The 115,343-nt window shown below is 70.6% G+C and carries 99 protein-coding genes, 2 tRNA genes and 1 pseudogene (2 of these 102 only partly in view); 53 read left to right on the top strand and 49 right to left on the bottom strand.

Annotation, left to right across the window (positions count from 1 at the left end; translation table 11 throughout):
- On the bottom strand, positions 1-174 hold the start of the coding sequence (locus ACXNSR_RS19375) for an ABC transporter ATP-binding protein (protein WP_458636818.1). 816 nt of this gene lie to the left of the window's left edge; the window shows 174 of its 990 coding nt (coding positions 1-174); it begins with the start codon at positions 172-174; its stop codon lies off the left edge, out of view.
- A gap of 217 nt (positions 175-391) precedes the next feature.
- On the opposite strand from ACXNSR_RS19375, the gene ACXNSR_RS19380 reads away from it, so the two are divergent.
- From ACXNSR_RS19380 to ACXNSR_RS19395, 4 genes and pseudogenes are all read left to right on the top strand, one after another.
- Complete coding sequence (locus tag ACXNSR_RS19380) at positions 392-1,261, top strand: M24 family metallopeptidase (protein ID WP_458636819.1); 870 nt, start codon at positions 392-394, stop codon at positions 1,259-1,261.
- The gene (locus ACXNSR_RS19385; protein WP_458636820.1) at positions 1,258-3,048 is read left to right on the top strand and encodes an SDR family oxidoreductase; all 1,791 of its coding nucleotides are present in this window, start codon (positions 1,258-1,260) and stop codon (positions 3,046-3,048) included. The genes ACXNSR_RS19380 and ACXNSR_RS19385 overlap by 4 nt, the downstream gene beginning before the upstream one ends.
- A 38-nt stretch (positions 3,049-3,086) precedes the next feature.
- Positions 3,087-3,278, top strand: a pseudogene (locus tag ACXNSR_RS19390) (metal-dependent hydrolase); the annotation flags it as partial.
- A gap of 10 nt (positions 3,279-3,288) precedes the next feature.
- Positions 3,289-4,203, top strand: a complete 915-nt coding sequence (locus ACXNSR_RS19395; RefSeq protein WP_458636821.1) for a MerR family transcriptional regulator — start codon at positions 3,289-3,291, stop codon at positions 4,201-4,203.
- Positions 4,204-4,376: 173 nt separating this feature from the next.
- Here the strand turns inward: ACXNSR_RS19395 and ACXNSR_RS19400 are convergent, their stop codons facing one another.
- Positions 4,377-5,174: an aquaporin gene (locus tag ACXNSR_RS19400; protein ID WP_458636822.1), complete on the bottom strand. Its 798-nt coding sequence runs from the start codon at positions 5,172-5,174 to the stop codon at positions 4,377-4,379.
- 144 nt (positions 5,175-5,318) lie between these two features.
- Between ACXNSR_RS19400 and ACXNSR_RS19405 the strand changes: the two genes are divergently transcribed.
- The 3 genes from ACXNSR_RS19405 (at position 5,319) to ACXNSR_RS19415 (ending at position 10,923) form a co-directional block, all read left to right on the top strand.
- Entirely contained in the window at positions 5,319-5,858 is a 540-nt protein-coding gene (locus tag ACXNSR_RS19405) for an RNA 2'-phosphotransferase (RefSeq protein ID WP_458636823.1), read from the top strand.
- 173 nt (positions 5,859-6,031) lie between these two features.
- Positions 6,032-7,921 (top strand): HSP90 family protein, encoded by a 1,890-nt coding sequence (locus ACXNSR_RS19410; RefSeq protein ID WP_458636824.1) that lies wholly within the window; start codon positions 6,032-6,034, stop codon positions 7,919-7,921.
- Positions 7,918-10,923 (top strand): tetratricopeptide repeat protein, encoded by a 3,006-nt coding sequence (locus ACXNSR_RS19415; RefSeq protein ID WP_458636825.1) that lies wholly within the window; start codon positions 7,918-7,920, stop codon positions 10,921-10,923. Before ACXNSR_RS19410 ends, ACXNSR_RS19415 begins: the two co-directional genes overlap by 4 nt.
- 57 nt (positions 10,924-10,980) lie before the next feature.
- On the opposite strand, the gene ACXNSR_RS19420 is transcribed toward ACXNSR_RS19415, so the two are convergent.
- Entirely contained in the window at positions 10,981-11,886 is a 906-nt protein-coding gene (locus ACXNSR_RS19420; RefSeq protein WP_458636826.1) for an LLM class flavin-dependent oxidoreductase, read from the bottom strand.
- A 106-nt stretch (positions 11,887-11,992) separates the two neighbouring features.
- Between ACXNSR_RS19420 and ACXNSR_RS19425 the strand changes: the two genes are divergently transcribed.
- Positions 11,993-12,880 (top strand): Cof-type HAD-IIB family hydrolase, encoded by an 888-nt coding sequence (locus ACXNSR_RS19425; protein ID WP_458636827.1) that lies wholly within the window; start codon positions 11,993-11,995, stop codon positions 12,878-12,880.
- Positions 12,881-12,907: 27 nt separating this feature from the next.
- Here ACXNSR_RS19425 and ACXNSR_RS19430 read toward each other — a convergent pair whose 3' ends face one another.
- From ACXNSR_RS19430 to ACXNSR_RS19445, 4 genes are all read right to left on the bottom strand, one after another.
- Positions 12,908-14,656: a sensor histidine kinase gene (locus tag ACXNSR_RS19430; RefSeq protein ID WP_458636828.1), complete on the bottom strand. Its 1,749-nt coding sequence runs from the start codon at positions 14,654-14,656 to the stop codon at positions 12,908-12,910.
- 21 nt (positions 14,657-14,677) lie between these two features.
- Entirely contained in the window at positions 14,678-18,349 is a 3,672-nt protein-coding gene (gene cydD, locus ACXNSR_RS19435; RefSeq protein WP_458636829.1) for a thiol reductant ABC exporter subunit CydD, read from the bottom strand.
- A 71-nt stretch (positions 18,350-18,420) separates the two neighbouring features.
- Positions 18,421-19,422: a cytochrome d ubiquinol oxidase subunit II gene (gene cydB, locus ACXNSR_RS19440; protein WP_458636830.1), complete on the bottom strand. Its 1,002-nt coding sequence runs from the start codon at positions 19,420-19,422 to the stop codon at positions 18,421-18,423.
- 18 nt (positions 19,423-19,440) lie between these two features.
- A complete protein-coding gene (locus tag ACXNSR_RS19445) occupies positions 19,441-20,946 on the bottom strand; it encodes a cytochrome ubiquinol oxidase subunit I (RefSeq protein WP_458636831.1) in 1,506 nt (501 codons plus the stop codon).
- Between the two features lie 191 nt (positions 20,947-21,137).
- On the opposite strand from ACXNSR_RS19445, the gene ACXNSR_RS19450 reads away from it, so the two are divergent.
- A complete protein-coding gene (locus ACXNSR_RS19450; RefSeq protein ID WP_458636832.1) occupies positions 21,138-21,506 on the top strand; it encodes a cyclophilin-like fold protein in 369 nt (122 codons plus the stop codon).
- 15 nt (positions 21,507-21,521) lie between these two features.
- On the opposite strand, the gene hisC is transcribed toward ACXNSR_RS19450, so the two are convergent.
- Positions 21,522-22,601 (bottom strand): histidinol-phosphate transaminase, encoded by a 1,080-nt coding sequence (gene hisC, locus ACXNSR_RS19455; protein WP_458636833.1) that lies wholly within the window; start codon positions 22,599-22,601, stop codon positions 21,522-21,524.
- Positions 22,602-22,962: 361 nt separating this feature from the next.
- On the opposite strand from hisC, the gene ACXNSR_RS19460 reads away from it, so the two are divergent.
- The 3 genes from ACXNSR_RS19460 to ACXNSR_RS19470 all read left to right on the top strand — a co-directional run bounded on the left by ACXNSR_RS19460 (position 22,963) and on the right by ACXNSR_RS19470 (position 26,599).
- Entirely contained in the window at positions 22,963-24,078 is a 1,116-nt protein-coding gene (locus ACXNSR_RS19460; RefSeq protein ID WP_030010171.1) for a LacI family DNA-binding transcriptional regulator, read from the top strand.
- Positions 24,079-24,363: 285 nt separating this feature from the next.
- Positions 24,364-25,632 carry a metallophosphoesterase gene (locus ACXNSR_RS19465; protein ID WP_458636834.1) on the top strand — a complete coding sequence of 423 codons (1,269 nt, stop codon included), beginning with the start codon at positions 24,364-24,366 and terminating at the stop codon, positions 25,630-25,632.
- Between the two features lie 148 nt (positions 25,633-25,780).
- The gene (locus ACXNSR_RS19470) at positions 25,781-26,599 is read left to right on the top strand and encodes a hypothetical protein (protein ID WP_458636835.1); all 819 of its coding nucleotides are present in this window, start codon (positions 25,781-25,783) and stop codon (positions 26,597-26,599) included.
- Between the two features lie 445 nt (positions 26,600-27,044).
- On the opposite strand, the gene thiC is transcribed toward ACXNSR_RS19470, so the two are convergent.
- Positions 27,045-28,832, bottom strand: a complete 1,788-nt coding sequence (gene thiC / locus ACXNSR_RS19475) for a phosphomethylpyrimidine synthase ThiC (protein ID WP_458636836.1) — start codon at positions 28,830-28,832, stop codon at positions 27,045-27,047.
- 212 nt (positions 28,833-29,044) lie between these two features.
- Between thiC and ACXNSR_RS19480 the strand changes: the two genes are divergently transcribed.
- Complete coding sequence (locus ACXNSR_RS19480; RefSeq protein WP_458636837.1) at positions 29,045-30,511, top strand: YibE/F family protein; 1,467 nt, start codon at positions 29,045-29,047, stop codon at positions 30,509-30,511.
- A 71-nt stretch (positions 30,512-30,582) separates the two neighbouring features.
- Here the strand turns inward: ACXNSR_RS19480 and ACXNSR_RS19485 are convergent, their stop codons facing one another.
- The 4 genes from ACXNSR_RS19485 to ACXNSR_RS19500 form a co-directional block, all read right to left on the bottom strand.
- Positions 30,583-31,032 carry an SsgA family sporulation/cell division regulator gene (locus tag ACXNSR_RS19485; protein WP_030008369.1) on the bottom strand — a complete coding sequence of 150 codons (450 nt, stop codon included), beginning with the start codon at positions 31,030-31,032 and terminating at the stop codon, positions 30,583-30,585.
- A gap of 97 nt (positions 31,033-31,129) precedes the next feature.
- On the bottom strand, positions 31,130-31,876 hold the full coding sequence (locus ACXNSR_RS19490) for an IclR family transcriptional regulator (RefSeq protein WP_458636838.1): 747 nt from the start codon (positions 31,874-31,876) through the stop codon (positions 31,130-31,132).
- A gap of 296 nt (positions 31,877-32,172) precedes the next feature.
- The gene (locus ACXNSR_RS19495) at positions 32,173-32,400 is read right to left on the bottom strand and encodes a DUF5326 family protein (protein ID WP_458636839.1); all 228 of its coding nucleotides are present in this window, start codon (positions 32,398-32,400) and stop codon (positions 32,173-32,175) included.
- A gap of 162 nt (positions 32,401-32,562) precedes the next feature.
- Positions 32,563-32,880, bottom strand: coding sequence for a cupin domain-containing protein (locus tag ACXNSR_RS19500; protein ID WP_150258223.1), 318 nt, complete (start codon positions 32,878-32,880; stop codon positions 32,563-32,565).
- A gap of 89 nt (positions 32,881-32,969) precedes the next feature.
- Here ACXNSR_RS19500 and ACXNSR_RS19505 point away from each other — a divergent pair, with 89 nt between their 5' ends.
- The 5 genes from ACXNSR_RS19505 (at position 32,970) to ACXNSR_RS19525 (ending at position 36,644) form a co-directional block, all read left to right on the top strand.
- Positions 32,970-33,350 carry a phage holin family protein gene (locus tag ACXNSR_RS19505; protein ID WP_030713863.1) on the top strand — a complete coding sequence of 127 codons (381 nt, stop codon included), beginning with the start codon at positions 32,970-32,972 and terminating at the stop codon, positions 33,348-33,350.
- An 11-nt stretch (positions 33,351-33,361) separates the two neighbouring features.
- Positions 33,362-33,853 (top strand): low molecular weight protein-tyrosine-phosphatase, encoded by a 492-nt coding sequence (locus ACXNSR_RS19510; RefSeq protein ID WP_458636840.1) that lies wholly within the window; start codon positions 33,362-33,364, stop codon positions 33,851-33,853.
- The gene (locus ACXNSR_RS19515) at positions 33,850-35,010 is read left to right on the top strand and encodes a cystathionine gamma-lyase (RefSeq protein ID WP_458636841.1); all 1,161 of its coding nucleotides are present in this window, start codon (positions 33,850-33,852) and stop codon (positions 35,008-35,010) included. Before ACXNSR_RS19510 ends, ACXNSR_RS19515 begins: the two co-directional genes overlap by 4 nt.
- Before the next feature lie 187 nt (positions 35,011-35,197).
- Positions 35,198-36,103 carry a LysR family transcriptional regulator gene (locus ACXNSR_RS19520; protein WP_458636842.1) on the top strand — a complete coding sequence of 302 codons (906 nt, stop codon included), beginning with the start codon at positions 35,198-35,200 and terminating at the stop codon, positions 36,101-36,103.
- Between the two features lie 61 nt (positions 36,104-36,164).
- Positions 36,165-36,644, top strand: a complete 480-nt coding sequence (locus ACXNSR_RS19525; RefSeq protein WP_189737920.1) for an NUDIX domain-containing protein — start codon at positions 36,165-36,167, stop codon at positions 36,642-36,644.
- A 33-nt stretch (positions 36,645-36,677) separates the two neighbouring features.
- Here the strand turns inward: ACXNSR_RS19525 and ACXNSR_RS19530 are convergent, their stop codons facing one another.
- Both ACXNSR_RS19530 and ACXNSR_RS19535 read right to left on the bottom strand, forming a co-directional pair.
- Positions 36,678-37,886, bottom strand: coding sequence for a globin domain-containing protein (locus ACXNSR_RS19530; protein ID WP_458636843.1), 1,209 nt, complete (start codon positions 37,884-37,886; stop codon positions 36,678-36,680).
- 121 nt (positions 37,887-38,007) lie between these two features.
- Positions 38,008-38,658 carry an HAD family hydrolase gene (locus tag ACXNSR_RS19535; protein ID WP_458636844.1) on the bottom strand — a complete coding sequence of 217 codons (651 nt, stop codon included), beginning with the start codon at positions 38,656-38,658 and terminating at the stop codon, positions 38,008-38,010.
- A 155-nt stretch (positions 38,659-38,813) separates the two neighbouring features.
- Between ACXNSR_RS19535 and ACXNSR_RS19540 the strand changes: the two genes are divergently transcribed.
- From ACXNSR_RS19540 to ACXNSR_RS19550, 3 genes are read left to right on the top strand one after another with little or no spacing between them, the layout of a single operon-like run.
- The gene (locus ACXNSR_RS19540; RefSeq protein ID WP_458636845.1) at positions 38,814-39,707 is read left to right on the top strand and encodes a GNAT family N-acetyltransferase; all 894 of its coding nucleotides are present in this window, start codon (positions 38,814-38,816) and stop codon (positions 39,705-39,707) included.
- Between the two features lie 14 nt (positions 39,708-39,721).
- A complete protein-coding gene (locus ACXNSR_RS19545) occupies positions 39,722-40,183 on the top strand; it encodes an N-acetyltransferase family protein (RefSeq protein WP_458636846.1) in 462 nt (153 codons plus the stop codon).
- A gap of 56 nt (positions 40,184-40,239) precedes the next feature.
- A complete protein-coding gene (locus ACXNSR_RS19550; RefSeq protein WP_458636847.1) occupies positions 40,240-41,409 on the top strand; it encodes a winged helix DNA-binding domain-containing protein in 1,170 nt (389 codons plus the stop codon).
- 26 nt (positions 41,410-41,435) lie between these two features.
- On the opposite strand, the gene ACXNSR_RS19555 is transcribed toward ACXNSR_RS19550, so the two are convergent.
- Together ACXNSR_RS19555 and dnaB are read right to left on the bottom strand one after the other, a co-directional pair.
- Entirely contained in the window at positions 41,436-42,821 is a 1,386-nt protein-coding gene (locus ACXNSR_RS19555; protein ID WP_458636848.1) for a serine hydrolase domain-containing protein, read from the bottom strand.
- Between the two features lie 9 nt (positions 42,822-42,830).
- Positions 42,831-44,297, bottom strand: coding sequence for a replicative DNA helicase (gene dnaB, locus ACXNSR_RS19560; protein ID WP_109779476.1), 1,467 nt, complete (start codon positions 44,295-44,297; stop codon positions 42,831-42,833).
- Positions 44,298-44,749: 452 nt separating this feature from the next.
- Here dnaB and ACXNSR_RS19565 point away from each other — a divergent pair, with 452 nt between their 5' ends.
- Positions 44,750-46,087 (top strand): MATE family efflux transporter, encoded by a 1,338-nt coding sequence (locus ACXNSR_RS19565; RefSeq protein WP_458636849.1) that lies wholly within the window; start codon positions 44,750-44,752, stop codon positions 46,085-46,087.
- Positions 46,088-46,218: 131 nt separating this feature from the next.
- On the opposite strand, the gene rplI is transcribed toward ACXNSR_RS19565, so the two are convergent.
- The 4 genes from rplI to rpsF form a co-directional block, all read right to left on the bottom strand.
- Positions 46,219-46,665, bottom strand: a complete 447-nt coding sequence (rplI, locus tag ACXNSR_RS19570; RefSeq protein WP_030008386.1) for a 50S ribosomal protein L9 — start codon at positions 46,663-46,665, stop codon at positions 46,219-46,221.
- Between the two features lie 18 nt (positions 46,666-46,683).
- Positions 46,684-46,920 (bottom strand): 30S ribosomal protein S18, encoded by a 237-nt coding sequence (gene rpsR, locus ACXNSR_RS19575; protein ID WP_005315025.1) that lies wholly within the window; start codon positions 46,918-46,920, stop codon positions 46,684-46,686.
- Between the two features lie 42 nt (positions 46,921-46,962).
- Complete coding sequence (locus tag ACXNSR_RS19580; protein WP_031156060.1) at positions 46,963-47,556, bottom strand: single-stranded DNA-binding protein; 594 nt, start codon at positions 47,554-47,556, stop codon at positions 46,963-46,965.
- A gap of 72 nt (positions 47,557-47,628) precedes the next feature.
- Entirely contained in the window at positions 47,629-47,919 is a 291-nt protein-coding gene (rpsF, locus tag ACXNSR_RS19585) for a 30S ribosomal protein S6 (RefSeq protein WP_004950685.1), read from the bottom strand.
- 251 nt (positions 47,920-48,170) lie between these two features.
- Here rpsF and ACXNSR_RS19590 point away from each other — a divergent pair, with 251 nt between their 5' ends.
- From ACXNSR_RS19590 to ACXNSR_RS19600, 3 genes are all read left to right on the top strand, one after another.
- Positions 48,171-48,473: a hypothetical protein gene (locus ACXNSR_RS19590; protein WP_030008388.1), complete on the top strand. Its 303-nt coding sequence runs from the start codon at positions 48,171-48,173 to the stop codon at positions 48,471-48,473.
- 141 nt (positions 48,474-48,614) lie between these two features.
- A complete protein-coding gene (locus ACXNSR_RS19595; RefSeq protein ID WP_458636850.1) occupies positions 48,615-49,733 on the top strand; it encodes a lipid II:glycine glycyltransferase FemX in 1,119 nt (372 codons plus the stop codon).
- Positions 49,734-49,810: 77 nt separating this feature from the next.
- A complete protein-coding gene (locus tag ACXNSR_RS19600) occupies positions 49,811-50,842 on the top strand; it encodes an alanine racemase (protein ID WP_329100213.1) in 1,032 nt (343 codons plus the stop codon).
- A gap of 10 nt (positions 50,843-50,852) precedes the next feature.
- Here the strand turns inward: ACXNSR_RS19600 and ACXNSR_RS19605 are convergent, their stop codons facing one another.
- Together ACXNSR_RS19605 and ACXNSR_RS19610 are read right to left on the bottom strand one after the other, a co-directional pair.
- Positions 50,853-52,313: a glycosyltransferase family 87 protein gene (locus tag ACXNSR_RS19605; RefSeq protein ID WP_458636851.1), complete on the bottom strand. Its 1,461-nt coding sequence runs from the start codon at positions 52,311-52,313 to the stop codon at positions 50,853-50,855.
- 93 nt (positions 52,314-52,406) lie between these two features.
- Positions 52,407-55,016 (bottom strand): transglycosylase domain-containing protein, encoded by a 2,610-nt coding sequence (locus tag ACXNSR_RS19610; RefSeq protein WP_458636852.1) that lies wholly within the window; start codon positions 55,014-55,016, stop codon positions 52,407-52,409.
- Between the two features lie 275 nt (positions 55,017-55,291).
- Here ACXNSR_RS19610 and ACXNSR_RS19615 point away from each other — a divergent pair, with 275 nt between their 5' ends.
- The 3 genes from ACXNSR_RS19615 to ACXNSR_RS19625 all read left to right on the top strand — a co-directional run bounded on the left by ACXNSR_RS19615 (position 55,292) and on the right by ACXNSR_RS19625 (position 58,399).
- Complete coding sequence (locus ACXNSR_RS19615) at positions 55,292-55,894, top strand: PadR family transcriptional regulator (protein WP_030008393.1); 603 nt, start codon at positions 55,292-55,294, stop codon at positions 55,892-55,894.
- A 49-nt stretch (positions 55,895-55,943) separates the two neighbouring features.
- Positions 55,944-57,026 (top strand): inositol-3-phosphate synthase, encoded by a 1,083-nt coding sequence (locus tag ACXNSR_RS19620; protein ID WP_189737960.1) that lies wholly within the window; start codon positions 55,944-55,946, stop codon positions 57,024-57,026.
- A gap of 104 nt (positions 57,027-57,130) precedes the next feature.
- On the top strand, positions 57,131-58,399 hold the full coding sequence (locus ACXNSR_RS19625) for an MFS transporter (RefSeq protein ID WP_458636853.1): 1,269 nt from the start codon (positions 57,131-57,133) through the stop codon (positions 58,397-58,399).
- A gap of 68 nt (positions 58,400-58,467) precedes the next feature.
- Here ACXNSR_RS19625 and ACXNSR_RS19630 read toward each other — a convergent pair whose 3' ends face one another.
- Positions 58,468-59,934 (bottom strand): CCA tRNA nucleotidyltransferase, encoded by a 1,467-nt coding sequence (locus tag ACXNSR_RS19630; RefSeq protein ID WP_458636854.1) that lies wholly within the window; start codon positions 59,932-59,934, stop codon positions 58,468-58,470.
- Positions 59,935-60,120: 186 nt separating this feature from the next.
- On the opposite strand from ACXNSR_RS19630, the gene ACXNSR_RS19635 reads away from it, so the two are divergent.
- The 7 genes from ACXNSR_RS19635 (at position 60,121) to trxA (ending at position 69,671) form a co-directional block, all read left to right on the top strand.
- Entirely contained in the window at positions 60,121-62,376 is a 2,256-nt protein-coding gene (locus ACXNSR_RS19635; RefSeq protein ID WP_458636855.1) for a DUF6049 family protein, read from the top strand.
- Positions 62,377-62,422: 46 nt separating this feature from the next.
- Complete coding sequence (gene murJ, locus ACXNSR_RS19640) at positions 62,423-64,597, top strand: murein biosynthesis integral membrane protein MurJ (RefSeq protein ID WP_458636856.1); 2,175 nt, start codon at positions 62,423-62,425, stop codon at positions 64,595-64,597.
- A 117-nt stretch (positions 64,598-64,714) separates the two neighbouring features.
- Positions 64,715-66,457, top strand: a complete 1,743-nt coding sequence (locus ACXNSR_RS19645; RefSeq protein ID WP_458636857.1) for a protein kinase family protein — start codon at positions 64,715-64,717, stop codon at positions 66,455-66,457.
- Positions 66,458-66,550: 93 nt separating this feature from the next.
- Positions 66,551-67,246, top strand: a complete 696-nt coding sequence (gene sigM, locus ACXNSR_RS19650) for an RNA polymerase sigma factor SigM (RefSeq protein WP_458636858.1) — start codon at positions 66,551-66,553, stop codon at positions 67,244-67,246.
- Positions 67,247-67,260: 14 nt separating this feature from the next.
- Positions 67,261-68,181, top strand: a complete 921-nt coding sequence (locus tag ACXNSR_RS19655; RefSeq protein ID WP_458643345.1) for an anti-sigma factor family protein — start codon at positions 67,261-67,263, stop codon at positions 68,179-68,181.
- Between the two features lie 128 nt (positions 68,182-68,309).
- Positions 68,310-69,269 (top strand): thioredoxin-disulfide reductase, encoded by a 960-nt coding sequence (gene trxB, locus ACXNSR_RS19660; protein WP_458636859.1) that lies wholly within the window; start codon positions 68,310-68,312, stop codon positions 69,267-69,269.
- A 60-nt stretch (positions 69,270-69,329) separates the two neighbouring features.
- The gene (gene trxA / locus ACXNSR_RS19665) at positions 69,330-69,671 is read left to right on the top strand and encodes a thioredoxin (protein WP_382513615.1); all 342 of its coding nucleotides are present in this window, start codon (positions 69,330-69,332) and stop codon (positions 69,669-69,671) included.
- Between the two features lie 66 nt (positions 69,672-69,737).
- Here trxA and ACXNSR_RS19670 read toward each other — a convergent pair whose 3' ends face one another.
- The 9 genes from ACXNSR_RS19670 to rpmH form a co-directional block, all read right to left on the bottom strand.
- Positions 69,738-70,355, bottom strand: a complete 618-nt coding sequence (locus ACXNSR_RS19670; protein WP_458636860.1) for a GNAT family N-acetyltransferase — start codon at positions 70,353-70,355, stop codon at positions 69,738-69,740.
- A gap of 99 nt (positions 70,356-70,454) precedes the next feature.
- Entirely contained in the window at positions 70,455-71,573 is a 1,119-nt protein-coding gene (locus ACXNSR_RS19675) for a ParB/RepB/Spo0J family partition protein (RefSeq protein WP_458636861.1), read from the bottom strand.
- Positions 71,570-72,658 (bottom strand): ParA family protein, encoded by a 1,089-nt coding sequence (locus tag ACXNSR_RS19680; protein ID WP_458636862.1) that lies wholly within the window; start codon positions 72,656-72,658, stop codon positions 71,570-71,572. Before ACXNSR_RS19680 ends, ACXNSR_RS19675 begins: the two co-directional genes overlap by 4 nt.
- Before the next feature lie 276 nt (positions 72,659-72,934).
- Positions 72,935-73,651 carry a 16S rRNA (guanine(527)-N(7))-methyltransferase RsmG gene (rsmG, locus tag ACXNSR_RS19685; RefSeq protein ID WP_030008407.1) on the bottom strand — a complete coding sequence of 239 codons (717 nt, stop codon included), beginning with the start codon at positions 73,649-73,651 and terminating at the stop codon, positions 72,935-72,937.
- A gap of 137 nt (positions 73,652-73,788) precedes the next feature.
- Positions 73,789-74,301 carry a Jag family protein gene (locus ACXNSR_RS19690; protein ID WP_030008408.1) on the bottom strand — a complete coding sequence of 171 codons (513 nt, stop codon included), beginning with the start codon at positions 74,299-74,301 and terminating at the stop codon, positions 73,789-73,791.
- Positions 74,302-74,316: 15 nt separating this feature from the next.
- Positions 74,317-75,420, bottom strand: a complete 1,104-nt coding sequence (yidC, locus tag ACXNSR_RS19695; protein WP_458636863.1) for a membrane protein insertase YidC — start codon at positions 75,418-75,420, stop codon at positions 74,317-74,319.
- A gap of 3 nt (positions 75,421-75,423) precedes the next feature.
- A complete protein-coding gene (yidD, locus tag ACXNSR_RS19700) occupies positions 75,424-75,705 on the bottom strand; it encodes a membrane protein insertion efficiency factor YidD (protein ID WP_076043740.1) in 282 nt (93 codons plus the stop codon).
- Positions 75,702-76,076, bottom strand: coding sequence for a ribonuclease P protein component (rnpA, locus tag ACXNSR_RS19705; RefSeq protein WP_458636864.1), 375 nt, complete (start codon positions 76,074-76,076; stop codon positions 75,702-75,704). Before rnpA ends, yidD begins: the two co-directional genes overlap by 4 nt.
- A 21-nt stretch (positions 76,077-76,097) precedes the next feature.
- Positions 76,098-76,235, bottom strand: a complete 138-nt coding sequence (gene rpmH / locus ACXNSR_RS19710) for a 50S ribosomal protein L34 (protein ID WP_018547628.1) — start codon at positions 76,233-76,235, stop codon at positions 76,098-76,100.
- A 355-nt stretch (positions 76,236-76,590) separates the two neighbouring features.
- Between rpmH and dnaA the strand changes: the two genes are divergently transcribed.
- From dnaA to ACXNSR_RS19765, 11 genes are all read left to right on the top strand, one after another.
- Positions 76,591-78,357 (top strand): chromosomal replication initiator protein DnaA, encoded by a 1,767-nt coding sequence (dnaA, locus tag ACXNSR_RS19715; RefSeq protein WP_458636865.1) that lies wholly within the window; start codon positions 76,591-76,593, stop codon positions 78,355-78,357.
- An 876-nt stretch (positions 78,358-79,233) separates the two neighbouring features.
- Positions 79,234-80,364 (top strand): DNA polymerase III subunit beta, encoded by a 1,131-nt coding sequence (dnaN, locus tag ACXNSR_RS19720; protein WP_031156016.1) that lies wholly within the window; start codon positions 79,234-79,236, stop codon positions 80,362-80,364.
- 245 nt (positions 80,365-80,609) lie between these two features.
- On the top strand, positions 80,610-81,485 hold the full coding sequence (gene gnd, locus ACXNSR_RS19725; protein ID WP_030755353.1) for a phosphogluconate dehydrogenase (NAD(+)-dependent, decarboxylating): 876 nt from the start codon (positions 80,610-80,612) through the stop codon (positions 81,483-81,485).
- Positions 81,486-81,591: 106 nt separating this feature from the next.
- The gene (gene recF, locus ACXNSR_RS19730) at positions 81,592-82,728 is read left to right on the top strand and encodes a DNA replication/repair protein RecF (RefSeq protein ID WP_458636866.1); all 1,137 of its coding nucleotides are present in this window, start codon (positions 81,592-81,594) and stop codon (positions 82,726-82,728) included.
- On the top strand, positions 82,725-83,258 hold the full coding sequence (locus ACXNSR_RS19735; protein ID WP_458636867.1) for a DUF721 domain-containing protein: 534 nt from the start codon (positions 82,725-82,727) through the stop codon (positions 83,256-83,258). Before recF ends, ACXNSR_RS19735 begins: the two co-directional genes overlap by 4 nt.
- 280 nt (positions 83,259-83,538) lie before the next feature.
- Positions 83,539-85,563 carry a DNA topoisomerase (ATP-hydrolyzing) subunit B gene (gene gyrB / locus ACXNSR_RS19740; protein ID WP_458636868.1) on the top strand — a complete coding sequence of 675 codons (2,025 nt, stop codon included), beginning with the start codon at positions 83,539-83,541 and terminating at the stop codon, positions 85,561-85,563.
- A 43-nt stretch (positions 85,564-85,606) separates the two neighbouring features.
- Positions 85,607-88,225 (top strand): DNA gyrase subunit A, encoded by a 2,619-nt coding sequence (gene gyrA, locus ACXNSR_RS19745; RefSeq protein ID WP_458636869.1) that lies wholly within the window; start codon positions 85,607-85,609, stop codon positions 88,223-88,225.
- 87 nt (positions 88,226-88,312) lie between these two features.
- On the top strand, positions 88,313-88,861 hold the full coding sequence (locus ACXNSR_RS19750; protein WP_458636870.1) for a DUF3566 domain-containing protein: 549 nt from the start codon (positions 88,313-88,315) through the stop codon (positions 88,859-88,861).
- 118 nt (positions 88,862-88,979) lie between these two features.
- Positions 88,980-89,053, top strand: a tRNA-Ile gene (locus tag ACXNSR_RS19755).
- 144 nt (positions 89,054-89,197) lie between these two features.
- Positions 89,198-89,332: a DLW-39 family protein gene (locus ACXNSR_RS19760; protein WP_208809277.1), complete on the top strand. Its 135-nt coding sequence runs from the start codon at positions 89,198-89,200 to the stop codon at positions 89,330-89,332.
- A 122-nt stretch (positions 89,333-89,454) separates the two neighbouring features.
- Positions 89,455-90,762, top strand: a complete 1,308-nt coding sequence (locus tag ACXNSR_RS19765) for a hypothetical protein (RefSeq protein ID WP_458636871.1) — start codon at positions 89,455-89,457, stop codon at positions 90,760-90,762.
- On the opposite strand, the gene ACXNSR_RS19770 is transcribed toward ACXNSR_RS19765, so the two are convergent.
- Entirely contained in the window at positions 90,749-92,044 is a 1,296-nt protein-coding gene (locus ACXNSR_RS19770; protein WP_458636872.1) for a serine/threonine-protein kinase, read from the bottom strand. The genes ACXNSR_RS19765 and ACXNSR_RS19770 overlap by 14 nt on opposite strands.
- 43 nt (positions 92,045-92,087) lie before the next feature.
- The gene (locus ACXNSR_RS19775; RefSeq protein ID WP_030012999.1) at positions 92,088-92,636 is read right to left on the bottom strand and encodes a helix-turn-helix domain-containing protein; all 549 of its coding nucleotides are present in this window, start codon (positions 92,634-92,636) and stop codon (positions 92,088-92,090) included.
- 162 nt (positions 92,637-92,798) lie between these two features.
- On the opposite strand from ACXNSR_RS19775, the gene ACXNSR_RS19780 reads away from it, so the two are divergent.
- A tRNA-Ala gene (locus ACXNSR_RS19780) sits at positions 92,799-92,871 on the top strand.
- A gap of 49 nt (positions 92,872-92,920) precedes the next feature.
- Here the strand turns inward: ACXNSR_RS19780 and ACXNSR_RS19785 are convergent.
- Complete coding sequence (locus tag ACXNSR_RS19785) at positions 92,921-94,408, bottom strand: FAD-dependent monooxygenase (protein ID WP_458636873.1); 1,488 nt, start codon at positions 94,406-94,408, stop codon at positions 92,921-92,923.
- Positions 94,409-94,622: 214 nt separating this feature from the next.
- Between ACXNSR_RS19785 and ACXNSR_RS19790 the strand changes: the two genes are divergently transcribed.
- Positions 94,623-94,934, top strand: coding sequence for an ArsR/SmtB family transcription factor (locus ACXNSR_RS19790; RefSeq protein WP_458636874.1), 312 nt, complete (start codon positions 94,623-94,625; stop codon positions 94,932-94,934).
- A gap of 54 nt (positions 94,935-94,988) precedes the next feature.
- Here the strand turns inward: ACXNSR_RS19790 and ACXNSR_RS19795 are convergent, their stop codons facing one another.
- Both ACXNSR_RS19795 and ACXNSR_RS19800 read right to left on the bottom strand, forming a co-directional pair.
- The gene (locus ACXNSR_RS19795; RefSeq protein WP_458636875.1) at positions 94,989-95,765 is read right to left on the bottom strand and encodes an MGMT family protein; all 777 of its coding nucleotides are present in this window, start codon (positions 95,763-95,765) and stop codon (positions 94,989-94,991) included.
- The gene (locus tag ACXNSR_RS19800) at positions 95,762-96,430 is read right to left on the bottom strand and encodes an RNA polymerase sigma factor (protein WP_458636876.1); all 669 of its coding nucleotides are present in this window, start codon (positions 96,428-96,430) and stop codon (positions 95,762-95,764) included. The genes ACXNSR_RS19795 and ACXNSR_RS19800 overlap by 4 nt, the downstream gene beginning before the upstream one ends.
- A 479-nt stretch (positions 96,431-96,909) precedes the next feature.
- On the opposite strand from ACXNSR_RS19800, the gene ACXNSR_RS19805 reads away from it, so the two are divergent.
- Entirely contained in the window at positions 96,910-99,096 is a 2,187-nt protein-coding gene (locus ACXNSR_RS19805; protein ID WP_458636877.1) for a BTAD domain-containing putative transcriptional regulator, read from the top strand.
- Positions 99,097-99,125: 29 nt separating this feature from the next.
- On the opposite strand, the gene ACXNSR_RS19810 is transcribed toward ACXNSR_RS19805, so the two are convergent.
- The 11 genes from ACXNSR_RS19810 to ddaH all read right to left on the bottom strand — a co-directional run bounded on the left by ACXNSR_RS19810 (position 99,126) and on the right by ddaH (position 110,375).
- Positions 99,126-99,806 carry a LysE family translocator gene (locus ACXNSR_RS19810; RefSeq protein WP_458636878.1) on the bottom strand — a complete coding sequence of 227 codons (681 nt, stop codon included), beginning with the start codon at positions 99,804-99,806 and terminating at the stop codon, positions 99,126-99,128.
- A 20-nt stretch (positions 99,807-99,826) separates the two neighbouring features.
- Positions 99,827-101,122, bottom strand: coding sequence for an ATP-grasp domain-containing protein (locus ACXNSR_RS19815; RefSeq protein ID WP_458636879.1), 1,296 nt, complete (start codon positions 101,120-101,122; stop codon positions 99,827-99,829).
- On the bottom strand, positions 101,109-102,068 hold the full coding sequence (locus ACXNSR_RS19820) for an alpha/beta hydrolase (protein ID WP_389804334.1): 960 nt from the start codon (positions 102,066-102,068) through the stop codon (positions 101,109-101,111). Before ACXNSR_RS19820 ends, ACXNSR_RS19815 begins: the two co-directional genes overlap by 14 nt.
- Positions 102,069-102,130: 62 nt before the next feature.
- Positions 102,131-103,417, bottom strand: a complete 1,287-nt coding sequence (locus tag ACXNSR_RS19825; RefSeq protein WP_458636880.1) for an MDR family MFS transporter — start codon at positions 103,415-103,417, stop codon at positions 102,131-102,133.
- Positions 103,414-104,664 carry an ATP-grasp domain-containing protein gene (locus ACXNSR_RS19830; RefSeq protein WP_458636881.1) on the bottom strand — a complete coding sequence of 417 codons (1,251 nt, stop codon included), beginning with the start codon at positions 104,662-104,664 and terminating at the stop codon, positions 103,414-103,416. The genes ACXNSR_RS19825 and ACXNSR_RS19830 overlap by 4 nt, the downstream gene beginning before the upstream one ends.
- Before the next feature lie 109 nt (positions 104,665-104,773).
- The gene (locus tag ACXNSR_RS19835; RefSeq protein ID WP_458636882.1) at positions 104,774-105,148 is read right to left on the bottom strand and encodes a Rieske 2Fe-2S domain-containing protein; all 375 of its coding nucleotides are present in this window, start codon (positions 105,146-105,148) and stop codon (positions 104,774-104,776) included.
- Positions 105,139-106,554: an iron-containing redox enzyme family protein gene (locus ACXNSR_RS19840; protein WP_458636883.1), complete on the bottom strand. Its 1,416-nt coding sequence runs from the start codon at positions 106,552-106,554 to the stop codon at positions 105,139-105,141. The genes ACXNSR_RS19835 and ACXNSR_RS19840 overlap by 10 nt, the downstream gene beginning before the upstream one ends.
- Before the next feature lie 71 nt (positions 106,555-106,625).
- The gene (locus tag ACXNSR_RS19845; RefSeq protein ID WP_458643346.1) at positions 106,626-107,711 is read right to left on the bottom strand and encodes a 50S ribosomal protein L11 methyltransferase; all 1,086 of its coding nucleotides are present in this window, start codon (positions 107,709-107,711) and stop codon (positions 106,626-106,628) included.
- A 347-nt stretch (positions 107,712-108,058) separates the two neighbouring features.
- Positions 108,059-108,814 carry a 2OG-Fe(II) oxygenase gene (locus tag ACXNSR_RS19850; RefSeq protein WP_458636884.1) on the bottom strand — a complete coding sequence of 252 codons (756 nt, stop codon included), beginning with the start codon at positions 108,812-108,814 and terminating at the stop codon, positions 108,059-108,061.
- A gap of 32 nt (positions 108,815-108,846) precedes the next feature.
- Complete coding sequence (locus tag ACXNSR_RS19855) at positions 108,847-109,401, bottom strand: methylated-DNA--[protein]-cysteine S-methyltransferase (protein WP_458636885.1); 555 nt, start codon at positions 109,399-109,401, stop codon at positions 108,847-108,849.
- 107 nt (positions 109,402-109,508) lie between these two features.
- A complete protein-coding gene (gene ddaH, locus ACXNSR_RS19860) occupies positions 109,509-110,375 on the bottom strand; it encodes a dimethylargininase (protein ID WP_402694728.1) in 867 nt (288 codons plus the stop codon).
- 318 nt (positions 110,376-110,693) lie between these two features.
- Here ddaH and ACXNSR_RS19865 point away from each other — a divergent pair, with 318 nt between their 5' ends.
- The 4 genes in view from ACXNSR_RS19865 to ACXNSR_RS19880 are tightly spaced (at most 54 nt apart) and all read left to right on the top strand, a layout consistent with a single transcriptional unit that may run on beyond the window.
- Positions 110,694-112,004 carry a SidA/IucD/PvdA family monooxygenase gene (locus ACXNSR_RS19865; RefSeq protein WP_458636886.1) on the top strand — a complete coding sequence of 437 codons (1,311 nt, stop codon included), beginning with the start codon at positions 110,694-110,696 and terminating at the stop codon, positions 112,002-112,004.
- A 54-nt stretch (positions 112,005-112,058) separates the two neighbouring features.
- Entirely contained in the window at positions 112,059-112,427 is a 369-nt protein-coding gene (locus tag ACXNSR_RS19870) for a cupin domain-containing protein (RefSeq protein WP_266594733.1), read from the top strand.
- Positions 112,424-114,043, top strand: coding sequence for a class I tRNA ligase family protein (locus tag ACXNSR_RS19875; RefSeq protein WP_458636887.1), 1,620 nt, complete (start codon positions 112,424-112,426; stop codon positions 114,041-114,043). Before ACXNSR_RS19870 ends, ACXNSR_RS19875 begins: the two co-directional genes overlap by 4 nt.
- A 15-nt stretch (positions 114,044-114,058) precedes the next feature.
- On the top strand, positions 114,059-115,343 hold the 5' portion of the coding sequence (locus tag ACXNSR_RS19880; RefSeq protein ID WP_458636888.1) for an MFS transporter. The gene runs 14 nt beyond the window's last position; only the first 1,285 of its 1,299 coding nucleotides appear in the window; the start codon lies at positions 114,059-114,061; its stop codon lies off the right edge, out of view.

The raw sequence follows: 115,343 nt of genomic DNA on the forward strand, positions 1-115,343 counted from the left end.
GCTGCCCTCGGTGGCGGGGGACAGTCCCAGCAGGATCTTGATCAGCGTGGACTTGCCGGCTCCGTTGGCACCAACGAGGCCGGTCACACCAGGCCCGATGTCCAGGGAGAGCCGGTCGAGGGCGGTCACTCGGGGGTACCGCTTGCTCAGGCTTTCGGTCGCGATGACAGTCACGGCTTCGACGTTAGTGGCGCGGCTCTCGTGAAACGTCAGACCTGGAGCTGGATCCCGTCTCAGCCTTCAGGCGTACATGCCCGTACTGGAGGCTGATGTGGACCCGACAACTTTGTCCACAGGTGCGTGCACGACCCTTGACGTGATCTCCGGTCATTGTCACATTCATCAGTGTCAACTTACGGGCGCGTACGGCTACACGGATGGACGGGCTGACATGGCTGGGGGCACCAAGCAACGCACCTCGCGACTCTCCGGACGACGCTCCGCCGACCTGAGCGGCTTCAGAGAGGTGCAGCGCCTCGCGTACGAGTGCGCCGAGGCCGTCGCGGCCCGGCTGAGGCCCGGGACGACCGAGCGCGAGGCCGCGCGGATGCAGCGCGAGTGGCTGCGGGAGCGCGGGGTACGGGACTGGTTCCACTTGCCCTTCGCCTGGTTCGGGGACCGTACCGCCTTCGCGAACTTCAGGATCCCGCTGCAGTTCTTCCCCACCAACCGGAAGCTGGAGCCGGGGATGCCGTTCATCCTCGACATGGCACCGGTCTACAGGGGGTACGCGGCGGACATCGGCTACTCGGGCAGCCTCGGGCTCAATCCGGTGCAGGACCGGCTCATGGCCGATCTCCAGGCACACCGCGTACTGATCCTGGAGCAGGTGCGCGAGGGCCGTTCCCTGCGCGAGATCTACGAGAACGTCGAACGGCTGATGACCCGGCAGGGGTACGCCAACCGGCACCGGGCCTATCCCTTCGGCGTGATCGCGCACAAGATCGACCGGGTGGAGGAGCGGCGCTGGTCGCCGACCGCCTTCGGCTTCGGCACGCAGTCCCTCAAGGGGCTGGCGAGCGACGCCCTGCGCGGCCACCGTGAGGGCTGGTCCCCGCTGTGGAGCCCGTACCACTTCTCCGACCATCCGCCGCAGCCCGGCCTGTGGGCGGTGGAACCACACCTCGGATTCCGGGGAACCGGCGCGAAGTTCGAGGAGATCCTGGTCGTCACCGACTCCCGGGACCCCGAGGAGAGCGCGTTCTGGCTGGACGACGATCTGCCGCACGTGCGGCGCTGGGACGAGGAGAAGGCAGCATGAGCGACATGGACGGAGTGGGCGCGGTGGGCCTGGCGGGTGCGCGCGAGCGCCGGGTGAGCACCGGTGGGATCGAGCTGTGCGTCGTCGAGCTCGGTGAGACGGGCCGGCCGACGGTACTGCTGGTGCACGGCTACCCGGACAGCAAGGAGGTCTGGTCGGAGGTCGCCGAGCGGCTCGCGACGCGCTTCCACGTGGTGCTCTACGACGTACGCGGCCACGGGCGCTCCACCGCGCCGCGGCCGCTGCGCGGCGGCTTCACCCTGGAGAAGCTGACCGACGACTTCCTGGCGGTCGCGGACGCGGTCAGCCCGGACCGGCCCGTGCACCTGGTCGGCCACGACTGGGGCTCCGTACAGGGCTGGGAGTTCGCCACGGTCGCCCGCACCGAGGGCAGGATCGCCTCCTTCACCTCGATGTCGGGGCCCTCCCTCGACCACTTCGGACACTGGATCAAGAAGCGGATGACGCGGCCCACCCCGCGGGCGGCGGCACAGCTCCTCGGCCAGGGCGCCAAGTCCTGGTACGTCTACATGCTGCACACCCCCGTGCTGCCCGAGCTCGCCTGGCGCGGGCCGCTCGGCAAGCGGTGGCCCGCGATGCTCCAGCGCATCGAGAAGGTGCCGGCCGGCTCCTATCCGACGGCCTCACTGCCTTCGGACGCGGCACACGGAGCCTGGCTCTACCGCGACAACGTGCGGCCGCGCATGCGCCGGCCGCGCCCCGACGCATACGCCCACGTACCGGTGCAGCTGATCACACCGACCGGGGACGCCTTCCTGTCCGAGCGGCTCTACGACGGTCTGGAGCGGTGGGCCCCGGACCTGCTGCGGCGTACCCTGCCCGCCAAGCACTGGGTGCCCCGGACCCGCCCCGACCAGCTGGCCGCCTGGATCACCGAGTTCGTCACCGCCCGGGAGGAGCCCGCGACACGGGCGCCGGAGCAGAAGGCCCCGGGCCGGTACGCCGACCGCTTCGCGGGCCAGCTGGTCCTGGTGACCGGCGCGGCCAGCGGCATCGGCCGGGCCACCGCCTTCGCCTTCGCCGAGGCCGGGGCCCGGGTGGTCGCCGTCGACCGCGACGCGGAAGGCGCGGCGCGCACGGCGGACATGGCACGGCTCGTCGGCGCCGCCGAGGCCTGGGCCGAGTGCGTCGACGTCAGCGACGAGCAGGCGATGGAGAAGCTCGCGGCGAAGGTCGCAGCCGAGTACGGAATCGTCGACGTCCTGGTCAACAACGCCGGGATCGGCCTGTCCGGTGCCTTCCTCGACACCACGGCCGAGGACTGGAAGAAGGTCCTGGACGTCAATCTGTGGGGCGTCATACACGGCTGCCGGATCTTCGGGAAGCAGATGGCCGAGCGCGGCCAGGGCGGGCACATCGTCAACACCGCCTCCGCCGCCGCCTACCTGCCGTCCAGGACCCTGCCCGCCTACAGCACCTCGAAGGCCGCGGTGCTGATGCTGTCGGAGTGCCTGCGCGCGGAACTGGCCTCGAAGTCGATCGGCGTCTCCGCGATCTGCCCCGGCATCGTCAACACCAACATCACCGCCACCTCGCGCTTCGCCGGGGTGGACGAGGCCGAGGAGAAGCGCCGCCAGGAACGCTCCTCGCGGCTGTACGGGCTGCGCAACTTCCCGCCGGAGAAGGTCGCCGACGCGATCCTGCGGGCGGTGGTGCGCAACGAGGCCGTCGTGCCGGTGACTCCGGAGTCCAAGGGCGCGCTGTGGATGTCCCGCTTCGCCCCGCGCGCCCTGCGGCGCATCGCGAGACTGGAGCCGAGGCTGTGAGCGGGTCCGCGGACCCGGTCGCCCGGCACCCGATCGGCGCGCACAACCGCGCGGTGGCCAAGGGGCTGCTGCCTCCGTGGAGAGAGCTCGGCATGGCCATACCCCGCTACTTCCGGCGGTCGTACCATCCCTCGCAGGAGGGCTCGCTGCGCAGGGCGGTCGAGCACCTCGCGGCTTCACCTGCCGCCCGCGCCGCGGCGGGCGCGGTCGGCCGAGCCGCGATGTCGTAGGGAGCAGGGATTGTCCGATCAGGCGGTAGCCGAGTACCGGATCGAGGATCTGGCGCACCACAGCGGGGCGACGGTGCGCACGATCCGGGCGTACCAGGACCGTGGTCTGCTGCCGAAACCGGAGCGGCGGGGCCGTTCCAACGTCTACCGGGACACGCATCTGGCGCGGCTGCGCCAGATCGCGGATCTGCTGGACCGCGGCTACACCCTGGCCTCGATCAAGGAACTTCTGGAGGCCTGGGACGCGGGGCGCGGCCTGGGCGGCGTACTCGGTCTGGTCGCCGAGGTGCACGGGCCATGGACCGACGAGGAGGCGGCCCGGATCAGCCGGGAGGAGCTGAACGACCGGTTCGGCGGCCGCCCGGACGACGATGCCGTGGACGAGGCGTGCGAACTCGGAGTGCTGGAACGGATCCCGGGGCGCCCGGACCTGTTCCTGGTGCCCTCCCCGCAGGAGCTGGCGGTGGCCGCCGAGCTGTACGCGGCCGGGGTGCCCCTGCCGGCGATCACCGGGCACCTGCGGGAACTGCGGGGACAGGTGGAACACATCGCCTCGCGGTTCCTGGAGTTCACCACCGAACACGTCTTCGCGCGCTACCTCGGGCAGGTACCGCCCACGGACGCGGACGCGGCGGAGGCGGCGACGATGGTGCGGCGGCTGCGGCCGCTGGCCCAGCAGACCGTGGACGCGGAGCTGGCGCGGGCGATGCGGCTCTTCGCCACCCGGCACCTCCAGCGGCACCTGGGGTCGGCCGGCGCAGCGGGACCGACGGGTCCCTCGCCGGTGGCGCTGCCGGCCGCGACGGTACGGGCGGTGCAGGATCTGGTGGGTGCCGGCCATGTGGCGGAGTTCGTCCGGGCCGCGACGGAGCGGGAGCTCCAGGCCCGGACGATGAACGACCTCGCGCGCCGCGCCGAGCGGTGACGATGCCCGGGCGGGTGGCCGGCGGCGAAGCGGCCGGTCGGGTCCGGTCCCCGCGTCCCACCGGTTCCACAGACTCCACGGATTCCACAGGGCGGATCACGCGTTTGTCGTCAAAACCTGCCCAAACGGCTGTGGACAAGTCCCATTTTCCTGTGGGCAACTGAGCCGGCGTCTCACCCGACGGTCTCGTACGCCGCCTTGGTGGGGCTCGTTCCGTCCGCCGGCGCCGCCTTCGCGCTCCGGCCGAACCCGGGCCTGTACCCGGCCCCCGCCTCCGACCCGGTCCCTCGCCCGGTCCCGTACAGGAGGGCGGCCAGGGCCAGGCCGAGGATCCCGCCGATCAGCTGGGCGCCGACGAATCCGGGCAGCGAACTGGGGGCTATGCCGGCGAAGGAGTCGCTGAAGCTGCGCCCGATGGTGCCCGCCGGATTGGCGAAGGAACCGGAGGAGGTGAACCAGATCGCGGCCGCGATGTACGCCGCGACCGCCGCCGGGACGAGCCCGGAGCGACCGATCCGGCCGAGGCCCTGGATCAGCAGGACGAGGCCGGCGGTGGCGACCACCTCACCGATGAGCAGGTGACCGCCGTCGCGCACCTGGGTGGCGAAGGTGCCCGGGGTCCGGCCGAACATGAGGTCCGCGAGGAGTGCGCCGCCGATGGCCCCGGCGCTCTGCGCGGCCGTGTAGACGAGCGCCTCGCGGCCGCCCAGGCCCTCGCCGCCGGTCCGCCGGGACCACCAGGAGGTGAGGGTGATCACCGGGTTGAGGTGGGCGCCGGACAGCGGCCCGAAGATCGTGATGATCAGCCCGAGGCCGATGGCCGAGGCGAACGAGTTGGCGATGAGGGCGACACCGGTGTCGCGGCTGAGCTCGGCGGCCTTGAGCCCGGAGCCGATCACGACCACGAGCAGGCCCGTGGTGCCGACCAGCTCAGCAGCGGCGCGGCGTGACAGTGAGGGTTGGGCTGTCATGGTTTCTCCCTCTGAGCAGAAGTGGCAACGGAAAATATATTCCGCATCTTGGAAGAGCGATAGAGGGTGTCCACCACCCGTCACCACCGGCCGCCCCCGGAAAAATCCCTGCCGCGGGGCCGCACGACCGGGCACGCTGGGGCCATGGATGAAAGACGCACCGTGAAGGTGTCGAAGTACGTCTCGAAACACCTGCGACACCAGCCGGAACGGATCGGACTGGTGCTCGACCCCCATGGCTGGGTGGAGATCGACGACCTGCTGCGCGCGGCCGCCGCGCACGGCTTCCGCATCAGCCGGGCCGATCTCGACCACGTCGTCGCCACCAACGACAAGCAGCGGTTCGCCGTCGACGGCACCCGGATCCGGGCCAACCAGGGCCACACCGTCGCCGTCGACCTGGACCTGCCGGAGGCCGAGCCGCCCGCGTACCTCTACCACGGCACCGTCGCCGCGGCCCTGGGCCCGATCCGCACCGAGGGACTGCGCCCCATGGCCCGCCACCATGTTCACCTGTCCCCCGACCGGGAGACCGCCACCCGGGTCGGCGCCCGGCGCGGCCGGCCCGTCGTGCTCGGCGTGAACGCCGGAGCGATGCGGGCGGCCGGGCACGTGTTCCGGGTCAGCGCCAACGGGGTGTGGCTGGTGGACGCCGTGCCGCCGCAGTACATCCGCTTCCAGTAGGTCCGGCCGAGGCCTGCGGAGCCGAGCCGCCGGGGCACCGAGCCGCCGGGGCACCGGAATTTCCGCAGAGATTGTCCGACCATCCCCCTAATCTGTGAACCACTCCGGGATCCGTGAGGGGGGGAACCTCGCGATCACCGAACCATCCCCGTACGCACGCGAGGTGACGCCCCATGACGTCCACGTCCACGTCCCCGTCCACGCCCCCGTCGGCACCCCACAGCTTCCAGGTCGATCTGCGCGGCCTGGTGGACCTCCTGTCCCACCACCTCTACTCCAGTCCGCGCGTCTACGTCCGCGAGCTCCTGCAGAACGCCGTGGACGCGATCACCGCGCGCCATGCCCTCGACCCGGCGGCACAGGTCCGGATCCGGCTCTCGGCCTCCGGCGGCCGGGTGACCATCGAGGACAGCGGCATCGGCCTGACCGCCGACGAGGCCCATTCCCTCCTCGCGACCATCGGCCGCAGCTCCAAGCGCGGTGGCGACGGCGCCGATCTCAACGAGCAGGGCCTGGAAGCGACCCGCCAGGAATTCCTCGGCCAGTTCGGCATCGGCCTGCTCGCCTGCTTCGTCGTGGCCCGCCAGATCCGGGTCGTCACCCGCTCCGCCCGCGACCCCCACGCCACGCCCGTCGAATGGCTGGCCACGGACGACGGTTCCTACACCGTCCGCGAGCTGCCCCACGAGGCCCGGCCGGAGCCCGGCACCACCGTGGTACTGGAGGCCCGCCCGGGCGCCGCGGAATGGGCCGCCCCGGCCAAGGTCGAGGAACTGGCCCGCGACTACGGCTCCCTGCTGCCCTACGAGATCACCTTCGACGACGGCGAGGGCGGCGAGCCGCGCCCCGTCACCGACCGGCCCGCCGTGTGGGACCGCCCCTTCCCCACCCCGGCCGCCCGTCGCGTCGCGCTCGCCGGGCACTGCGCACAGCTCTTCGGTTTCACCCCGCTCGACAGCATCGACCTCGACCTGCCGGTCGCCGGCGTACGGGGAGTGGCGTACGTCCTCCCGGAGCCGACCAGCCCCGCCCACCGGGCCGGACACCGCGTCCACCTCAAGGGCATGCTGCTGACCGACCGGGCCGACAACCTGCTGCCCGACTGGGCGTTCTTCATCCGCGCCGTCCTCGACACGGACACCCTGCGCCCCACCGCCTCCCGCGAGAACCTGTACGACGACGAGACCCTCGCCGCCGTACGGGACGCCCTCGGCGCCCGGGTCCGCGGCTGGCTCGCCGAGCTCGCGGCAAGCGATCCGGACCGCCTGGCCGCCTTCCTGCAGGTCCACCACCTCGGCGTGAAGTCCATGGCCCGCCACGACCCCGAGCTGCTCGGGCTGATGCTGCCGTGGCTGCCGTTCGAGACCAGCGACGGCTCGATGAGCCTCCAGAAGTTCGCGGCCGCCCACACGGACATCCACTTCACCCGCACCGTCGAGGAGTTCCGGCAGATCGCACCGATCGCCGCGGCCCACGGGCTCGGCGTGATCAACGCCGGATACACCTACGACGCGGACCTGCTGGCCCTGCTGCCCGCCGTACGGCCGGAACTCAAGGTCACCGAACTCGACGCCGGGGCCGTCACCGAGCGGCTGGACCCGGTGCCGACCGCGACCGAACTGGCGCTCGCCCCCTTCCTGGCCACCGCGCGCACCCGCCTGGAAGCCCAGGGCTGCGACGTGGTGCTGCGCGCCTTCCAGCCCGTCTCCGTACCCGCGCTCTACCTCGACGACCGGCAGGCCCGCCAGGAACGCGACCGCACCGCCGCGCTGGAGAGCGCCGACTCCCTCTGGAGCGGCATACTCGGCGCCCTGCGCGGCTCCGCGCCCCGCGCCCGTCTGGTCCTCAACCACAACAACCCGCTGATCCGCCGGATCGCCGCGCTGCCCGACGAGGCGCTGACCGGTACGGCCGTCGAGTCGCTCTACGGGCAGGCCCTGCTGATGTCCCAGCGGCCGCTGCGCCCCGCCGACACCACCCTGCTCAACCGGGCCTTCCTCGGGCTCCTGGAATGGGCGACCCACCCCACCGATTCCCGCGACGCGCAGGAGGACCGGAAGTGACGACGCTGACGCGCGAGGAGATCGTGCGGGGGCTGGCGGAGAACCGCGAATCGCCGAACGGCACCGTACGCAACGCGCACGCCGAAGCCCTGGCCGGGGCGGCGGAGACGAGCGGTGACCCGGCCCTGTTCCGCGAGGCGCTGGACAACCTGATCAACTCCTACCTGTACAGCTCCGAGTCGTCCAGGATGCTGGTCCCTTTCGCCCGGCTGCTCCAGGAGTACGACAAGGACCCGGGTGCCTTCTCCCACTGGGAGACGCATTCGCTGTTCTGGCAGTTCAAGTGGGTGGCCTCGGCCATCTCCGACTCTCCCGGCATTCCGCTGGAGTCGGCCACCGGCTGGCTGGACGAGATGGAACGCCGCTACCGGATCGCCGGGTACAGCGAGCGGCCCGTCCGCGAGGCCGAGATGTGGCTCGCCGACGCGATCGGCGAGGACGAGCGCGCCGAGCGCGCCTTCCGGCGCTGGCTGGCCGCCGAGCGCGACGACATGAGCGACTGCCGTGCCTGCGAACTCAACGGGCAGGGCCAGTACGCCGTCCTGCACGGCGACGACGCCGAGGCCCTGGAGCTGTGGAAGCCGGTGCTCGACGGCGACCTGACCTGCGCCGAGGAGCCCCACCGGCTGCTCGCCACCTCACTGCTGCCGCTGCTGCGGCTCGGCCGGGCCGACCAGGCGCGCTCCCACCACCTGCGCGGCTACCGCATGGCCCGCGGCAACGACAGTCTGCTGCCGTCGGTCGGCAAGCACATCGAGTTCTGCGCGCTCACCGGCAACGAATCGCGTGGCCTGGAGATCCTGGCCGACCACGCCGCCCATGTGACGCCGCTCGCCAACCTCGACGACCGGCTGGACTTCCACGGCGGCATCCTCGTGCTGCTGCGCCGCCTGCGGGAGCTGGGGCACGGGCGGACCCCCGCCGTGCCCTACGAAGGAGTCCCCCGAACCGTCGACGAGCTGTACGAGGTGCTGTACGCGGGCTGCCTGGACATCGCCCGGCAGTTCGACGCGCGCAACGGCACGACCCGGGTCTCGGACCGGTTCCTCGCGCAGATGGGCCGCGAGCCGCTGCTGGCCGAGCTGCCGCTGGGGGTGCGCAGTGCGGCGCTGCCGCAGACCACCCCGGCCCCCGCTCCCGCTCCTCCCGGGCCAGGGCCGGCCCGGACGGCTGCCGCCTTCACCGAACTGGTGGAGCGGGCCCGCCACGCCCGGGACCTGGGCCATCCGGGTACGGACGCGCTGTGGGCCGAGGTGGCGGTACGGGTGGACGCACAGCCCGGGGCCGATCCACTGGTCCGCGCCGACCTCGCGGACCAGCAGGCCCTGGCCGCCGGGCGCAGTGGAGCCGAGGAGGCGACGGCACTGCTGAGCGCGGTCCGGGACGACTACCGGGCGCTCGGCCTCGCCGAGCGTGCGGTGCTCGCGGAGCTGCGGCTGGCCGGTGTGGCAGCACAGTCCGGAGCCGCGCCGACGGAGGTACGGGCACTGCTGCGCATCGCCCGCCGGTCCGCCGAGGCACTGGACGCCACCGAGCCGCTGCGGGCCCGGCGCATCGCGCTGGTGGAACTGTCCGGGATCCGGATGGAGTCGTACCTGCGCTCGGTGGAAACACCGGAAGCGCACGGCCACCACGACCACCACGGGGAGCTGGCCGCCGAGCTGACCGACTTCGTCGCCGCCCATGAGGGCACCCTGGCGGACCTGGTGGCGGAGGCCGAGGAGATGCTGGGCCGGGTGGCCCTGACACAGGGCGACCCGGAACGGGCCGTACCGCTGCTCGCGTCGTCCGCCGCGCGGGCCGCCCTGTCGGGCCGGCCGTGGCAGGCCGTGGACCCGCTGGTGCTGCGGGCCGGGGTACTGACGACGCTGGAGCGGCCCGACGAGGCCGAAGTCGCGGCGCGCTCGGCGCTGGAGCACGCCGCCGAGGTGACCGACGCCGAGACGCAGGGCGTCGTACGGCTGACCCTCGCGGACATCCTGCTGCAGCGGGGCGGCGCGGCCGGGGAGAGCGCGGAGCACGCGCTGGCCGCAGCCCACTGGTTCGACCAGGCCGGGCTCACGGCCGACGGCGGTGCGCACGCCCGGCTGCTGCTGGCCCGGGCCTACGCGGGGGAGGGCCGGACCGCCGAGGCGGTGGAGGTCCTGCAGTCGGCGCTGGCGGACCTGCTGGAGCACGGCGACCAGCAGGCGGTGTCCGTACGGGAGTTCCTGGGTGATCTGCTGCGCCGGCTGAACGAGCCCCGGCCGGCGGCCGAGCAGTACCTGCTGGCGGCGGAGGTCACCAAGGGCTGGGAGGATCCACGCCCGCAGGCGGGCCTCGCGCATTCGGCCGCCGACACCCTGAACGACGCCGGACTGGCCGTGGAGGCGGTCGCCGCCTACGAGCGGGCCCTGGAGCTGCACCGGCTGACCGGCGGGGTCCCCGTCGCGGAGGTCCGGATCCTGCGCTCCCTGGCCTGGCTGGGGCTGCGTGAGGAGGTCACCGCCACGACGGTGTCGCAGGCCCGCAAGCGGATGGAGGAGGCCGCCGGGGTGCTGGAGGCGGCCCTTGCCGGGGATCCGGCAGCCTCCGTGCTGCGGTCCGAACTCGCCCAGACCTGGCACCAGCTGGCGCAGGTGCTCGACCGGCACGTCAACACGAACGGGCAGCCCGACGGGCCCACCGACGAGGACGAGGACCAGGAGCTCTCCGGCGCCGGGGCGGAGCCGGCGGCCGGCCTGAGCCCCGCCGAGATCGACGGACTGCGCCTGGAGGAGATCGAACTGTGGGACCGGGCCGCCCGGGTCTACGCCGACCTCGGCCCCGACCATCTGCGGGACCGGTTCCAGTGCCTGAACAACGCGGCCTGGACCGAGCAGGAGCGGGGCGACGCGGACGCGGGCGCCGCGCGCGTCCGCGCGCTGATCGGCGAGGCCCGGGCGCTGCCCGAGGACGACGTGCCGGACTGGCTCCTGCCGTCCGCCGAACGGCTGCTCGCCCAGTTGAACGACGAGGACTAGCCGCCTTCGTACTGATCGTCGTCGCCGCTCCTGCGAGGGGCGACGACGATCGACGGGTCAGCTGTCGAGCTGGGCCAGGGCCTCGGTGGCGATCTTCTCGAACACGGCCTCGTCCGCGGCGAACTCGGAGTCCGGGATCGGGGCGTGGATCACCACTTCGGTGAACCCCAGATCGCGGTGCCGGCCGGCGAAGTCGACGAACGCGTCCACGGACTGCAGCACGGTGTTGGCCTCCGGCGTGAAGCCGGTCAGGAGGATCTTCTCCACCGGCTCCGGGTCCCGCCCGATCTCCAGGCAGGCCGCACCGAGCCGTTCGAGCTGTCCGCGCAGGGCCTCGCGCGACTGCTCGGGCGTGCCCTCCTCGAAGAGCTTCGGGTCACCCGTGGTCACCCAGGCCTGGCCGTGCCGGGCGGCGAGTCGCATCCCGCGCGGTCCGGTCGCGGCGACCGCGAACGGCAGCCGGGGCCGCTGCACGCAGCCGGGGATGTTGCGGGCCTCCTCGGCGGAGTAGAAGGTCCCCTCGTGGCTCACCGATCCCTCGGTCAGCAACTGGTCCAGCAGTGGCACGAACTCGGCGAAGCGGTCGGCGCGCTCACGCGGGGACCAGGCCTCCTGGCCCAGCGCGGTCGCGTCGAAGCCGTTGCCGCCCGCGCCGATGCCGAGGGTGATGCGCCCGCCGGAGATGTCGTCCAGGCTCATGAGGTCCTTGGCGAGGGTCACCGGGTGACGGAAGTTCGGCGAGGTGACGAGCGTGCCCAGGCGCAGCCGCTCGGTGGCGGCGGCCGCCGCGGTCAGGGTGGGCACCGCGCCGAACCACGGGCCGTCGCGGAACGTCCGCCACGACAGGTGGTCGTAGCTGTAGGCGGTGTGGAACCCGAGCTGCTCGGCCCGGAGCCACTGATCGCGTCCTCCCTCGTGCCATCGACGTACCGGAAGGATCACCGTACTCAGACGCAGACTCATGCTTCGAGCCTACGGCGAGCCGATGTTTCACGTGAAACGGCGCCGTTTCACGTGAAACATCGCCCGAGGTGACAGCCTCCCACCCACGGTCAGGACCTCTTCGGCCATGGGCGAAGATGGAGCAGTGACCTCGGCTCCCCAGTGCCCGGACGGGCCAACCCCCACGCCCCGGCTGATCGCCACCGACCTCGACGGCACCCTGCTGCGCGACGACAAGTCCGTCTCGCCGCGCACGGTCGCCGCACTCGCCGCCGCCGAGGAGGCCGGAATCGAGGTCTTCTTCGTCACCGGCCGCCCGGCCCGCTGGATGGACGTGGTCAGCGACCATGTCCACGGCCACGGCCTGGCGATCTGCGCCAATGGCGCGGCGGTGGTCGACCTGCACGCCGGACGAGAATTCGTTCAAGTCAGGGCCCTTCCCCGGGTGGCCGCGCTCGCCGTTGTCGAGGCCCTGCGGGCCGCGGCACCCGGCACTTCCTTCGCGGTCGAGCTGACCACCGGCATCAATTACGAGCCGACGTACCCGCCCTTCTTCAAGGACCCGGGTGCCCGGGTCGCCACCGCCGAGAAACTGCTGCACGAGGACACGGACGAAGACTCCGAACCCGTGCTCAAGCTGCTGGCGCACCATGCCGAGCTGGCCCCGGACGAGTTCCTGGCGCTGGCACGCTCCGCCGCCGGTGGGTACGCGTCGATCACCCGGTCCAGCCCCACCTCGCTGCTGGAGGTGAGCGGGCCGGGCGTGTCCAAGGCGAGCACCCTGGCTCTGTGCTGCGCCGAGCGGGGCATTTCCCCCGCCGAGGTCGTCGCCTTCGGGGACATGCCGAACGACGTGGAAATGCTCAGCTGGGCGGGCACCTCGTACGCCATGGGAAACGCCCACCCGGACGTGATCGCGGCCGCGTCGGGCCGTACGGTCGCCAACAACGAGGACGGCGTCGCCCTCGTCATCGAGCGCATCCTGGCCGACCGGACCGCGGCGCAGGAGGCTTAGGCCGTCTCTTTCGGATCCTGCCGGGCCCTAGACCGGCTCGAGCGGGGCCTCCCAGACCACGGTGGTCCCTCCGCCGTCCTCGCCGATGCCCGGGCCGTACGAGCTCGCGCCCCCCAGCGACTCGGCCCGCCGGCGCAGGTTCCGCAGACCGCTGCGGCGGCCGCCCTCCGGGATGCCCACCCCGTCGTCGGCGACCTCGAGCCGTACCCCGGGCCGACCGTCGGCGAGCGTGATGGTGGAGTCGATGACCACGTCGATCCTCGTCGCCTCGGCGTGACGGAAGGCGTTCGACAGGGCCTCGCGCAGCGCGGCGATCAGGTTCTTGCCCACCAGCTCACCGACGACCGTGTCGACCGGACCGAGGAAGCGGTGCGCGGGCTTGAAGCCCAGGGGCACCGCGGCCATGTTGATCTCCCGGAGCACCCGGGTGCGCAACCCGGACGGAGCCTCCGCCGGACCCTGTTGGAGGGCGAAGATCGCGGTGCGGATCTCCTGGATCGTCACGTCCAGTTCGTCCACGGCCTTGCCCACGCCGTCGCGCACCTCGGGCACGATGGACCGGCGCTGGGCGCCCTCCAGCATCAGCCCGGTGGCGAAGAGCCGCTGGATGACCAGGTCGTGCAGGTCGCGGGCGATCCGGTCGCGGTCCTCGAACACCGCCAGCCGCTCCCGGTCGCGCTGGGCTTCGGCCATCATCAGGGCGAGCGCGGCCTGCGAGGCGAACTGGGTGGCCAGGGTCCGCTCGGCCTCGGTGAAAGGACGCCCGCCGCGGGGCCGGGGAGTGACCAGCGCGCCCAGCACCCGCCCGCCGCTCTGCAGCGGCAGCAGCATGCACGGGCCGTACGGGCGGGTGAGCTCACTGGTCGTGCGGGGGTCGGACGCGGCGTCGTCCACGAAGACCGGATCGCCCTCCAACAGCCGGTCCACCACCGGGCTCCCGGCCGGGACCACCACACCGAGCGAGGTGGCCGGGTTCTCGGAGGAGACCGCGACGATCTCCATGCCGCCCTCCTCGGCCGGCAGCATGACGATCCCGGCGGCGGAGTCGGCCAGCCGGCGTGCCTGTTCGGCGACCACCGCGAGCGCGTCGTCCGCGTCCCCGCCGGACAGGAGGGCGGTGGTGACGGCCACCGAGCCGTCGATCCAGCGTTCGCGCTGAGTGGCGGCCTCGTACAGCCGGGCGTTGCCGATGGCGATGCCCGCTTCGGTGGCCAGTACCCGGACCATGTGGACGTCGTAGTCGTTGAACTCGCCGCCGCCGTTCTTCTCGGCGAGGTAGAGATTGCCGAAGATCTCCCCCTGCACCCGGATCGGCACTCCGAGGAAGGTCTTCATGGGCGGGTGGTGCGGCGGGAACCCGGCCGAGCGCGGGTCCTTCGTCAGATCGGCGAGCCGCACCGTGTCGGAGTGCGAGATCAGCGCTCCGAGCAGGCCCCGCTTCCCGTCGGGACGGTGCCCGATCTTCCGGGCCTGTGCGGAGCCGATCCCGTGGGTGACGAAGTCCGAGAGCCCGCGGCCCTCCGTGTCGACGACACCGATCGCCGCGTAGCGGGCGTCCGCGAGCTCGGCCGCGGTCTCACAGATGCGGTCCAGCGTGGAGTGCAGCTCGAGCCCGGTCCCGACCGATCTCATGGCCTCCAGCAGTTGCGGTACGCGGGCCGTGAGCTCGGTGGACAGGCCGTGCAGACTACTGGTGGCCCGGGTGGCGGCCACCAGGGGATCCGGTGATGGACCCGGTGGGGAATCCGGCGATTCCTGCGACTGCTGCGCTGACATGGTCCTGAGCGTAGTTAGTCCCTATTGGCGGGGAAAGTTGGCCAAAGTTCCGTCCGTTGCCCTTTCGCGTTCCAGCAGCCGACGCAACGGTCCCTCGGCGGTGGCCAGCTCCGTGTACGGGCCGCGCTGCACGACCTCGCCGCGGTCCAGCACGAGCACCTCGTCGACGGCCTCCAGGCCCGCCAGCCGGTGCGTGATCAGCACGGTGGTCCGGCCCTCGGTCGCGGCCAGCAGGTCCGCCGTCAGGGCGTCCGCCGTGGCCAGGTCCAGATGCTCGGCCGGCTCGTCCAGGACCAGGACGGGGAAGTCCGCGAGCAGCGCCCGGGCCAGGGCCAGCCGCTGGCGCTGACCGCCCGAGATCCGCTCGCCGTGCTCGCCGACCAGCGTGTCCAGCCCGTCAGGAAGGCCGTCGGCCCACTCCAGCAGCCGGGCCCCGGCCAGTGCCTGCCGTAGCTGCTCCTCGCTCGCCCCGGTCCGGGCCAGACGCAGGTTCTCCCGTACCGAGCTGTCGAAGATGTGCGCGTCCTGGGCGCACAGGCCCACGAAGGCCCGTACGTCGTCACCGTCGAGCGTGCGCGCGTCGCTCCCACCCAGGCTGTAGGCACCTTCGGCCGGGTCCAGGAACCGGAGGAGGACCTGGGCCAGGGTGGTCTTGCCGGACCCCGACGGACCCACGACGGCGATGCGCCGGCCTGCCTCCAGGGTCAGGTCCACGTCGCGCAGGGCCGCACGCTCCTGGCCGGGGTGGCGGGCGGTGAGCCCCGTCAGCCGCAGCGGAAACGGCGAGGCGGGGACCGCTGCGGGCTGCTCCGGCTCGGCGACCGGGACCGGCGCGTCGATGACCTCGTAGACCCGCTCGGCGCTACGGCGCACCCGCTGGCGGTACTGGACGGCGAGCGGAAGTCCGTTCACCGCTTCGAAGGCGGCCAGTGGTGTCAGGACCGCGACGGCCATGGCCACCCCGGACAGCCGTCCGTCGTGAACGGCGTCCGCGGCAACGGCCGCGGCGGCCACGACGGTGAGCCCGCACACCAGGGCCGACAGCCCACCGCCCAGCCCGGCCGCGGCCGAGCCCCGCGCGGCGATGCGCGTCAGCAGGGCGTCGCTCTCGCGTGTCCGGCCCTTGCGGTCCTCCAGCGCACCGGCCACGGTCAGCTCCGCGGTCCCGGTGAGCAGATCGGCCACCCGGGTGGCGAGTTCGCCCCGGGCGGGCGCGAGCCTCCGCTCCGCACGGCGGGCGCAGGCGCCGCTGACCAGCGGTACCCCGACACCGGCGGCGAGCAGTCCGACGGCGAGTACGGCTCCGGCCGCGGGCAGCAGCCACGCGGTGAAGGCGACCGAACCCGTTCCGACGAGCAGGGCCGTACCGACGGGCAGCAGCCAGCGCAGCCAGTAGTCCTGCAGGGTGTCGGTGTCGGCCACCAGCCGGGCCAGCAGGTCCCCCCGCCGGTGCTCGCGCAGCCCGGCGGGAGCGATGCGCTCCAGTCGGCGGTACACGGAGACCCGCAGGTCGGCGAGCATCCGCAGCACGGCGTCGTGCGAGACGAGCCGCTCGGCGTACCGGAAGACGGCGCGGCCCATTCCGAAGGCCCGGGTGGCCGTGACGGCCACCATCAGATAGAGCACGGGCGGCTGCTGCGAAGCCCGCGAGATCAGCCAGCCCGACACGGCCATCAGGCCGACGCTGCATCCGACGGCCAGCGCTCCGAGCAACAGTCCGAGCCTGAAACGCCCTTGCCATGCCCGGGCGACCGCCCGCACCCGGCGCAGCGGATCACCGGCCCCACCCGAACCTGCCGGGCCCGAACCGGCCTCACCCGAACCTGCCAGGCCCGAACCGACCGAACCCGAACCGACCGCCCCCGAACCGGCCGCGCCCGAGTCGCCGGTGGTCGCCGCCCGCTCGCGCGCCGCACCGAGGATCCACTCCCCGGCGTCCGGAACGTGCTCGCCGCGGTCACCGGCCGCCCCGGAGGACAGCAGTTCGGCGCCGACCGGGGAAGCAGCGCGGCGGGGGAGTGTCCCCCCGGCCGCAGACCCCCCGGGGCCGTCGCCCGCCGCCATCGCGACCACCCGGTCCGCGACGGCCAGCAGCGCCGGCCGGTGCACGACCAACAGCACGGTCCGCCCCGCGGACAGCCGCCGGACCGCGTCCACGATCCCCGCCTCGGTCTCGCCGTCCAGCGCCGCCGTCGGCTCGTCCAGCAGCAGCACGGGCCGGTCCGCCAGGAACGCGCGTGCCAGGGCCAGCCGCTGCCGCTGGCCGGCGGACAGTCCCACACCGCCCTCGCCCAGCGGGGTCTGCACCCCGCGCGGCAGCGCGGTCACGAACTCCCAGGCCCCGGCGTCCTTCAATGCCTCGGCCACATCGGCGTCGGAGGCACCCACGCGGGCCAGCCGCACGTTCTCGGCGATCGTGCCCGCGAACAGGTGCGGCCGCTGCGGCACCCAGGCGATCTGCTGCCGCCACTGCGCCGGCGCCAGCTCGGCCAGGTCCACGCCCGCGACCCGGACCCGCCCGGCGGTCGGCGCCACGAAGCCCAGCAGCACCTGGAGCAGTGTGGACTTCCCCGCTCCGCTCGGGCCGGTGAGGGCCACGCACTCCCCCGGTCCGACGGTGAGGGAGACGGGCCGGGGCGAGTCCGCGCCGCGGCCCTCGTAGCGGACGGCGATCCCCTCGATCTCGATCCGCAGGGGGGCGCCGACCGGCAGCCCGGCCGTACCGCCCGTACCGGGGACGGGGGTCTCCAGGACCTCGAAGATCTCCTCGGCGGCCGCCAGCCCTTCGGCGGCCGCGTGGTACTGGGCCCCCACCTGTCGCAGCGGCAGGTACGCCTCGGGCGCCAGGATCAGGATGACCAGCCCGGTGTAGAGGTCCAGCTCGCCGTGGACCAGCCGCATGCCGATGGTCACGGCCACCAGGGCCACCGACAGGGTCGCCAGCAGTTCCAGGGCGAAGGAGGAGAGGAAGGCGATGCGCAGGGTCCGCATCGTCGCGCGCCGGTAGTCATCGGTGATCTTGCGGATCGACTCGGCCTGCGCCTTGGCCCGGCCGAAGACCTTCAGGGTGGGAAGTCCCGCCACCACGTCGAGGAAGTGTCCGGAGAGCCGGGACAGCAGCCGCCACTGGCGGTCCATCCGGGACTGGGTGGCCATGCCGATGAGGATCATGAACACGGGGATCAGGGGCAGCGTCACCACGATGATGGCCGCCGACACCCAGTCCTCGGTGACGACGCGGGCCAGCACGGCGACCGGCACGACCACCGCGAGCCCCAGCTGGGGAAGGTAGCGGGAGAAGTAGTCGTCGAGCGCGTCCACGCCCCGGGTGGCCAGTGACACCAGCGATCCGGTGCGCTGTCCGGCCAGCCATCCGGGCCCGAGCTCCGCCGCCCGGTCCAGCAGCCTGCCCCGCAGCTCCGACTTGACCGCCGCGCCCGCCCGGTGTGCGGCCAGCTCGGTGAGCCAGGCGGTCAGAGCGCGCCCGAGCGCCACCGCCGCGAGCAGCAGCAATGGCGTCCGGAGCGCCTGGCCGTCGAGGCCCCCTTCGAAGGCTCCGACCACGATCTCGGCGATCAGCATCGCCTGACCGACGACCAGCCCCGCCCCGGCAAGACCCAGGGCCACCACCGCCCCCAGGAAGAGGCGGGTGGAACGGGCGTACCGCAGCAGGCGCGGGTCGATCGGTTTCACGTGAAACATCCCCTCGGGGAGGTCGTCAGCCGGACGGGCGGGTCATACGTCGCGGGGACTCGGTTCGGAACTCAGTGCACATCGACGATGTGCTGCGTCCCGATCCGCTTGCGGAACACCCAGTACGTCCAGCCCTGGTAGAGCAGTACGAGCGGGGTGGCCACGGCCGCACACCAGGTCATGATCTTCAGGGTGTACGCGCTGGACGAGGAGTTGGTGACCGTGAGGTTCCAGGCCTCGTTCAACGAAGACGGCATGACGTTCGGGAAGAGCGTGAGGAAGAGCATCGCGACGGCCGCCGCGATGGTGACCCCGGACAGTGCGAACGACCAGCCCTCGCGGCCGGCCAGGTTGCAGCCGAGGGCCCCCACCAGCGCCAGCACCGCGACGATCATCGCGATCAGGCTCTGCCCGTCACCGCGCGAGACCTGGGTCCAGATCAGGAAGACCAGGGCCACCACGGCGGTGACCACACCCAGCCGGGTCGCCAGCTTCCGCGAGCGGTCCCGGATGTCACCGACCGTCTTGAGCGAGACGAAGACCGTGCCGTGGAAGGTGAACAGCGTGAGGGTGACCAGTCCGCCGAGGATCGAGTAGACGTTGAGCAGGTCGAGGAAGGTGCCGACGTATTCCTTGTTCTCGTCGATCTTGACGCCGCGCACGATGTTGGCGAAGGCGACGCCCCACAGGAACGCGGGGATCAGCGAGGTCCAGAAGATCGCGTGTTCCCAGTTGGTCTGCCACCGGTCCTCGGGGCGCTTGTGCCGGTACTCGAAGGCGACGCCACGGATGATGAGGCAGATCAGGATGAGCAGCAGCGGCAGGTAGAAGCCCGAGAAGAGGGTGGCGTACCAGTCGGGGAAGGCGGCGAAGGTGGCACCGCCCGCGGTGAGCAGCCAGACCTCGTTCCCGTCCCACACGGGCCCGATCGTATTGATCAGGACCCGCTTCTCCGTGCGGTCACGGGCGAGCAGCTTGGTCAGTACGCCGACTCCGAAGTCGAAGCCCTCCAGGAAGAAGTAGCCGGTCCACAGGACGGCGATGAGTACGAACCAGACATCGTGGAGTTGCATGGTGTGCGCTCCTCGGCCTCAGTACGAGAAGGCCATCGGCCGGTCGGGGTTCTTGTCGTCCCCACCGATCTTGGTGGGTGGGTTGAGGTCTGCCTCGGTGAGTTCGGGCGGCCCTGCCTTGACGTACTTGACGAGGAGCCTGACCTCGATCACGGCCAGCACCGCGTACAGGAGCGTGAACCCGATCATCGAGGTGAGCACCTCGGCCTGGGAGACGTTCGGCGAGACCGCGTCCCTGGTGCGCAGGACTCCGTAGACGACCCAGGGCTGGCGGCCCATCTCGGTGAAGATCCAGCCCCAGGAGTTGGCTATGAGCGGGAAGCCCATCGTCCAGAGCGCGACGATCCAGTACAGGTTGGTGAACTTCGGGCTCAGCGGCTTCTTGAACAACACCAGGTGGGGAACCTCGTCCTCGCCGGTCCGCAACTGCGCCGGCAGCATGAACCGCTTGCGGGTCAGCCACAGACCCAGCACTCCGATGCCGAGGGAAGCCATGCCGAAGCCGATCATCCAGCGGAAGCCCCAGTAGGCGACGGCGATGTTGGGCCGGTAGTCGCCGGGGCCGTACTTCTCCTGCTCGGCCTTGTTGACGTCGTTGATGCCCGGGACGAAGGAGGTGAAGTCGTCGTTGGCCAGGAAGGACAGCAGGCCGGGGATCTCTATCGCCACCTTGTTGTGGCCCTTGTCGACGTCTCCGTAGGCGAAGACGGAGAAGGGCGCGGGCGCCTCGCCGTCCCACAGCGCTTCCGCGGCGGCCATCTTCATGGGCTGCTGCTTGTACATCACCTTGCCGAGCAGGTCACCGCTGATCGCGGTGCCCATACCGGCGATGATCATGACGACCAGGCCGAGGCGCAGCGAGCTGCGCATCACGGGGACGTGCTTCTTGCGCGCCAGGTGGAAGGCGGAGATTCCGACCATGAACGCGCCGCCGACCAGGAAGGCGGCCGTGATGGTGTGGAAGAACTGGGTGAGCGCGGTGTTCTGGGTCAGCACGAGCCAGAAGTCGGTGAGCTCGGCCCGGCCCCGCTCCTCGTTGATCCGGTACCCGACCGGGTGCTGCATCCAGGAATTGGCCGCCAGGATGAAATAGGCGGACAGGACGGTGCCCATGGACACCATCCAGATGCACGCCAGGTGGATCTTCTTCGGCAGCTTGTCCCAGCCGAAGATCCACAGACCGATGAAGGTCGACTCGAAGAAGAAGGCGATCAGTGCCTCGAAGGCCAGGGGGGCCCCGAAGATGTCGCCGACGAATCGCGAGTAGTCGGACCAGTTCATGCCGAACTGGAACTCCTGGACGATGCCGGTGACGACACCCATCGCGATATTGATCAAGAAGAGCTTTCCCCAGAACTTCGTGGCCCTGAGGTACTTCTCCTTCTCGGTGCGCACCCACGCCGTCTGCAAGCCCGCCGTCAGAGCGGCGAGCGAGATCGTCAGGGGTACGAAGAGGAAGTGGTAGACGGTCGTAATGCCGAACTGCCATCGCGCCAATGTCTCCGGCGCCAAAGCTAGGTCCACGTCGTCTTCTCCTTGTCGTCGCCGTGGTCACAGCCGCAGTCTGCCTGGCGGGTTCCTTCCATATCGGGAGGAAGCAGGACACGCTTGTGAACGCGTTCACATTCACAAGCATTATGTCGCACCACTCTCGGCCACCTTCGGGCGGGGTACCCCTCTAGCCAATCGATTCAACAGATTGTTGAATTCGGCTCATGCAGATACGAATCTCCTGGCCCGCGGGCCAGCTCACCGCAACCCTCGACGAGACCCCGACCAGCAAGGCGCTGGCCGAGGCCCTTCCGATTTCCGCCTCCGCCAACACCTGGGGCGAGGAGGTCTACTTCGACACCGGGGTCTCGGCCGCGCTGGAGGACGACGCCCAGCAGGTCGTCGCCCCCGGCACCGTCGCGTTCTGGACCGAGGGCGACGCTCTCGCGCTGCCCTACGGCCCCACGCCCATCTCACGCGGAGGCGAGAGCCGCCTCGCGAGCCCGTGCAACGTGCTCGGCTCGTTCGACGGCGACCCCCGCCTGCTGTCCACGGTCCGCGACGGCGACCCCGTCCGCGTGGAACTCGTCTGAGCCCGGCCGTACCGCCTAGAGCTCCTTGAAGAACGCCTCGGCCGTGTGCAGGAAGAGGTCGTTCGCCTCGGTCTCACCGATCGTGACCCGCAGGCCCTCGCCCGCGAAGGGCCGGACCACCACACCGGCCTTCTCGCAGGCCGCCGCGAACTCGGCGGTCCGCTCGCCCAGCCGCATCCACACGAAGTTCGCCTGCGTGTCCGGAACGGTCCAGCCCTGGGCGACCAGCGTCTCGTGCACGCGCGCGCGCTCGCTCACCAGCGCCCCGACGCGGCCCATCAGCTCGTCCTCGGCGCGCAGCGAAGCCACCGCCGCGTCCTGCGCGAGCTGGCTGACCCCGAAGGGCACCGCCGTCTTGCGCAGCGCCGCGGCAACCGGCTCGTGCGCGACCGCGAAGCCGACCCGCAGCCCGGCCAGCCCGTACGCCTTGGAGAACGTGCGCAGCACGGCGACGTTCGGGCGGTCACGGTAGAGCTCGATGCCGTCCGGCACGTCCGCGTCCCGCACGAACTCGCGGTACGCCTCGTCCAGGACCACCAGGATGTCCGACGGCACCCGGTCCAGGAAGCGCTCCAGCTCGGCGCGGCGCACGGCCGTACCGGTGGGGTTGTTCGGGTTGCAAACGAAGATCAGCCGGGTCCGGTCGGTGATCGCCGCGGCCATCGCGTCCAGGTCGTGCACATCGCCGTCGGTGAGCGGAACCCGCACCGAGGTCGCGCCCGAGATCTGCGTGATGATCGGGTACGCCTCGAAGGAGCGCCAGGCGTAGATCACCTCGTCGCCCGGGCCGGCGGTCGACTGGATCAGCGACTGGGCCACGCCGACCGAACCGGTGCCCGTGGCGATGTGCTCGACCGGCACGCCGAAGCGCTCGGCGAGCTCGGTCACGAGGCCGGTGCAGGCCATGTCGGGGTACCGGTTGAAGTTCCCGGCCGCGGCCACCGCGGTCTCCAGCACGCCCGACAGCGGCGGGTACGGGTTCTCGTTCGAGGACAGCTTGTACGCGACAGGCCCTCCCGCGGCAGCCGGCTTGCCGGGCTTGTATGTCGGAATGCCGTCCAGCTCGGCGCGCAGCTTCGGGCTCTTCTCGCTCACCGCAGGTCCTCCTCGACCGTCCCGTACGACGTCGCCGTCGACTCAATACTGCTCACCTTATGAGGATTCCGCCGTTCCGAGAATGGGGGCGCCAGGAATGCGGGGGAGCGCACGCATATATGCGCGCGCCGGTGGCCCGCGCCGTGGCGCGCATCCCTCGTGCAGGTGAGTTGAGAACGGCCCCAGATCGCATCGTTTTGGCATGCTCGGGCCCGACAACAAGCTTCACCCTCACCCTCAGCGACCAAAAACCTTTATTTCCAAGGTCATTGGGGGTGGCGAACCATGCAGAAACGTGCCTGTCAACGCCTGCATATGCACCCAGACCACCCTCCCCACCGAGCCCTACTATCGGCTCGCCATGACAGCAGCAGGGAAGCATCAGGTGAGCCGGACCGAGACCACCCGGCGGGCCGCCGGCCGACAGGGCCGGGCCGGCATCAGGGACGTGGCCGCCGCGGCGGGCGTCTCCATCACGACCGTCTCCGACGCGCTCAATGGCAAGGGACGGCTGCCCGACGCCACCCGCCGCCACGTTCGCGAAGTGGCCGACAGACTGGGCTACCGCCCGTCGGCCGCCGCCCGCACCCTTCGTACCGGCAAGTCCGGCCTCATCGGCCTGACCGTGACGACGTACGGGGATGAACCTTTCACCTTCACCGAATTCGCCTACTTCGCCGAGATGGCCAGGGCCGCCACCTCCGCCGCGCTCGCCCGCGGCTACGCCCTGGTCATCCTCCCCGCCACCTCCCGCCACGACGTGTGGTCCAACGTCGCCCTCGACGGCACCGTCGTCATCGACCCCTCCGACCACGATCCCGTCGTCACCGAACTGGTCCGCCAAGGCCTGCCCGTGGTCTCCGACGGCCGCCCCGCGGGCTCCCTCCCCGTCACCGCCTGGGTCGACAACGACCACGAGGCCGCCGTACTCGGCCTGCTCGACCACCTCGCCGCCGCCGGCGCCCGCCGGATCGGCCTGCTGACCGGGACCACCACCGACACCTACACCCGGCTCTCCACCACCGCCTACCTCAGCTGGTGCGAGCGCGTCGGCCAGGACCCCGTCTACGAGTCCTACCCCGCCCACGACCCGTGCGCGGGCGCGGTGGCCGCCGACCGGCTCCTCGCCCGTCCCGACCGGCCCGACGCGGTCTACGGGCTCTTCGACCCCAACGGCACCGATCTGCTCGCCGCCGCCCGCCGCTACGGCCTGCGCGTCCCCGAGGACCTGTTGCTCGTGTGCTGCAGCGAGTCCACCGTCTACGCCAACACCGAGCCGCCCATCACCACCCTGTCCCTCAAACCCCGCCGCATCGGCACCGCCGTCGTGCAGCTGCTCATCGACGCGATCGAGGGAGTGAACACCGGACGCCCCGTCGAGCAGGTCGTCCCGACGGAACTCATCATCCGCACCTCGTCGCAGCGCAGGCAGCCCCGCACGACCGTCAGCCCGCCCCGTTCGCCGGCCCAGGACTGACCGACAGACCGTCCGGTCGGCCTGCCGAAGGGCCGCCCGAGGACCGTCCGAGGAACATCCGACGACCGACCGAGCACCGACCAAGGACCGGCCGAGGATTTCCGCAACGCCGATATCGGGAGAAAACGGTAGGAACGATCGGCTCCGCAAAGGATTCACCACCCCTGGTGCGTCACAGAGCGCGAGCCGCATTCCTATGATGGGCGCACGACATCACGGACCCTCCTCCCTGGAGGTCAGGAGGGTCCGCAGGTGTACGGCAGCGCGACGGTGGTGGAGGGGTCGATGACTCAGGGGGCCGGTCAGGGACCCGCGATGCGGACGGACACGCTGCGGGACTTCCGGGTTCCCGTCACCGAACCCGCCCTGTACGCCGCGGCCACGTCCACCGGGCTGCCCGGCGAGCCCCCGGTGTACGGCGAGTACCCGGCGTACTACGAGGACGCCACGCCGAACGTGCCCCCGCAGCCGGGCTACCCGCCGCAGGCGCCCGCGCACCGGCCGGCCGCGCCGCAGCCGCCCGCGCAGCAGCCCCCGTACCCCGACACGCGCATCCACGGGCACCCCGCCGCCGAACCGGCGCAGGCGACGCCCCAGGGCCGCGAGGAAGAGGACCCGGAGGGCTACACCCCGACCTACCGGGACCTGCCCGTCATCGGCCGCGGCGCACTCGGCGGCCCCGGCGACACCGTCCAGGTCCAGTACGTGCCCCAGGAGCAGGCCGCGGGCCCGGGCCCCCTCTACGTCGTCGGCGACGTCCACGGCTACCTCGACGAGCTCGTCACCGAACTCCACGCCCAGGGTCTGATCGACGCGGAGCGCCGCTGGTCCGCCGGCAACGCCCGGCTCTGGTTCCTCGGCGACTTCACCGACCGCGGCCCCGACGGCATCGGCGTGATCGACCTCGTCATGCGGCTGTCCGCCGAGGCCGCCGCCGCGGGCGGCTACTGCAAGGCCCTGATGGGCAATCACGAACTCCTGCTCATCGGCGCCAAGCGGTTCGGCGACACGCCGGTCGTCTCCGGTGCCGGCACCGCCACCTTCCAGGCGGCCTGGCTCCTCAACGGAGGCCAGCGCACCGACATGGAGCGCCTGCAGGACGTCCACCTGCAGTGGATGTCCCGCCTGGACGCGGCCGTCCTGGAGGAGGGCCATCTGCTGCTGCACTCCGACACCACGGCCTACCTCGACTACGGCGACTCCATCGAGGACGTCAACGACACCATCCACGAGCTGCTCAACCGCGGCGACGCCGACATCACCTGGGACCTCTTCCGCAAGTTCACCAAGCGGTTCGCCTTCCGCGACGAGGGCACCGGCCCGGCGGCCGTACGCGAACTCCTCGACACCTACGGCGGCAGCCGCGTCGTCCACGGGCACAGCCCCATCCCGTACCTGCTCGGCGAAGTGGGCACCGAGGACGGCGACGAGTCGCGCGGCCCCGAGGCCGTGGACGGCCCGCACGTGTACGCGGAAGGGCTCGCCATCGCGATGGACGGCGGCGTGACAATGGCGGGCAAACTGCTTGTCGTACAACTCCCCCTGAGCGACTGAGAGCTTACGGAGAGGGGTATTTCCGGAAAGCCCCTGTCACGGCGTGGCGTGGGCGCTCTACCATCGCTCTATCCGTAGCAGGCTCTCCTCCGTTTGTGCCGGCGCCCGGGTCTACGCGGGCATACCGGCTTCTACGGAGCATCGGGGGATGCACATGACCAGCGCTCCGCACCTGCTGACCGAAGACCGACCGGAGTTCGATCGGCTCGTCGACGAGGCGCTGCGCGCCGCGCACGAGCGGCCCGAACTCGCCACCCTCGGCGAACGGCTGAACGCCGAACAGCTGCGCACCATGGCGCAGGGTGCCAGCACGCTGCTCGCGGCGGCGGCCGCCGCCGAGTACGTCCACTACGTGAAGGTCCGCGAGGAACGGCGCGACGAGGCGCTGGCCCCACCCGGCACGGCGGGGGACGAGGACGACGCCCGGGGCAGCGGTGACGGCGCGGGCATCGGCGCCGTGGTCGCGGTCCTCGCGCCGGTCCTGGCGGGCACCGCCATGCTGATCTTCCTGCTCATCGGCTACATCCTGAAGACGATCGAGCCCGAACCGGCCTTCGCGGAAACCATGCTGACGGCGGGTTGGCTCTTCGGCGGGCTCACCGCGGCCGCCCTGCTCTTCGCCGTGATCGGACTGCTGGTGACGGCCGTCCGCAACAGCGCGACCGAGGTGGTGGCGGACGAGACGGAGGCGATACCCGACGAGGTCGCACGGGCCCGCGAGGCCTGGCGGCACGCCCTGCTGGAGCGCGGCATCATGCCCTTCCTGCGGGACGCTCTGGCCGATCCGAGCGCCGGCCCGGGCTTTCCCACCCCCCGCACCCCGGCGGCCGGACGCATCCCCAACCTGGGGTACAGCCGGCCCGACTTCACCAGTCCGGGATCCCCGTCCGAGAGCCCCCGGCCCGGATACACGCCTCCGGACTTCACGAGCCCGGACTTCGGCGGTCCGGAACACGACCCGGAGTGACGCCCGGTGCGGGGCCTCGGCGCCTCGCATCTGCCGGCCGCCCGGATACCGCCGGACTCGGCCGCCAGGCGGCGAGCGCGGCGGCTTCCGCGCGGTGCCGTAGGTGTCCGTCGTGTCCGCGATCAGGAAGCCGGACCAGTACATCTCGACGGAGCCCGCCCGCGGTACCGGCCGCGGCGCACCGCCAGCCCGCAGCAATGCCCGCCGCCCCGATCAACTGCGCACGATCCCGGCTCCGTTACGAGCCCGGGGGCAACGGCGCGGACGCGGGTGCTCGGGATACCGCGACGTCGGCCTTCGGCTTCCTGGAGCAAGCTGAACGACTGCCTGGCTGGCCGCGCCGCGCCGATGCCTCCAAGCCCGGAGGCATCGGCGCGGTCCCGGATGACGGCGACCGACCGACGGCTCCCGCCATGGCGCCGTCGGGCAGTCGCGTTCCTACGGGTCAGTCGGCCAGCGGCAGGTAGACGCGGTTGCCCGAGGCGGCGAACTCGGCGGACTTCTCCGCCATGCCCGCCTGGATCTCCTCCGCCTTGAGGTCGCCGCCGTGCTCCCGGCGGATGTCCTGCGAGATCTTCATCGAGCAGAACTTCGGACCGCACATGGAGCAGAAGTGCGCGGTCTTGGCCGGCTCCGCGGGGAGGGTCTCGTCGTGGAACTCGCGGGCCGTGTCCGGGTCGAGGGCCAGGTTGAACTGGTCCTCCCAGCGGAACTCGAACCGCGCGTCGGACAGGGCGTCGTCCCACTCCTGGGCGCCGGGGTGCCCCTTGGCCAGGTCCGCCGCGTGTGCCGCGATCTTGTACGTGATGACGCCGGTCTTGACGTCGTCACGGTTGGGCAGGCCCAGGTGCTCCTTGGGAGTGACGTAGCAGAGCATCGCGGTGCCCCACCAGGCGATCATCGCGGCGCCGATGCCCGAGGTGATGTGGTCGTACGCGGGCGCGACGTCCGTGGTCAGCGGGCCGAGCGTGTAGAACGGCGCCTCCTCGCAGATCTCCTGCTGGAGGTCGATGTTCTCCTTGATCTTGTGCATCGGGACGTGGCCCGGGCCCTCGATCATCGTCTGGACGTTGTGCCGCTTGGCGATGGTGTTCAGCTCACCCAGCGTCTTGAGCTCGGCGAACTGGGCCGCGTCGTTGGCGTCCGCGATCGAGCCGGGGCGCAGGCCGTCACCGAGGGAGTAGGTGACGTCGTACGTCGCGAGGATCTCGCAGAGCTCCTCGAAGTTCGTGTAGAGGAAGTTCTCCTTGTGGTGCGCCAGGCACCACGCGGCCATGATCGAGCCGCCGCGCGAGACGATGCCGGTCTTGCGGCGGGCGGTCAGCGGCACGTAGGGCAGCAGCACGCCGGCGTGGACCGTCATGTAGTCGACGCCCTGCTCGGCCTGCTCGATGACCGTGTCCTTGTAGATCTCCCAGGTCAGGTCCTCGGCCCTGCCGTCGACCTTCTCCAGCGCCTGGTAGAGCGGGACGGTGCCGATCGGGACGGGGGAGTTGCGCAGCACCCACTCGCGGGTGGTGTGGATGTTGCGACCGGTCGAGAGGTCCATGACCGTGTCGGCGCCCCACTTGGTCGCCCAGGTCATCTTGTCGACCTCCTCCTCGATGGAGGAGGTGACCGCGGAGTTGCCGATGTTGGCGTTGACCTTCACCAGGAACCGCTTGCCGATGATCATCGGCTCGATCTCGGGGTGGTTCACGTTCGCCGGCAGCACGGCGCGACCTGCGGCGATCTCCTCGCGGACGACCTCGGGGGAGACGTTCTCGCGGATCGCGACGTACTCCATCTCCGGGGTGATCTCGCCGCGGCGGGCGTACGCGAGCTGCGTGACGGCGGCGCCGCCACGACCGCGGCGGGGCTGGCGCGGGCGGCCCGGGAAGACCGCGTCGAGGTTCTTGAGGCCACCGCGCGGCGAGGTGTGCTTGATGCCGTCGTCCTCGGGGCGCACGGGGCGGCCCGCGTACTCCTCGGTGTCCCCGCGGCTGATGATCCAGTTCTCGCGCAGCGGCGCGAGGCCGCGGCGGACGTCGGTCTCGATCTGGGGGTCGGTGTACGGACCGGACGTGTCGTAGAGCGTCACGTCCTTGCCGTTGGTGAGGTGGACCTGGCGGACCGGCACCCGGAGGTCGGGGCGGGAGCCCGCCAGGTATCCCTTGTGCCAGCCCGGCTTGCGCTCGGTCGAGCCGTCGGCGTCCTGGCTGACGGCAGGCGTGCGTGCGTCCTGAATGGTCATGAGACCTGATCTCCCTACGCCGGCATTACCCGGTAACAGGTTCGGCGGTCGACGCAGCCTCTTCCCGCAGGCATCCGAGATGCCCGTACGGTGATCAGCGTCCTCTCAGCCCGGTGCTCCGAGCTCCCGCGTTGTGCAAAGGTGCCCCCACGCTAGCGTCATCCATGGCGTGCTGAACAGTGGGCCCCCTCATCTCTTGCGATGATCTGCTGGTGACGCCCTCGCCGCAGCCCCCCATCGAGCACACAGAGCCCCATGGCCACAACGGCCACGCGCATGCGGGCCCCGGACCGTCCGACGGGCACGTCGACAGACACTCCGACGGGCACTCCCACGATGGCTCGAAGGGCAGCTCGGACGGGCACCCCCCGAGTCCGCCCCACAACCACGGCCACGGCCACAGCCATGGCCACGGCCCGGCGGCCCCCGTCTCGAAGCACCTGCGCAAGGTCATCGCCGCCGTACTGATCCCCTTCGCCGTGGCCGTCTTCGTCGGGATGGCCGTGCTCTGGCCGGGCGGCGCCCCCGGCCACGAGCGCACGGGGGTGGGCTTCGACCGGCAGACGCAGCAGGGCGTGGTCACCTCGCTCGAACAGGTCGACTGCAAGTCCGTGAACGCCTCCCAGGTGCCGACGACCGCGGCTCCTTCCACTCCCGAGGGCCGCCAGGCGCAGGCCGAGCAGACCGGTGAGTGCAAGAAGGCCACCGTCGAGGTCACCAGCGGCCCGGACAAGGGCCGCACCTTCGTGGAGGTCGTCCAGCCCGGCGCGCCACGGCAGTTGGAGGACGGCCAGGAGGTGGTGGTGGCGTACGCGCCGGACGCCCCGCGCGACCTCCAGTACTCGGTGATCGACGTGAACCGCAAGCTCCCGATGGCGCTGCTGGCCGGCATCTTCGCGGTCGCGGTCGTCGTCGTCGGGCGGATGCGCGGGCTGTTCGCGCTGGTCGCGCTGGTGGTCAGCTTCGGCGTGCTGACCCTCTTCATCCTCCCGGCCATCCTGCAGGGTTCGAATCCGCTGGTCGTCGCGGTGGTCGGGGCGAGCGCCATCATGCTGATCGCGCTCTACATGTGCCACGGACTGACCGCCCGCACCTCCGTGGCCGTACTCGGCACGCTCGTCTCGCTGCTGCTGATCGGGCTGCTCGGCTCCGGCTTCATCGACTGGGCGTTCCTCAGCGGCAACACCGACGACAACACCGGGCTGATCCACGGGCTGTACCCGGACATCGACATGAGCGGTTTGCTGCTCGCAGGCGTGATCATCGGGTCGCTGGGCGTGCTCGACGACGTGACGGTCACCCAGACGTCGGCGGTGTGGGAACTGCACCACGCGGATCCCTCGATGGGGCCACGCTCTCTCTACCGCGCGGCCATCAGGATCGGCCGCGACCACATCGCGTCGGTGGTCAACACGCTGGTGCTGGCCTACGCGGGTGCCGCACTGCCACTGCTCCTGTTGTTCTCGATCGCGAACAGCAGCATGGGTTCGGTGGCCAACAGCGAGCTGGTGGCGGAGGAGATCGTACGGACCCTCGTGGGCTCGATCGGTCTGGTGGCCTCGGTCCCCGTGACAACGGCGCTGGCCGCGCTGGTGGTTTCTGCCGACCGGCCGGGATCCCCGGCCGGCGCCCCGGCCTCGGGGCCGGTCCGCGGCCGGGGCCGGCGGCGCAAGCGCTGAGCGGGCGGCGGACCGGCCGCGCGCTCGGCCGGACCAGCGGCCGGCCGATCGGAACAGCGGCCGCCCGACGGTCAGCCGGCGTTCTGTTCGTTCTGCTGCGATTCGGCGAGGATCTTGCCGAGGGCCTCGTCGAGGTTCTCCTCGAAGTCGCCCAGATTGCGCTCCTGTCCGAGCGGAACGATCCGGTCGGTGCGGTCGAGGAACGCGACGAGCGGCGCCGCGCTGGCGCGGAACAGGGCCCGGTCGCCGCCGACCTGCAGGCGGATGTGGACGTCGGACAGGTCCTCCGGGTGGGTGGGGGCGATGTGCACATCGCCGTCACCGCATGGCTTGTTGATGCCGTCGAGGAGGAGCTCCCGGCCGAACGCCCAGGTCACGGGCGCGTCTCCAGGAAGGTGGAAGGTCAGGCGGACCGCGTAGGGGTCGCGTGCGTCGTACCGGAGTTCCACCGGAATCCGGAACGAGAGCTCCTCGGAAACGAGGAAGCTCATCATGACCTCTGCCTGTACCGACTCGCGCATTGACTACCCCGCTGTAGTTGAAGTGGCCAGGAATGATCCCCCAGGACCCACTTGACAAGAGTGGTGGAAGCGGTAGCAGATCACAAGGAGTGAGTTTTCAGATACTGATAGAGAAGGAGAGGGTGCTCAACAGCGCGCCTACTTCACTCCGTAGCCGATCGACTACATAGAGCAATCTCTCCTCTTGGTGGAGAGGTAGAGAAATGGCCATGGTCGCGACCGTATCGCCTGCCGTAATGGGGATGGCGGCGCAGATCGTGCCGAGGGCATATTCCTGACGTTCGACCACCGGCTGCATTCGCCCCAGCGCCCCGATCCGGTTTTCCAGGGACCGCAGATCGCGGACGGTGTAGGGGGTGATGGCCTCGACCGGATGACGGTCGTAGTAGTCCTTGCGCGTCTTCTCGTCGAGTTGCCCGAGCAGGCACTGCCCGATGGCGTGCGCATGGCCGGTCTCACGGAAGTCGGCCCACTCCTCGCAGGCCGGGCTGGCCGGAGTGTCCGAGACACCCACGACCTCGATCTCACCCTCACGGTAGACCGCGAAGTAGACGGGGGCCCCGACCGTGTCACGGAAGTACGCGAGCGAGTCGAGGATCATGCTGCGACGTTTCTGCTGGAGTCCCCCACGGGCGAGCCGCTCCGCGGCCTCCCCCAGTACGAACACACCGCGCACCCTGCGCAGATAACCCTCGTGCGTCAGTGTGCGCAGCAGGTGGTACGCGGTGGGAAGCGGAAGCCCGGCCTCGCGCGCCAGCTGTTTCGCCGGGGCTCCCCCGCTATGGGACCCGGCCGCTTCGAGCAGCCTCAGCGCGCGCTGCACGGAACCGATCAGAGTCGGCACACCGGCGTTGTGAACCGGAGACAAAGCTCACCCCCAGGCGTGGCGGCGGGCCTTCGGGGAGGCCCGCCCTGCGGGGGCCGCCCCCGCGCGTGCCGTGGATCCTGGGGGTCGTACTCGGGCGGCTCGTCCACGTCGCCGCAGGTCAGGGCGGCGGATCGGAGCGGCGGTACCGGCTTTCGGTGTCCAGGGAACGGCATAGATTGCCACTCTATCCACCGATTCCGGGGATGTGAGCCGTTCAGCGCGTCATGTTCCCTCGCCTGGCTCAATCCCGGAGCCGACCGGACCGCTCCTGGCTACCACTGGCCGGAAGAGGTCTTCGAACCGCCGCCGCTGAACTTCTTCACGACGAAGACCAGGCCGCCGACGAGGCCGACGAAGAGGAGCAGCTTGAAGACGAACCCGATCAGCGCGCCCAGGATGCTGGTGATCACCCCGCCGAAGACGAAGAGGGCCAGCAGCGGAACCGCGACCCACTTAACCCACCAGGGCATGCCTGCGAATATCTCCCGGATGCCGTCCATGTCCTCGACCTCTTCCTCGTCCGTGACTTCGTCCGCTACTTCCTGCTCTCGATGCTAGGAGTCCAGGGCCCCGGATCGGGGTCCGCGAGCCCTCGGAGTCCCCTGATCCGCCCCTTAGGGGGATCGGGGCCGCGACCCTCATGCGGGCTGCGGGCGGGCTCCTCATCCCTCCGGCGGGGAGAACACCACCATCACCTTGAGGTCCTCGGTGATGTGGTGGAACTTGTGCGCGACACCCGCCGGCACGTAGACGACGCTGCCGCGGGCCACCGTCGTCGTCTCCTCCCCGACCGTGATCGAGGCCCGGCCGCTGACCACGAAGTACACCTCGTCCTGCCGGTGCGGCAGCTGCGGATCGGTCTGTCCGGCGTCGAGCGCGTAGAGCCCGACCGACATGTTCCGCTCGCGCAGGAACTGCAGATAGGCGCCGTCGTTCGCGGCCCGCTCCGCTTCGAGCTCGTCAAGCCGGAAGGCTTTCATCGTCGTTGTGCCCCTTGTACTCGATCGTTCCCTTGCATCCGCTGATCTGCGGATGTCCCACCGGGATCTTCTCTGCCACGATCAGACACATGACGAATTTCGTAGTCAAGACGCTCGCCAATGCGGCGGCCCTGGCCGTCGCCATCTGGCTGCTTTCCGGCATCACCCTCGACGACGGCAGCAGCACGGGCCGACGGGCGCTGACCCTGATCCTGGTCGCTCTGGTCTTCGGCCTGGTCAACCTGCTCGTCAAGCCGTTGGTGAAGCTGCTCTCGCTGCCGCTGTTCATCCTCACTCTCGGCCTTTTCACCCTTGTCGTGAACGCCCTGATGCTGCTGCTGACCTCGTGGCTGGCCTCGAAGCTCGACCTCAGTTTCCACGTCGACGGCTTCTGGACCGCGCTGCTCGGCGGCCTGATCATCTCCATCGTCTCCTGGGCCATGAACATGGTCCTGCCCGACAAGAACTGAACGGGCCTGCCATGTACCGCGTCTGCTTCGTCTGCACGGGCAACATATGCCGCTCCCCCATGGCCGAGTCGGTCTTCCGTGCCCACGTGGCGGCCGCCGGCCTCGACACCCTGGTCGAGGTGGACAGCGCGGGGACCGGCGGCTGGCACGAGGGGGACGGTGCCGATCCGCGCACCATCGCCGTCCTGGAGGCGGCCGGCTACGAGCAGGACCACCGCGCCCGCCTGTTCCGCTCCTCCTGGTTCGCCCGCCTGGACCTCGTCATCGCACTCGACGCCGGGCACCTGCGGGACCTGCGGGCACTGGCGCCCACTGCGCAGGACGCCGCCAAGGTGCGGCTGCTGCGGTCGTACGATCCGGCGGCCCCGGCCGCGGAGACCGACGTGCCGGATCCTTACTACGGGCCGCTCGACGGGTTCGAGGAGTGCCTGGAGCTGGTCGAGGCCGCAAGCCCCGGCCTGCTGGACGCCGTACGCGCCGCCGTGAAGGAGCACACCGCGTGAACGAATACGCCCCACTGGAGGCCGGATCGGCCCCGCTCGGCGACGGCACCCGGGCCGTGAGGGCCGGACTGCCCGAGGCCGTCAAGAACGAACCGCCGCTGCCCGGACCGGTCTTCGCGGCCCATTTCCACCTCCCCGGCGACGTCGAAGGCCCCTACGCCTACGGGCGCGACACCAACCCCACCTGGACGCTGCTGGAACGGGCGATCGGGGAACTGGAGGCCCCCGGCGAGGAGGTGCACACGATCGTCTTCGCCTCCGGCATGGCGGCGGTCTCCGCCGTCCTCCTCTCGCAGGCGCACACCGGCGACACCGTGGTCCTGCCCGACGACGGCTACCAGGCCCTGCCCCTGCTGCGCGAGCAGCTGGAGGCGTACGGGATCCACGTACGCACCGCTCCGACCGGCGACGACGCACAGCTCGCGGCCCTCGAAGGGGCCCGGCTGCTGTGGATCGAGACCCCTTCGAACCCCGGGCTCGACGTGTGCGACGTACGCCGCCTCGTGGACGCGGCACACGCCGGCCGGACCCTGGTCGCCGTCGACAACACCCTGGCCACCCCGCTCGGGCAGCGGCCCCTGGAGCTGGGGGCGGACTTCTCGGTGGCGAGCGGCACCAAGGGCCTCACCGGCCACGGCGACGTCCTGCTCGGGTACGTCGTCTGCCGCGATCCGGAGCTCGCCGCCCGCGTCCGGCGCTGGCGCAAGATCGTCGGAGCGATCCCGGGGCCCATGGAGGCCTGGCTCGCGCACCGCTCCCTCGCCACGATCCAGCTGCGCACTCATCGGCAGTGGACCAACGCGCTGGCCGTCGCCGAGGCGCTGACACATCGGACGGACGTGCGCGGGCTGCGCTACCCGGGGCTTCCCACGGACCGCTCCCACAAGACGGCCGCCCGGCAGATGCGGGGCTTCGGGTCGGTGGTCTCCTTCACCCTGCCCGACCGCGCGCACGCGGAGCGGTTCATGGCCGCCCTGCGCCTGGTCGAGGACGCCACGAGTTTCGGCGGGGTACGGTCCACCGCCGAGCGGCGCGGACGCTGGGGCGGCGACGCCGTGCCGGAGGGCTTCATCCGCTTCTCCGCCGGCGCCGAGGACACCGAGGACCTGGTCGCGGACGTGCTGCGCGCCCTGGACCACGCGGGCGCCAAGGCCTGAACCGGGAGCGTGCGTGGCCGTGCACAGCGGTCCGAGCCTCCCCCCTGGTGGCTCGGACCGCCCCGGGTTCCGCGCGCGAAGAACCACGCGACAAGGCTAGTTGACCGTGCGTCAGTGTCCAATCACGGTAACGACAGGGAGCTATCTGCATATTTATAGTTGAAGGCCCCCACCGAGAGGTGCAGCGATGGACCTGACCCTGCTGCGCACCTTCGTCGCCGTCCACCGGGCCGGCTCGTTCACGCGCGCGGCCACCTTGCTCGGACTGTCCCAGCCCGCCGTGACCTCGCAGATCCGCACCCTGGAACGCCAGTTGGGGCGCCCGCTGTTCCACCGCCGGGCCCGGGGCGTCACCCCCACCGCCGTCGGCGACGAGCTGGCCCACAAGGCCGCCCCGCACCTCGACGCCCTGCTGCGGATCGCCGAGGCCGGGCGGGAGGCCGCCGGCGCGTTACGCACCCTCCACGTCGCCGGGCCTCCCGAATTCCTGTGCCTGCGCGTGCTCCCCGCCCTCGCCCTCCTGGTCGGCCAGGGACACACCCTGCGCGCCGCCCCGCAGACCGATGCCGAGGCCACCCTCGACGGTCTCGCCGCCGGCCACCACGACCTCGTCGTCACCACCACCCACCCCCGGGGCGAGCTCTTCACCGCCACCGCACTGTGCGACGAGGAACACGTCCTGGTCGCCGCGCCCTACTGGGCCGCCCTCGTCGACACGGACCGGCTGCGCGAGGAGGGGACCGCCGCGCTGGACGGCATCCCGCTCGTCGAGGTCCACGAGCGCCTGCCCCTCGTCACCCGGTACTGGGCCGCCGTCTTCGATGCGCTGCCGGACGCCAGGTCCCTGGCCGCCACCGTGGTCGTACCCGACCTGCGGGCCGTACTGGAGTGCGTCCGGGCCGGCGCCGGTCTTGCCGTCCTGCCCCGCTACCTGTGCCAGGACGCCCTCGACAGCGGTCGGATCGTGGCCCTGGCGGAGCCCGCGGTGCCGCCGCTGCGCACCTGGTTCCTGGTCGTACGGACCGGGAGCCTGGCCCTCGCCCATCTCGCCCGGGCGCACGACCGGCTGCTGGATGCCGCGGTGCACTGGTGATCCCGCCCTTTTCCGGCCCGTGGCGCGTTTCAGAAGCGGAGTGGCGGGCCACTCTTCTCCCATGACCGAACGTCCCGTGGTCAAACGCACCGCCCGCGCGATCCTGCTCGACGGTGACGACCTGATCCTCATCAAACGCACCAGGCCCGGCGTCGATCCGTACTGGCTCACCCCCGGCGGCGGAGTGGAGCCCTCGGACCCCACCGTCGTCGACGCCCTCCACCGGGAAGTCCACGAAGAACTCGGCGCGAAGATCACCGATGTGGTGCCCTGCTTCGTCGACACCGTCGAGCACATCGCCGACAGGGGGGTGACCGGCGTGAAGGTGCAGCACTTCTTCGTCTGCCGCCTCGAATCGATGGACCCGAACCTCCGGCACGGCCCCGAGGTCGACGAGCCCGAGGGCGAGTACGAGATCGTCCGCGTGCCCTTCAGCCGGGTGGGCATCGCCGCCGTCCATCTCGTCCCGCTGTCCCTGCGGCACTATCTCGACGGCAATATCGAGGGTGTCCGGGCCATGCACGCTCCCGACCTGGGCTGAGGCCGGGCTGAGACCGGCGGGCTGCCTCCGGTCTCAGTCGGCGATGCCGGCCAGCTCCTCCACGGCGTCATGCCGGATCCGCTCGCCGGGGATGCCGATCCGCAGGAGCTCGTCCACTCCGTTGCGGATCATCGCGGGCGGGCCGGAGATGAAGGCGTCGTACGACCTCCACGGCCCGTGTTCGCCCACCGCGTGCGGCAGCTGTCCGGCCAGCCCGTCGCCGACCACCGGGCGCACCGACAGCCACGGGTGTGAGCGCTGGAGCCCCAGCAGCGTGTCCTTGTCGTAGAGGTCGCTGTCGCTGCGGGCCCCGAAGAACACCTCGACCGGGCGCCGCTCGCCGTGCTCGGCCACGTCCTCGATCAGTGCCTTGATGGGAGCGATCCCGGTGCCCCCGCCCAGGCACAGCATGCCGTTGTCCGTGGTGTGGTCCACCACCATCGACCCGGCCGGCGGTCCCAGGCGCAGTACGTCCCCCGGGCGGGCGTGGCGCACCAGCGCGTTGGAGACCCAGCCCGCGGGGACGGCCTTGACGTGGAAGGACAGCAGCCCGTCGGCCCGCGGCGCCGAGGCGAAGGAGTAGTGCCGCCACACCCGCGGCCACCACGGGGTCTCCAGGCTCGCGTACTGGCCTGCGACGAAGGCGTAGGGCTGGTCGGGGCGGACCGTCAGTACCGCGATGTCCGGGGTCCGCAGATCGTGGGAGACCACTTCGGCGTGCCACCACGGCGGGGTCTTGGCCTCTTCCTCCGCCGCCGCGTCGATCATGATCTGGGAGATCGCGGTGTACGCCCGCACCCAGGCGGCCTGTGTCCCGGGCCCCCAGCTGTCCCGCGCGTACCGGGACAGTGCCCCGACGAGGGCCTCACCCACCGCCGGATAATGACCGGCCATCGTGCCGTACTTGCGGTGCCCGGCGCCCAAGCGGCGCAGATAGGGAACGAGGACGGCGGGATTGTCGATGTGCTCGGCGGCGGTCAGCAGTGCCTTCAGCAGCCGGTCCCGCTGTACGTCCATGGCGGCGGGGAACATGCCGCGCACTTCCGGATGCCCGGTGAACACCAGAGCGTAGAAGTACGAGGTCACCTTGTCGGCGACGGGGGCGATCTCCGCGAGGGTCCGGCGGATGAGTACGGCATCCGGTGAGGGCTCGATCGCACTGCCCTCGCCGGATATCCGGGCCGATTCGCGTCTGTCCGATCTGGTGGGCGGAGCGTCCATGCGGTGCCTCGCTTCGAGCATCTCGGTCGGTCTGCACACGCCACGGCCAGTGAATCCGTGGTTCCGGGTTTCACAGCGTGCCAGCCGACTCTGAGGCCTGCGGGGAAATGCAGAAAATCCGCGATTCGAACCCCCTTTCCTCCTAAGATGCGTCAACTCCCGGGCGCGTCAGCCCTACGAGCTGGTATGCGTCCCGAAGGTCCCGGCCCTCGTAGACATGGGTGGCACGTTCCGCGAGATAGGGCCTCGCATTCACCGCGACCGAGACCGGCACCACCTCGAAGAGCATCGCGTCGGTCACCGAATCCCCGTACGCGACGCAGTCGGCCCGGCTGACTCCGAACTGCGCACAGAGCCGGTCCGCCACCCCGACCTTGCCCTCGGGTGTCAGGATCCCGGACTCCTCCACGGGACGGGTGAACGGCACCTCCGGGAAGACCGAGCCGTGCGCGGCATGCGCACCCCACTCCAGCAGCAGTTCCACGAAGAACGACGGTGACAGGGAGATCACCGCGCAGTAGTCCCCGCGTTCCCTGATCTCCTGCCACACGTCCCGGATCCCCGCGAGCCAGGGAGCCCCGTCGAATGCCGCCCGGACGTGCGCGGGCGTCAGATCGGCCCAGAGGGCGTGGGCGGCCACGGAGAACTGGTGCGGCCCCATCTTCTGCGCGCCGAAGGCGCGTTCCAGCTCGGCGATCTCGGCGCTCAGCCCGAGTTGGCGGGAGATCTCGACCGGCGCTGCCGATCCGTACATCAGCGTTCCGTCGAGGTCGAAGAGGTGCAGAAGGGTCATGGCCAACGAGGCTAGTCGGTCCGTTTCACGTGAAACACCGTGTTTCACGTGAAACATCGACCGGCGGCCCGTACCGGGGGACCTGGTGTTTCACGTGAAACATCCGACCCCAAACCCTCTGGACGGCTCCCAGTCCATGATCCAGTCTGGGCCAGGTGACACCACCACACCTCACCGATCTACCGATCCGGGCGCTGACCGTGGACGATCTCCGCCGCTGCGCCGACCTGTCCGAAGATCGCGGATGGCTCCGCGAGGACCACAAGTGGCGTCTGCTCCTCGCCGCCGGAAACGGCTACGGCGTCGATGCCCCGGACGGCCGGGGGCTCGCGGCCGCCTGCGTCGTCACCCACTACGGCGACACCCATGCCGGACCGGAGCTCGCCGCCATCGGGATGGTTCTCGTGGCCGACCGCTTCGCCCGCCAGGGCCTGGGCCGCCGCCTGATGACGCATGTCTGCGACGACGTGCTCGAGGGCATCCCCCTCACCCTGCACGCCACTCCCTACGGGCGCCCCCTCTACGAAGAGCTGGGCTTCGAGACCACCGGCCGCGCCGAAATGCTGACGGGCACCTTCCGGCACGAGGACACCCCCCGCACGTACGGCACATCCCGAGTCCGGCCGGCGACCGCCGAGGACCTCCCCCGCATCCTGCGGCTGGACGCAGAGGTCTTCGGCACCGACCGCACGCACATGATCACCCGGCTGCCCGCCTTCGCCGACCGGCTCGTCGTCGCCGAGGACCGCTCCGAAGACGGCGCACTCACCGGCTACGCCGCAGCCTGGCCCAATATGCACACCCAGGTCATCGGCCCGCTCATCGCCCACGACACCGCGACCGCCCAGTCACTGGTCACCGCGCTCGCGCTCAGCACCGACCGGGTGCTGCGCACCGATGTCGACGTACGGCACGAGGAACTCCTCGTTTGGCTCAAGGACCGGGGCCTTGCCTCAGTGGCCTTCAACGCCGTCATGACCCGGGGCATCCCCGGCCTGCCCGGAGACTGGACCCGCCGGTGGGCGCCGCTCACCGTGGCCGCGGGCTGAGAGGAGAACACACCATGACCGACACCCCCGAACTGACGATCCGGCCTGCCACCGAGGCCGACGTGCCCGCCATCGTCGCCATGCTGGCCGACGACCCGCTCGGCGCCGCCCGCGAGTCCCCGGACGACCTCGCTCCGTACCTCGCAGCCCTGAAGCGCCTCACGGACGACCCGAACCAGCACCTGGTCGTCGCCGTCCGCGCCGGCCGCGTCGTGGGTACCCTCCAGCTGACGATCGTCCCGGGACTCTCCCGCAAGGGGGCCACCCGTTCCATCATCGAGGGCGTCCGCGTACACGCCGACGAACGCGGCGGCGGTCTGGGCACCCGGTTCATCGAATGGGCCGTCGAGAAGTCCCGGGCCGAGAACTGCGCTCTGGTGCAGCTGACTTCGGACGTGACCCGCACCGATGCGCACCGGTTCTACGAACGACTCGGGTTCACCGCGTCGCACGTCGGGTTCAAGCTCCAGCTCTGACGGGCGTTCCGGCACGCCGGGTCGCCGTGTCGGCGGCCCGGCCTACGATCGGGAGGATGAGCCTCCCTCTCGTCACCACCGCCGAGCGACGCCACCGGCTCGGCCGACGCCACCGTCTGGCTCCGTCGGCCCGCGCCGCGACCGTCGCGCAGACGGCGGACTCCGTCGTCGCCCTGCACGCCACCGACGCCGCGACCGTCTTCCTGTCGGCGCGGGCCCGGCTCGCCGAAGGCGGCCCGGACGTGGTCGAGCGGGCGCTCTACGAGGACGTGAGCCTCGTACGCCTGCTCAGCATGCGCAACACGCTCTTCGCGGTCTCCGCCGAACTCGCCCCGCACGTCGACGCCTCCACCGCCCGCGCGATCGCCGTGAAGGAGCGCCGCACCCTCCTCAAGCACCTCGACGAGGACGGACAGGGGCTCGACGCCACGTGGCTCGCCGACGCGGAGGCCGCCGCACTCGACGCACTCGACGCCCACGGCCCCTCCACCGGCAGCCAGCTGTCCGCGGCCGTACCCGCGCTGCGCCAGAAGATCACCATCAGCCGCGGCAAGAAGTACGAGACCGAGCAGGGTGTAGCCACCCGGGTCATCCGGCTGCTCGCCGCCGACGGCCGGATCCGCCGTGACCGACCACGCGGCTCATGGACCTCCAGCCAGTACCGCTGGGTCCACACCGAGCCCTGGCCCGCCGTACCCGCCGCCGAGGCACGCACCGAGATCGCCCGCCGATGGCTGCGCGCGTACGGTCCCGCCACCGAGGCCGACCTCAAGTGGTGGACGGGCTGGACCCTCACGGACGTCCGCAAGGCACTCGCCGCCGCGGGCTCCGACCAGGTCCGCCTGGAGGACGGCAGCAACGCCCTGGTCAGCCCCGGGGACACCGGGCCCGAACCGGCTCCGGAGCCCTGGGCGGCGCTGCTGCCCGGCCTCGACCCCACCGGCATGGGCTGGGCCGACCGTGCTTTCCACCTCGACCCTGCCCACAGGAGCGCTCTGTTCGACTACGCCGGCAACATCGGCCCCACCGTGTGGTGGAACGGCGAGATCGTCGGAGGCTGGGCACAGCGCTCCGACGGCGAGATCGTCTGGCGGCTGCTGGGCAGCCCCGGCCGAGCCGCCGAGCAGGCGATCACCGCCGAAGCCGCGCGGCTCGCCGCCTGGGTGGGAGAGGCCCGGATCACCCCGCGCTTCCGTACTCCGCTGGAGCGGGAACTCGTCGCCTGATCCGGCACGGAGCCGGACCCGGTCTGTCAGCCGATGCCCCGCCAGCCCTGCGGGTCCACCCCGCCGGGCACCGGGGCATCGGCGTCGTAGGGCTCCCGGGTGAACACGAAGGACGCCAGGTCGAGATGGCTCACCGAGCCGTCCGCACGGCGCACCGCCCGCAGCGTCTCACCTGCGTAGTAGCCGAAGAGCCCGGTCCAGCTGCCGTCCGGCTCCGCCCGGAAGCGAGATGTGCGCCCGCTCGCGCCCACCGGCCCAAGTTCCAGGAGACCGTCCGCGGTCAGGCGCACCACGTGGGCCGAAGTGCCCCAGTACCAGGGGCCGCACAGTTCGAGCGGCACGTGGTCCGACTCCAGGAACGGCCTCCAGGGCCGCGGGAAACGCGGTTCGGCGTCCGCCACGATCCCCACGAGATCCGCGGCCACGGCCGAGGCCGGAAGTCCCGAGGTGCAGTTCGCCAGCACCACCGCCGCCACGTCGTCCGCCTCGCTCAGCCACAGCCCCGCCACGAAGCCGGGCAGCGATCCGCTGTGCCCCGCGAGCCTGCGTGCGCCGACGGCCATCAGCTGCATGCCCAGCCCGTAGCCCAGCTCGGCGAGACCGGGCTCCGGGGGCGCGGCCGCCGTCCGCATCTCCCGTACGGACTCGGCGCACAGGACGCGCTCGTCACCGCGCAGAAGGAAGTCGGCGAACCGGGCCAGGTCCCGGGTCGTGGACCACAGCCGACCGGCCGCGGCCATCAGCCCCAGGTCCTCCAGCGGTTCGGGCATCATCACGTCCGCCCAGGGATGCACCGCCCAGCCGCCGGCGTGCGGGGCCCGCGGGTGTCCGCTCGTGCGCTCCAGCCCCAGCGGCTCCAGCACTTCGGTCCGCAGCACCTCTTCCCAGGGCCTGCCGCGCACCGCCTCCACCAGTGAACCCAGCAGGGTGTAACCGGGGTTGGAGTAGTGGTGCCTGGTTCCCGGCACCAGCTTGAACGGCTCCTCCCCCAGGACGTCGCCCAGCTCGGGACGCTGCTCACCGGGCGTGCGCTCCCACCACTCGCCGGGCGTCTCCGCGGCCAACCCGCCGGTGTGGGAGAGCAATTGGGCGATGGTCGCCCGACCGGCGCCGGTCCCCGGCAGGTGCTTCTCCAGTGGATCGGCGAGCGAGACGAGGCCCTCGTCCCGCAGCCGCATCACGAGGACCGCCGTGAACGTCTTGGTGATCGAACCGATCCGGTACTGGACGTCGCCGTCCGGGCCGTGTCCCTCGACCGAGGTCCGGGAGCCCTCCCAGACCACCTCCCCGCCCCGCAGGACGGCCGCCACCACGGAAGGAGCCCGCCCTTCGCTCTGTGCGACGGCGATCCGGTGCCTCAGCGCGCGCCGGGTGGCAGGGAGAAGTTCCAGGTCTTCAGCAGACTCATCCATGATCGGATGCTACGTGTTGGCCATGTCCACGAAGCGCGAGTAGTGGCCCTGGAAGGCCACCGTGATGGTGGCCGTGGGGCCGTTACGGTGCTTCGCCACGATCAGGTCCGCCTCACCCGCGCGGGGGGACTCCTTCTCGTACGCGTCCTCGCGGTGCAGCAGGATCACCATGTCGGCGTCCTGCTCGATGGAACCCGACTCACGCAGGTCGGAGACCATCGGCTTCTTGTCGGTGCGCTGTTCCGGACCACGGTTCAGCTGGGAGAGGGCGATCACGGGGACCTCCAGCTCCTTGGCCAGCAGCTTGAGGTTTCGGGACATGTCCGAAACTTCCTGCTGACGGCTCTCGGGGCGGCGCGAACCGCCCGACTGCATCAGCTGGAGGTAGTCGATGACCACGAGCGAGAGGTCGTTGCGCTGCTTGAGCCGGCGGCACTTGGCCCGGATCTCCATCATCGACAGGTTGGGGGAGTCGTCGATGTAGAGCGGGGCGGCGGAGACGTCCGGCATCCGGCGGGCGAGCCGGGTCCAGTCGTCGTCCGTCATCGTGCCCGAGCGCATGTGGTGGAGCGCGACCCGGGCCTCCGCCGAGAGGAGGCGCATGGCGATCTCGTTGCGCCCCATTTCGAGGGAGAAGATCACGCTCGGCAGGTTGCTCTTGATGGAGCACGCCCGGGCGAAGTCCAGGGCGAGGGTGGACTTGCCCATGGCGGGACGGGCGGCGATGACGATCATCTGGCCCGGGTGCAGGCCGTTGGTCAGCGAGTCGAGGTCCGTGAAGCCGGTGGGTACACCCGACATCTGGCCGCTGCGGGAGCCGATCGCCTCGATCTCGTCGAGGGCGCCCTCCATGATGTCGCCGAGCGGCAGGTAGTCCTCGGAGGTCCGCTGCTCGGTGACGGCGTAGATCTCGGCCTGGGCGCTGTTGACGATCTCGTCGACGTCACCGTCGGCCGCGTAGCCCATCTGCGTGATCTTCGTGCCGGCGGCGACCAGACGGCGCAGCACGGCCCGCTCGTGGACGATCTCCGCGTAGTACTCGGCGTTCGCCGCGGTCGGCACGGACTGGACCAGGGTGTGCAGGTACGAGGCCCCGCCCACCTTGCTGATCTCGCCGCGCCGGGTGAGCTCGGCGCCGATGGTGATCGGGTCGGCCGGCTCGCCCTTGGCGTACAGGTCGAGGATGGCCTGGTAGATCGTCTCGTGCGAGGGCCGGTAGAAGTCGTGGCCCTTGAGGACCTCGACCACATCCGCGATGGCGTCCTTGGACAGCAGCATGCCGCCGAGCACCGACTGCTCGGCGTCGAGGTCCTGGGGAGGGACGCGCTCGAAGCCGCCGCCACCGCCGGAGTCCCAGGAGCCGCCCTCGCGCCCTCGGTCGTGCTGTTCGTCCCCGCGGCCGCGGCCTTCGCTGTTACGGCGCGGACGGGCGGGCAGACGGTCACCCGGACCGCTGTCGGCCCAGGGGTCGTCCATGGGCTCGGGCATGCTCACCGGGCCGCCTCCTCCCGTCCGCAACGCGGACCTCGCCGTGTCACTCTTTCTACGACACGGCTCTGACATTTGGGGCACCCGAATCCACTGTCGGCGGGTCGGGCAACGCACCACGGTAGGCCCGAGAGCGGCGTCAGCCAATCTTGTTATCCACAGGCTGTGTGGATGACATGTGGATGACGGCGCCAATGCTGTGGGTAACTCGCCGGAAGCTGTGTACGGACCGGGGGACGACGCTGTGGACAAAATCACCCGGCCCACCCAGTTACCCCACCTGACCTGCAGTTTCCCCCTCCGGGCGCAGCAGTGGAGAAAATTCTTGGACACTGCCCCAAGATCGCCTCCAACGAGGTGTGAGGAACGCCCAAGTCAACGCGCCAGTAAGGATCCAAAGGCAGTTGCATCCATTACCTGTGGAAGATTAGATTGAGCGCATGACACAGGCTGTCGCAGCACCCAAGGCAGGGCCGGGACGGCACGACCGCGAGATCTTCGCACTCGCTCTCCCCGCCTTCGGCGCACTGGTCGCCGAGCCCCTCTTCGTGATGGCCGACAGCGCCATCGTGGGACACCTCGGCACCCCTCAGCTGGCCGGTCTCGGCATCGCCGCGGCGGTGCTCACCACCGCCGTGAGCGTCTTCGTCTTCCTCGCCTACGCCACCACCGCGGCCGTCTCCCGCCGCGTCGGCGCAGGAGACCTCCAGGCAGCGATCCGACAGGGGATCGACGGGATCTGGCTCGCCCTGCTGCTGGGCGCGGCCGTCGTCGCCGTGGTGGTTCCCGCGACCCCTTCACTGGTCTCGCTCTTCGGGGCCTCCGACACGGTGGCCCCGTACGCGATCACCTATCTGCGGATCTCCGCTCTCGGCATCCCGGCCATGCTCATGGTCCTGGCCGCCACCGGGGTCATCCGCGGGCTCCAGGACACCCGTACGCCGCTCTACGTGGCCATCGGCGGCTTCGCCCTCAACGCGGGCCTGAACGCCGCCCTGGTCTACGGTGCGGGGCTCGGCATCGCCGGCTCCGCCTGGGGAACGGTCATCGCCCAGTGCGCCATGGCCGCCGCCTACCTCGTGGTGGTCGTCCGCGGGGCCCGGCGCCACGGCGCCTCGCTGCGCCCCGACTCCGCGGGTATCCGGGCCTGTGCCCAGGCGGGCGCTCCGCTGCTGGTCCGCACCCTGTCGCTGCGGGCGATCCTGCTGATCGCCACCGCCGTGGCCGCCCGGCTCGGCGACGCCGACATCGCCGCCCACCAGATCCTGCTCTCCCTGTGGAGCCTGCTCGCCTTCGCCCTGGACGCCATAGCGATCGCCGGGCAGGCGATCATCGGCCGCTACCTGGGCGCGAGCGACACCGACGGCGCCAGGGCCGTCTGCCGCCGCATGGTCCAGTGGGGGATCGCCTCGGGCGTGGTGCTCGGCCTGCTGGTCGTCCTGGCCCGCCCGGTGTTCGTCCCGCTGTTCACCAGCGATCCGGCGGTCGAGGCGGCCCTGCTGCCGGCCCTGCTGGTCGTGGCCCTCTCCCAGCCCGTCTCCGGCATCGTCTTCGTGCTCGACGGGGTCCTGATGGGCGCCGGAGACGGCCGCTACCTGGCCCGGGCCATGCTCCTGACGCTGGCCGCCTTCGCCCCCGCCGCACTGCTCGTGCCGATCCTGGGCGGCGGCCTCACGGCGCTCTGGTGGGCCATGACGCTGATGATGGTGGTCCGGATGATCACTCTTCGGCTGCGGGCCGGTTCGGGCCGGTGGCTGATCGCGGGAGCCACTCGCTAGCGGACGGCCTGACCCGAGCCGTGTTTCACGTGAAACACCGCGGGCCGCACCCGGCATGTTTCACGTGAAACAGCGCCCGGCAACGACGAAGGGCCGCACCCCGTCGGGGTGCGGCCCTTCGAGCGCAGCCCTTAGGCGGCGACGACCTCGATGCCCACGTTCGCGGCCACGTCGGCGTGCAGACGCACGGAGACCTGGTACGAACCGAGGGTCTTGATCGGGGAGCCGAGCTCCACGCGGCGCTTGTCGACCTTCGGGCCGCCCGAGGACTCGATCGCCGTGGCGATGTCGGCCGGGGTCACGGAGCCGAAGAGACGACCGGCGTCACCCGCACGGGTGGCCAGACGGACCTTGACACCCTCGAGCTTGGCCTTGACCTCGTTGGCCTGCTCGATGGTCGCGATCTCGTGGATCTTGCGGGCGCGGCGGATCTGCGCCACGTCCTTCTCGCCACCCTTGGTCCAGCGGATCGCGAAACCACGCGGGACCAGGTAGTTGCGAGCGTAACCGTCCTTGACGTCGACGACATCGCCGGCGGCACCGAGGCCAGAAACCTCGTGGGTCAGGATGATCTTCATTAGTCGGTCACCCTTTCCTTATCGCGCGGTGGACGTGTAGGGCAGCAGCGCCATCTCACGGCTGTTCTTCACGGCCGTGGCGACGTCACGCTGGTGCTGCGTGCAGTTGCCGGTAACGCGGCGGGCACGGATCTTGCCGCGGTCGGAAATGAACTTCCGCAGCATGTTCGTGTCCTTGTAGTCCACGTACGCGGTCTTGTCCTTGCAGAATGCGCAGACCTTCTTCTTAGGCTTGCGCACAGGCGGCTTCGCCATTGTGTCTCTCCTGTGTGATCAAGAAGTTTGGATGGAGCTGCCCTAGAAGGGCGGCTCGTCCGAGTAGCCACCGCCGGAGCCGCCGGAGCTTCCGCCCCAGCCGCCCCCGCCGCCGCCCTGCTGCTGGCCACCGGCCGGCGCGCTGGACGCCCACGGGTCGTCGGAGGGAGCTCCGCCGCCCTGCTGGCCGCCGCTGGGGGCTCCGCCCCAGCCACCGCCGCCGCCACCCTGCTGCTGACCGCCGCCGCCGTATCCACCCTGGCCACCGCGACCGGTGGTCTTGGCGACCTTGGCCGTGGCGTTCTTCAGGCTGGGGCCGACTTCCTCGACGTCCAGCTCGTAGACCGTGCGCTTGACACCCTCACGGTCCTCGTACGACCGCTGCCTCAGCCGGCCCTGCACGATGACGCGCATGCCTCGCTGGAGGGACTCGGCGACGTTCTCCGCCGCCTGCCGCCACACCGAGCAGGTCAGGAACAGGCTCTCGCCGTCCTTCCACTCATTGGTCTGGCGGTCGAAGGTGCGGGGGGTGGACGCGACACGGAACTTCGCGACCGCCGCACCCGAGGGGGTGAAGCGCAGCTCGGGGTCGTCGACGAGATTGCCGACGACCGTGATGACGGTCTCGCCTGCCATGGATGAACCTCTCGGCGGGGATTGCTGCTGGGCTGCTGTGCTACTCGATCCCGATTACCGCTGAACCGAAGTTCAGTGGGTCTCGGGGCGAAGGACCTTGGTCCGGAGAACCGACTCGTTCAGGTTCATCTGTCGGTCAAGCTCCTTGACGACCGCAGGCTCGGCCTGAAGGTCGATGACCGAGTAGATGCCCTCGGGCTTCTTCTTGATCTCGTAAGCGAGACGACGACGGCCCCAGGTGTCGACCTTCTCGACCTTTCCGTTGCCCTCACGGACGACGGAGAGGAAGTTCTCGATCAGCGGGGAGACAGCGCGCTCCTCGAGATCGGGGTCGAGGATGACCATCACTTCGTAGTGACGCATGTGGAACCCACCTCCTTTGGACTCAGCGGCCACGGTCGTTCCGTGGCAGGAGGGTCGTGATGCGTGAGCACGGCGTCCGCAGAGCAGACACCGCGCAGCTGTACAGACTACCTGCTCGCGTCCTTCCGGTTGAAATCCGCCGGGAGAGGGCCACAATCTGTATCCATCGGGTGTGCTCGGTGCTATGACCCCGGCCCCTCGCCGGAGACAGCCCGCAGCACCGCCAGCTTCAGCCAGGAGGTGCCCTTCCGATGGCACAGGCAATGCGGCCCCCTCAGATCTCCCTGCTCTCCACCGACGGCAAGCCCCACCCGCTGCAGGACACCCTGATGGCGGTCACTCTGACCCTCGGCGCCGTGGCGTTCGTCACGGCCTTCTTCCACAACCTGCACCTGATCAGCTCGTGGGCCGGGCTGATCGGGATCCTGACCGGCGCGTACGGACAGTTCGTCTCCGTCACGACACGCGAGCGCTTCGCGCTGATCATCGGCCTTGGCGCGTCTGCCATCGGCTTCTACCTCGGCATGTTCCACGGCGGCCTCTTCGGGGGCTGACCGGGCCGACCGGGACACCTCCGCGGCAGGGCGCCGGCCACGCACCGGCCCGGGCCCACGGCCCGTCCCCCAGAAGGGTGGCGCCCCTGTCGCAGTAGGCTTCGCGCCATAGCAGCGAAGCCGCCGGAGGAGACGCCCCGCATGAGCCTGTCCCTGAGGACCATCAGCCGAGAGCAGCATCTGGGTTACCTCCAGAGCCTGCCCTCGGCGAGCCACTGCCAGGTCCCGGCGTGGGCCGACGTGAAGAACGAGTGGCGTTCCGAGAACCTCGGATGGTTCAACGAGTCCGACGAACTCGTCGGAGCGGCCCTGGTGCTGTACCGGCAGCTGCCCAAGGTGAAGCGGTACCTCGCGTACCTGCCCGAGGGCCCGGTCATCAACTGGTACGCCCCGAACCTGGAGGAGTGGCTCCAGCCGATGCTGGCGCACCTCAAGCAGCAGGGCGCCTTCACCGTGAAGATGGGCCCGCCCGTCGTCATCCGCCGCTGGAACTCGGCCGCCATCAAGGCCGGTATCCAGGACCCGAACGTGAAGCGCCTGCGCGACGTGGAGGCCTCGGTCATCGAGCCCCGCGCCTTCGAGGTGTCGGACAAGCTGCGCCGCATGGGCTGGCAGCAGGCCGAGGACGGCGGCGCCGGCTTCGGTGACGTCCAGCCGCGCTACGTCTTCCAGGTACCGCTGGCCAACCGCTCGCTGGACGACGTCCTCAAGGGCTTCAACCAGCTGTGGCGCCGCAACATCAAGAAGGCCGAGAAGGCCGGTGTCGAGGTCGTCCAGGGCGGCTACGACGACCTGCCGACCTGGCAGCACCTGTACGAGATCACGGCCGAGCGCGACAAGTTCCGCCCGCGTCCGCTCAGCTACTTCCAGCGCCAGTGGACGGCCCTCAACTCCGAGGACCCCAACCGGATGCGGCTCTACATCGCCACGCACGAGGGAGAGCCGCTGGCCGCCGCCACGATGCTCACCGTCGGCCAGCACGTCTGGTACTCGTACGGCGCCTCCGCCAACCACAAGCGCGAGGTCCGCCCCTCGAACGCGATGCAGTGGCGCATGCTGCGCGACTCGTACGCGCTCGGCGCAAGCGTGTACGACTTGCGCGGTATTTCTGACACGCTGGACGAGAACGATCACCTGTTCGGGCTGATCCAGTTCAAGGTCGGTACGGGCGGCGAGGCCGTGGAGTACGTCGGCGAGTGGGACTTCCCGCTCAACAAGATGCTGCACAAGGCCCTCGACATCTACATGTCGCGACGCTGACCCGGCCCCACCCCGCCCCACACGTACACACCGCACCGCTGCACCAGGCAGCTTCTCAGGAGAGGTTCCGGACGGGCATGGCGCTCACGCTCTACGTCGACACCGCGCGCTGGCGTGCGCACCAGAAGCAGATCCAGGACCAGTTCCCCGGGCTGGTCCCGGTCTGCAAGGGCAACGGCTACGGCTTCGGCCACGAGCGGCTCTGCGAGGAGGCGACCCGTATGGGCGCCGACATCCTGGCCGTGGGCACGACGTACGAGGCCTCCAGCATCAAGGACTGGTTCGGCGGCGACCTGCTCGTCCTCACCCCGTTCCGGCGGGGCGAGGACCCGGTGCCGCTGCCCGACCGGGTCATCCGTTCGGTCGCGTCGCTGGACGGGGTGCGCGGTCTGGTGGGGGCCAGGGTGGTCATCGAGTGCATGAGCTCGATGCGCCGCCACGGCATCTCGGAGCAGGACCTCGGCCAGCTGCACGCCGCCATCGAGGACGTCCGGCTGGAGGGCTTCGCCCTGCACCTGCCCCTGGACCGCCCGGACGGCTCGGACGCCGTCGAGGAGGTCATCGGCTGGATGGACCGGCTGCGCGCGGCCCGGCTGCCGCTGCACACCATGTTCGTCAGCCACCTGCGGGCGGCGGAGCTCGCACGGCTGCAGCAGCAGTTCCCGCAGACCCGCTTCCGGGCCCGGATCGGCACCCGGCTGTGGCTGGGCGACCACGAGGCCACCGAGTACCGCGGTGCGGTCCTCGACGTCACGCGCGTGGCCAAGGGCGACCGGTTCGGCTACCGGCAGCAGAAGGCGGCCTCCGACGGCTGGCTCGTCGTGGTCGCCGGCGGCACCTCGCACGGGGTGGGTCTGGAGGCCCCCAAGGCGCTCCACGGTGTGATGCCGCGCGCCAAGGGCGTCGCCCGGGCGGGTCTGGCCACGGTCAACCGGAACCTTTCGCCTTTCGTGTGGGCGGGCAAGCAGCGCTGGTTCGCGGAGCCGCCGCACATGCAGGTGTCGATCCTGTTCGTGCCCTCGGACGCGACCGAGCCGAAGGTCGGCGACGAGCTGGTGGCGCACCTGCGACACACCACCACGCAGTTCGACCGGGTGCTCGACGCCTGAGTCCGACCGGTCAGTCCTGGGAGCTCGTGCCCCAGGCGACCCGCTGTCCATCCGAGGGCGTCGCGTACTGCGGCGCCCTCGCCGCGTCCGACAGCACGAACACGTCCTCCGCGCCGTCCAGGACGCCACCGGAGGGGTCGTCCGAGCCGTCTCGGCGTACGACGTCCCGCTCGGGCATCAGGATGTCCCGGACGATGACCGCGCACAGGTACAGCGTGGTCAGCAGGTGGGCGGTGATCGCCAGCTGGTAGCCCTCCACGGGCAGGCCCTGGTGCTTGTCGCCGCTGGCCGTGTAGGCGAGGTAGAACCAGATCCCGAGGAAGTACACGACCTCGCCGGCCTGCCAGATCAGGAAGTCCCGCCAGCGCGGCCGGGCCAGTGCGGCGAGCGGGATGAGCCACAGCACGTACTGCGGCGAGTAGACCTTGTTGCACAGGATGAAGGCGGCGACCACGAGGAAGACCAGCTGTGCGAAGCGCGGCCGGCGCGGGGCGGTCAGGGCGAGCAGGCCGACGGCCCCGCACAGCAGGAGCGTCAGTCCGGTCGCGTACGTGTTGGCGCCTTCCAGCGAGTTGCCCGAGCGCTGGGAGATCAGCAGCCACACCGAGCCGTAGTCGATGGGCCGTTCCTGGCTGAAGGTGTAGAACTTCTTCCAGCCGTCCCACGCGAAGAGCATGACCGGCAGGTTGACCACGAGCCAGGCCCCGGCCGCGCCGAGCACGGCGGCGCCGAAGGCGCGCCACTTCCCGGCCCGCCAGCAGAGCACGAACAGCGCCCCGAGCAGCAGTACGGGGTAGAGCTTGGCCGCGGTGGCCAGGCCGATGAGGACGCCGAAGAGGACCGTCCGGCCGCGGGACCACATGAGCATGCCGGCGGCGGTCAGGGCGATGGCCAGCAGGTCCCAGTTGATCGTCGCCGTCAGGGCGAAGGCGGGCGCCAGGGCGAAGAGCAGGGCGTCCCACGGGCGGTGGCGGTGGGTGCGGGCGACGCACACGGCGATGACGGCCGCGCAGGCCATCAGCATGCCCGCGTTGACCATCCAGTACATCTGCTCGCGGTGCTGCATGGAGCCGCTGCCGGGGGTCAGCCAGGAGGCGATCTCCATGAAGAGCCCGGTGAGCACCGGATATTCCAGATACTCCATGTCGCCGGGGAGCCGGTCGAAGTAGGGCGTCAGGTTGTCGGCGAAGCCGCGTACCGCGTACAGGTGCGGGATGTCGGAGTAGCAGGCGTGGGTGTACTGCGAGCCCGCCCCCCGGAACCAGGCCCAGTCGTAGCAGGGCAGCTTCTGGACCATGCCGAGCGCGAACATGCCGATGGCGACCAGCGCCACGACCCGGACCGGCCCCAGCCAGTGCCCGCCGAGCCGGGCGTAGCGGCCGAGCGGGCCGCCGATGAGCTCACTGCCGGCTGCGGCGACCTCGTCCTGCTGCGTCGGCAGTACGGGGCTGTCCTCGTGCACCTTGGTCATGGGCTCATCCTGCCGTACCGGACCGGACATGGGGGAAGGCCGTCGCACACGGTGTGCGACGGCCTTCCTCGGCTCACGGAGCGGCGGTACGGGTCACTCGGGGACGGAGTCGTTGACCCCGCCGGTGATGCCGCCCGGGCGGCCGGGTCTGCCGGACTGCGACGGGGAGGGCGATCCGGAGGACCCGCCGATCACCCCGGTGCTGGTACCGGACGTGTTGCCGGAGTTGGTGCCGGTGCTGGTTCCGGTGTTGGCGCCGCCGTTGGTGTTCCCGCGCGTGGTGTCCGGGTCGCAGTACAGCTTCCACGGCGGGCAGCTCGGCCGACCGCCCTTGGACGGGGAGGGAGACGCCGGCGGGGAGCTCGGCGGCTGCGTCGACGGGGAGGGGGACGCCGGGACGACGACCGAGGGCGTGGGGGAGGGGGCGCCGGCGGAGTCGGCGGTCACGCCGATGTCCTCGGCCTCCGGGAACTGCTTGACCGGGAGGCCCTTGAGCGCTTCGCCCATGTACTCGGTCCAGATCTCGGCCGGGATGTCACCACCGTGGAGGGAGGGGATGTCGCCCACACCCTTCATGGAGATCAGCTTCTTGTCCGGCGAGTTGGGGTCGGTGCGGAAGAGGACCACCGAGGTGGACAGCTCCGGGGTGTAGCCGACGAACCACGCCGACTTGTTCTCGTCGGTGGTACCGGTCTTGCCCGCGGCGGGCCGGCCCAGCTTCTGGACCTTCTTGCCGGTGCCGTTCTCGACGACGTTCTCCAGCACCTTGGTGATGTTGTCGGCCACGGCGCTGTCCATGGCCCGCTGGTCCTTGGGGGCCTCGAAGCCCGCCAGCTTCTCGCCGTCCTTCTCGACCTCGGTCACGGAGAACGGCTCGCGGTGCGTGCCGGACGCGGCGAAGGTCGCGTACGAGTCGGCCATGCGGATGGCGCTCGGGGTGGAGGTACCGAGGGCGAAGGAGGCGTCGTTGTTCGGGTTGACCGACTCCTCCAGGATGCCCGTGGACTTGGCCACGGCCCTGACCTTGTCGTGGCCGACGTCGAAGACGAGCTGGGCGAACGGGACGTTGATGGACTTCTCCATCGCCTCGTTGAGGGTCACGTACCCGAAGGGGGTGGGGCTCTCGTTCTTCTGCTTGAACGGCGCGCCCGACGCGTCGCGCAGGGGCTTGCCCTCACGGTTGTTGATCACGGTGAGGTCGTTGGCCATGTACTTGCTGTCGGCCGAGATGCCCTTGCCCTTGGAGTTCTGGGTGCCGTACTCCATCGCGGCCGCCAGCACGTATGGCTTCCAGGTCGAACCGACCGGGACACCGCTGGAGTTGGCGTTGTTGCTGAAGTACTTGTGGTCCCAGCCCGGGCCGCCGTACAGGGCGACGAGCGCTCCGGTCTTCACGTCCACCGAGGCAGCGCCGAACTGCACGAAGGTGTCCGTCTCGGGGCGGCCCTTCTCGTCGATGAACCCGTTGCGGGTGTCCTCGACCGCCTTGACCATGGCGTCCACCCTCGGCTTCTGGAAGGTGGTCTTGATCCGGTAGCCGCCCAGGGCCATCTGTTCGGGGGTGATGCCCTTGGTCTTCATCACGTAGGCCTTGGCCGTGTCGACCAGGTAGCCGATCTGGCCGGTCATGCCGCGGGCCTGCTCCGACTCGACCCGCGGGGGGAAGTCCGCGTCCGTGAACTTCGCCCGCGCGGCCTTGTCCATCCGGCCGACCTCGACCTCGCGGTCCAGGACCCAGCTCCAGCGCTCCCGGGCCCGCTTCTCGTTGAGGGCGGGGGTGGCCGCGGCGCCGATGCCGCCGTCCGGGTTGTAGAGGTTGGGCCCCTTCAGCACGGCGGCCAGGAAGGCGCACTCGGAGGGGTTCAGGTCCTGGCTGTCCTTGCCGAAGTAGGCGCGGGCCGCGGCCTGGATCCCGTAGGCGTCCCGGCCGTAGTAGGCGGTGTTCAGGTAGCCCGCGAGGACGGTGTCCTTCTCCTCGGAGACACCCAGCCTTATCGCGATGAAGAGCTCGGTGGCCTTCCGCTTGAGCGTCTGGTCGGAGTCCAGGTAGGTGTTCTTCACGTACTGCTGGGTGATCGTCGAGCCGCCCTGGGTGGAACCGCCCGTGGCCATGTTCCACACGGCGCGGCCGACACCCATCGGGTCCACGCCCTTGTCCGTCTCGAAGGACTCGTTCTCCGCCGAGATCACGGCGTCCCTCATCGACCGGGGGATGCTGGAGATGGGCACGATCTGGCGGTTCATCGAACCGCCCGTCGCGACCATCTGGCTGCCGTCGGCCCAGTAGAAGACGTTGTTCTGCGCCTGCGCCGCCTTGTTCGGGTCGGGCGTGCTCACCATGGCGATACCGATGCCGGTACCGGCCGTGATCACCGCGAAGAAGCCCAGGGCCGTGCCGGCGACGAACTTCCAGGACGGTACGAAGCGCTTCCAGCCGTCTCTGTCGGACCGCGGGTAGTTGATGAGCCGCTTGTCGCGCGTGGCGGCGCCGGCTCCTCTCCCGCGGCCGCTGCCTCTCTGGGCACCCCTGCGGGCATCGGCACGGCTGCCCTGGGCGGGCTGCGGTGCGTACGGGCCGCTGTGCGACGCCGTGGGGACGTCACGTCCGGCCCCGCCCCTTCCGGGGCGAGGCTGGGCGGCGCGGCGGGCTGAGGCGCGCCCACCGCCTTCGGGCTGCGGCGGTTTGCGACGGTGCTCGCTCATCGAACGACTACTCCTCGGGCAGGCGAGTGGCCTGGAAGCGGCAGATTAGTTCCGGTACCCCCCGGTGTCATGGCGCACAGACTACGCACGCTCAAAACGCGCTCACTGCCGAAGTTCACCCCAAATCAGGCAACCTGCCTGGTGCGAATTGGTGATGTGACACCGGTCACCATGTCTCCACTTGTCGATCAGAGCGCCCCGTTCTATCGTCTGGATGTATCGAGCCGATACATCAGCTCGACATAAAGACTCTGGGGCGGAGGGGAGGCAGGCGGATGAGCAGACGCTCAGGCATCCTCGAATTCGCCGTCCTCGGCCTGCTTCGCGAATCCCCCATGCACGGCTATGAGCTGCGCAAGCGGCTCAACACCTCGCTGGGGGTGTTCAGAGCCTTCAGCTACGGGACGCTCTATCCCTGCCTCAAGACGCTGGTCGCCAACGGCTGGTTGATCGAGGAGCCGGGCAACGCCCCGGAAGACGCTCTCGCCGCTTCACTCGCAGGGCGCCGCGCCAAGATCGTCTACCGGTTGACGGCCGCGGGTAAGGAGCATTTCGAGGAATTGCTCTCCCACACGGGCCCCGATACCTGGGAGGACGAGTCCTTCGCCGCCCGTTTCGCCTTCTTCGGCCAGACCGAACGAGACGTCCGCATGCGGGTGCTGGAGGGCCGCCGCAGCCGGCTGGAGGAGCGTCTGGAGAAGATGCGCGCCTCGATCGCCCGGACGCGGGAGCGCCTCGACGACTACACGCTGGAGCTGCAGCGGCACGGCATGGAGTCGGTGGAGCGCGAAGTGCGCTGGCTGAACGAGCTCATCGAGAGTGAGCGGGCGGGACGGGATCGGAGACGATCCGGCCCGTCCGACGAAACTGAAAAATGAGACCTGCACCTCGCAGGCCTCGTCCGAGAACAAACAGGGAGCAACCGGAATGGGTTCGGTTCGCGTAGCCATCGTCGGCGTGGGCAACTGCGCCGCCTCGCTGGTGCAGGGCGTCGAGTACTACAAGGACGCCGACCCGGCGGCCAAGGTCCCCGGTCTGATGCACGTCCAGTTCGGCGACTACCACGTGCGTGACATCGAGTTCGTCGCCGCGTTCGACGTCGACGCGAAGAAGGTCGGCCTCGACCTTTCGGACGCCATCGGCGCCAGCGAGAACAACACCATCAAGATCTGCGACGTCCCGAACGCCGGTGTGACCGTCCAGCGCGGCCACACCTACGACGGCCTGGGCAAGTACTACCGCATGACGATCGAGGAGTCCGCCGAGGCCCCGGTCGACGTGGTCCAGGTCCTCAAGGACCGCGAGGTCGACGTCCTGATCTGCTACCTGCCCGTCGGTTCCGAGGACGCGGCGAAGTTCTACGCCCAGTGCGCCATCGACGCCAAGGTCGCCTTCGTCAACGCCCTCCCGGTCTTCATCGCCGGCACCAAGGAGTGGGCGGACAAGTTCACCGAGGCCGGTGTCCCGATCGTCGGCGACGACATCAAGTCGCAGGTCGGCGCCACCATCACGCACCGCGTGATGGCGAAGCTGTTCGAGGACCGCGGTGTCCGTCTCGAGCGCACCATGCAGCTCAACGTCGGCGGCAACATGGACTTCAAGAACATGCTGGAGCGCGACCGCCTGGAGTCGAAGAAGATCTCCAAGACGCAGGCCGTCACCTCGCAGATCCCCGACCGCGAGCTGGGCGAGAAGAACGTCCACATCGGCCCGTCCGACTACGTCGCGTGGCTCGACGACCGCAAGTGGGCCTACGTCCGCCTCGAGGGTCGCGCCTTCGGCGACGTCCCGCTGAACCTCGAGTACAAGCTCGAGGTGTGGGACTCCCCGAACTCGGCCGGTGTCATCATCGACGCCCTGCGCGCCGCGAAGATCGCCAAGGACCGCGGCATCGGTGGCCCGATCCTGTCGGCGTCCAGCTACTTCATGAAGTCCCCGCCGGTGCAGTACTTCGACGACGAGGCCCTGGCCAACGTCGAGAAGTTCATCAAGGGCGAGGTCGAGCGCTAACCGAGCCCAAGGGTCGTCACGACACCTGGACTTCGGCAGTTCTTCCGCGGAGGGTCCCCGGGCAATGTGCCCGGGGACCCTCCGCGTATGTGACTCTTGCCCTCATGCCTGTCGTACGTGATCTGCGCGTACTCCTGCGCCTGAGGGATTTCCGCAACCTGCTCGCCGTTCGGCTGCTCTCCCAGGCCGCCGACGGCGTCTACCAGGTCGCGCTCGCCACCTATGTCATCTTCTCCCCGGAGAAGCAGACCTCCCCGGCGGCCATCGCCTCCGCCATGGCGGTACTGCTGCTGCCCTATTCGGCGATCGGCCCCTTCGCCGGAGTCCTGCTCGACCGCTGGCGCCGCCGCCAGGTCTTCCTCTACGGCAATCTCCTGCGGGCCTTCCTCGCCTGCGTCACCGGGATGCTGATCGTCGCGCAGGTGCCCGACTGGCTGTTCTACGCCTCGGCCCTGTCCGTGACCGCCGTCAACCGCTTCGTGCTGTCCGGGCTCGCCGCCTCGCTGCCCCACGTCGTCGGACCCGATCAGCTGGTCACCGCGAACGCGCTCTCCCCCACCGCCGGCACCCTCGCGGCGGTGGCGGGTGGCGGGCTGGCCTTCCTCGTACGGCTGCTGGCCTCCGATTCCAACGCCCTCGTGGTGCTCCTGGGCGCCGGGCTCTACCTGTGCGCAGCTCTCGTCTCCCTGCAACTGGACATCGGCCTCCTCGGACCGGACCACCCCGCAGGCCGGGCCCATCCCTCGGTCGCCGAGGGGGTCGCCCTCACGGTGCGGGGGATGGCCGAGGGCCTGCGCCACCTCGCCTCCCGGCGCGAGGCGGCCCGGGCGCTCGCCGCGATGACCATGATGCGGTTCTGCTACGGGGCCCTCTTCGTGATGCTGCTGATGCTCTGCCGCTACTCCTGGTCGGACAACGAGTCCGACGGGCTGGCGCTGCTGGGCATCGCCGTCGGCGCCTCCGGGGCCGGATTCTTCGCCGCCGCCGTGGTGACCCCCTGGCTGGTGGGCCGGCTGGGCCCGCTCGGCTGGATCACCGCGTGCTCCGCGGGTGCCGCCGTCCTGGTACCGGCCCTCGGTCTGTTCTTCGCCCCGGGGCCGATGCTGGCCGCCGCGTTCGTACTCGGCCTCGCCACCCAGGGCGCGAAGATCGCCACCGACACCGAAGTGCAGTCCCAGGTGAACGACGACTACCGCGGCCGCGTCTTCTCCGTCTACGACGTGCTGTTCAACGTCGCCTTCGTCGGCGCGGCGGCGGTGGCCTCACTGATGCTCCCCGCCGACGGGCGTTCCGCGGCCCTGGTCCTCATCGTGTCCGCGCTCTACGCCGCGACCGCCCTGTTCCTGGCCCGGGGTGAGCGACGTTTCACGTGAAACATCAGCTCTGAAGTACGGCGGGGGCCGATGTTTCACGTGAAACATCGGCCCCCGCCATCCCTGCGTCAGGCCTGTGCGGCCCACCACTCCTTCAGCGCGACCACAGCGTCGTCACGGTCCATCGGGCCGTTCTCCAGCCGCAGCTCCAGCAGGAACGCGTAGGCCTTGCCGATCACCGGACCGGGGCCCACGTCGAGCACCCGCATGATCTCGTTGCCGTCCAGGTCGGGCCGGATCGCGTCCAGCTCCTCCTGCTCCTGCAGCTGCGCGATGCGCTCCTCCAGTCCGTCGTAGGTCCGGGAGAGGGCATTGGCCTTGCGCTTGTTGCGCGTGGTGCAGTCGGACCGGGTCAGCTTGTGCAGACGCTCCAGCAGCGGACCGGCGTCGCGGACGTAGCGCCGGACCGCGGAGTCGGTCCACTCCCCGTCGCCGTAGCCGTGGAAGCGCAGGTGCAGCTCCACCAGCCGGGAGACGTCCTTGATCATGTCGTTGGAGTACTTCAGGGCCGTGAGGCGCTTCTTGGTCATCTTCGCGCCCACCACCTCGTGGTGGTGGAAGGAGACCCGGCCGTCGCTCTCGAACCGGCGGGTGCGGGGCTTGCCGATGTCGTGCAGCAGGGCCGCGAGCCGCAGGACCAGGTCCGGGCCGTCCTCCTCCAGCGCGATCGCCTGCTCCAGCACGATCAGCGAGTGGTCGTAGACGTCCTTGTGACGGTGGTGCTCATCACTCTCCAGCCGCAGCGCGGGCAGCTCGGGGAGCACCCGGTCGGCCAGCCCCGTGTCCACCAGCAGTCCCAGGCCCTTGCGCGGGTGGGCGGACAGGATCAGCTTGTTCAGCTCGCCCTGGACCCGTTCAGCGGAAACGATCTCGATCCGCTCCGCCATCGCCTTCATGGCCGCGATGACCTCCGGGGCGACCTCGAAGTCCAGCTGCGCGGCGAACCGGGCCGCCCGCAGCATCCGCAGCGGGTCGTCGGAGAAGGACTCCTCCGGGGTTCCGGGCGTACGCAGCACGCCGGCGGCCAGGTCCTCCAGACCGCCGTGCGGGTCGATGAACTCCTGCTCGGGCAGAGCCAGGGCCATGGCGTTGACCGTGAAGTCACGCCGGACCAGGTCCTCGTCGATCGAGTCGCCGTAGGAGACCTCGGGCTTGCGCGACGTACGGTCGTAGGCCTCCGAGCGGTACGTCGTCACCTCGATCTGGAAGTTCCGAACGGCGTCCCCGACGCGGGCGCTCTTCTGGGCCCCGACGGTGCCGAAGGCGATACCGACGTCCCACACCGAGTCCGCCCACGGCCGGACGATCTTCAGAACGTCCTCGGGACGGGCATCGGTGGTGAAGTCGAGATCGTTGCCGAGACGCCCCAGCAGCGCGTCGCGGACGGACCCACCGACCAGGGCGAGGCGGAAGCCCGCCTCCTGGAAACGGCGGCCGAGCTCGTCGGCGACAGGAGCGACCCGCAGCAGTTCACTGACCGCGCGGCGCTGCACCTGACTCAGGGCACTGGGGTTGTCTTCGTTGGCGTTCGGCACAACAGAAAAGGGTACGTGCCCGTCCCCCCGGGGACCGCCCCGTTTTGCGGCCACCCCGGCACGCGGTCCCCGGGGTCCTGAGCCGATCATGTGGAGCAAGGCGCGGCACTCGCACACAGCGGGCCTCGTTACCATGCGTGGACGCAGAAAAGACGACCACTGACACTTCGAGGGACGGGCTAGCGCGTGGCCGAGGCGGCTGACAACCAGGGGGCGTCCCCCGCTCCTGCCCGGCGCCGGTGGCTGCGGCGGGCGATCGTCCTGCTCGCCGGGACGCCCGTTCTGGCCGCGCTGATCTACTCTCCTGCCCCCCGGGCCGAGGCCGCGCAGGCCTCCGCCGTGGACGTCCAGCTGACCTCCATGGCCCCCTCCGCACCGGTCAAGGGCGACACCCTCACCATCCGCGGCACCGTGCTGAACACCGGTGCCGAGACGATCAACGACGCACATGTCGGTCTGCGGGTCGGACCTGCGCTCGCGGACCGCTCGTCCATCGACGAGGCGGCGGAGCGCACCGGCTTCCGGGCCGGCGCCGACCCGGGTGAGATCGACCCGGCCTTCGCGGTGAAGATCGCCTCCCTGCCTTCGAAGGTCAGCCAGGAATTCACGCTCACCGTCCCGGTGAACAAGCTGGAGCTGGACAAGGACGGCGTCTACCAGCTCGGCGTCTCCCTGTCCGGGGTGACCGACAGCCGGCCGTCCGAGCAGGTGATGGGCATCAAGCGGACCTTCCTGCCCTGGCAGCCGGAGGCCGCCGGCAAGCGCTCCCAGCTCACCTACGTCTGGCCGCTCGTCTCCACCACCCGCGTGACGGCGGAGACCGGCTCCGACGAGAACCAGACCCCCGTCTTCCTCGACGACTCCCTCGCCGACGAGCTCAAGCCGGGCGGACGCCTGGAACAGATGGTCACCCTCGGCAAGGACCTGCCGATCACCTGGGTGATCGACCCCGACCTGCTCTACACGGTCGACGCGATGACCAAGGGCTACCGCGTCCGCAACCCGGGCGGCAAGCCCGTCCAGGGCAAGAGCAAGGCCGTCGCCGAGCAGTGGCTGAACTCACTGGAGGCGGCCGTCCAGGGCAAGAAGGTCGTCGCCCTGCCGTTCGCCGACCCCGATCTCGCCTCGCTCGCCCACCACGGCAAGGACGTCTCGGGCACCCTGGGCCAGCTGCGCCCCGCCACCGACAAGGCGAAGCAGGCCGTCGAGACGGTCCTGCACGTCCCGGCGTCCACGGACTTCTCCTGGCCCGTGGACGGCGCCATCGATCCCTCGATCGTCAACGTCGCCACCTCGGCCGGTGCCCACAACGTCCTCACCCGCAGCGACAGCCTCGTGGAGAGCGGCGCCCTCGGCTACACGCCCTCGGCCGCCCGGCCCATCGGCGCCGGCACCACCGCCGTCGTGGCCGACGCCGACCTGTCCACCGCCTTCGAGGGCGACATGCTGAACGCCGGGACCTCCACGCTCGCCGTGCAGCGGTTCCTCGCCCACAGCCTCGCCCTGAACCTGCAGCAGACCGACGAGCCGCGCAGCTTCGTCGTCGCCCCGCAGCGGACGCCCAGCGTCAGCCAGGTCCAGTCGATGGCCGAAGCCGTACGCGGCCTCCAGGCGGGCCGCTGGACCCAGCCCGCGGACCTCGAGGCCGCGGCCACCGCCAAGCCCGACCCCGGAGCCACCACGCAGGTGCCGGGCGCCGGCCAGTACCCCGAGGCACTGCGCAAGCAGGAGCTGCCGGTGTCGGCCTTCGAGAAGATCCGCACCACGCAGAACGCCCTCGACCGCTTCAAGGTGATCCTCGCCGCGCCCGACCGCGTGGAGATCCCCTTCGGCAACACCACCAACCGTGAGATGTCCACCTCCTGGCGCGGGCGCCCCGAGGAGTCGCGCCTCTACCGGGACCAGGTGCAGGACTACCTCGTCGGTCTCACCGAGAAGGTCAAGGTCGTCCCCAAGTCCGACGCCACCCTGTCCGGACACAGCGCCACCATCCCGGTCAGCGTCCAGAACAGCCTGGTCCAGGACGTCCACGACCTCGTCCTGCGGGTGAAGTCGACCAACAAGACCCGCTTGATGTTCAGCCAGGACGAGCAGCAGGTCACCGTCCAGGGCGACCACACCCAGACGGTCAAGTTCACCGCCAACGCCACGGCGAGCGGCCCCGTCGAGGTCACGGCGCAGCTGTTCACCAAGGACGGCGTCCCCTACGGCAAGGAACGCAGGTTCACCGTCGAGGCCACCGAGATCACGCCCACCGTGATGCTCGTCATCGCCGGCGGTGTGCTCCTCCTGGTGCTGTCAGGCATCAAGATGTACGCCAGTCGCAAGCGCGTCGCAGCACGAGCGGCCGCCGAGGAGAGCACGCAGCCGAGTGACGAGTCCTCTGACACCGGAGTGCAAAGCACCGAGGGGTCCGGCACGAGTGAGACAGTGGACCGTTGATTGACGCCGTGGCCGGTCGGCCTGGGGACGATGAGGTGGGGTTTCGATGAACGCGCCGTACGACGGTGACCGCGCGCAGGGCACTGGTGGGCCTGCGCCCTCCCAGGGCGCTGCCCCGGGCACCCCGGTGCCCGGGCAGGTTCCCGCACCTGCGCCCGCGCCGGAACGTGACCCGTATGTCCAGGACGCCTACGACCACGACCCCTACCGGTCCCAGGACCTGTCGGCCCAGGACCCCGTCGCCGAGGTGCTCTACGACCGCGCCTCCCACCCGCCGCCGCCGCCCGGCACCTACCAGGAGCCCGGCCCGCTCTACGCCGCGCCGACCGCACCCTCGTACTCCCCCGACCCGCGCGTCTGGGCCCAGACCCCGCCGCCCGAGCCGGACGGCCCCTCACGCCACCTGCCGTACGGCGACCACGCCACCACCACCCAGTTCGTCGGCGTGGACGCCCTCGTCACCAACGCCTCGGACGAGCAGTCCGGACCCGATGCCTTCGCGCACCTGTACCGGGACCAGGAGGCGGCGCCCCGTACCCCTGCCGAGGAGGCGCCCGTCGCCGCCCCGGCACCGAGCAAGCCCGCCGGGCGGGCCTCCAGCCTGCTGAAGTCCAGCGCGCTGATGGCCGCGGGCACGATCGTCTCCCGCATCACCGGCTTCCTGCGGACCCTGGTCATCGCCGGAGCGATCGGCGTCGGCACCTTCAACGACACGTACCAGATCGCCAACACCCTGCCCACGATGATCTACGTGCTGGTCGGCGGTGGCGCCCTGAACGCCGTCTTCATCCCGCAGCTGGTCCGGGCCATGAAGAACGACGACGACGGCGGGCAGGCGTACGCCAACCGGTTGCTCACCCTCGTCGTGGTCCTGCTGGCGGGCATCACCACCATCTGCGTCCTGGCCGCACCGGTGTTCATCACGATGATGTCGCCGAAGATCGCCTCCGACCCCCAGCAGATGGACGTCGCGGTCTCCTTCGCCCGCTACTGCCTGCCCACCATGTTCTTCATGGGCGTCCACGTGGTCCTGGGTCAGATCCTCAACGCCCGCGGCCGCTTCGGCGCGATGATGTGGACCCCGGTCCTCAACAACATCGTGGTCATCGCCACCTTCGGCGCCTTCATCTGGGCCTTCGGGGGCTTCACCACCTCCGGCGTCAACGCCGCCACCGTCACCCCCGAGGGCGTGCGCCTGCTGGGCCTGGGCACCCTGCTCGGCCTCACCGTCCAGGCCCTCGCGATGCTGCCCTACCTGCGCGACGCGGGCTTCAAGCCGCGCCTGCGCTTCGACTGGCGGGGCCACGGCCTCGGCAAGGCCGCCCGCCTGGCCAAGTGGACGTTCTTCTTCGTACTCGCCAACCAGGTCGGGCTCGTGGTCGTCACCCAGCTCGCCACCTGGGCCGGGGCCGTCGCCGAGGAGCAGGGCCACCCGGGCACCGGCATCACGGCCTACAACTACGCGCTGTTGCTGTGGCAGATGCCGCAGGCGATCATCACCGTCTCCGTCATGACGGCCGTCCTGCCCCGCATCTCCCGCTCCGCGCACGACGGCGACGCCGCCGCGGTCCGCGACGACATCTCCTACGGGCTGCGCACCTCGGCCGTCGCGATCGTGCCCTGCGCCTTCGCCTTCCTCGCCCTCGGTGTCCCGATGGCCACCCTGCTCTACGCCGGCTCGGGTTCGGGCGCGCAGAACATCGGTTACATCCTGATGGCCTTCGGCCTCGGCCTGATCCCGTACTCCATCCAGTACGTGGTCCTGCGCGGCTTCTACGCCTACGAGGACACCCGGACGCCCTTCTACAACACCGTCATCGTCGCCGCGGTCAACGCGGGGGCCTCCGCACTGTCGTTCTTCGTGCTCCCCGCCCGGTGGGCGGTGGTCGGCATGGCCGCCGCCTACGGGCTCGGCTACGCCGTCGGCGTCGGCGTCGCCTGGCGCCGCCTGCGCACCCGGCTCGGTGGCGACCTCGACGGGGCGCACGTCATGCGCACCTACGCCCGGCTCACCGGCGCCTGCGTCCCGGCAGCCGCCGTGGCCGGCGCGGTCGCCTACGGGGTCACCCAGTGGCTGGGCAGCGGAGTCACCGGCTCCGCCACCGCCCTCCTCACCGGTGGAATCGCCCTGGCCGCGGTGTTCCTGATCGCCGCCAAGCGGATGCGGATCGAAGAGCTCAACGCGATGGTCGGAATGGTCCGCGGACGTTTGGGGCGCTGATGCGCACAACCGTCGCCCCCTTTCGTGTGTCGTGCTTAGCGTCGGACTGTGGGCACAATTGGCATGGCTTCGCAGACTGGCTGACAGCGCGCAACGGATGGGGAGGCAGGAACGACGGTGGCGGAACGTAGCACGGCTGCCGTCGACGTGGCCGACAACAGCGGCGATGAGCCGCTGACCGCTCAGGCGGCACAGGCCACGTCCGACGGGGTGGACACCCAGAACGGACGAGCCGCGGACGGACCCATGCCCGACAAGGACGGCGAACGCACCAACGCGGCCCCTGCGGCCGCACCCGAACTGCACAGCGGACACAAGCTCGCCAGACGCTATCGGCTGGAAGAGTGCGTCACCCGTGTGGACGGATTCAGCAGTTGGCGCGCGATGGACGAGAAGCTGCGCCGGGCCGTGGGCGTGCATCTGATGCCCGCCGACCACGCGCGCGCCCGCTCCGTCCTGGCCGCCGCCCGGTCCTCCGCCCTGCTCGGCGACCCACGGTTCGTCCAGGTCCTGGACGCCGTGGAGGAGAACGATGTCGTCTACGTCGTCCACGAATGGCTGCCCGACGCGACCGAGCTCACCGCGCTCCTCGCCGCGGGCCCGCTGGAGGCCCACGAGGCCTACCAGCTCGTCAGCCAGGTCTCCCAGGCCATGGCCGCCGCACACCGTGAGGGTCTCGCCCATCTGCGGCTGACGCCCAGCGCGATACTGCGCACCTCCACGGGCCAGTACCGCATCCGCGGCCTCGCCGTGAACGCCGCCCTGCGCGGCATCACCAGCGAGACCCCGCAGCGGGCCGACACCGAGGCCATCGGCGCGCTCCTGTACGCCGCCCTGACCCAGCGCTGGCCGTACGAGAGCGACGCCTACGGCCTCACCGGCCTGCCCAAGGGCGTGGGCCTGATCGCCCCCGACCAGGTACGCGCCGGTGTCCACCGGGGCCTGGGCGAACTCGCCATGCGCGCGCTGGCCAACGACGGGGCCACAGCCTCCCGTCAGGAACCCGCCTGCACCACTCCTGACGAGCTGGCCAAGGCCGTGGCCGCGATGCCCCGCATCCGGCCGCCGGAGCCCGCCTTCACGGCCCCGCCGGAGTACCAGCACACCAGCTACCAGCAGGGCAGCTACGGCCGTCCGCCGACGCACCCCGGCGCGCCGGTCACCCACCCCATGGCCGTCCCGCCGCCGCCCCCGCTGCAGAGCCGCACCGGCCGCGTCCTGAAGTGGGGTGTGGCCGCCCTGCTCATCGCCGCGCTCGGCCTGGGCAGCTGGCAGCTCGCCGACACGCTCCTGGACCGCGTCAAGGGCGAGAGCGGCAGCCCGAACACCTCGCAGTCCCCCAAGACGAACGAGGACGAGAAGAAGCCCAAGGAGAGCAAGCCGCTGAAACTCGCCGGAGCCTCCGTCTTCGGCAAGGACCCGATAAAGGCCGAGGACGCCGGCAAGGCCATCGACGGGAACCACGACACCGCGTGGGTCACCAAGATCTTCTACGGTTACGAAGGAAAGTTCGGCAACCTGGACAGCTACGACGACGGCAGCGGCATCGTCGTCGACCTCGGCAGCGTCCAGGAGGTGACGGGCATCGACGTGGAGATGCGCAACGCGGGGCACAAGGTCGAGGTCCGCGCCGCCGCCCCCGAGACCTCCTCGCCGCGCGGCATCTCCGACTTCCCCCAGGAGCTCGTGAAACTGGGCAGCGCGGGGAAGAAGCTCGAGGCCGCGCGGGACACTCCGGTCAAGACCCGCTTCGTGCTCGTGCACATCACCGCGCTGCCCTCCGAGGGGGGCGGGGACGGCTACCGCGGCGGCATCAACGAGATCGAGATCCTCGGCACCGGCGACCAGCCCGCTCCCTGATCGGTACGTCCCGGGTCCGCTGCGCCACCGGCTCGGCGGACCCTCGTATTCGTCCCACCCACCCCGTACGCTCCCTCCGGGAGGGGAGGTGTGATGCACGACGCAACGACCGGCGGGGCCAGTGACGGGGACCTGCTCGCCCGGCACGTCGCCGGGGATCCCGACGCTTTCGGGGAGATCGTGCGGCGGCACCGGGACCGGTTGTGGGCCGTGGCCCTGCGGACCCTCGGGGACCGTGAGGAGGCCGCCGACGCGGTGCAGGACGCCCTGGTGTCCGCCTACCGGGCCGCGCACACCTTCCGCGGGGAATCGGCCGTCACCACCTGGCTGCACCGCATCACCGTCAACGCCTGTCTCGACCGCGCCCGCAAGGCCGCCACGCGCCGGACCGCGCCTCTCGACGACACGGAACGCCTGGAGCGCCTCCTGGAGCCCCATGAGTCCGCGGAGGCCCCCGCGGAGCGCCAGGACCTCCATCGCCAGCTCCTGGCCGCTCTGGGTACCCTCCCGGCCGATCAGCGGGCCGCGCTGATCCTCGTCGACATGCAGGGATACCCCGTCGCCGAGGCCGCCCGGATCCTCGACGTCCCCACCGGCACCGTGAAGAGCCGGTGCGCACGCGGCCGGGCGAAACTCGCGCCGCTCCTCACTCATCTGCGCACGAATGCCGGGGATAACACGGCCACCGAGCGGGGAAGGAACCGGACGCCGGGCCCACCCGTCCCACCAGCGGCAGAACCCAGGCATCCAGACCCAGACGCTGTGAAGGGCGGAGGTGGACGACCGTGACCCCGCCCACTGGCATGTCCGGCACGACCGGCGCGATCCGGCACCCGGACGTCTCGGAGATCTCCGACCTGACCGAAGGTCTCCTCTCGCCGTCCCATACCGCAGAAATCCGCCGCCACCTCGACGACTGCGCCCTGTGCGCCGACGTCCGCGACTCCCTGGAAGAGATCCGCTCCCTCCTCGGCACCCTGCCGGGTCCGACGCGGATGCCCGCCGACATCGCCGGCCGCATCGACGCGGCCCTCGCCGCGGAGGCCCTTCTCGACTCCACCCAGCCGAAGGCCCAGGCCGTACCGGCCGACCGGCCCCGCACGGCGGAGCGCGATGTTTCACGTGGAACGGCCCCGGCTACCGCTGGGAGGTACCCCCGGCCCGCCGGTCACCCGACCGGCCCAACCGGCCCCGGGCGACGCCGCGCACGCCGCCGGATCGCCGTCCTCGCCGGTCTGGCCGCAGCGGCCGCCTGCGCCCTGGGTGTCTTCCTGTTCGGCGACTTCTCGGGCCCGCCCGCCCACCAAACCGCCGCCAGTGGCGAGGCATCCGACTCCGCGGCACAGCCATCCGCCGCCGCCGGCGGAGGCAGCTACACCGCGCAGGGGCTCCAGGACAGCGTCAGGCAGCTCATCAGCGGCGGTCAGGGCGCCAAGAACGTTCCCGAGGGGCAGAACAACACCCTCGGGCTGGAGAACAACGCCCCCGGGGACAAGCGGGCGGCACCTGCCGTCCCCGCCTGTGTGCTGCAGGCCACCGGCCGGTCCGACAACCCGGTCGCCGCCGAGCGCGGCAGCTACCAGGGCACCCCCGTGTACCTCCTCGTCCTGCCGCACCCGGCCGACTCCGCCCGAGTCGACGCCTACCTCGTCGACACGGCGTGCGAGCGGACCGGTTCGGCAGACCCCGGAAAGGTCCTCCTGACGAGTACCTATCCGCGGTAGCCGAGCCGTTCGGGGCCGTGGTGGGGCGGGCGGGGAATGCATGCGCCTTAGGATCCGTTGGGTGGGGTGAGAGTCCGCACCGGCCCCCGGTAGGCAGTACGCAGTCCGCAGAGACGAGGAAGAAACCCGTGAGCGACGTCCGAAACGTGATCATCATCGGCTCCGGGCCGGCCGGTTACACGGCCGCCCTGTACACCGCACGCGCTTCGCTCAAGCCGCTGGTCTTCGAAGGTGCCGTCACCGCGGGTGGCGCCCTGATGAACACCACCGAGGTGGAGAACTTCCCGGGCTTCCAGGACGGCATCATGGGCCCCGACCTGATGGACAACATGCGTGCCCAGGCCGAGCGCTTCGGTGCCGAGCTGGTCGCGGACGACGTCGTGGCCGTGGACCTCAGCGGTGAGATCAAGACCGTCACCGACACCGTCGGCACCGTGCACCGCGCCAAGGCCGTCATCGTCACCACCGGCTCCCAGCACCGCAAGCTCGGCCTGCCCAACGAGGACGCCCTCTCCGGTCGTGGTGTCTCCTGGTGCGCCACCTGCGACGGGTTCTTCTTCAAGGACCACGACATCGCCGTCGTCGGCGGCGGCGACACCGCGATCGAGGAGGCCACCTTCCTCTCGCGCTTCGCCAAGTCCGTCACCATCGTCCACCGTCGTGACAGCCTGCGTGCCTCGAAGGCCATGCAGGACCGCGCCTTCGCCGACCCGAAGATCAAGTTCGCCTGGGACAGCGAGGTCGCCGAGATCCGCGGCGACCAGAAGCTCTCCGGCCTCACCCTGCGCAACACCAAGACCGGTGAGACCTCAGAGCTTCCCGTGACCGGCCTCTTCATCGCCGTCGGCCACGACCCGCGCACCGAGCTCTTCAAGGGCCAGCTCGACCTCGACGAGGAGGGCTACCTCAAGGTCGAGGCCCCCTCCACCCGGACCAGCGCCACCGGCGTGTTCGGCGCCGGTGACGTCGTGGACCACACCTACCGTCAGGCCATCACCGCCGCGGGCACCGGCTGCTCCGCCGCCCTCGACGCCGAGCGCTTCCTCGCCGCGCTCGCGGACGCCGAGAAGGTCCACGCAGCGGTCTGACCGGCCTGACCCCCACACCGCCCCACCCCACACCCCGCAGGAATGAAGAAGGAGGCCGCTGTGGCCGGCACCCTCAAGAACGTGACCGACGCTGACTTCGACGAGCAGGTCCTCAAGAGCGACAAGCCCGTACTGGTGGACTTCTGGGCCGCCTGGTGCGGACCGTGCCGCCAGATCGCGCCGTCGCTCGAGGCCATCGCCGCCGAGTACGGCGACCAGATCGAGATCGTCAAGCTCAACATCGACGAGAACCCGGCCACGGCCGCCAAGTACGGCGTCATGTCCATCCCGACGCTGAACGTCTACCAGAGCGGCGAGGTCGCCAAGACCATCGTCGGCGCGAAGCCGAAGGCCGCCATCCTGCGCGACCTCTCCGAGTTCGTCGAGGTCAAGACCGCCTGACGCGGTCGATGTTTCACGTGAAACGGGGCCGCCACTCCCGGGGGCGGCCCCGTTCCGCGTTCGCGCTCACAGCGGCCGCAGCACCGGCTCCTTGCGTGCCCCGCCCAGCAGCCGGTCCAGCGCCAGCTCGACGTCCTCCTTCCAGGACAGCGTCGAGCGGAGTTCCAGCCGCAACCGCGGATGCACCGGGTGGGGGCGGACCGTCTTGAAGCCCACCGCAAGCAGGTGGTCGGCCGGCAGCAGACAGGCCGGGCCCTCCCAGTGCGCGTCCCCGAAGGCCTCGATCGCCCGGAAGCCCCGCCGCAGCAGATCCTTGGCCACCGTCTGGACCATGACCCGTCCCAGCCCCTGGCCCTGGTACCCCGGCATGATCCACGCGGTAATCAGCTGCACGGCATCCGGCGAGACCGGGCTGGTCGGAAAAGCAGTGGCCCGCGGCACGTACGCCGGCGGCGCGTAGAGGACGAAGCCCACCGGAATCTCGTCCACATAGACCACTCGGCCGCAGGACCCCCACTCCAGCAGGACGGCGGAGATCCACGCCTCCTTCTCCTGCGCCGGCGTACCCGCCTTCACGGCAGCCTCACCGGTGACCGGATCCAGCTCCCAGAACACACAGGACCGGCAACGACGCGGCAGGTCCTGGAGGTTGTCCAGCGTGAGCGGTACCAGCCGACGACCCATGACCGCATCGTATCCACTGGTCCATCGTTCTTCGACAGCAAAGCGAAGGGGCGGATCGCACCGGTTCACACCGCTGCGATCCGCCCCCGGGCCCGGGGATCATTCCCCGGCAAGTCCCTGATCCAGTACCCGTCCCTCGCCCGGCGCCAGCGTCCCCAGGATCCGCTCCAGGTCCTCCATCGAGGCGAACTCAACGGTGATCTTGCCCTTCTTCTGGCCCAGATCCACCTTCACCCGCGTCTCGAACCGGTCCGACAGCCGCGTCGCCAGCTGGCTGAGCGCCGGAGCCACCCGGGCACCCGCACGCGGACCCTTCGGCTTCACCGCGCTCGTCGGCTCCGAGGCCATGAGCGTCACGATCTCCTCGACCGCACGCACCGACAGACCTTCGGCCACGATCCGGTGCGCCAGCTTGTCCTGCTCCTCGGAGTCCTCCACCGAGAGCAGCGCACGCGCGTGCCCGGCCGACAGCACCCCCGCAGCCACCCTGCGCTGCACCGAAGGGGACAGCTTGAGCAGCCTCAGCGTGTTCGATACCTGGGGACGCGAGCGCCCGATCCGGTCGGCCAGCTGGTCATGGGTGCAGTTGAAGTCCTTGAGCAGCTGGTCGTAGGCCGCGGCTTCTTCCAGCGGGTTCAGCTGGGCCCGGTGCAGGTTCTCCAGCAGCGCGTCCAGCAGCAGCTTCTCGTCGTCCGTCGCCCGGATGATCGCCGGAATGGCCTCCAGCCCGGCCTCGCGGCAGGCACGCCAGCGCCGCTCACCCATGATCAGCTCATAGCGGCCGGGGGCCGACTGCCGCACCACCACCGGCTGGAGCAGGCCCACCTCCTGGATGGAGGTCACCAGCTCGGCGAGCGCGTCCTCGTCGAACACCTCACGCGGCTGACGCGGGTTCGGCGTGATCGCGTCCATCGGGAGCTCGGCGAACGTCGCCCCCGCCACCGCAGCGCTCTCGGTCTCGGGCTCCGGCCGGGGCTCGGGCTCCGGCCGGGGCTCGGGCTCGGCCACCGGCACGACCGCGAGCGATGTTTCACGTGAAACATCGGCCTGTACGAGCGCAGCGAGCTTCGCTGCCGCGACCCCCCGCTCCGAAGCCAGGGTCGGCACTGCCGACGGGGACGCCGAACCGGCGCTGATCACCGGCGGCGTCTTCTCCTGCGGAGCCGCGGGGATCAGCGCACCGAGCCCCCGCCCAAGACCCCTACGTCGCTCACTCACTGGATCCCCTCCGCCACACTGTGCGTGTTGTTGCTGCCCGGGCCCAGATGGGCGTGCCGAGCGTCGTACTGAATGCCGACCCCCCGAAACGCGATCTCTCGCGCTGCCTCCAGATAGGAGAGGGAACCGCTGGAACCCGGGTCGTACGTGAGCACCGTCTGCCCGTAGCTCGGCGCCTCGGAGATGCGTACCGACCGGGGGATGCTCGTCCGCAGCACCTCCTTGCCGAAGTGGCTGCGCACCTCCTCCGCCACCTGCGAGGCCAGCCGCGTCCTGCCGTCGTACATCGTCAGCAGGATGGTGGACACGTGAAGCGCCGGATTGAGGTGGGCCCGCACCAGATCGACATTGCGCAGCAGCTGACCCAGGCCCTCCAGCGCGTAGTACTCGCACTGGATCGGGATCAGCACTTCCGCGCCGGCCACCAGAGCGTTCACCGTCAGCAGGCCGAGCGAGGGCGGGCAGTCGATCAAGATGTAGTCGAGGGGCTGTTCGTACGCCTGGATCGCCCGCTGGAGGCGGCTCTCGCGCGCCACGAGCGACACCAGCTCGATCTCCGCACCCGCCAGGTCGATCGTGGCCGGGGCACAGAAGAGGCCCTCCACGTCCACCACCGGCTGGACGACCTCCAGCAGCGGCCGGCTGTCCACGAGCACGTCGTAGATGGACGGCACATCGGCGTGATGGTCGATGCCCAGCGCCGTGGACGCATTGCCCTGCGGGTCGAGGTCGATCACCAGAACCCGTGCACCGTGCAGCGCGAGCGATGCCGCCAGGTTCACGGTCGTCGTGGTCTTGCCCACGCCGCCCTTCTGGTTGGCGACCACGATGACCCGGGTCTGATTCGGCCGGGGCAGCCTCTCGCCGGCGCGCCCCATTGCATCGACCGCCTGCTGGGCGGCTCGGCCGATGGGGGTGTCGTTGTCCACAAGAGGCGGAGGCAATGTTTCACGTGAAACATCCTCACCCGCCGGTTCAGAGCGGGGACCGGGGACCGGATCGGCCATGGGCCCCGCGAGGTTGGCGTCGGACCGCACGGTGTCACTCTCCTCGACATCAGGCTCGCGATGAACAGAGCCTCCCATGTCACCCGGGTCGCGAACCAGCGGGGCCCGTACTCCTGTGGATGAATCCACCGATGTGGACAACTCTGTCCCCCTTGCGTCCTTGCGCTCGCGGGGGGAGGAAGCCGCACGACCGCGGCTGATGATTCCGTGCAGCAGAGAGCGACGTTTCACGTGAAACACGATGCCCGGAGGGAGACTCCCGGCCGCTACGACACTCCGAAATCCATACCTATAGGGCCCAACACGGACGAAATCTCCCGTGTGGGCCCCGACCGCCAGCGAATCAGCGGAGAATCAGCGACGCCGGCGGGTGCGTCCCACCCGGGCCGCCTTAGCCCGCTTGGCCGCGAACCTCACCCCTCCGGGGCTCTCGCCGACCTCGACCCGCACCACCGTCGACAGCGGGTCCACCAGACCCTCGCCCACGTGCAGCACCGAGGTCTTCACCACACCCAGCTTCGCCAGCGCCGTCTTCGCCGACACCAGCTCCTCGTCCGCGGTGTCGCCCTTCAGCGCCAGCATCTCGCCGTACGGCCGCAGCAGGGGCACACCCCAGCCGGCCAGCCGGTCCAGCGGAGCCACCGCCCGCGCCGTCACCACGTGCACCGGCTGCAGCTTGCCCAGGACCTCCTCGGCCCGCCCGCGCACCACCGTGACGTGGTCCAGGCCAAGCAGCTCCACGGCCTCCTGGAGGAAGGTCGTACGCCGCAGCAGTGGTTCGAGCAGCGTGATCTTGAGATCCCGTCGCACCAGAGCGAGCGGGATACCCGGCAGACCCGCGCCAGAGCCCACGTCGCACACGGTGACGCCCTGGGGCACCACCTCCGACAGCACAGCGCAGTTCAGCAGGTGCCGCTCCCACAGGCGCGGCACCTCACGCGGCCCGATCAGGCCCCGCTTGACTCCTGCGTCCGCCAGCAGCTCCGCGTACCGCACAGCTTCCGGGAAAAACTCACCGAACACCGCGCGCGCCTCTTCAGGCGCCGGGGGAAGCTCAGCTGCCTCCGTCACGGGGACCGTCCTTCCGTACCGCATGGTTCTGAAAGAACCACGTCTTCAAGTTGAGGCGTCGTTCACCTGTCAGGCCAGGCTGACAAACATCGGCCCCGCCTGCGACACAGACGGGGCCGAACAACCGGTGCTGACGATCAGGCGGGGAGCACAACGACGAAGCGCTGCGGCTCCTCGCCCTCGGACTCGCTCCGCAGACCGGCGGCCGCCACGGCGTCGTGGACGACCTTCCGCTCGAACGGGGTCATCGGAGCCAGCTTCAGCGGCTCGCCGGACGCCTTCACGTCCGCCGCGGCCTGGGCGCCCAGCGCCGCCAGCTCCTCGCGCTTCTTCGCGCGGAACCCGGCGATGTCCAGCATCAGCCGGCTGCGGTCCCCGGTCTCCCGGTGCACGGCGAGGCGGGTCAGCTCCTGCAGAGCCTCCAGAACCTCACCGTCGCGGCCCACGAGCTTCTGCAGATCCCGGCTGGCCGAGTCACTGACGATCGACACCGCGGCCCGGTCGGCCTCGACGTCCATGTCGATGTCGCCGTCCAGGTCGGCGATGTCCAGCAGACCCTCGAGGTAGTCGGCCGCGATCTCACCCTCCTGCTCGAGGCGGGTCAGGGTGTCGCCACTCTCAGCGGCGGCGGTGGTGGTGCCTTCCGTCACGGGAGGGACTCCTTCTTACTTCTTGGGAGCGGGCTTGCTGGGGGTCTGACGCTGCGCCTTCGACTGGCGCTTCGGCTGCTGCCGCTTCGCGGCACCGCCGCTCGCCGCGTCGGAGTCCGCCGTGGCCTCGACACTCTTGATCACGGAGCCGTCGGCCTGCGCGGCCATGCCCTGCTTGGTGAGGGCGGCGATGAACTTGCGCTCGTTGTCGTTGCGGTCCGGGCCCTTGGCGACGATCGCCGCGACGACACGCTTCTTGCCCCGGCCCTTGAGCTCACCGTGCGAGGTGATCTGCTTCAGCAGGCGGGTCAGGTACTGGTCCTGCGCCTTGCTGCCCGGCGTCGGGTTCTGGTTGATCACGTACATCTGCTGGCCCATGGTCCACACGTTCGTGGTCAGCCAGTAGACGAGAACACCGACGGGGAAGTTGATGCCCATGACCGCGAAGATCACCGGGAAGATGTACATCAGCATCTTCTGCTGCTGCATGAACGGCGTCTTGACCGAGAGGTCGACGTTCTTCTGCATCAGCTGACGCTGGGTGTAGAACTGCGACAGCGACATCATGATGATCATGACGGCGGTGACGATCCGGACGTCCGTCAGCGTCGCGCCGAGGGCGGCGACCTTCTCCGGGCTGTCCATGAACTTCGCGGCGATCGGCGCGCCGAAGATCTTGGCGGCACGGGCGCTGTCGACCAGCTGCTGGTCCATCGCGCCGACGGCCTTGCCATCGGCGATGTTCGACAGCACGTGGTAAAGCGCGAAGAAGAACGGGGACTGCGCCAGGATGGGAAGGCACGAGGAGAGCGGGTTGGTACCCGTCTCCTTGTACAGCTTCATCATCTCTTCGGACTGACGCTGCTTGTCGTTCTTGTAGCGCTCCTGGATCGCCTTCATCTTCGGCTGGAGCGCCTGCATACCCCGCGTCGCCTTGATCTGCTTCACGAAGAGCGGGATCAGACAGATACGGATCAAGATCACCAGGGACACGATGGACAGGCCCCAGGCCCACCCACTCGACTCACCGAAGATCGCCCCGTACATCGAGTGGAACTGGACGATGATCCACGAGACGGGGTAAGTGATAAAGCTGAACAGACTGGCAATCGTGTCCACTAATCAGGCTCCTTGAGCATTGCGAGATCTACGCAACGCACTGCGCAGCTGCTCGTGCCAACGCGGGCGTTTACGGGGTGGGACATGGTCCACGCCACCGGGGGACCACGGATTGCACCGCAGGATCCGCCAGGCGGTCAGGGCCGTCCCCTTCACCGCACCATGCCGGTCGATGGCCGTGTACCCGTAGTGCGAACACGACGGGTAGTAGCGGCACACCGGCCCGAGCAGCGGACTGATCGTCCACTGGTACAGCTTGATCAAAGCGAGCAGCGGGTACTTCATCGAGCCACGCCTCCCAGGAGCCGCACCAGAGCGGCATCCAGGTCCCGGGCCAGCTCGTCGGGGCCGGCATCACCCGCTCCGGGCAACGCGCGTACCACCACCAGGCTACCGGCGGGCAGCTGGGACAGCCGCTCGCGGACCAGATGGCGCAGTCGGCGCTTGACCCGGTTACGTATGACGGCGTTGCCGACAGCCTTGCTGACGACGAAACCCGCACGCGACGAGGGATCGATCTCCCCCGACTCGTGCGGGTCCGTTGCACCGCATGTACGTAGATGGACGACGAGGAGCGGGCGACCGGCCCGGCGACCTCGGCGTACCGCGCTCGCGAAGTCCTCGCGCCGCCTCAGCCGATTTTCGGGAGACAGCACGACGTCACGACCTGCGTGTTGTTACGCGGAAAGGGCGGCGCGGCCCTTGGAACGACGGTTCGCGAGGATCGCGCGACCGGCACGGGTACGCATCCGCAGGCGGAAGCCGTGGGTCTTGGCGCGACGGCGGTTGTTCGGCTGGAAGGTGCGCTTGCTCACTCGGGGGCTCCAGAGAATGAATCGTTGTGGCGGGACATCGCCTGGCTGTCACCGTGCGCCCACGAGGAAACTCGCGTGTTCGCCCGAGTGGCACCGCTAAATGATCACTATCAGTGACCTTCGCCCATCGGTAGGCAGGCGGCAGCAGCCATCGACAACTCGACCTGGTTACGGTACGCGCGGCTACGCCATCCGGTCAAACCGAGCCTACGCGGCCCCACACTGTGCACAGGCTGTGGACAACGACTTGAACCGTACCCGCTGGCCTGACTACCGTTGCCTGATCCCGGATTTTTCGTCCCGACCGTCCCAAAGAACCACACATTCGTGGGACCCCTGTGAGAGAGCGTGCTCTGTGGCTGACGTACCTGCCGATCTTGCCGCAGTGTGGCCAAGGGTGCTCGAAAAGCTCCTCGGGGAGGGACAGCCGGGAATCGAGCCCAAGGACAAGCAGTGGGTCGAGCGGTGTCAGCCCCTGGCCCTCGTCGCCGACACGGCACTGCTGGCCGTCCCCAACGAGTGGGGCAAGCGCGTCCTCGAAGGACGCCTCGCCCCGCTGATCAGTGACGCGCTCAGCCGTGAGTGCGGCCGCCCCATCCGGATCGCCATCACCGTGGACGACTCCGCCGGCGAGCCCGCGCCCCCCGCCCCGCCCGTCCAGCAGCAGGGCGGGTACGAGCCGTACGGCGGCCAGCGCCCCGGCGACGACCAGCTCCCCACCGCGCGGCCGGCCTACCCCGACTACCAGCAGCAGCGCCCCGAGCCCGGCGCCTGGCCCCGCGGCGGCCAGCAGGACGACTACGGCTGGCAGCAGCCGCGCCTCGGCGGTTTCCCCGAGCGCGACCCCTACGCGTCCCCGCAGCCCGGCTACCTCCAGCAGCCCGAGCCCTCCGGTTACGACCAGGGCGCCTACGAGCAGCAGCAGTACGAGCAGTCGCCGTACGAGGGCCAGCAGCAGCACCAGCCCCATCAATACGAGCAGCAGCCGTACGAGCCCCAGCAGTACGAGCAGCCGGCGCCGCGCCAGGCCCCCGGCCGGCCCGCGGCGCCGTCCCCGTCCGGCGGCTCGACCTCGGGCCCGCTGGAGCCGACCGCGCGGCTGAACCCCAAGTACCTCTTCGACACCTTCGTCATCGGCGCCTCCAACCGCTTCGCGCACGCCGCCGCGGTGGCCGTCGCCGAGGCGCCCGCGAAGGCGTACAACCCCCTCTTCGTCTACGGGGAGTCGGGCCTCGGCAAGACCCACCTGCTGCACGCCATCGGGCACTACGCGCGGAGCCTCTACCCCGGCACCCGGGTGCGGTACGTGAGCTCCGAGGAGTTCACCAACGAGTTCATCAACTCCATCCGCGACGGCAAGGGCGACGCGTTCCGCAAGCGCTACCGCGAGATGGACATCCTCCTCGTCGACGACATCCAGTTCCTCGCGAGCAAGGAGTCGACGCAGGAGGAGTTCTTCCACACCTTCAATACGCTCCACAACGCCAACAAGCAGATCGTGCTCTCCTCCGACCGGCCGCCCAAGCAGCTGGTGACCCTGGAGGACCGGCTCCGCAACCGCTTCGAGTGGGGCCTGATCACCGACGTCCAGCCGCCCGAGCTGGAGACCCGTATCGCGATCCTGCGCAAGAAGGCAGTCCAGGAGCAGCTCAACGCCCCGCCGGAGGTACTGGAGTTCATCGCCTCCCGCATCTCGCGCAACATCCGCGAGCTGGAGGGGGCCCTGATCCGGGTCACGGCCTTCGCGAGCCTGAACCGGCAGCCGGTCGACCTGGGCCTCACCGAGGACGTCCTGAAGAACCTGATCCCGGGCGGCGAGGACAGCGCGCCGGAGATCACCGCCTCCGACATCATGGCGGCCACCGCCGACTACTTCGGCCTGACCGTGGACGACCTGTGCGGCTCCTCGCGCAGCCGGGTCCTGGTCACCGCCCGGCAGATCGCCATGTACCTGTGCCGGGAGCTCACCGACCTCTCCCTGCCCAAGATCGGGGCGCAGTTCGGCGGCCGCGACCACACGACCGTCATGCACGCGGACCGCAAGATCCGCGCTCTGATGGCCGAGCGGCGCTCCATCTACAACCAGGTCACCGAGCTCACCAACCGCATCAAGAACGCCTGAGCGCGGCCCCCCGACACCCGGTTCGGGGCCGCTTCAGGGCCCCTTCAAACGCATCCAGAGGGCGCTCCCGGTCCACAACGGGGGCGCCCTTCTTCGTTCGCGCGCCCCTGACCTGTTCGAATACGCCCCCCGTGGAGCAACTCATCCACAGATTGGGAGACTTTCTTCCGTCCACACCCTGGGGACGGGTCGCGTCGCCCACAATCTGTCCACAGGCGTGCGGGGTGAGGCTCCATCAGAGCTGGTCAGACCCCTGTGGAATTGTGCACAAACGTCATCCACAGGCTGTGGACAAAATTTTCGTCCACAGCCCTGTCCACGACGTTGTCCACCGTCGGCCCACAGGTTTCCACGTCCTGTGCACAGGATGCGCGGGCTTCTCCACACCCTTGTCCACTGTTCGGCAACACACCACCCCCTCTCACCACCCGGAGTGAAAGGCGTCACACGGATGTAGACGTTTGGGTTGTGGAGTACCGGGGGAAAGCTGGGGACGCACCTGTGGAGTAATCGGGGTCACCTGGGGACAGCCTGTGCAGAACTTTTCGTTCTCCACAGGGACCCGGGGTTGTCCACCGGTGCCACCCACAGGGCCGGTGGATAAAAAACGGGTGCTGACCTGCGAGAACGGGCTTATCCACCGTTTCCACAGGCCCTACTACTACCCCCATGGAGAGTTAGGCCGGTTTCGGTTTTCAAGCGGGTCCTGTGCACAACTCGTCGATCGCCCGCCCCGACGCCTCGCTCCCGACTTGACCGCCGGCCGCACCGAGTGTCGGCGCCGTACGTCAGACTGGTCCCCGGCATCGGTCGAGGCATCGACGGGCCGACGACGAAGGCCGGCAGACGAGCGAGCAACAGCAGGAGGCGGTTCCGGTGAAGATCCGGGTGGAGCGCGACGTACTCGCGGAGGCGGTGGCCTGGGCGGCCCGCAGCCTCCCGGCCCGGCCGCCGGTGCCCGTTCTCGCGGGCCTGCTGCTGAAGGCCGAGGAGGGCACTCTGAGCCTCTCCGGCTTCGACTACGAGGTCTCGGCGCGGGTCTCGGTCGAGGCGGACGTCGAGGAGGACGGCACCGTCCTGGTCTCCGGCCGGCTGCTGGCCGACATCTGCCGCGCCCTCCCCAACCGCCCGGTGGAGATTTCCACAGACGGTGTACGGGCGACCGTGGTCTGCGGCTCCTCGCGATTCACACTCCACACCCTGCCTGTGGAGGAGTACCCGGCGCTGCCGCAGATGCCGACCGCGACCGGCACCGTGTCCGGCGAGGTCTTCGCCGCCGCCGCCAAGCAGGTCGCCACGGCCGCCGGCCGCGACGACACGCTGCCGGTGCTGACCGGTGTCCGCATCGAGATCGAGGGCGACCGGGTCACCCTGGCCTCCACCGACCGCTACCGCTTCGCGGTCCGCGAGTTCCTGTGGAAGCCGGAGAACCCGGAGGCGTCGGCCGTGGCTCTGGTGCCCGCCAAGACGCTCCAGGAGATCGCCAACTCTCTGACCAGCGGTGACACCGTCACCCTGGCGCTGTCCGGCTCCGGTGCGGGCGAGGGCCTGATCGGTTTCGAGGGCGCCGGCCGCCGCACCACCACCCGGCTGCTCGAGGGCGACCTGCCCAAGTACCGGACGCTCTTCCCGACCGAGTTCAACTCCGTCGCCGTGATCGAGACCGCCCCGTTCGTCGAGGCCGTCAAGCGCGTGGCCCTGGTGGCCGAGCGCAACACCCCGGTCCGCCTGAGCTTCGAGCAGGGCGTGCTGATCCTGGAGGCCGGCTCCTCCGACGACGCACAGGCTGTGGAAAGGGTCGACGCCCAGCTGGACGGCGACGACATCTCGATCGCCTTCAACCCGACCTTCCTGCTGGACGGCCTGAGCGCGATCGCCTCCCCGGTGGCCCAGCTCAGCTTCACCACGTCGACCAAGCCCGCGCTGCTCAGCGGCCGCCCGGCGGTCGACGCGGAGGCGGACGAGGCCTACAAGTACCTGATCATGCCGGTGCGCCTGTCCGGCTGACGTTCCACCTGTCGACGTCGGGCCCGTTCTCGCACGCAGCGGGACCGGGCCCGACGTCGTCCACAGGTTGGGGAGGGCGCGGGGAAAACCCGTGAAGCCGGACCGGCCCCCATGGAGCGCCCGCACGGCCCGCCGCCACGGCCCGGCGTAGGCTCGGATCCGGTGGGCGACCCCCCGCGCGTCCGGCGAGGACACGGCCGGGGAAGCCCCGGCAAAGACGGCCACAACGCTTAAGGAACCACCTGATGGAGCTTGGTCTCGTCGGTCTCGGCAAGATGGGCGGCAACATGCGCGAGCGCATCCGCCGCGCAGGCCACACCGTCATCGGATACGACCGCAACCCGGACCTCGCGGATGTCCACAGCCTGCAGGAACTTGTGGACAGCCTGCAGGCCCCCCGCGTCGTGTGGGTCATGGTCCCGGCCGGTGCGGCCACCCAGTCCACGGTCGACGAGCTCGCCGAGCTGCTGTCGCCCGGCGACATCGTCGTCGACGGCGGGAACTCCCGCTGGACCGACGACGAGAAGCACGCCGAGGAGCTGAAGGCCAAGGGCATCGGCTTCGTCGACTGCGGTGTCTCCGGCGGCGTGTGGGGCCTGGAGAACGGCTACGCGCTCATGTACGGCGGCGCGGCCGAGGACGTGGCCCGCGTGCAGCCGGTCTTCGACGCCCTCAAGCCCGAGGGCGACTTCGGCGCCGTGCACGCCGGCAAGGTCGGCGCGGGCCACTTCGCGAAGATGGTCCACAACGGCATCGAGTACGCCATGATGCAGGCCTACGCCGAGGGCTGGGAGCTCCTGGAGAAGGTGGACTCGGTCACCGACGTCCGCGAGGTCTTCCGCTCCTGGCAGGAAGGCACCGTCATCCGCTCCTGGCTGCTGGACCTGGCCGTGAACGCCCTCGACGAGGACGAGCACCTGGAGCAGCTGCGCGGCTTCGCCCAGGACTCCGGCGAGGGACGCTGGACGGTGGAGGCGGCGATCGACAACGCCGTGCCGCTGCCCGCGATCACCGCGTCGCTCTTCGCGCGATTCGCCTCGCGGCAGGACGACTCCCCGCAGATGAAGATGATCGCCGCGCTGCGCAACCAGTTCGGCGGCCACGCGGTCGAGAAGAAGTAGCGCTTCCGCACCGCAGCGGTACAACACCGCAGCGGTACAACACCGCAGCGGTACAGCAGCACAGCACCACAGCGAGCAGTTGGAAGCCGGGGGAGGTCGGCGCCGTATGCACGTTTCGCATCTCTCATTGGCCGACTTCCGCTCGTACGCCCGGGCCGAGGTTCCCCTCGACCCGGGCGTCACCGCTTTCGTGGGTCCCAACGGCCAGGGGAAGACCAACCTCGTCGAGGCGATCGGCTACCTCGCGACCCTCGGCAGCCACCGGGTCTCCTCCGACGCCCCGCTCGTGCGGATGGGCGCGGACCGGGCGATCATCCGCGCGGCCGTCACCCAGGGCGAGCGGCAGCAGCTGGTGGAGCTGGAGCTCAATCCCGGCCGGGCGAACCGGGCCCGCATCAACCGTTCCTCGCAGGTCAGGCCGCGGGACGTGCTGGGGATCATACGGACGGTGCTGTTCGCGCCGGAGGACCTGGCCCTGGTCAAGGGCGACCCGGGCGAGCGCCGGCGGTTCCTGGACGAGCTGGTCACGGCGCGCTCGCCGCGGATGGCCGCGGTCCGCTCCGACTACGAGCGGGTGCTCAAGCAGCGCAACACCCTGCTGAAGTCGGCGGCGATGGCCCGCCGGCACGGCGGCCGCTCCCTGGACCTCTCCACACTCGACGTGTGGGACCAGCACCTCGCGCGCGTGGGCGCGGAGCTGCTCGCGCAGCGGCTGGATCTGATCGCGGCCCTGCTGCCACTGGCGGACAAGGCCTACGAGCAGCTCGCGCCCGGCGGCGGCCCGCTGGGGCTGGCGTACAAGTCGTCGGCCGGCGAGCCGGTGGACAGCGGCGCGGCGCGCACCCGCGAGGCCCTCTACGAGGTGCTGCTGGCCGCGCTGGCCGAGGTGCGCAAGCAGGAGATCGAGCGCGGTGTCACCCTGGTCGGCCCGCACCGCGACGACGTGGTGCTGCGGCTCGGGGAACTGCCCGCGAAGGGGTACGCGAGCCACGGGGAGTCGTGGTCGTACGCGCTCGCGCTGCGGCTGGCCTCCTACGAGCTGCTGCGCTCGGAGGGCAGCGAGCCGGTGCTGATCCTCGACGACGTGTTCGCCGAGCTGGACGCGCGGCGCCGGGAGCGGCTGGCCGAGCTGGTGGCCCCCGGCGAGCAGGTACTGGTGACGGCGGCGGTCGACGACGACGTCCCGGGGGTGCTGGTGGGAACCCGTTTCGGGGTGTCCGGCGGTGAGGTGACCCGGCTGTGAACGAGCACGCCAAGGACCCGCAGGAGGGTCGCAGGACCCCGGAGGCCTCCGGGGTGGACCTCGCGCGCCAGGCCCTCGCGGCCGCGCGCGAGCAGGCACGGGCCCGGGGCAACGCGCCCGGCGGGAAGAAGCGCCAGCAGCCGGGGCTGCGCTCGGGCGCCCGCGCGGACGGCCGGGACCCGATGCCGCTCATGGCGGCGCTGGACCGGCTGCGCACCGAACGCGGCTGGGAGATGCCGATGGCGGTGGCGGGCGTGATGGAGCGCTGGCCGGAGATCGTCGGCCCGGAGATCGCGGCCCACTGTGAACCGGAACGCTACGAGGACCGTGAGCTTGTCGTGCGGTGCGATTCCTCGGCGTGGGCGGCGCAGCTGAAGCTGCTGGCCCCGCAGCTGGTCGCGCGGCTGAACGCGGATCTGGGGCAGGGCACCGTACGCCTGATCAAGGTCCACGGGCCCGGCGGACGGCCGAAGGGCTACGGGCCGTGGCGGGCGCCGGGCAGCAAGGGACCGGGCGACACCTACGGGTGAGTAGCCGGTTCGGCGGGTGGTGTCCCTCACGGTAGTCGGAGGTTGACAGCCCGAAGGGCTGGGTGCCCGTGTGAGCCTCTTTGAGCCCCTCCCCGGATGTGGGGAGTCGGAGAGAGGAGGTTCAGGGCGGCACATGCGGACTCAGGTACCGGCAAACCCCCATTCATGTCCGTGGTACCGGTAGACTGAAGCAAATCCCGCCCGTTCGCGGGATCACGCAGACAACGCAGATCGACGCGGCCGCTCCCGCCGGCGCACTTGCTGGTCCGGAGTACGGGCTGTGCTGTGCCAGAAAGGGCGCTTCGTGGCCGATTCCGGCGACTCCAACGAGAAGAATTACGACGCCAGTGCGATCCAGGTCCTCGAGGGCCTGGACGCGGTCCGCAAGCGGCCGGGTATGTACATCGGCTCGACGGGTGAGCGTGGTCTGCACCACCTCGTCTACGAGGTCGTCGACAACTCGGTCGACGAGGCGCTGGCCGGGCACGCGGACACCATCGACGTGACGATCCTCGCCGACGGTGGGGTGCGCGTGATCGACAACGGTCGCGGTATCCCGGTCGGCATCGTTCCGTCCGAGGGCAAGCCGGCCGTCGAGGTCGTCCTGACGGTCCTGCACGCGGGCGGCAAGTTCGGCGGCGGCGGCTACGCCGTTTCCGGTGGTCTGCACGGCGTCGGCGTGTCCGTCGTGAACGCCCTGTCGACCAAGGTCGCGGTCGAGGTCAAGACGGACGGCCACCGCTGGACGCAGGACTACAAGCTGGGCGTGCCGACGGCCCCGCTGGCCAAGAACGAGGAGACGGACCAGACCGGCACCTCGGTCACCTTCTGGGCCGACGGCGACATCTTCGAGACGACCGAGTACTCCTTCGAGACGCTGTCGCGGCGCTTCCAGGAGATGGCCTTCCTCAACAAGGGCCTGACCCTGTCGCTGACCGACGAGCGCGAGTCGGCGAAGGCGACCGCGGGCGCCGACGACCCGGACGCGGACACGGCCGAGCCCCAGGCGCGCACGGTGAAGTACTACTACGAGGGCGGCATCGTCGACTTCGTGAAGTACCTCAACTCGCGCAAGGGTGAGCTCATCCACCCGACCGTCATCGACGTCGAGGCCGAGGACAAGGAGCGCATGCTCTCGGTCGAGATCGCGATGCAGTGGAACTCGCAGTACACGGAGGGCGTCTACTCCTTCGCGAACACGATCCACACCCACGAGGGCGGTACGCACGAGGAGGGCTTCCGTGCGGCCCTGACGGGTCTGGTGAACCGTTACGCGCGCGACAAGAAGCTGCTGCGCGAGAAGGACGACAACCTCGCCGGCGAGGACATCCGCGAGGGTCTGACGGCGATCATCTCGGTCAAGCTGGGCGAGCCCCAGTTCGAGGGCCAGACGAAGACCAAGCTGGGCAACACGGAGGCCAAGACCTTCGTGCAGAAGGTCGTCCACGAGCACCTCAACGACTGGTTCGACCGCAACCCGGTCGAGGCCGCGGACATCGTCCGCAAGTCGATCCAGGCGGCCACGGCGCGCGTCGCGGCCCGCAAGGCCCGTGACCTCACCCGTCGCAAGGGTCTGCTGGAGAGCGCCTCGCTGCCGGGCAAGCTGTCCGACTGCCAGTCGAACGACCCGACCAAGTGCGAGATCTTCATCGTCGAGGGCGACTCGGCCGGTGGTTCCGCGAAGTCCGGCCGCAACCCGATGTACCAGGCCATCCTGCCGATCCGCGGCAAGATCCTGAACGTCGAGAAGGCCCGTATCGACAAGATCCTCCAGAACACCGAGGTCCAGGCGCTGATCAGCGCCTTCGGCACCGGTGTGCACGAGGACTTCGACATCGAGAAGCTCCGCTATCACAAGATCATCCTGATGGCGGACGCCGACGTCGACGGCCAGCACATCAACACCCTGCTGCTGACCTTCCTCTTCCGCTTCATGCGGCCCCTGGTCGAGGCCGGCCACGTGTACCTGTCGCGCCCGCCGCTCTACAAGATCAAGTGGGGCCGGGACGACTTCGAGTACGCGTACTCGGACCGCGAGCGGGACGCGCTGGTGGAGCTCGGCAAGCAGAACGGCAAGCGGATCAAGGAAGACTCGATCCAGCGCTTCAAGGGTCTGGGCGAGATGAACGCCGAGGAACTGCGCGTCACCACCATGGACGTGGACCACCGCGTGCTCGGCCAGGTCACGCTCGACGACGCGGCGCAGGCCGACGACCTGTTCTCGGTGCTGATGGGTGAGGACGTCGAGGCCCGACGTTCCTTCATCCAGCGCAACGCCAAGGACGTCCGCTTCCTCGACATCTGAGTCGGCTCCGCTGACCGCCGCCTGAAAGGACTTCTGACCAGCAATGGCCGACGAAACCACCCCCACCGCAGAGAATCCCGCGGAGGAGCAGCCCGTGCTGCGCATCGAGCCCGTCGGGCTCGAGACGGAGATGCAGCGCTCCTACCTCGACTACGCGATGTCCGTCATCGTCTCGCGTGCGCTGCCCGACGTACGGGACGGCCTCAAGCCCGTCCACCGTCGTGTGCTGTACGCGATGTACGACGGCGGCTACCGGCCCGAGAAGGGCTTCTACAAGTGCGCCCGCGTCGTCGGCGACGTCATGGGTACCTACCACCCGCACGGTGACAGCTCGATCTACGACGCCCTGGTCCGCCTGGCCCAGCCGTGGTCGATGCGCATGCCGCTGGTGGACTCCAACGGCAACTTCGGCTCTCCGGGCAACGACCCGGCGGCCGCGATGCGCTACACCGAGTGCAAGCTCATGCCGCTGGCCATGGAGATGCTCCGGGACATCGACGAGGAGACCGTCGACTTCCAGGACAACTACGACGGCCGCAACCAGGAGCCGACCGTCCTGCCGGCGCGCTTCCCGAACCTGCTGATCAACGGCAGCGCCGGTATCGCGGTCGGCATGGCCACCAACATCCCGCCGCACAACCTCCGCGAGGTCGCGGACGGCGCGCAGTGGTACCTGGCCAACCCGGACGCCTCGCACGAGGAGCTCCAGGACGCGCTCATCGAGCGGATCAAGGGCCCGGACTTCCCGACCGGCGCCCTGGTCGTGGGCCGCAAGGGCATCGAGGAGGCGTACCGGACCGGTCGCGGCTCCATCACGATGCGCGCGGTGGTGGAGGTCGAGGAGATCCAGAACCGCCAGTGCCTGGTGGTCACGGAGCTCCCGTACCAGACCAACCCCGACAACCTCGCGCAGAAGATCGCTGACCTGGTCAAGGACGGCAAGGTCGGCGGCATCGCCGACGTCCGTGACGAGACCTCGTCGCGGACCGGCCAGCGCCTGGTGATCGTCCTCAAGCGCGACGCCGTCGCCAAGGTCGTGCTCAACAACCTCTACAAGCACACCGATCTGCAGACCAACTTCGGCGCGAACATGCTGGCGCTGGTGGACGGCGTGCCGCGCACGCTGTCGATCGACGCGTTCATCCGCCACTGGGTGACGCACCAGATCGAGGTCATCGTCCGGCGCACGAAGTTCCGCCTGCGCAAGGCGGAGGAGCGCGCCCACATCCTGCGCGGTCTGCTCAAGGCGCTGGACGCGATCGACGAGGTCATCGCCCTGATCCGGCGCAGCAACACGGTCGAGATCGCGCGCGAGGGCCTGATGGGCCTCCTGGAGATCGACGAGATCCAGGCGAACGCGATCCTGGAGATGCAGCTCCGCCGCCTCGCGGCCCTGGAGCGGCAGAAGATCGTCGCCGAGCACGACGAGCTCCAGGCCAAGATCAACGAGTACAACGCCATCCTGGCCTCGGAGGAGCGCCAGCGCTCCATCGTCAGCGAGGAACTGGCGGCGATCGTCGAGAAGTTCGGCGACGACCGGCGCTCCAAGCTGGTGCCCTTCGACGGTGACATGTCCATCGAGGACCTGATCGCCGAAGAGGACATCGTCGTCACGATCACGCACGGCGGCTACGTCAAGCGCACCAAGACCGAGGACTACCGGTCGCAGAAGCGCGGCGGCAAGGGCGTGCGCGGCACCAAGCTGAAGCAGGACGACCTGGTCGACCACTTCTTCGTCTCCACCACGCACCACTGGCTGCTCTTCTTCACGAACAAGGGCCGGGTCTACCGGTCCAAGGCGTACGAGCTGCCGGATGCCGGCCGCGACGCCCGCGGGCAGCACGTGGCGAACCTGCTGGCCTTCCAGCCGGACGAGAAGATCGCCCAGATCCTCGCCATCCGCGACTACGACGCGGCGCCCTACCTGATCCTGGCCACCAAGGGCGGCCTGGTGAAGAAGACGGCGCTCAAGGACTACGACTCGCCGCGCTCCGGCGGTGTCATCGCGATCAACCTCCGGGAGACCGGCGCCGACGGCGCCGACGGCACCGCCGATGAGCTGATCGGCGCCGAGCTGGTGTCCGCCGAGGACGACCTGCTGCTGATCAGCAAGAAGGCGCAGTCGATCCGCTTCACGGCGACCGACGACGCGCTGCGCCCGATGGGCCGCGCCACCTCGGGCGTGAAGGGCATGAGTTTCCGTGAAGGTGACGAACTGCTCTCCATGAACGTTGTGAGGCCGGGTACGTTCGTCTTCACCGCGACCGACGGCGGCTACGCCAAGCGGACGCCGGTCGACGAGTACCGCGTCCAGGGCCGTGGCGGTCTGGGCATCAAGGCCGCCAAGATCGTGGAGGACCGCGGATCGCTCGTCGGGGCGCTCGTGGTCGACGAGAGCGACGAGATTCTCGCCATCACGCTCGGCGGTGGTGTGATTCGCACGCGCGTCAACGAAGTCAGGGAGACCGGCCGTGACACCATGGGCGTCCAGCTGATCAACCTGGGCAAGCGCGATGCCGTGGTCGGCATCGCCCGAAACGCCGAGGCCGGTCAGGAAGCTGACGAGGTCGAGGCCGACGAGAACGACACCGAGGTGGCCGATGGACAGGTCGCCGAGGCCGCCGAGGGCACGCAGCCCTCGGCCGGGGAGCACGAGGAGTAAGTCGTGAGTGGAGCCACGGGCGCCGGACCGGCCAAGACTGGAGCGAACGGTGCCCGTGGCCCTGCCGCGGACTCCCAGGGGGGAACCGTGACGGACACCCGAGGTCCGAAGCCGTCGGTCGGCGCGGACGCCGGCCAGGACAAGCCCGCACAGCCGTACCACCCGCCGCAGGCCTACCCGGCGCCCACGGGCCCCGGGACGGCGCAGGGCGGCCCGGCCGCGGGCGCGCAGCGCAAGCCGCGCACGGGGGTCCGTACGGCCCCCCGCACGCGCAAGGCGCGACTGCGGGTGGCCAAGGCCGACCCGTGGTCGGTCATGAAGGTCAGCTTCCTGCTGTCGATCGCGCTCGGCATCTGCACGATCGTGGCGGCGGCCGTGCTGTGGATGGTCATGGACGCGATGGGCGTCTTCTCGACCGTCGGCGGCACGATCAGCGAGGCGACCGGTTCGAACGAGGGCAACGGCTTCGACCTCCAGTCGTTCCTGTCGCTGCCGCGCGTTCTGATCTTCACGTCGGTCATCGCGGTGATCGACGTGGTGCTGGCGACGGCACTGGCGACGCTGGGTGCGTTCATCTACAACCTGTCGGCGGGCTTCGTCGGCGGTGTGGAGCTCACCCTCGCCGAGGACGAGTAGGCCCTGCGTCAGGGCGGCCGCGACGGGTCGGATGACCTGCGCAGACGCCCCCGGACAACGGATTTTGGCCTGACCGGGTCTGTGCGCTAATCTTCAGGAGTCAGCGCGCAGCGCGGATGGGGCTATAGCTCAGTTGGTTAGAGCGCATCCCTGATAAGGATGAGGCCACAGGTTCAAATCCTGTTAGCCCCACAGTGTCGAAGACCCCCAGGCCAAGGCCTGGGGGTCTTTGTCGTTGGGCCAGTTGGTGCACCGCCAGGTCACCGATCGGTATCGGTCGGTGTGTATTGTTGGGCGCCAGAAGTCCCCTACGTCAACGAAAGACGAGGTCGCGCGGTGAAGAAGCTGCTCCTGGTCGCACTGGCCGCCATCGGCGGGCTCCTCGTGTACCGCCAGATCCAGGCGGACCGCGCCGAGCAGGACCTGTGGACGGAGGCAACCGACTCCGTGCCCTCTGGTTCCGGTGTGTGAGACCCAAGGCTGATCCCATGAAGCCCCGGCTGCCACTGCGGCCGGGGCTTTGTGCTGCTCTGTGACGAAAAATTCCGTTATGTAAAGATTTGGCTTGCGCAAGCAAACTCGGGGTGGGCGCGATGGTGCGGGGACGGACGACGGCGTGGGCGGTGGCCCTGGGCCTGGCGGCGGGAGCGCCGGGGGTCGCGTACGCCGACGGGGCCGCGCCCGGCCCCCTCCCGGCCTACCGGGCCGCGGACGGCGCCAGGGCGATCGAGGGCAAGCCCTCCACGGCCGACGCCCCGCAGATCGAGGCCGGCGGCGTCTACCGGGACACGCTCGGGCCGGGAGAGCGCATGTACCGGCTCGTCCTCGACCAGGACGGCTCCGACGTCTACGTCTCCGCCGTGGTCCGCCCCGCGGCGGGCGCGAAGGTCTCGGGCGGCGACGGCATCCACGTGGAGATCATGACCACGGCCGGGCGCTCCTGCCCCCGCAGCGGCGGCCGGGCGAACTTCGGCTACGACCCCTACCCGATCAGCGCCGCGGGCGTCCGCCGGGGAGCCGAGGACGAGGACTGCGCGCCCGCGGGCGTGTACTACGCCAAGATCACGCGGACCTCGGCCAAGGGCTACGACCAGACCCCCTGGCCGCTGGAGATCAAGGTCCAGCGGGAGCCCGGCCGCGGCCCGGGCGGCCCCACCGCCGCGCCCGACGGCTGGCCCTCGGGCGCCCCCGTGCTGCCCGGCACCGAGGCGGTGCCCCGCAGCGGCGGCACCGGCTTCAACGACGCCCGCGCCCTGGGCGCCGGGGTGTGGCGCGACGAGATGCGGCCCGGGCAGACCCGTTTCTACCGGGTCCCGCTGGACTGGGGGCAGCAGCTGGGGTTCGGCGCCGAACTGGCCGCCGCGAGGATGACGAAGAACTACGGTTCGGCCTCGGGCGGGCTCACCGTCTCCCTCTACAGCCCCTACCGGGGCCCGATCTCCGACAAGGACACCTCGTACGACGGCAAGCAGGCCGGGATCACCCTGGAGAAGACCCCGCCCGTCGCCTACGAGAACCGCTTCGCGAGTGATTCGAAGGTGCAGCCCGTCTCCGTCGCGGGCTGGTACTACGCCGCGGTGACCATGGGCGCGAAGGTCGCCGACTTCACCGAGGACGCGGCGCCCGTGCCGCTGACCCTGCGGCTGGACGTCACCGGTACGCCGGCCAAGGCACCCGCGTACAAGGAGAGTCCGGCCGCCGGGGGCTTCGGGGTGGGCGACGGGGACCGGGCCGCGGCCAGGGAGGGGCTCACCGCCCCGGAGGCCGCCGAGGCCGCAGAGCGGCACGCCGCGATGCGGATCGTGGCGGGCGCCGGATTCGGCACCGGGACGGTCCTGCTGCTGGTGCTGGGCGGCTGGACGCTGCTCGGGCGGCGGGGGCGCGGTCCTACAGCCGGGTGAGGGCCCAGACGCCCACCGCGAAGCAGAGCAGCGCCGCGGCGAGCAGGGAGGCCACCGCCTTCGCCGGGGGCGGGGAGATCCCGCCGCCCGCCCGGACCGGCGTCCCGGCGGGGACGGGGGAGACCGCGGCCGCCGGTGCGGCCGGCGGCGGCAGGTGGAAGCTGCCCGTCTCCGAGGGCCCGTACGCGGGCACCGGGGCCGGGAGGACGGCGGAGCCGGGGACGGCCGCGGCGGCGGGGGCAGGAGCGGCGGGTGCGGCCGGATACGGGGCCGTCGGCGCGGTCCGCGCCGTACCGCGAGGGTCGGTCCGGACGGGCTCCGCGGGCACCGTCACGGAGGCCGAGGCTCCGGGCGCAGGGGCCGCCCCGGCGGCGGGGGCGGGCGGGGCCCCGGCCGCGGTGCTCGGGGGGCCCTGCGGGCCGAATCCGGGCGGCAGCGGTCCGAGTTGGTCGAACACCTCCACCGGATCCTCGTCCGGGGCGGGCGGCGCCAGCAGCTCCACGGCCTCGGCAAGGGCCTTGCGCGCCCCTGTGGCCGTCCGGAAGCGGTTTCGGGGGTCCGGCTGCAGGAGGCCGGCGATGACGTCCCAGAGCGGTGCGGGAACGCTTTCGGGGGCGCCCGGGGTGCCGTGCGCGAGGAAGTGTTCCACCAGCGCGCGGGAATCGGGCTTGCGCCCCTGGAGCAGGTACAGGGAGACCAGTCCCACGGCGAAGAGGTCGGCAGGGAAGTCGGGTTCGGCGCCGAGGAGTTGCTCGGGGGCGAAATAGCCCGGGGTGCCGACCACGACGTCGGTCTCGGTGAGGCGGGGCTCGCCCTTGCGCATGGAGATGCCGAAGTCGGACAGCCGCAGGTGCGGCCGCCCGGTCCCGGTGGCCTCCATCAGGATGTTGGCCGGTTTGATGTCGCGGTGCACGACGCCCTCCGCGTGCACCGCCGCGAGCCCCGAAAGGAGCTGGTCGAGCAGGCCGCACACGAACCGCGGCGGCAGGGGACCGTAGTCCCCGATCACATGGCCGAGCGAGCCGCCGCCGACCAGGTCCATGGTGAACAGGACCTTGTCGTCGTCGGCCGCCCAGCTGGCCGGAGCCAGTACGTGCGGATGGTCGATCCGCAGCGCCTGCTCCCGTACGAACCGCAGGAGCGTGTGGGCATCGCTCTGCAGGAGGACCTTCGCGGCCACGTAGCGGCGACGGCGGTGGTCCCAGGCACGCCATACGGCACCCGCGCCACCGCGTCCGATCGGATCGATCAGCTCGTACCGACCGGCGAAGACCTCACCCATCGCTGCGCCCGTCCCCCGTCACCCGTCGTCCGCCCCGCGCGTGTCAGTTCTGGTGGGCCTCGTAGTGGGCGACCGCGTCGGCGGTCCGGCCCGCGCCGTACACCCGGAGGAACTCTGCCAGTTCCGGGTGGCTGGGGGCGAGGGTGTTCGCCGCGTCGATGATGTCGCCCGCGGCGGAGACCGAGCGCAGCAGCGACTGGATCTCGCGGACGACCCGCTTGACCGTGGGCGCGCCGGAACTGGTGGTGGTCTGACCGCTGTTGCTGAGGACGGAGCCCCCCTGGGTCTTCTTGATCTCGTCCATCCGGTCGGTGGCCTCCCCGGCGCTGACGCTTCCGTCGGCCACCTGGCCGGCGAGATCCTGGAGGGCCTGGACGCGCTGGACCACGGCCGGGTTCCCGATCTTGGCTCGCTGGCCGCTCATCAGCTGGGACAGCATGGGCGCCGACAGTCCGAGGACGGCAGCGAGGCGGGCCTGGTTCAAGCCGAGGTCATCTATGAGCCGTCGGAAGAGCGCTCCCAGCGGCTCCCCGTACCAACTGCGCTGAAGCTCTCTGGCTCTGGCCGTGGCCTCTTGTTGTACCGCGTCCACTCTTACTACTCCCCTTCGCTGGTGCGAACCTCGCGAGCATCTTACGGAGAGTGGTCGCACGGCGGGAGTCCCTATCATTTTGCGAGATGAGGGGGTACACCCGGTACTCTGTTCTGCGGAACGGCCTCACCTCCCGCACGGGACAGGTGCGTCCACTTCCACGGGGCCTTAGCTCAGTTGGTAGAGCGCTGCCTTTGCAAGGCAGATGTCAGGAGTTCGAATCTCCTAGGCTCCACATCCAAATGCCCTCCGACCTGCGGAAACGCAGTCCCGGAGGGCATTTTTCATGTCCGTCGGAGGGGCTCGCCGAACCAGTCGCGCAGGGTGCCGGCCAGGGAGTCGCCGTCCGGGGCCCAGGCGATGTACCCGTCGGGCCGGACGAGGACGGCGTCCCAGGGGAGCGGCCGGGCGGGGGTCGCGGACACCGTGCGCACCACGTGGGCCCAGGCCGCGCCCTGCTCGCCGTGGGCGCGGCCGGCCTCCCCGAGCAGGAGCAGGAGGGGACGGCCGGGCAGCAGCAGCCGGGTCAGATCGGTCGGGCCGTCGGCGGTGGTGAGCGGAAGGTTCGGCAGGAACCTGCCCTCCCAGCGGGAGCCGCGCCCGGTGCGCGCGGGGTACACCGTCTCCTGGGCGCTGATCATGTGGCCCAGACGGGTGTTCACCGAGTCGATCTCCAGGAGCTCGGCGACGAGGTCGCGCAGGGGGTCTAGCCCGGGGTCCGGCCGCATCAGGGCGAGCTGGGCCCGGGTGTTGTCGATGACGCGCTGCGCGGCGGGCCGGCGTTCGGCGTCGTAGGTGTCGAGCAGGCCCTTGCCCGCGGTGTCCGCGAGGGTGTGCGCGAGCTTCCAGGACAGGTTGAGCGCGTCCTGCAGCCCCAGGTTGAGGCCCTGCCCGCCCACGGCGAAGTGGATGTGGGCGGCGTCGCCCGCGAGGAGGACCCGGCCCTGCCGGTAGTTGCGCACCAGCCGGGCGAAATCGCTGAAACGGGACAGGAACCGGGGGTCGGTCATGGGTACGCGGTGGCCGACGATGCGTTCGGCCTCCCCGCGCAGCTCGTCGAGGGTGAGCGGGGAGTGCCGGTCGGGGTGCGGGCCCCGGAAGTCGATCGTGATGAACCGGCTGTGCCCGTACGGGTTGACGCCCGCGATCGTCCAGCCGCGCGGGGTGCGGTGCCAGCCGTACGGCACGCTGTCCGGGTCGGGCAGCCGCACCAGGCCGAGCCCGGCGGACACGGTGGCCGGGCTGCTGTCCGAGGGGAAGCCGACCAGCTCGCGCACCGTGCTGCGGGCACCGTCCGCGCCGACGACGTACTCGGCCGTGAACTGGCGTACGCCGCCGGGCCCCTGGGCGGACACGTGGACGGCGTCGGGTCCCTGGACGATGTCGGTCACCCGGTGTTCCCGCAGCACGTCGACGCCCCGTTCGCGGGCCCGGCGCTCGAAGCCGCGTTCCAGTTCGGCCTGGGAGCGGCCGAGCACGGGGGCGGGCTCGGTGGCGGGGGCGGTGATGACGAGCCCCGGCGCGCCCGCGAAGTGGAACCCTTCGGCGCGGCCGCGGCCCAGCAGGTCCTCGGTCGCGACGGGCACGGCCAGATGGCCGCGCCGGGCCAGGCCCTGCGCGGTGCGGGCGTGGAGGGTGCCGGCCTTGGGGCGGTCGACGGTCCGTGGTTCGGCTTCGAGGACGACGGTGCGGACGCCGTGGTGCCCGAGCTCGGCGGCGAGGAGCATTCCGACGGCCCCGCCCCCGACGACCAGGACCTGGGTGTGTGTCACGCGGTGCTCACCACCCACGGCGGGGGCGCGAGGCGGGTGTGGGTGTCGGCGCCGGGGGTAACGGCGGTGCGGCCGACGGTGCGGTCTGCGTATTCATGGGCACAACTCCAGGCTGGGCCCGGCCCGATGGCGGCCAGGTTCGGTTTTAGTCGAACCTTAAGCTGACACAGGGTGTAGGTATGATGCAAGACGTACCTAAAGGGAGGAGGGCGTGATGCCCGACGAGGACGGCCACCCCTTGCCGGAGGAGATGAGCCTGCCGGCCGTGCTGAACGCGCTCTCCGACCCGCTGCGTTACTCCGTCGTGCGCGAGCTGCTGGCGGAACCGGTGGGCGCGGAGCGCACCTGCGCCTCCTTCGGCCTCCCGGTCTCGAAGTCGACGACCACCCACCACTTCCGGATCCTGCGCGAGGCGGGCCTGGTGCGGCAGGTGGACCGAGGCAACAGCCGGGCGGCCACGCTGCGCCGCGCGGATCTCGACCAGCGCTTCCCCGGCCTGCTCGACCTGATCGCCGCCGACCGCTGAACGTGCGTCGTCCGGAGGGCGGAGGGCGGAGGGCGGAGGGGCGAGGGCCGAGGGTCAGACGACGGCCGGCCGGCAGCTGAGGCATCCCCGGAACCCGGCGGCGGAGGCTTCGTCGGCCGAGGTGAAGGGCACCTCGTGGCGGGCGGTGATGCGGCGCGCGTGCGCGCAGGTCGGGTAGCAGAAGATCCGCGTGGTACCGCTGCCCAGGAACCGGGCCCCCGCCCGCACGAACCGCTCCACCCGCTCGGCGTCCACGCCCTCCCACTCCCGCAGCCGTCGTTCGAAACCGGCCGGCAGTCCGCAGTCCGCGGGGAGTCCGTCGTCCGTGCACAGCCGGTGCGCGGGTACCAGTACGGGTACGGGATTGGCCCGGACCGCGGCCAGCACCGTCTCGGGTGCCAGACCCGGCAGTCCGGCCTCGCGCGCCAGCCAGGCCGCCGGACGGAGCTGCCCGAACGGGATGGCCCGGGTCGCCTGGAGGACGGCGCGCTGTTCGTCGGCGAGCGGCCCGAACTCGTAGCGCAGGGTCCGGTCCCGGCCGCGCAGGGCCCGTGCCAGACCCGGCGGGGGCTTGACCCCGGAGAGCGCCGACCGCCGGGTCCGGGCCCGGTAGGCGTCCTCGAACGCCCGGTCGTCGGGGTACCAGTCCGTGGCGGCGGCGCCGGTCACCGCCCCCCGCCCGTGGGCGACGTAGAGGGGGCCGACCGGGGAGTCCGCCCGCACGTAGCAGTCGTAGCGATGTGCCGGAACGCCGACGCGGTCCAGCACGCGTGCCGCGAACCCCGCGGGTGCCGCCTCGCGCAACGTGTCCAATTCGTCCGGCAGTCTCATCCCGTCGCCTCCTTCCTTTCCGTCCGGGCCGCTTCGTGCGCCGTCTTCGTCTTCGTCTCAGCCGGCGCCGTCCCCGGCCCGGCCGCTCCGTGCGTCCCGCGGTCGGCGGCCAGGCCGGGCTCCGCGCGCAGGGCGGCCAGGCCCCGCGACACCTGGGCCTTGACCGTGCCGACCGGGCAGTCCAGGATCCCGGCCACCTCCTGGTAGCTCAGCTCGCCGATGTGCCGCAGGACCACGGGCAGCCGGTGGTGGTCCGGCAGCCCGGACAGAGCGGCCACCAGCCGGGCCCGGCGCGCGCCGTCGAGCGCGAGCTGCTCCGGCCCGGGGGAGCAGTCCGGGAGTTCGATGGCCGTCACCTCGACACCGTCGGCGACGCCGGGCCGCCGGCTCAGGGTGCGGACGTGGTTGCGCCACACGTTCGCGGCGATGGTCAGCAGCCAGGCGCGCGGCTGGAGCTGCCCGCGGCGCTCGGGCGGGTAGTCGCGCAGGGCGGAGTAGGCGCGCAGGAACGTTTCCTGGCCCAGGTCGTCGGCGTCCCGCGCGGAGCCGGACAGACGCAGCAGGACGGAACGCACGGTGCCGGCCTGGGTGCGTACGAGTTCGGTGAACCCGTCGTCCAGGTCGGTCGCGAGCAGTTCCGTCAGCGGCAGGGTCGTCTCGTCCATCCCCCTTGTGAACACCGGCCCGCGTGAGAACGTTGCACCTCGCGCGAGAATTCTTTTCCTTCGCCTGTCATTCGCATTCGATGCGATATCCGGTTCCCTTTATGTCATCCGCATATCGGACGCGCCCGAGCGGTTTCCCGGGTCCCGTGGAGATCGTGTTCCGGCGGGCCGCGGCAGGACTGTCTATTTCTCGCCAACTGGCCGATATTCGAAGGATCCGGAAAGCCGGAGGTGCAAGGGGTGCGATGCGACCGGTTCGGAACAAAGGGGGCGGGACCCTTGACCAGTGGTCGCACCGCGAAGCTAGAGTTGCGGACGAGCTGTGGCGCTCAGCTGGGTCGCGCGCGGTTCGGACTGCTCAAGATCCGGCGAGGTCTCGGGGGAGGCGTGGTGGCGAGCGTTCTGCGCACAGCAATGGAAAAACGATTCACAAGACGTTTCCTTTCCGTATTCCTTTCGGCCGTACCCGCATTCCGGACATGATGGGGAACCCAGTCCGCGGCACCGCGACCGCGGACGAAGACTTAAGCGGCGGCAGCTGGTCGTTCGGTGAACGGCTCCTCTCGTTCCGGGGCCGGGAGGGACTGACGCAGCGCGAGCTGGCGGAACGCGCCGGGGTGAGCGTGCGGGTCCTGCGGGACATCGAGCACGGCCGGGTGCACCGGCCCCAGACGCGGACCGTGCGGCTGCTGGCCCGCGTGCTGGGCCTCGACGCGGACGCCGCGCGCCGCCTGGCGCCGCCCGCACGTGAGGCCGTACGCCCGGGGGACGAGCGGCTCCACATCGGCATCCTCGGTCCGCTGTCGGTCCGCTACCGCGGTGTCGAGGCCCACGTCCACGCGGCCAAGGTGCGGCGCCTGCTGGCCCTGCTCGCCCTGCGGTACCCCGAGGCGGCCGGCCTGGGCGAGATCACCCACACGCTGTGGCCGAAGGATCCGCCGCGTTCGTACCAGAACCTGGTGCACACCTACGTCAGCCAGGCGCGCCGGGTGCTGCTGCTCCCCGGTGGCCGGGCGGAGACCCCGGCCCCCTCGTTCCTGGCCCGCACGCACACCGGCTACGTGCTGGAACTGGAGCGCGACCAGGTCGACCTGACCCAGTTCCAGGACCTGTGGGCACGGGCGCGGCAGGCGCACGGCGCCGGGGACGCGGAAGCCGCCCACGAGCTGGCCGAACGCGCCTACAACTGCTGGCGCGGCCCGCTGCTGGCGGGCGAGCCGCTGCTGCCGCACCACCCCGCGGCCATGGCGGCCGCCCGGCAGCGGGTGGAGAGCCTGCTGCTCCACACGGACCTCTCCTTGCAGGTGAGGCGGCCCGAGCGGGTGCTGGCGGCCCTGCGCGGTGCCACGGAGGAGGAACCGCTGCACGAGGGACTCCAGGCGCGGCTGATGCTGGTGCTGGCCAGCTGCGGCGAGCAACGGGAGGCCTTGAGGATCTACTCCGAGGTGGCCCGCCGGCTCGACCGGGAGCTCGGCGTCCAGCCGGGTGACGAACTGCGCCGCGCCCACCTGCGGATCCTGCACCAGGAGCTGCCGTGGCCGCGGACCGGACCGGCGGCCGCCTGGGCCGCGTTCGACGTGCCGGCCGCGCCCGCGCCCCGGCTCGTCGCGCCCCCGCCGAGGCCCCGGCCGTCCCAGACACCGGCCGCGAGCACGGGCTTCGTCGGCCGCGCCGCCGAACTGAAACGGCTGGACCGGCTGCTCCTGCCCACCGGCGAACGGGCCGGGCAGGTCCCGGCCGTGCTGGTCACCGGGTTTCCCGGGGTGGGCAAGACGGCGCTGGCCGTGCGCTGGGCGCACCGGGTGCGCGAGCGGTTCCCGGACGGGCAGTTGTACGTCGACCTGCACGGGTACGCCGACCGGCGGCCGTTGCACCCGCAGGAGGCCCTCGCCTCGTTCCTGCGCGCCCTGGGCGTCCCCGACCGGGAGCTCCCCCGGTCCCTCGACGAGGCCGCGAACCTGTACCGCACCCTGCTGTCGGACCGGCGGATGCTGATCGTGCTGGACAACGCGCGCGAGGAGAGCCAGGTCCGGCCGCTCGTCCCGGGCGCGGCCGGCTGCGCGGTCCTCGTCACCGGCCGCGACACCCTGCCGGGGCTGGTGGCCCGGGACGGTGTGCCGCGGCTCGACCTGGACGTGCTCGGTGAGGACGAGGCGCTGACCCTGCTGTCCCGGCTGCTGCGCAGCGGGCGGGTGGACGCCGAACCGCTGGCCGCGCGGGCGCTGAACCGGCAGTGCGGAGGTCTGCCGCTGGCGATCCGGCTGCTCGCGGCCCGGCTGGAGGAGCATCCCGGGGTCGGGATCGCCCAGCTCTGCGTGGAACTGCAGGAGGCCGGGGCGTTCCGGGAACTGCCGGTCGAGACCGACGACCTGTTCACCGCGGTCCACGCGGCGTTCGAACTCTCCTACGTGTCCCTCCCGGAGCCCCTGCGCCACTGGTTCCGGCTGTTCGCGCGGACCGAGGGACGGCTCGTCAGCGGCTACGCCATGGCCGACCTGGCGGGCACGAGTCCGCTGGAGGCGACGCGCGCACTGCGCCGGCTGGTCGGTGCGAGCCTGCTCCGGGAGTGCGCGCCCAACCGGTTCTCCCTCCCCGCTCCGCTGCTGCGCTATGCGCGCAGACTGGCGCTGCGCGAGGACGCGCAGTGCCCGCTGCGGTCGGTGTGACCGCAGCGGGGCGGGAGCGGGCGGCCGGGTCACCCGCCGAGTGCCAGCCGGACGGCGAAGAGCCCGAACACGACGGCGGTGAGGCCGTCGGTGATCCGCAGCACCCGTGGGGACCGCAGGTGCGGGGCGAGCCGGTGGACCAGCCTCATCCAGGTGAGGAGCCAGAGCAGCCCCAGCGCCAGGTAGCAGGCGGCCAGCAGGGGGACCCCGATCTCGGGGGCCATGCCCGCGGGCACGAACTGGGGCAGGAAGGCCATCAGGAAGATGCCCACCTTGGGATTGGACCCGGTGCACAGCAGGCCCTGCCCGAAAGCCTGGCGCACCGAGGGGCCGGTGCCGCCGGCCCCTGGTCCGGGCGGCGGGGGGCCGGCGGGCGGTTCGCCCGTCGCGTGCGCGTGCGCGGGGACGGTGACCGCGGCCTGGGGCGACGGCGCCGGTGCCGGGTCCGGTGCCGGGTCCGGTGCGCCTGCCCGGCCGGTGGCCCGCCGCAGGGCGAGCACGGCCCAGCCGAGCAGTACGACCGCGCCGGCCCAGCGGAAGGCCGCGAACAGCCCGGGGCTCGCCGCGAGGAGCGCGGCCAGCCCGGCCGCGCCGAGTCCGGCCTGGACGGCCCCCGCGGTGATCATGCCGAGTGCGGCGGCGGTGGCCACTCGCAGGGAGCCGTTCAGCACCAGGTTGGTGATCATGACGAGGTCGGGGCCGGGCGTCATGATCACCACCAGGGAACTGATCAGGAAGGCGGCGGTGTTGATCGCTGCTCCTCGATGGAAAGCAGGCGTTCCGCGGCCCTGATGGCCTCGTAGTCCCGCTGGATCTGCCCGGCGTCGGGGTGGGCGAGGATCACGAATCCGAAGTTGAGACTGTCGACCAGGTCCCGGGTGGCGCGGACGTGGTCGCCGTCGGACAGGTTCTGGACCGAGAAGTGGTGGCTGGGCAGGTCGCGGAGGCCGTCCAGGGCGGCCGTGCCGCGGACGGTTCCGGAGCGGGGCGCGATGTGGAAGACGCACATCTGGTGGACGAGCAGCTCGTAGCCCTGCGGGAGTTCGCCCCCGGTCAGCCAGCGCACGGTCCGGTCGATCTGGCTGTCGCCGGTGGCGTTGCGGTTGAAGCGCGGCTGGCCGCCGCCGTGCGGCCGGGCACCGAGCTCGATGAGCAGGGGACCCTCCGCCGTGCCCATCACCTCGACGTGGGCCGAGCCGAAGCGCAGACCCACCGCGTCCAGGACGCCGAAGACGTACTCCGTGATGCCGGGCAGGGCCGGATCGTCCGGGGGGAGCCAGCGCATGGTGTCGTAGACGGCCATGTGCGGACCGTTGTCGACCTTGCGGTAGGCGCACACGTCGACCACGGCGTGCTTGCCGTCGTGGCTGAAGGTGTCGATCACGTACTCGGTGCCGGTGACGAACTTCTGGACCAGGAGCCGGTCGTCGACCTCGCCGAACTGGTTGACCCGGCCGAGCTGGCGCGCGAACACGCTCCGCCAGTCCTCCCCGCCGGTCAGCTTGATCACGCCGTCGGTGCTGGCGCTCTTGGGCGGCTTGACGACCAGGTCCGCCCCGGCCAGGCCCTCGCGCTCCAGCCAGGCCGCCACCTCCTCGGCGTCGGCGGTGCAGATCTGCGGGATGATCGGCAGACCGGCCGCGGCGACGGCGGCCGCCATGGCGCTCTTGTCCCTGCGGGCATCGGCGAGCCCGGGGACGTTGCACCGTTCGGGCGTCACGAGCGGGGCGAGCCGTTCGGCCAGCTCCACCCCGGACTCGCAGCCCGCCACGACGCACCGCGGGTCGAGCTCCCGCAGCCGCTGCGCGACGGCCTCCAGGTCGCCCTCGTACACGATGACCTCGGGGAAGTCCTGCGGCTGGTAGGAGGAGGCGTAGGCCTCCGGCGGCCGGGGGCCGGTGACCACCGCCACCACCGGGACGCCGTGGTCGGCCAGCGTCGGTGCGAACAGCGCCCCCGAGGAGTACGGGTCGACGATCACGCAGGGGCCCTGCGGTGCGTCCGGGGTCCGCTCAGCGCTCGTCACGGCCGGCCGCCTCTCCGGCCGCCAGGGCGGCCACGGCGTCGCAGTAGCGGGCGAAGAACGCCCCGGCCGGTTCGCTGATCCGGCGGGCGCGCACCGGGGCGTGCACCATCCCCTCCTCCATCACGTACGTCACCGGCGTGCCGTTCTGTCGCAGCCGGGCGGTGTACTTCTCGGCGTCCACGCGCAGCGAGTCCATCTCGCAGCCCACGACGTAGGCGGGCGGCAGGTCGTGGAAGGTGCCGGTGAGCAGCGGCGAGACGTACGGGAGTTCCGCCTGTCCGGGCTCCGGGCAGTAGCACGCGGTGTAGAACTCCATCTCCCCGCCGGAGAGCAGGGGCGCGTCCTCGCCGCCGTGCCGCCACCGGGTGAAGTCGAGCACCGGACTGATGACCGCCTGGCCGCGCAGCCGGGGGCCGCCCCGGTCGCGGGCGATCATCGAGAGGACGACGGCCATGTTGGCCCCGGAGCTCTCGCCGCAGAGCACCGCGCCCTCGGGGTCGATGAAGTCGAGCCCGAGGGCGGGCAGGTCGGCCAGGGTGCCGCACAGTCCGGCGTAACAGTCCTCCAGCGGGCCGGGGTGCGGGTTCTCCGGGGCCATGCCGAAGTCGAGGGCGATCGCCACCAGGCCGGTGCGGTCGGCGAGTTCGGCGACCAGGCTGTGGTGGCTGTGGAGGGAGCCGATGACGAAGCCGCCACCGCGTATGTAGAACAGCACGGCGTCGCCGGTGCGCCGGGCCGGCTCGTAGATGCGGATCCGGGCGGTGCGCCCGCCGTGGGTGACGCTCGCGTCCCGGTGGGTCACGCCCTCGGGCACCGGGATCGGGAGGACCTCGGTCAGCCCGTCGTACAGGGCGCGCTGTCGTTCGACGGGGTAGGTGTAGAAGTCCGGCGGCAGGGCGCCGTCGACCGTCTTCACGAAATTCTCGATGCCGTCTGCGTAGGCCATGGGCAGCTTCGCTCACTTCCGGATCACGGCGTGCCGGGCAACCGCGGCACGGGGGACGGGGCTCAGGGGGTTTCGGCGGGTGCCGGGGCGGCCGCCGGATCGGCGTCCGCGGTCCGCGGCTGCCGGTCGGCGGACGGTTCGGCCATGCCGATCAGGGTGACGACGACGGCGACGGCGGTCAGCACTCCGCACAGCCACCACACGGAGGCGGCCGAGGCCTGCCAGGCCGCGATGCCGATCACCGGGCCGATCGCGTAGCCGATCTGCATCGGGAAGGCGGAGGCGGCGATGTAGCGGCCCCGCAGGTGCGCGGGGGCGACCTTGCCGGGCCAGGCGGAGGCGGTCGGGGTGCCGATCATCTCGCCGACCGTCCACACCACCGTGGCGATCACGAACATGGCCATGCCGGGACCGGCCACGTACAGGTTCATGCCGACGCCGACGAGGCCGACGCCCAGCGCGACGGCGAACCGTCCCGGGAGGTGCTGGACGTACTTGGTGAACAGCAGTTCCAGGCAGATGACCATGGCCGCGTTCAGCGAGAGCAGGGCGGAGTAGAAGGTCGGTCCGTGGCCGTCGGCCTTGAGCTGGAGCGGCAGCGCGGAGGTGTGCTGGATGTAGACGACGGCGTTGAGGAACAGCGCCAGCAGGAACAGCAGGTAGCGCCGGTCGCGGAGCACGGCCAGGTACGACGCGCCGTCGGCCTGCGGATCCCCGGCGGCGGGAGCGGCGCTCCGGCCGGTGCGGACCAGGACCAGGGCGAAGAGGGCGAAGCCGACCGACGTCACCGCGTCGATGTAGAACATCAGGTCGTACGAGTAGCTGATGAGCAGGGCGCCGAGGAGCGGGCCCGCGGTGGTGCCGAGGTTGAACGCCATGCGGTAGACCGCGAACACCATCACGTGGTGTTCCTCGGGGGTGGCCTCCACCAGGAGTGCCGAGGAGGCGGGCCGGTAGGCCTGGGCGGCGATGCCGAGCACCGCGGCCACCGTGATCACCGCCGGCATGCTGTCGAGGAAGACCAGACTCAGGGTGAGCAGGCCGGCCAGGGCCATGGAGCCGACGATGGTCCACGCGTAGCCGACCCGGTCGGAGATCGAGCCGCCCGCCAGGACGCCGACGACCGAGCCGACCCCGTACGCGCCGAGGGCGAGGGCGGCCTCGGACGTGCTGAAGCCCTTGTCGGTGAGGTAGAGCACCAGGTAGATCTGGAGGAAATTGCCCAGCCGGTTGATCAGCATGCCGACCAGGACCAGCCAGATCGGTCCCGGGATCCCGCGCAGGGTCTGTACGACGGACGGCCGGGCGGCCCTGCGGCCCTCCGGGGAGTCGTGTCCGGTGTTCGTCACGGAGCGGGTACCTCCGCCGGGCGGGAGTCGAGCTCCACGATGTCGGAGGCGCTCAGCAGGGCGGCGCGGGCCTGCTCGACCGAGTCGGCGAGGGCGATCACGCGGGCGTAGCGGGAGATGTAGCCGCGCGGCGGCAGACGCAGCACCGCGCCGGGACCGGCCATCGCGTCGGCGCTGTGGACACCGGCCGGGAAGCGGTCCTCGTGGACGGTCACGGCATCGATCTCGATGTCCTGGTCCGGGTACAGGAAGGCTATGGCCGCGGCCTTGCGGTGGCGTACCGCGGTGTCCGGGCGGACCCCGGCCGCGGTGTCCGCCGCCGCCATCGCGACGTCGACGCCGGTGGCCAGCTCCCCGAGGTAGGGGATCATGTCCCCGCCGAGGCGGGCGTTGACCTCCATCAGGCGCAGTCCGCCGGCGGTGATGCGGAATTCGGTGTGGCTGACGCCGGTGTGGAAGTCCAGGGCGGCGTGCGCGGCCCGCAGCGCCTCCAGCAGCTCCGGATCGGTCAGCAGCGGGTCGGCGCCGTCGACCTCGTGGCCGGTCTCCTCGAAGAAGGGCGCCAGGCCGACCTGCTTGCGGGCGACGACGAGCGGAACGCACTCCCCGTCGAAGAAGACCGCGTCGACGCTGATCTCGGGGCCGTCGGCGAACTCCTCGACGAGCACCGACACGTCGAAGACGGGAACACCGGGGTAGGAGGCGCCGGACGCCGCCCGGTAGGCGTTCTCCACGTCCTCGGGGCCGTCGGCCCTGCGCACGCCCATCCCGCCGGCCAGCCCGCGCGGCTTCAGCACCACGGGGAAGCCGATCTTCTCCGCCGCCGCCCGGGCCTCGGCCAGGGACCGTACGCCGATCGAGGCCGGCTGCGGCACCCGGGCCGTCTCCAGCGCGGACCGGGTGGCGGCCTTGTCCCGGCAGGCGATGACGGTCTCGGGGGAGTTGCCCGGCAGCCCGAGCGCCTGTGCCACGTGCGCGGCGGGGGTCACGAGTCCTTCGTCGTAGCAGAACACACCGGCCAGGGTGTGCTCGGCCGCCACCTGCCGCGCGGCCGCCGTCAGCGCGTCCGGGTCGGTGTTGTCCACGACCGTGGAGCCCACGACGTAGGGCTCTTCCCAGCTCACCGGCGCGGGCTGGAGGAGCCATAACGCGTAACGCGTGCTCACCGTCCGCAGAATGAACTCCCTGCTGCGCTGACCGCTGCTCCCGATCAGCAGCAGAAGCGGCTTCTCGCCGTCCCACGCCATGGTCCACACTCCTCGTTCGTCGTGATGCCTTCGGCCGGTGCGCCGCCACCTGTAGAACACCGGGTCGGTGCAGGCCGTTGCACCCGGCGCCGGGTGCAACGGGATGGGATCAGACCGCCGCGCCCGGGCGGGCGAGTTCCGCCGACAATGGCCGGTACTCACGGCTGGTGCGGCCGCATACGTCGGCCGGGGCCGCCCGGTCGCGGGCGGGACGGTCGGGGAAGACCGCCGTGACCCGGTCCCCGGTCCGCACGGCCGGGATCTCGTTGCGCAGCCGCGCCGCGGACGTCTTGCGGTCGTGCCAGGGGCAGATCAGCCGGCCGGCGTCCGGCGTCACGCCGGCCAGGTGGAGCGGGCCGCCGCGGTGGGGGCACTGGGCGTTCATCACGAAGCCGCGGCCGCCGACCGTGGCGTACACGTAGGCCGTCCCGGCGACGACCACGCAGTTCTCCCGCCCCGCGACGGGGAAGCTCACTACAGGCATTTGCGGTAGTCCCCCACCGAGTGGATCTCGTAGACGCACTCCTCGGACAGGATGTCGGCGCCGTGCAGCCGGTTGCGCCGGATGACGACCCCCTCGCCCGCCTCGAGCGTCAGCGACGAGCCGAGCCCGCTCTCGAAGCGCATGGTGCCGGAGACGATGTGGCAGAGCTCGTCGCCCTCGTGGCAGTGCGTGTTCGACAGCTCGTTGAACGGCTCGACCAGGTGCGCCACCGGCGCCTGGACCCGGCCTTCCCTGATGGCCTCGTAGACGGGACCGTGCAGCTTCTTGAGCTCCGGCTGGTCGTCCATCCAGGAGATCTGCGCGACGAAGTCCTTGTCGGCGACCTCCAGGAGCACCCGGTACTCCTCGATGCCCCGGACGATCTCGGGGATGATCCCCTCGCCGTGCGCCTCGATGAGCGGCGCGATGATCTTCTCGCGGGCCATCCGGCCGTGGTGCTGGTCGATGTGGACGTGCTCGGTGAAGTAGGTGGTGTCGACCGAGTCGCCGAAGACGCCGTGCAGCAGGCGGTCGGCCCGCCGGCAGAAGTCGACCAGCGAGCTCTCGGTGTAGAACAGGGCGCCGACGTAGCGGAAGAACAGCTCGTGGTTCTTGCCCAGGTAGTGGAAGTAGTTGTTCAGCAGCAGGCTGCTGTTGAGGTAGTACTGCCAGTACCGGTGGAGGTCGGACTTCAGTCCGACGGACTCCAGCGTCCGCTCGAACAGGGTGCTGTGCTTGGTGTCGTGCACGCCGTAGCCGTACTCGTCGATGACGACCTTGAACCACTCGGACTGGACCGGCCCGTAGTAGCCGAGGACGTTGCGCATCATCGGCGACGCCTCGGACAGGAAGTCCGGGGCGAACTGGACCAGCCACATGCGGGCGGCGCGCTCGGGGTCGGTGGAGCCGGTGACGGCCGCCTCGATCGGTGACAGCTCCTCGCCGCCGCCCATGTCGAGGGAGTCGAGGTAGCTGTCCAGGCTCGCCTTCGTCCATTTCCCGGACGTCTCGACCTCGTCGTCGAGGAAACCGAAGGCGTACCGCTCCAGGGCCGGGCGTATTCGCTCCCCGAGTGCCCGGTTGGCCGGACTGTAGAACGCGCGGAAGTCGTCCTCCTTGCCCTCCAGTCCGGACTTGGGGAAGAACACCAGGTCCGCCTCGTAGATCGAGGTCAGCAGGCGCTGCACGGCCAGGCTCGTGTAGTCGAGGATGTTCTCCCGGCCCGGCACCTTGTCGAAGTCGAGGTGCGGCAGGACCTGCGGGCGCAGCTGGCGACGGTAGGGGTTGTCGTCGTTCTGCCAGTCCAGGTTGTCGAGGAAGATCGGGTTCGTGGCGTACTGCACGATGGCGTCGCGCAGTGCGGTGCCGCTGAGTTCGAACGGGACGTGCTGCGGTACGTGACTCATTGCGTTCTCCTTGGTCCGGATGCGCAGGAGGTACGGCCGGCGGTACGGGGTGGGCCCGTCGGCGGTGTCGGTCAGACGTGCACGCTGAGGGAGAAGTCGCTCCACCGGAGCCGGAGCGGGACGGACTCGCCCGCCTTGACCTGGACGGACTTCTCCAGCGGGACCCAGCCCTGCATCCAGTGCGACCTGGTGTTCTCCGGGGAGTTGGTCAGCGTGGTGTCGGCCGCCATGTCCAGCTCGAACCAGACGACCAGGGCGTGCGCCTCCCCGTCGGTGCTCGCGGTGAGGTCGATCTGGCGTTCGCCCGGCTCCAGGGGGTCCTCGGCCAGGTCGAACCCGACGACCGTGGTGGTCTCGGACAGGAACCGGTGGGGCCAGGTGCTCAGGCGCACCGGGAGGTGGCCCCGGGTGGACAGCGTGTTCATGAGCGAGACGTCGAAGCCGGAGGCCGTGGAGACCTGGTTGAGCCGCAGGATGTCCTCGCTGCTGACCAGCCGGCCGAGGATGCGGGCCGCGGAGGGGAACATGATCCCGCCGGGCTTCAGCAGGTGCCGGCGCGCGTGCCGGATCGACGGCAGCAGGCCCTCGCCGATGAGCCCGCAGTCGACGATCTCCGAGACCAGCACGTCCACCGGTCCGTCGAGGTCGCGGCCGATCTCCAGCGAGGTCGACGGCTTGCCGATCACCGTGATGACGTCCCCGAAGCCGTGGGCGTCGATCACCTGCCGGGCCACCTCCGCGAGCAGCGGATTCATCTCGCAGGTGATGACGCGCGCCGCGCCCGCCCGGGCCGCCGCCATGGCGAGCAGCCCGCTGCCCGAGCCGATGTCCAGCACGGTCGCCCCGGACGGGATGCCGCGGGCAAGGGCGCCGGCCAGGGCGTCATTGCGCTCGGTGTCGTTCAGCATCGCGAAGTGCCAGCGGGGCACGGTTCGGCGGGCGATCCGGGTGAAGACCTCCGAGTCGGTGGACGTACGGCCCGCCGGTGTCGTGAGCAGTGCGGACGCCTGCTCGGCGATGTCGTTCATCTCCTGCGCCAGCGATTGCAGGGACGCGGTGATGAGCCGGTGCTGAGAGCTGTTGAGCGACAGGCTCGGACCGTCGGGTCCGGGATCGTGCCCCGATGTCGTGACCTGTGCGCCCTGGACGTGCTGCATGTTCGCCACCGCTCCTCACGTTGGACCGCCCGATCAGCCGTGGTGCACGACGGTTCGTCAAGATCGGCGCTCCGTCGCAAGGCGACCGTACGGAAGCCCCATGGGGCGGAACTCCAGCGGAACTCCAGCGCGAGCGGCGGTTCTGCCGGGGGCGGGCGCGCCGCACGGGGCGCTGACCCGCGGGAACCGCGCGCCGCGGCGGTCCGCTGGACCGGGGCGGCAGAAACCGGGTCCTCGGACCGGTTGATTCCACCGCCTCCCGGTATGGACGTTCCGTAGAAGACCCAGGCCGTCTCTTCCGGATCCTGCCGGGCCCGCGACGCCCGGCACGATCCGGAAGGGACGACCTAGCGCGCGTCGTGGAAGATGACGCCCAGTACGTGGCGCTGCCCGCTGAGGACGGCGCTCACCCCGTGCCGCAGCGTCACCCGGCTCCAGCCGCGGACCGAGCGCACCGGGCGGTGGTCGACGGCGAAGATCAGGCCCTGACCCTGGGCCGGCCGTCTGACGAGCGGGCGGGACTGGGCGCGCGGGCGCTGTTCGACGAAGACGCTCTCCCCGCCGGTGAAGTCCTCGTCCGGACGGTCGAGCATGATCGCCACCTGGAGCGGGAAGGTCAGGTCGCCGTAGACGTCCTGGTGCAGGCAGTTGTAGCCGCCCCGCTGGTAACGGAGCAGGAGCGGGGTCGGCCGGTGCTGCCCGGCGGCCGCGCAGGCCTCGACCAGCCCCTCGTGGTCGGGGGCGAAGCCCGGCTGCCCCAGACGCCGCGCCCACTCGTTGGCGACCAGGGCGAGCGGCGGGTACAGCCGCTCCCTGAGGTCCTGGACGAGCTCCGGCAGCGGGTAGGCGAAGTAGCGGTAGAGGCCCTCGCCGAAGCGGTGCCGCGCCATGGTCACGGTGCTGCGGAAGGCCGTGGGGTGGTCGAAGAGCTCCCGCAGCTGCGCACACTGCTCGGGCGACAGCAGTGGCGGGGTCACCGCCACCCCCTCGGTGTTCAGCTCCGCGGTCAGCCGCGTCCAGTCGAGGGTTCCTGGCGCGGCCGGCGCGAAGACCGGGCCGGGCAGTTCGAGGCCGGGGAGCTGGGACGGCTCGTACGCGCTCACATGCTCTGCTTTCTGCAGCGGGGAGGGCGGATTCACGCGGCCGGCGCGGCCGAGGCTTCGAGGGCGAGCAGATGGCGCTTGGCCTCCAGCCCGCCCGCGTAGCCGCTGAGACTGCCGGTGGAGCCGATGATCCGGTGGCAGGGCAGCACCACGCACAGCGGATTGGCTCCCAGCGCCGTGCCGACGGCACGCGCGGCGCGGGGCCGGTCCAGCGCCCGGGCGAGCTCTGCGTAGGTCGCGGTGTGCCCGTACGGGACGAACTCGTTCAGCATCAGGTTGGTGCGCCGGCTGAACGGGGTGGCGAGCCGCAGGTCCGTCGCGACGGTGAAGTCCCGGCGCGTCCCGGCCAGGTAGGCGTCGATCTGCTCCCGGGCCTCGTCCAGGACCTTGTGTCCCGGTGCGCCCGCCTCCCCCGGTCCGGCCGGGCGCAGTCCGGCCCGGCCGAGGCGCTCCGCGGCCTCTTCGGTGGTGTCGTAGCAGCACAGCACGAGGGCGTCGTCCGTAGCCGCCAGCACGAGCTGCCCCAAGGGCGTGGGATGGATCGCCACCGTGGCGCTGGCGCCGCTGAGCGGACCGGGGGTCGGCATGGCGGGACTCCTTCGTTCGTCATGATCTTCGCGCGTCACGACCCGGCCCACCGCCGGGGCCGTGCGGCGACGGTAGGAACACCGTCGCCGCCGAAAGGGTTGCGCGGTCAGCGATCGCGCAGCTCCAGCGTGCAGCACTTGACGCTGCCGCCGGCCTTGAGCAGCTCGGAGAGCTCGACCCCGATCGGCTCGAAGCCGCGCGCCCGCAGCTTGGCGTGCAGACCGGTGGCCGCGGCCGGCAGCAGCACGTGGCGGCCGTCGGAGAAGGCGTTGAGGCCGAAGACGGCCGCGTCCTCGGCGGTGGCCAGGATCGCCGTGGGGAACATGGCGCGCAGTACGGCCTGGCTGCCCTGGGAGAAGGCGGCCGGGTAGTACATCACCTCGTCCTCGGACAGCACGGACAGCGCCGTGTCCAGGTGGTAGTACTCCGGGTTCACCAGGGTCAGCGAGGTGACCGGGAGGCCGAAGAACTCCTGCGCCTCCAGGTGGGAGCGCGGGTCCGTGCGGAATCCGGTACCGGCCAGCAGGCGGCGGCCGACGGTGAGGATGTCACCCTCGCCCTCGTTGACGAATTCGGGCCACAGCGAGTCGGTGTAACCGCGGCCCTCCAGCCACCGCAGGTAGGCGGGTCCCTCGGCGGTGCGCTCCGCGTGCCGGAACCGGGCCCCGTAGACCTTGCCGTCGACGACGGTGGCGCCGTTGGCCGCGAACACCATGTCGGGCAGGCCCTCGATGGGGTCTATCTCCTCGACCACGTGGCCGAGTTCGAGGTACAGGTCACGCAGGCCCTCCCACTGGCTGACGGCGAGCGCGTTGTCCGTGGCGTGCTGCGGGTTCATCCACGGGTTGATCGAGTACGTGACGTCGTAGTGCCGGGGCCGGCACATCAGCAGACGTCGGCGCGTGGCCACCCGTGTGGGGCTCTCGGAACGGTAGAGCGCGCCGGCAGGGGTGATGGGCTCGGTGAGCGGCACGAGGGCTCCTTCTCATGGGGTTTCGATGGAAGCCCGGCTGCCCGAGGGATGGTTCGGCCAGCCGGATGCGTGTGACGCAACTGATCACGAGAACCAATGGAAATGGCACTCGGAGTTGACCGGAAGTAATCGGTGACACCGGCCAATCAACCCGCCCGCGAGGGCCGCCGCCGAGTTGATTGTCCGTGGCCGATACGCCTTCCGGGCAATCGGCCGCTGCCATGGAATGTGGTCATCACCCGGGAGGCAACGCAAGGACGCGAACCGTCCTGCCTGACCGTACGAACCTGTCCACCTGTTCCATCTGGAGGTACTTCCATGGCGCATCGCAATGTCGAACTGCTCGCAGTCGGCGCAGGCCCGGCGAACCTGGCGCTGGCGGTCGCCGTCGAGGAGCTCGCACCCGAGCTGGCCGGTGACACCCTGCTGATCGAGCGCGAGCAGGACATCGTGTGGCAGCGAGGGATGCTGCTGCCCGACGCGCTCAGCCAGGTGTCCTTCCTCAAGGACCTGGTCACCATGCGCAATCCGTGCAGCAGATTTTCCTTCGTCAATTTCCTTCACTCGCAGGAACGTCTCGACGCCTTCGTCAACCTGGCGAGTTTCGTCCCCTACCGCAGCGAGATATCCGAGTACCTGCAATGGGTCGCCAATGAACTGGAGACGGTGCAGGTCGAATACGGCCGCGAATGCGCCGGCGTCGAGGCGGTGACGGGCGCCGACGGCGAGGTCGCCGGCTGGCTGGTCACCCTCGCCGACGGCGACACCATCGGCTGCCGCTACCTCGTGATCGGTGCGGGCCGTGACGCCCACGTCCCCGCCGTGTTCGACGGCCTGCCAGCCGAGCGCGTCATCCACAGCACCCAGTACACGCAGCGCATCGCCGGGGTGCGGGCCGACCTGCCGCACCGCGTCGCGGTGATCGGCGGCGCGCAGAGCGCGGCCGAGCTGTTCGGCGCCGCGCTGCGGGACCTGCCCGAGTGCAAGCCGACGATGATCATGCGCTCCATCGGCCTGAACGGCTACGAGAGCAGCAAGTTCACCAACGAGCTCTACTACACGTCCTTCATCGACGAGTTCTACGGCTCCTCGCCCGAGGCCCGCCAGCAGCTCCTCGCCGAAATGTACCGCTCCAACTACGGCGGCCTCTCCCCCGCCACCCTCGACGGCCTGTACCGGCAGTTCTACCAGGACCGCCGTTCCGGCCAGGAGCGCCTGGGCATGCACGCCATGACGGACGTGACCGGCGCCCGCATGGACGGCGACGAGGTCGTCCTGACCCTCGTCGACCGCAAGTCCGGCGCCGAGCGGGAGATGCGCACGGACCTGGTGCTCCTGGGCACCGGCTTCGTCCGCGAGATGCCGTGGGCGGTCAAGGCCCTCGCGGAGTCGATCGGTGTCGAGGAGATCAACGTGAGCCGCAACTACCGGCTCGACCTCGGCCGCCCCGCGACCGCCGCCTGCTACCTGCAGGGCGTCAACGAGGCCACCCACGGCATCGCCGACTCGCTGCTCAGCGTGCTCGCGGGCCGCTCCGCCGAGATCACCGAGGACATCCTGGCCCACCGCCGGACCCGGTCCGTGGAGATCCCGGACGTGCGCGAGCTCGCTCTCGCCGGCGCGGTCTGAGACCCGCGCACCCCTCACGAGCCGTACCCGCCTGACGAGGAGAGACCGAAACACATGCTCACCCAGCCACTCGACCGCGAAGGACTGACGCACGAGAACGGCCTCGACGCGCAGCGGCTGCTGCCCTGGCCCGAGCTCAACGCCCCGTTCGAGGGGTCCTGGTGCGTGATCCGCCCCGGCACCGCGTCGACCGCCCACGCCCACCACGAGTACGAGATCTTCATCGCCGTCGCCGGCACCGCCGTCCTGGAGTCGGGCGGCGTCCGCAAGCCCTTCACGACCGGGGACATCGTCCACTTCACCCCGGGCTCCGACCACCGGGTGATCAACGAGTCCGACGAGGACTTCGAGATGTACAGCGTCTGGTGGGACCTCGACATGACACAGCGGTTCGCAGCTCGCCACGAAGGAGCCCAGGCATGACACGCCGTACGGTCATCATCGCGCCGCCGCCCACCCCGAACGGGGACCTGCACACCGGGCACCTGGCGGGCCCCTACCTGGCGGGCGACGTGTACGCACGCTACCTGCGGGCGTCGGACCGGCCGGTGATCTTCACCAGCGGCACCGACGACAGCCAGACCTACGTGGTGGCCAGCGCCGCCCGCGCCGGTCTGACCCCGGAGGAGCTGGCCCTGCGCTCCGCCACCCAGATCCGCGCCACCCTGGAGGCGGCCGGCATATCCGTCGACGGCTTCGCCCCCTTCGACAAGGGCTACCGCCAGACCGTCATCGACTTCGTCACCGACCTCCACAGCGAGGGGGCCTTCCGGCTGAAGACGGTGCTGCTGCCGTACGTCGAGGCCACCGGTGAGTACCTGATGGAGGGCCTGGTCGCCGGCGACTGCCCGGTGTGCCTCGTGGAGAGCCGCGGCGGACTGTGCGAGTCCTGCGGCCACCCCAACAACTTCGACGAACTGCTGCGCCCGCGTTCCACGGTCGACCCGGACGCCGTGGTCACGCACCGCGAGGCACAGATCCTCGTGCTGCCGATGGAGGAGTACCGCGACCGGCTCGCCGACTACTACGTCCGGCACCGGGACGTGCTGCGCCCGCACACCGCGCAGCTCGTCCGGGAGGCGCTGGACCGCCCGCTGCCTGACTTCCCGATCACCTACCCGACGGCGTGGGGCATCCCGGCGCCGTTCACCGAGACGCCGGGCCAGGTCCTCAACGCCTGGGCCGAGGGCATGGCCGCCTCGATGTACTGCACCTGGTACGCGGCGGAGCAGCTCGGTGAGCACACCGACCGCTTCGACGAGCACTGGCTGTCCGAGCACGGCATCGACCTCGTGTACTTCCTCGGATTCGACAACGTCTACTTCTGGGGAATGACGCACCTGGCCCTGCTGATGGCGCACGGCGACCGGTACGTCGAGCCCCACGCCATCGTGTCGAACGAGTTCTACGAACTGGAGAACCAGAAGTTCTCGACAAGCAAAGGCCACGTGGTCTGGGCCGCCGATCTGGTGGCCGAGGTACCGCGCGACCTGGTGCGCTTCTACCTGGCGCTCACCGCGCCGGAGCACTCCCGGACGAACTTCAGCCGTGAGGCGCTCGACAGCCTCTCCGGCTCCCGGCTGGTCGATCCGTGGAACAGCCTCGCGGGCCGGCTGGACGCGCTCCTCGCGGGCGTCGGGGCGGACGCGCTGCTGCCGGTGTCCGAGACCGGTGCCCGGGAGGCGGGGATCGTCGTCGAGCGGTTCCGCTCCCACTACGAGCTGGAGAGCTTCAGCCTCCACCGGGCCGCGGACCTGATCGTCGTGCACCTCGACCGGCTGCTGAAGCAGGCGGACCGGGTGGCGGCGGGCGTCCCGACCGACCTCGGCGACCTGGTCCTCGCCGTCCGGACGCTGACCGCGTGCGCCGCTCCGCTGCTCGTCGACCTCGCGGCCCGGGCCGAACGGGCCGGCGCCGATCTGAGCCTGCCGGCCGGAGCCTTCCCGGCCGAACCCGTCGCTCCGCTGCGACTCCCCCTCCTGTCGACCGCGGTCGGGGCCTTCGCGCCCGTGGCCGAGCCGGCCGACATCCGAGCCTGACCTCCGAGGAGCACTGTGTCCACGATCGCCCCGCCCCGTCCCAATCGGGCAGAACGACTGCTCATCCCCGCGACCTTCATCACCAACCTGGGCAACGGCATCCAGCTCACCGCCGCCTCCTACCTGGTCTTCACCGAGGCCAACACCATGCTCGCGGTCAGCTGGCTGATGATCGCCGTCACCATCCCGCAGGTGGCGCTGTCCCTCTTCTTCGGCAAGCTCGCCGACCGCTTCGACCGCCGCACCCTGGCGATGATCTCCGACCTGTCCAGCGCGGCCGCGGCCATCGCCCTGCCGGTCTGGCTGGCCCTCGGCGGCAACCCCTCGACCGTCAGCTACGTCGCCAGCTTCGTCCTGTCGATCTCCGCGGCCCTGTTCTTCCCCGCCAGCAACGCCCTGATCAAGGAGCGCATCCCGGAGTCCCGGCTCGCCCAGTTCAACGGCAACGCCGAGATCGCCATCCAGGCCGGCACGCTCGCCTCGGCGGCCCTCGGCGGCTGGGTGATCGTCTGGGTCGGCACCACGTCGCTCTTCTACTTCAACGCGATCACGTTCCTGGTCTCCGCCGCCCTGCTGTTCTTCATCGGCCGCCGTCCGGCCGGCCAGGGCACCAGCGCCCCGGAGGCCGCTGCCAAGGCCGCCGCGGCTGCCAAGGCCGCCAAGGACGGCTCCCGTCCGCCGCTGGCCCGCCTCGCCCTGCTCTACATCATCGGCAACATCGTCATCATCGTCGGCAACAGCATCATGCTGGTCCTGGTCATCGACGGCTTCAAGTCCAACGCCGGTTACCTCGGCATCGTCGACGCCCTGTTCGGCATCGGTGCGCTGTTCGCGGCCTGGGCCTTCAAGAAGATCAACTCCAAGGCCACGGTGCTGAAGACGGCCCTGATCGGCTACCTCGCGTTCGCGGTGCTGCTGTCCCTGGAGTCCGTCCACCTCTATGCGATGATGGCCGTCATCCCCTTCGCCGCCATCGCCTTCTGCGTGGCCCGCATCTCGGCCCGCACCGCCCTGATGAGCGCGGCTCCCGAGGAGAAGACGGGCTTCGTCTTCGGCGCCACCAACGCCTTCGGCCTCGCGGCCGGCACCACCGCCGTCGTCCTCATCTCGCTCCTGGTCGACTCCACCGACGTGAAGAACGGCTTCTACGCCCTCTCCGCCCTGGTCGTCGTCATCTCCTCCCTGACGATCCTCTCGCTGCGCAAGCACGACCGTGAGGTCGCCGCCGCCGAGGCCGCTGCCGCCGCCGAGACCGGGTCCGCGCCCGCCGCCGAGGCCACCGAAGCCGCCGAGCCCGTCC

The sequence above is a fragment of the Streptomyces sp. NC-S4 genome (genome assembly GCF_054353315.1).

Bases quoted from the DNA above. Each gene is read 5' to 3' on its own strand.
- ACXNSR_RS19380 (WP_458636819.1), top strand. From the start codon at position 392: ATGGCTGGGGGCACCAAGCAACGCACCTCGCGACTCTCCGGACGACGC.
- ACXNSR_RS19385 (WP_458636820.1), top strand. From the start codon at position 1,258: ATGAGCGACATGGACGGAGTGGGCGCGGTGGGCCTGGCGGGTGCGCGC.
- ACXNSR_RS19400 (WP_458636822.1), bottom strand. From the start codon at position 5,174: ATGACAGCCCAACCCTCACTGTCACGCCGCGCCGCTGCTGAGCTGGTC.
- ACXNSR_RS19405 (WP_458636823.1), top strand. From the start codon at position 5,319: ATGGATGAAAGACGCACCGTGAAGGTGTCGAAGTACGTCTCGAAACAC.
- ACXNSR_RS19410 (WP_458636824.1), top strand. From the start codon at position 6,032: ATGACGTCCACGTCCACGTCCCCGTCCACGCCCCCGTCGGCACCCCAC.
- ACXNSR_RS19420 (WP_458636826.1), bottom strand. From the start codon at position 11,886: ATGAGTCTGCGTCTGAGTACGGTGATCCTTCCGGTACGTCGATGGCAC.
- ACXNSR_RS19425 (WP_458636827.1), top strand. From the start codon at position 11,993: ATGGGCGAAGATGGAGCAGTGACCTCGGCTCCCCAGTGCCCGGACGGG.
- ACXNSR_RS19430 (WP_458636828.1), bottom strand. From the start codon at position 14,656: ATGTCAGCGCAGCAGTCGCAGGAATCGCCGGATTCCCCACCGGGTCCA.
- cydB (WP_458636830.1), bottom strand. From the start codon at position 19,422: ATGCAACTCCACGATGTCTGGTTCGTACTCATCGCCGTCCTGTGGACC.
- ACXNSR_RS19450 (WP_458636832.1), top strand. From the start codon at position 21,138: ATGCAGATACGAATCTCCTGGCCCGCGGGCCAGCTCACCGCAACCCTC.
- ACXNSR_RS19460 (WP_030010171.1), top strand. From the start codon at position 22,963: ATGACAGCAGCAGGGAAGCATCAGGTGAGCCGGACCGAGACCACCCGG.
- ACXNSR_RS19465 (WP_458636834.1), top strand. From the start codon at position 24,364: ATGACTCAGGGGGCCGGTCAGGGACCCGCGATGCGGACGGACACGCTG.
- ACXNSR_RS19470 (WP_458636835.1), top strand. From the start codon at position 25,781: ATGCACATGACCAGCGCTCCGCACCTGCTGACCGAAGACCGACCGGAG.
- thiC (WP_458636836.1), bottom strand. From the start codon at position 28,832: ATGACCATTCAGGACGCACGCACGCCTGCCGTCAGCCAGGACGCCGAC.
- ACXNSR_RS19485 (WP_030008369.1), bottom strand. From the start codon at position 31,032: ATGCGCGAGTCGGTACAGGCAGAGGTCATGATGAGCTTCCTCGTTTCC.
- ACXNSR_RS19495 (WP_458636839.1), bottom strand. From the start codon at position 32,400: ATGGACGGCATCCGGGAGATATTCGCAGGCATGCCCTGGTGGGTTAAG.
- ACXNSR_RS19500 (WP_150258223.1), bottom strand. From the start codon at position 32,880: ATGAAAGCCTTCCGGCTTGACGAGCTCGAAGCGGAGCGGGCCGCGAAC.
- ACXNSR_RS19505 (WP_030713863.1), top strand. From the start codon at position 32,970: ATGACGAATTTCGTAGTCAAGACGCTCGCCAATGCGGCGGCCCTGGCC.
- ACXNSR_RS19510 (WP_458636840.1), top strand. From the start codon at position 33,362: ATGTACCGCGTCTGCTTCGTCTGCACGGGCAACATATGCCGCTCCCCC.
- ACXNSR_RS19520 (WP_458636842.1), top strand. From the start codon at position 35,198: ATGGACCTGACCCTGCTGCGCACCTTCGTCGCCGTCCACCGGGCCGGC.
- ACXNSR_RS19525 (WP_189737920.1), top strand. From the start codon at position 36,165: ATGACCGAACGTCCCGTGGTCAAACGCACCGCCCGCGCGATCCTGCTC.
- ACXNSR_RS19530 (WP_458636843.1), bottom strand. From the start codon at position 37,886: ATGCTCGAAGCGAGGCACCGCATGGACGCTCCGCCCACCAGATCGGAC.
- ACXNSR_RS19535 (WP_458636844.1), bottom strand. From the start codon at position 38,658: ATGACCCTTCTGCACCTCTTCGACCTCGACGGAACGCTGATGTACGGA.
- ACXNSR_RS19545 (WP_458636846.1), top strand. From the start codon at position 39,722: ATGACCGACACCCCCGAACTGACGATCCGGCCTGCCACCGAGGCCGAC.
- ACXNSR_RS19550 (WP_458636847.1), top strand. From the start codon at position 40,240: ATGAGCCTCCCTCTCGTCACCACCGCCGAGCGACGCCACCGGCTCGGC.
- ACXNSR_RS19555 (WP_458636848.1), bottom strand. From the start codon at position 42,821: ATGGATGAGTCTGCTGAAGACCTGGAACTTCTCCCTGCCACCCGGCGC.
- dnaB (WP_109779476.1), bottom strand. From the start codon at position 44,297: ATGGACGACCCCTGGGCCGACAGCGGTCCGGGTGACCGTCTGCCCGCC.
- ACXNSR_RS19565 (WP_458636849.1), top strand. From the start codon at position 44,750: ATGACACAGGCTGTCGCAGCACCCAAGGCAGGGCCGGGACGGCACGAC.
- rplI (WP_030008386.1), bottom strand. From the start codon at position 46,665: ATGAAGATCATCCTGACCCACGAGGTTTCTGGCCTCGGTGCCGCCGGC.
- rpsR (WP_005315025.1), bottom strand. From the start codon at position 46,920: ATGGCGAAGCCGCCTGTGCGCAAGCCTAAGAAGAAGGTCTGCGCATTC.
- ACXNSR_RS19580 (WP_031156060.1), bottom strand. From the start codon at position 47,556: ATGGCAGGCGAGACCGTCATCACGGTCGTCGGCAATCTCGTCGACGAC.
- rpsF (WP_004950685.1), bottom strand. From the start codon at position 47,919: ATGCGTCACTACGAAGTGATGGTCATCCTCGACCCCGATCTCGAGGAG.
- ACXNSR_RS19590 (WP_030008388.1), top strand. From the start codon at position 48,171: ATGGCACAGGCAATGCGGCCCCCTCAGATCTCCCTGCTCTCCACCGAC.
- ACXNSR_RS19595 (WP_458636850.1), top strand. From the start codon at position 48,615: ATGAGCCTGTCCCTGAGGACCATCAGCCGAGAGCAGCATCTGGGTTAC.
- ACXNSR_RS19600 (WP_329100213.1), top strand. From the start codon at position 49,811: ATGGCGCTCACGCTCTACGTCGACACCGCGCGCTGGCGTGCGCACCAG.
- ACXNSR_RS19605 (WP_458636851.1), bottom strand. From the start codon at position 52,313: ATGACCAAGGTGCACGAGGACAGCCCCGTACTGCCGACGCAGCAGGAC.
- ACXNSR_RS19610 (WP_458636852.1), bottom strand. From the start codon at position 55,016: ATGAGCGAGCACCGTCGCAAACCGCCGCAGCCCGAAGGCGGTGGGCGC.
- ACXNSR_RS19615 (WP_030008393.1), top strand. From the start codon at position 55,292: ATGAGCAGACGCTCAGGCATCCTCGAATTCGCCGTCCTCGGCCTGCTT.
- ACXNSR_RS19620 (WP_189737960.1), top strand. From the start codon at position 55,944: ATGGGTTCGGTTCGCGTAGCCATCGTCGGCGTGGGCAACTGCGCCGCC.
- ACXNSR_RS19625 (WP_458636853.1), top strand. From the start codon at position 57,131: ATGCCTGTCGTACGTGATCTGCGCGTACTCCTGCGCCTGAGGGATTTC.
- murJ (WP_458636856.1), top strand. From the start codon at position 62,423: ATGAACGCGCCGTACGACGGTGACCGCGCGCAGGGCACTGGTGGGCCT.
- sigM (WP_458636858.1), top strand. From the start codon at position 66,551: ATGCACGACGCAACGACCGGCGGGGCCAGTGACGGGGACCTGCTCGCC.
- ACXNSR_RS19655 (WP_458643345.1), top strand. From the start codon at position 67,261: ATGTCCGGCACGACCGGCGCGATCCGGCACCCGGACGTCTCGGAGATC.
- ACXNSR_RS19670 (WP_458636860.1), bottom strand. From the start codon at position 70,355: ATGGGTCGTCGGCTGGTACCGCTCACGCTGGACAACCTCCAGGACCTG.
- ACXNSR_RS19680 (WP_458636862.1), bottom strand. From the start codon at position 72,658: ATGGGAGGCTCTGTTCATCGCGAGCCTGATGTCGAGGAGAGTGACACC.
- yidD (WP_076043740.1), bottom strand. From the start codon at position 75,705: ATGAAGTACCCGCTGCTCGCTTTGATCAAGCTGTACCAGTGGACGATC.
- gnd (WP_030755353.1), top strand. From the start codon at position 80,610: ATGGAGCTTGGTCTCGTCGGTCTCGGCAAGATGGGCGGCAACATGCGC.
- recF (WP_458636866.1), top strand. From the start codon at position 81,592: ATGCACGTTTCGCATCTCTCATTGGCCGACTTCCGCTCGTACGCCCGG.
- gyrA (WP_458636869.1), top strand. From the start codon at position 85,607: ATGGCCGACGAAACCACCCCCACCGCAGAGAATCCCGCGGAGGAGCAG.
- ACXNSR_RS19765 (WP_458636871.1), top strand. From the start codon at position 89,455: ATGGTGCGGGGACGGACGACGGCGTGGGCGGTGGCCCTGGGCCTGGCG.
- ACXNSR_RS19770 (WP_458636872.1), bottom strand. From the start codon at position 92,044: ATGGGTGAGGTCTTCGCCGGTCGGTACGAGCTGATCGATCCGATCGGA.
- ACXNSR_RS19790 (WP_458636874.1), top strand. From the start codon at position 94,623: ATGCCCGACGAGGACGGCCACCCCTTGCCGGAGGAGATGAGCCTGCCG.
- ACXNSR_RS19795 (WP_458636875.1), bottom strand. From the start codon at position 95,765: ATGAGACTGCCGGACGAATTGGACACGTTGCGCGAGGCGGCACCCGCG.
- ACXNSR_RS19800 (WP_458636876.1), bottom strand. From the start codon at position 96,430: ATGGACGAGACGACCCTGCCGCTGACGGAACTGCTCGCGACCGACCTG.
- ACXNSR_RS19805 (WP_458636877.1), top strand. From the start codon at position 96,910: ATGATGGGGAACCCAGTCCGCGGCACCGCGACCGCGGACGAAGACTTA.
- ACXNSR_RS19810 (WP_458636878.1), bottom strand. From the start codon at position 99,806: ATGACGCCCGGCCCCGACCTCGTCATGATCACCAACCTGGTGCTGAAC.
- ACXNSR_RS19820 (WP_389804334.1), bottom strand. From the start codon at position 102,068: ATGGCCTACGCAGACGGCATCGAGAATTTCGTGAAGACGGTCGACGGC.
- ACXNSR_RS19830 (WP_458636881.1), bottom strand. From the start codon at position 104,664: ATGGCGTGGGACGGCGAGAAGCCGCTTCTGCTGCTGATCGGGAGCAGC.
- ACXNSR_RS19835 (WP_458636882.1), bottom strand. From the start codon at position 105,148: ATGCCTGTAGTGAGCTTCCCCGTCGCGGGGCGGGAGAACTGCGTGGTC.
- ACXNSR_RS19840 (WP_458636883.1), bottom strand. From the start codon at position 106,554: ATGAGTCACGTACCGCAGCACGTCCCGTTCGAACTCAGCGGCACCGCA.
- ACXNSR_RS19845 (WP_458643346.1), bottom strand. From the start codon at position 107,711: ATGCAGCACGTCCAGGGCGCACAGGTCACGACATCGGGGCACGATCCC.
- ACXNSR_RS19855 (WP_458636885.1), bottom strand. From the start codon at position 109,401: ATGCCGACCCCCGGTCCGCTCAGCGGCGCCAGCGCCACGGTGGCGATC.
- ACXNSR_RS19865 (WP_458636886.1), top strand. From the start codon at position 110,694: ATGGCGCATCGCAATGTCGAACTGCTCGCAGTCGGCGCAGGCCCGGCG.
- ACXNSR_RS19870 (WP_266594733.1), top strand. From the start codon at position 112,059: ATGCTCACCCAGCCACTCGACCGCGAAGGACTGACGCACGAGAACGGC.
- ACXNSR_RS19875 (WP_458636887.1), top strand. From the start codon at position 112,424: ATGACACGCCGTACGGTCATCATCGCGCCGCCGCCCACCCCGAACGGG.